This is a genomic window from Martinezella sp. CNPSo 3957 (assembly GCF_057784395.1).
In genome coordinates, this window is sequence record NZ_JBXSOU010000005.1 from 1 (window position 1) to 112,758 (window position 112,758).

Consider the following 112,758-nt stretch of genomic DNA (forward strand, 5'->3'; position numbering starts at 1 on the left):
CGTCACGCTCGTCTCCCGATCATGAATGCGCTGGCAATCTACAAGCCATCCATTCCATGGAATGGCCTGCAAACGCCCTATGGTGTCTGAAAGCGGTAATTGCAAGGGAAAACGATGAGACGATCAGGCGCGGTCCGGATGTCTGCGTACAGCGTAGGTTTCGACCTTGGCACGCAGTGATGCAAGCTCTTGCCGGATAAGGCCCCACTCGTCCGCAACATCGAGCCGATCCACATCATGGACGAGAGCAGCCGGTGGTTCAGGTGCGATCGCCGGCAATAACTGAGGTTCCAGATCATCCTCATGGCGAACGGCGTAAACTGCCGGCATGGTGCTTTCATCAGCTGCCTGATCTTCTGTCGGCGCGGCACCAGCCAGCCATTTGCGCAGTAATACGGCACAAAGTGCCAAACCAAAACCTGTAAGGAAACCGACAATTTGGTTGCTCACGAGCCGATTATCCAACGGGGCGGCGGCCGCGACGGCCTGGGACAATACCGTCAGCGGCGGCCTGACTTCGGAAATCGTCATGCCGGCATTCTGCTGATCGGCCTCGTAGCGGCTCTGCGCTGTCGTCACGGCATCCTGTAGCTGCCCGAGGCGAGCGAGGTCCACATCACTCCCCGTCTGACTAAAAGCAGTCATTTGCGCCGAGAGAGCGGTCTGCTTTTCCAGAGCCGCTTTCACGTCCGCCTCGCTGCTGACGGCTAGCCGCTGTAACTGACTGCGCATATTGGCCGCGAGATCATCGACCGTTGCCTGTTGCGCCAGCAGGCGGGGATGGCGCGGGCCAAGCTGCACAGAAAGCTGTGTCAGTTGTGACTTTGCGGCGTTGTAGCGGCTGCGCAGGTCATCAAGACCTGGCGACGAAAGATCGCCCGACAATGCGCCGCTCAGCACCGATGCCGGCGTGGCCGATTTGACAGCTACGAGACGGGCCTTGGCGGTTCGTACCGCCAGATCGGCTGCCTTTATCTGCACATCCAGCTGCTGACGCTGCCGCCGGAGTGTCTCGGCCGCGGCAATCCTGTCTTCGCCATAGCGCGCCTTGAATTCGGCAAGGGCGGCAGAGGCGCGATCGAGTTCCTTGCGGCTGCGATCAACCGCCGTTTCAACCCCGAGCGACGTGCCGGCCGCCTTCGCAACACCCGGATCATAGAGGGTTGCGATAACCAGCCGGTTGGCAATATCGGCCGATCTGGCGGGATCGCCCGACGTAACGATCAGGCGCAGCAGACCCGTCTGACTATCGATCTCGACGACAACGTCTTTGCGCAGCGTGGCCTGCGCGCGCGACGGCGCGTCGGACGCGTTGCCACTGCCGGAAAGCAACTCGACAGCAACGCCGAGGGCACCCGCCCGGCTGCCGGTAAATTCCGGATCGCGATCAAGCTTCATCCTGGCAACGACGTCGGACAATACGGACGGAGCAACGACCCGCTTTGCCGCGACATCCAACAGGGCCTGACGCGCGCGGCCATCGCCTTCCGCATGGAGCACTGCCTGCGAGACATAACGCGGCGGCGGCGCAAGCAGGATGGGAACGACCGCCCCCATCAGCGCGGTTGCGGCAACGAAACAGAGCGCACGGAGGCTGAGAGACCAGCGTCCAGTCGGCGATATGTGTTCAACGGCAACAGAAGCGGAGGCGGCTTGTGGCCGAAGTTCCAGCATGCCCTCAAGCAGATCGGGCACGAATTCCAGCAAATCGGGCGCCGGTTCCGATACCCGTTCCGGCGACCGGCGGCGTTCCGCATAGTAGACGTCCGAGATATTTTCGGCCTGCGCGGCTGCTGACGCGCGCTCCTGCGATCTTCTATGGCCGGACACCGGATAAGGGTCGCCATTCAAACGTCTGCGCAGGATAGCACGCAGTTCCGCATCCCGCGGATCGTCGGCGCTGGCAGCACGCAGACCGGCTGCACTACCCAAATCATCGTCTTCACCATAAGGAGAGGCACGTGTTGCAGCGCGCTGCGAAACCTCAGAGGTTTGCGCGTCGTGGGGATAAAATCCGGTCCTGGCTTTGCTTTCAAACATGGCGGGCTATCTCGCGCACATGGTCGGAGACCAATGCAAATGGTTAACCCACTCTAAACTTTCATACCAAAGAAAGAGTTAACGCCAAGCCCGCAAATACCAAAGCATTTCCGCTTTTCTTCGAATCGCGAAAACGCTTTAGGCTCTTGTTTCCTTGCGCATTCCGGACAGAAAACCGCTACGCATTTTTTCTGGAAATGCTCTAACTTGCCAATTTGTCCGGCGGAGCAATGCGCCGCTGCGGCAACGGATGCGGCTCCGCGCGAAGGACGCGTTCCTTGCGGCCAAACTGATGCCTGACAACCTGATAGAAGAATAGCGGTATGCCCAGCATATAGCGCCGCCAGAGCCTGCCCGGCTCCAGCACGAGACGGAACAGCCACTCGCTGCGCATCGCGCGCACGAGGCGTGGCGCCCGCGGCACAGTCTCGGAAATGAAATCGAACAGGGCGCCAACGGTCAGGACAAGACGGGCGTGCTGCGGGCCGACATGCTCGGCGACCCATTTTTCCTGCAAGGGCGTGCCCATGCCGACGATCAGCACATCGATCTTCTGGCGGCTTATTTCCGCCGTGACTGCGCTGCTCCGGGCCGGATCGAAGAAGCCGTCCGATACGACGACGAACTGGTGCCAGGGAGCATGCCGGCGAAATCTCTCGGCTGCCTTTTCGACGACGGAGCGCTTGCCGCCCAAGAGGCCGATCCGTTTCGGCCGTTCCATGAATGTCAGCAGCGCGGGGACGAAATCGGTGCCGTTCAAATTGGCGGGGAAGCGTTCGCCATGAGCAACGCGTGAGGCGATGTCGAGGCCGACGCCGTCGGGAAGCACCAGATTGCGTTCGAGAACACTACGGTAGGTTTCATCGCGCAGCATGATAAGCATGTTATGCGCATTGACGAAGGAGATCGACGTCTGTCCGACCGGCAGGGAAGCAAGTTCGTTGACGAAGGTCAGCGCGTCATCCCAGTCGAGATCGCATACCGGCAGATCGAAGATCATGCGGCGTGACGCGGCGACGGCAAAATCGGCTACCTGGTTCAATCCAACACCCTCCTGCCTGGCATCGCTGACGCGCATGATGCCAGTACGCATAAAGCGCATGCCCCTCACCGTTCATCGGTGCGGCGACTGGGAGGCATGGCTTGTAGGAGTTTATAGCAAGACAAATCCAACTTTCCGTTAGGAAGGAAGGTTGGATTTGCTGGAAGCTATCAGGAGTTTGTTAGGCATACCGATAGAATGTAAGAAATTACTTACGTTTATCGCCGTGCCGTCCAGAGATCTCACTCGACCGGCACTTTGTCCTTTGCCGCATCCTGCACGATCTTGACGGGCTTGACCGTCCTCTTGCCCACAGTTTCCCCACCGTGGGTTTCTTCTTTGGAAAGATAGTCGAGCTGCTCGATCAGCACATCGGCGACGTAGTCGCCACCAAGTCGCTCGTTCATCCGTTTTTTGAGATCGGCACGGAAGGCGGCAATATCGAAATTCTGCGCATGAGCGATGTCGATCGTCTTGTTGCCGATCAGCAGCGAAAAGAGTTCGTCCGTCGTCAGCTCCGGCAGGGGGATCTGCAGAGCATTCGCCTTGCCTTTCTCCATCATGAAGGAGATGCGCGTCAGGAAATAGCCGGTCACCTGGCCGTTGGCGATAACGGGAACGTTGATCGATTCGCCCTTGACGAGCTCCTGCTGCGCCTTCTTGGCATCGTCAGGGCTGATCGCGGGTGCCGTCGCAACCTGCACCGAAAAATAGACCGAGGCCAATGTTACGGCGCAGACCCACAGGCCGGTGATAACGAGCTTGATCATCCGGCCTCACGGACGCGGAATTGCTCCTGCGAATAGGTGCCGTCCCCATCGGCATTCTGTACGGCATTCTTCAAGATGTCGGCGACTGCACGCACAGCCTCGAGATGCGCCTCGACCCGGCGAGCGTTCAGAACCAGCTTCTTCTTCAGATCATGCAGCTGTTCGATGTGGGCGGCAGCGAGATCGGCCGGATCGGTATCGCGAAAGAGCATCGACAACTCGTAGAGGCAGCGGCTCTTATGTGCGTTCGATACCTTGAGATCGAATTCCGGGTCGGTGCCGATCCGGGTGTTCTCATTGTCAATAATCATCTCCAGGCGGCCAAGGACAGACTTGATCCGATAGTCCTGCGACATCATTTCCATGTTTGTTACCTCGCTCATGCTTTCTGGGACGTCAACGAATTCTGGTTGGTGATGCTGGTGTTGCCGTCGTTATCGGCATTGGCAGCGGCCAGCGTCTTGCGCTGAAAATCGGTAATCGCGCTGAGCGCCATTTTCTTGTCGTTCTCATCGGTCGCTGCATGGATCGCGCCGGTATTGCGCATCTTGTCGACCTGTTCCTTGTACATTTTTTCGGCGATGCCCACGCCTCCATTCTTGGAGATCGTATCGCCCAGCTGCTCGGCCATCATGCCCTTCCAGATCTCGCCGGCAGAGCCTTTGCCGTAGAGCGTTTCGCTGCTCGGCAACATGTTCTTCACGAAGTTCTGCAGCACCATGGACTCGAACTTGCGATAGGCCTGCGGAACCTTGGTTCCGGTCACATGCGTATTGGCATTGGCAAGGCCCGCCTGGGTGGCGGCGCTGTTCATCGCATCCACCGTCGCACCGAAGCCGTTGCCGTTTTCGGCAAGGCTGGTGGCGGCAAAAGCGGCACGGTTGGCGGCAAGCTTGGCCTGCGCGGCCTCGACATCGGCGGGATTGGCGGCCTTGACGACATCAAGGACCAAATCACTCGGAGGCGAAATAGCCATGTCACGTCTCCTTCTGCTCTCGCATGCCCTGACGCAAGCGGCTCGGCGCTCGCGTCAGGGCATGTCGAATCAAACTGTCAAAACGGATCGGCAACCCAACGCTGCGAATCCTGTTCCATGATCGCGATGATTATGGTTTTTGAACCTTGCTGGAGGCTGGCGTTGCGCCGGCGAAGCGCTGATCGATGATGTCGTAGACGGCATTGTCGTCCGCCTCCCGCGTTTCCTGCTCGCGGGCATCCTTCATGTGCTCTTCCAGCCTGTCGCCTTTGGTGCGCTCCTGCTGGACCTTCATCTGAATGAGCGTCTGGATGCTTTCCAGCTGCTGGTCCCGGATCATCAGGCGGCCATAGCGCTCGGCGTAATGGATCGAGAATGCCATGTGAACGGGATCAACGGAGCCGATGGCGACCATGACCCGTTCCATCGATTCGGTGACTTCCGACCGCTGTCGGGTGGTATCGGCCAGCTCGCTTTCCGCCATCCGTTCCAAATGGCGCTGCACCGCGACGAGGCGCTTCAGTTTTTCGGACCGGTTTTTCTCAGCCATCGCTATCTACCCCGGGTCGCCTTGTTCCAGCTGCACTCGAATCGGTGTTCGCCCTTGTGTCATTTACGGCTAATGCCCGTTGAAGACAGTCAGGAACGCATTGGAAAACTGACTGACCAACGCCGCAATACTGACATAGAGCATGAACAGCCCTCCCATCAGCAGATAGGGCGTCGAAATGAAATAGATCGGAATCTGCGGCGCCAGCTTGTTGATGAAACCGATCGAAATCTGAAACATCAGGCCGTAAAGCAGGAAAGGGCTTGCCAGCCGCAGCATGATGAAGAAGGTCGTCGCCAGCGTGTCGGTGATGGAGATCAGTGCCGCGCGCGGCTCGATATGCCCGCCGAAGGGAATGACCGAATAGGAATCGACCAGCGCCTGCAAAACATAATGGTGAAAGTCCAGAATGAAGAGGATCATCAGCCCGCAAAAACTAATGAGGCTGGTGAGCGATGTCTCGCTCGATTCCTCGATGAGGTCGGCACCGCCGGGCGCATTGAAGCCGATCAGCATCGATATGACCGTGCCGGTAAACTGCAGGCCCAGCGTATAGATGCGAGCCATCATCCCATACATCAATCCGATGACGGTTTCGGTGAAGATGAGGCCGATATAGTTCGCATCGCCCTTCGACACCTCGGGATAGATCGTGTTCCAGAGCAATGGCAGGATCGCCATCGTCAGGGCCGCGGAAAGCAACAGCCTGATCTGCGGGGGAACGCGGCCAGAGGAAAATCCCGGGAGGACCATCATGCAGCCGCCGATGCGGCAGAAGGCGACGAACAGCGCCAGAATGGTCCCCTGGGGATCGGATATCATGAAATCGAACCTAGAATCTTGATCTCGATCCCCTTGGCCAATTCCACATGCGACAGGACCGGAAGCGTCGCGAACAGGCGTTCGATGATCATGCGCACATAGGAGCGCGTTTCCGGCGACGTGACAAGAACGAAGGGCATGCCCCGGTCCATGTATTCACGGATAACTTTGCCCGCCTGCTCGCTGAACTCTTCCAGGCTGCGCGGATCGATATCGAATTCGACGACTTCGCCCTTCTGGTCGCGCTTCAGCGCCTGATGGAAGATGAGGTCCCATTTGCTGCCAAGGCGCAGGACGCGCAGCACGCCGTTATCGGCCAGATCGCCGCAGAGCTGCTGTGCCATGCGGACACGCACGTGCTCGACGATCTGCTCGGTCTTGCGCACATGTGGCGCCAGTTCCGCAACGGCTTCCAGGATGAGATGCAGATTGCGGATCGAGACACGCTCGGCAAGCAGCAGCTTCAACACCGCCTGCAGGCCGGAATAGGACATATGCGACGAGCAGATTTCGTCGGCGAGCTTCTTGTATTCTGGATCGAGACGGTCGATCAGGACCTTCACGTCCTTGTAGGACAGCAGCGCCGGCAGGTTGTTGCGGATGACTTCGCTCATATGGGTGAGCACGACGGAGACATTGTCGATCGGCTGGAAGCCTTCGCGCTTCAGATCCTCGGCAAAGGCTTCGAGGACAGAGAAGGCCGGCATGCCGAAAGCGGGTTCGCGGATCTCGTCGCCCGGAACAGTCGGCTTGCGGCCGGAGCCGGTGACGACGAGCACTTCGCCGACGCGCAGCATGTTGGAGGCGATCGTCGTGCCATGGATGCGGATCTGATAAGACTTGTCGGCAATCGCCATGTCGTCGATCACCTTGATCTCCGGCACGACGAAGCCATATTGCGTCGCGAACTTCTTGCGCATCTTGCCGACGCGGAAAGCCAGTTCCTGATGGGCGCCGAGCAGGCGGGTGGAGACGATCTTGCCGAGCGCCAGTTCGATCTCTGCGGTCTTCAGCACCGATTTGACCGAATCCTTTTCCATTTCCTTCGTCTGCATCACCTTCTGCTCCTCGGCGTCGCGGCGAAGCTTGTTCTCGGCCTCGATCTGACGCGGAATGAACCAGGCACCGGCGGCCATCAGACCGCCGAGAAAAACGAAGGGAAGGAAGGGCATGCCCGGCATGATGGCCAGGATGCCCATGAGGACCGCAGAGACGGCGAGCGCGCGCGGATAGCCGCTCAGCTGATTGACGACGGCCTGGTCGGTCGAGCCGGACGTACCGCCGCGCGAAACGAGAAGGCCGGCAGCAAGCGAGACGATGAGGGCCGGCATCTGCGACACCAGACCGTCGCCGACGGAAAGCTTCACGAAAACGTCCGCAGCCTGGCCGATCGGCATGCCATGACGGAAATAGCCGATGATAATGCCGCCGAAGACGTTGATGCAGGTAATCAGAAGACCGGCAACCGCGTCACCGCGTACGAACTTGGATGCACCGTCCATCGCACCGAAGAAGGAGCTTTCCTCTTCCAGTTCGCGGCGGCGGCGCTGCGCTTCCTTCTCATCGATGAGGCCGGCCGAAAGGTCGGCGTCGATCGCCATCTGCTTGCCGGGGATGGCATCCAGGGTAAAGCGGGCGCCGACTTCGGCGATACGCGTCGCACCCTTGGTGATGACGATAAAGTTGATGGTGATGAGGATGAGGAAGACGATCAGGCCGATGACGAAATCGCCCGACATGACAAGGCTGGAAAAACCGGCAATGACGCCGCCGGCCGCATCATGCCCTTCATAACCGTGCGAAAGGATGACGCGGGTCGTGGCGATGTTCAGCGCCAGGCGCGTCATCGTGGCGATCAGCAAGATCGTCGGAAAGGACGAGAATTCCAGGGGCTTCTTGATCCAGAGCGCCACCATGAGGATCAGCACGGAAAGGGCGATCGAGAAAGCCAATCCAAGGTCGATCAGAAACGGCGGAATCGGTAGGAACAGCACGCACAGGATGACCATGATACCGAGGGCAAACCCGATATCGCGGACGCTAGGATTGGCTTTGGGGAGTGCTATTGCGGGTGGTTGTGCCATCGACCGGTTCCGTCTCTTCATGAGAGGAGGCAAACGGCTGACCCGTGTGCCCTAGAGCATTTCCGCTTTTCTTCGAATCGCGAAAACGCTCTATCTTCTTGTTCCCTACGCATTCCGGACGGAAAACCGCTACGCACTTTTCCTGGAAATGCTCTAGTGGAACCGACCTCTAAAGGCCGAAGCTTGCGCGAGCATGGCCGATGCCGTCGACAAGCGCGATCCTGACGCCGGAGGCGTCTTCGGATCTATTTCAGAAACCCGATTGAATGCGGGAGAAGACGAGATTGGTGAAGATCGAAATCTGTGCACCGACGAATGGCGCCGAGATGCCGATCGTGACCATGACGGCGACGATCTTCGGCACGAAGGTCAAGGTCGCCTCCTGCACCTGGGTGAGCGCCTGAATCAGCGCGATGACCAGACCGACGACCATGGCGGCGATGACGGCCGGACCGGAAGCCACAAGCACTGTCCAGATCGCCGCCTGGAAAATATCCAATGCATCGGCTTCATTCATAACCTGTCCACTCCCGGTTCAGCGGCACGTCATGTGCCGCTGGTCTGATCCGTATTCGACGACGAATCACTGTTGCTACTATCGCTCGACGTGGGCGAGGTATCAATGGTCGTGCCCGCCGGAGCGATCGTCACGCCGGCCTGGATCAGAATCTTGTCGCCGGCATTGGTTTCGGCAATGATACCGTCCGTATAGACGCTTACCTGCTTGATCGTGCCGGTGGTCTTGCCGTCGGCGCTCATGATCTGCTTGCCGATGTAATCCGAGGCCTGCGAGATCCACTGGTTCTGCAGCACGGTTTCCAGATGCGAGTTCGTCTGGATCTGCTGCTCCACCTGGGAGAAGCTCGCCAGCTGGGAAATCTGCTGGCTGGCATCCATCGGACTGGTCGGATCCTGGTTCTTCATCTGCGCGATGAGGAGCTGCAGGAAATCGTTGTAGTTCAAAGTAGCCTTTGAGGATGCGGCGGCAGCATTGCTGGCAGTGTTCGAAGAGTTGGTGCTGGTGCTGCTGGCGACGCTGTCTACCGCTGCCATGGAGCGATCTCCCGGCGGATGTGCTCGATCGTTGCCGCCGGCATTTCCTGGCTGTTCAGAATCTGATCCTCTATCGCGTACAGGCTGCGGATCGCCTTCAGCGCGTCAAAGGCGCGGCCGGTGGAGACAAGCCCGTCGATGCGCTTGAGTTCGGCCAGCACTTCCTCATTGTGGAAGCACGACAGCAGCATGACTATCGATTTGCGGAACATCGCCGTCGACTGCTCCTTGCCCTCGGGATTGATAAGGATCATCTGCGCGATGAAATAGAGCTGGCGCAGAGGCGTTGTCGCCTCCTCGGGCTGAAGCACGTGGTTTTCGAGCAGGAATGTCACATCATTCAGGAACTCCAGAGCAACCTTGCGATCGACACGCAGGACGGCCCCGTTGATAAAGATCTTTTCCCCGGCTTTGAGCGATATGCGAAGCGTACTTTTCATTTAAGTCCATCCCTGATGATGGTGGTGACATCTATGATGCCTTGATAATTTTCCGACTGGCGCAGCCGAATTCGGTCGCATTCCTTCAAAATCCAGATGGCGATCGAGATAAGGTTGGCACGCAGTTCGACATTGAGCTGGTTCTCCGGGCTTTTAAGGTCGTCGACGAAGCTCACCCATACGCGACGCGTATAGAAGAGAGCCTCGATCGCTTCACGACCGTATTTTTCCGCATCGCGGGCCGCGGAGAGAAGAGCTATCGACCGGTCCAGAACTTGCCGTTCTCGTTCCTTGGCGTCGGCCACAGCGTCCTGCATGACTTCCGCATATGAGAACTGATACATTCATGCATCCTTCCTGGTCATTACATCCCTTTGATCATCAAAGGTAATTTACAAGGCTTAACTGCTGGATCTTGGAAACAATGGTATAAGCCGTTTGGAGTTGCGTCTGGAGACTGTTGACCTTCGTCGACGCCTCATAGGGGTCGACTCCGGTCAGGTCACCAATGCTGGTGGTGAGAATGGTCTTCTGAGCGTTGAGCGTCGTATTCGCATCGGATAGGCGCGACTGCGACAGGCCGAGCTGGCTTGCCTGGCTGTTCAGCCCGTCAACCGACTGACGCGTATAGCTGATGGCCTGCTGCGTGACGGCGTTCACGGCGCTCTGATTGAGGCCGGGAGGCGTGCCCATGAGCGCGTTGGTCACGCTGGTCGCGAGCGCCAGATACCGGATGCCGGACGAATTCGCATTCGTCGAGCTTTCGATGACTTCCGAATTGCTGATGCGACTGGTCATATTCTGATCGGACGCACTCGACCAGCTCGACCAGCTGGCGTCGGACGTGAACATCGGCTCGACCTTGGTCTTAATGAAATCGGTTATCTGGGCCGCAGATATGGTCGCCGCGGTTACCGCCGGCGACTGGCCGGACATGTAGGTCGTCAGGTCCGACAGAATCTGCGCGTTCGTTGCAGCGGATTTATCCGTCATCGGCTGGACGTCGGTATTGGTTCCGGCAAAGAGATACTCGCCGTTCACCATCGTATTGGCGGAAGCGATGACGTTCGACAGGGTCGATGTTGCCGCCTGCTGCGCCAGGGCGACGCTGCTGCCGTCGGTGTTGCCGCTCAGCGCCACCAGTTGATCCATCAGCTTCTGCGCCTGCGTGCCCATGCCGGTCAGGGCGGTCTGCGAGGTTGTCATCCGCTGGTTGGCAATGGAATTGCTGCTGAGGATCGAGTCGATACGGGACACTTCCCGCGTCAGGTTGACATTGAGCGACGTGCTGCCGCCGAGCGAAACACCGATATCGGCGTAAACGCCAGTGGTCGCCTCCGTAGAGGCGCTCGTCATCTCATTTTGCGCCTGGCGGACGGTCTGCCGCATGGCATTCTGAATGGCTGTGCTCGAAATGAAAGAGAGTTTCATGGCTTAGCTCGCAAGGTCCAGTACAGCTTGAAGCATCTGGTTGACGGTGTTCAGTATCTTTGTTCCAGCCTTGTAGGACTGCTCAATATCCATCATCAGTGTCAGCTCTTCATCGAGACTGACGCCGGTCGCATTCGAATAGGCGCCCGAAGAGCGCGAAAGAGCGGCGGACGTATTTTCCGCCGCGGTCGTCGCCGTACTGCGCTGGCCTTCCAACCAGCCAATGGAGCTGGCTGAATAATCCATCAGGCTGGCATTGGTGCTGGAGCCTGCGGTAGGATCGAACGCCATCTTCGCATTCATTGCCGTAATGAAGGCATCAAGCTGTGTGGAATAGCCGCTGCCGCCGCTGGTATTCTTCGTATAACCGGTCTCAGTCGCGCTATTATTGATACCACCATCTCGCAGCAACGACGGATCGCCACCTTGGGATGTGATTAATTTCGAATTAACGGTGATCGAGCCGGCCAAGCCGGTGACCGCGGTCCCACTGGCAGGAATAGTGCCGCCGCTCCAGGTAAAAAGACCCGGCAATGTAGGCTTGGAAGGATTGCTGTTCGTTTCCGCAAAGACCGTAACCAACCCTCTGGCGATCTCATCGAGCTGCTTCTGATAGGTCGGCGCAACGTCGTCGCGGATCTGAAGCGCCGCCTGCAGAGTGCCTTGCGCCGTCGTATTCGCACTCTGGCCCGGGGTCAGAGCAACGCCGTCGATATAGACGCTGTTGCCGGGAACCGGAGTGGCCGCCGTATACGTATCCGTCGACTTGAACGTCACCGTGCGCGGAATGGTCTCGAACAGGGTCGTTCCGCTGCTGGTATAGAGCGCCATGTCGTTGTTGCCGCGCGTCACCGTCGTCACGCCAACGATCTTCGAGATCTGGTTCAGGATCGAATCGCGCTGATCCATGGCGTCGGCAAGCGCGCTCGACGTGGGATTGGCAGCCGCCGTGGCCGATTTTACCGCCTCGTTGGCCGTCTGGAACTGCTTGAGAAGGCTGTTCAGCGTATCGACGTCGGACTTGATTTGCTTGTCGGCGTCGGCGCGAGCGCCCTGTACTGCCGTCGTGGCATTGTTGAGAGATGTGGCCAGGCTCTGGGCTGCATTGATCGCGGATTGGGCGGCCGTAGCATTGGACGGCGATCCGGCGTAATTCTGCATCGCATCCTGAAATGCAGACAAATAGGTCGCCGGCGCAACTTCATTATCGTTGCCGCCAATCGTTGCCGACTGAAGATTGCTGTAGGCGTTCAGGAGCAGTTGCTGCGCCGAATCCGAGGACGCCGAGCTGAGATAGGCCTTCTGCAGTGCAGGTTCGCTGCTGCGCGAGATCTGCACCACCTGTGCGCCGGCCATGTCGGTGGTCAACATTGCCTGGCGCCGCGAGTAATTCGTATTGTTGGCGTTGGCGATGTTGTTCGACACCACGCTGCTCTGCGTGCCGGTATTATTGAATATTGCCTGCGCGTTGTTGAGAGCTGTTGTAAGCGACATGACTGACTCGATACCCTATTCGTTTAGCGCGGCAGATCGGCCGAAGACGCTGGAAATGTCGGAATAGCCTGTCGGAGCGAGGCCGGCGAAATAGACCAGATTGTCGTTGGCAACGGACGGACGGCTCGCCCAGAGAAATCCGCGCACATTGATACGGCGATCAGAAGCGGCGCTGAGGCGGGCTGCCTCTGCACTCACTTCCGCAAACGCGGTCTCTCTGCTGCCGAAATTCCTCATCTGGAATCCTCGTTATCCTTCATACGACTGAGAGTAGGTGGCGGGCCTTGCGTGAAGCTGTCTGAGAAAACGAAAAAACGATCATCGCGAAAAGCGTCGTCGCAAGTCTCGTGCGAGAGGTATCACCGCTCGTTATTACGCCGCATATGGTAAGGGAAGGCGCACCTATTCGTGCTGTTATTGTCCACGCACCGCAAAAAGAATAAGCCCGGAAATCAAGGGATTTCCGGGCTTATCAGCAGGCTTTAACATTTGGAATGCACGACTGGCAGTATCAGCTCCAGTCGATGCAGTAACCGAGGAAGCGTTTGGAATCGACCGGATCGAAACCGAGCTTCTTGCGCAGCTTCTTGCGCAGCTTGGAAATATGGCTTTCGACGACGTTCTCTTCGACTTCCTCGTCGAAGATGCCGTAAATGGCGTTGAAGATCTGGGTCTTCGTCACGCGACGGCCGCGATTGGCGATCAGATATTCGAGGATGCGGCGCTCGCGGCGCGGCAGGGCGAATACGGAACCGTTGATTTCCGGATCGCGACCATCTGCGAAGACGCGGATGGGACCGATATCGGTATAGTTGTTGATCGCCTTCAACCGGCGGCGGATCGCCGCCGCCCTGGCCAGGATTTCGCGAGGATGGACCGGCTTGCGCACGACATCGTCCACGCCGCAATCAAAGAGTGCAAGCGTGGCTTCCAGCGAGGGCTGGTCGCTGACCGCGATGACAGGTGCCGCCGTCCGGTCGCGAATCGCCCTCGGAAGCTCGAGCACTTGCTGCCCCTGTCCGATCAGGAAGGCTTCGACCGCGGCAATGTCGCCCTCTGCCGCGGTCGAGACCCATTCGCTAAATTCACGCGGATCAAATCCCGTCGAAGGGATGCCCTCGCGCCCAAAGAGTGATGTGTATCCGTCTTTAACGAGCTCTCGCTCATCAACCACTACGATCATTCGTCCGCCTCCGAATCAGTGTGGTGTTTCGATGACCTATGGGTACGAATCGGGCGAATCACGAACAACTGTCGGAAATGAGTGACGGAAATTAATAATTGATTAACCATAAGGGTGCGATTTGCACTAGATGTAGTATGCGCTTGGCGTTTTACACCGATAAAAAACCTGTTAGCAAGCGTATGATTAACACTTCCATTTTAGGCAAAACCACGGCAGTCAACCGCTTCGATTGGGTTAGTGCTGGCTAACCGGATACCATACTCAACCTATGGGTGCTTAATCCCGACAAAACGTCGCCGCGTTTGGCGTCCATTTTCCATAACCGGTGGCGACCAGATTGGCGATCACGCGGCAGACATAGACCTTCTGGGCGGGGTTATTGTTCGGGCCAGCATGGTATCTTGCTACCGCCATAGTCCAGGTCTCATGCCTGTCATGCAGATTGCGGAGAAACTTTGCGGCATACTCCACATTGCTGCGCGGATCGAACATGGCGTCGACGGAAGCAAAATTTTCGCCGTGGAAATACTGATTGATCTGCATGCAGCCGACATCGATGAGCTTTGCCCCACTCTGCCGTGCCGCGGCAAATACCTGCAGGGCGGCCCCTTCCGACGGCGGGAAGATCGGCCGTCCCTCGACATTGAGCGCATAGGGATAAAGCGACCCCTTGCGACCCGTTTCCGTCAGACCGACGGAATAAAGGATCCCTTCCGGTATTCCGTATTTTGCGGCAGCGGACTGGATTTCGCGTTCGCAAAGACCTGCGGCACCGTTGTCTGGCGGCACCGGATTGCCTGATGCCTGGACCTCAGAGGTAAACCGCACCAGAGCGAGAACGCTGCAGGCCACCACCAGTGCCATCCTCAACGCTGCGCTCACCCGAACTGCGATTGCCATCGTTTCCATTTGCCTGCTGCCCTGAGTAATTCTGACCCCTGGAGCGCGCGTCGCCCCCCTGCCCCTGGTTCAACAGAGACTGCTGCTGCGGCTGGTTCGATCCGGAATTGCGGCCGCCATCCGACTGCTGGTCGGCATTGGACGCCAGGGTGACGGTGATGCTATCGACCTGATAGCCTTGCGCGCGCAGCGCATCGACCATGCGGCTCTGATCGGCATGAAGCTGCCTGTAGGCTTCGCCGGTCTGCACCTTCAGATCGACGCTCAGCTGGTCTCCGGAAAGCCGCATGGTTGCCGTAACGTCGCCGAGATTGTCCGGACGCAGCTGGATCTTCAGCGTGTTGACAACCTTGCCGGTGCTCGTCAGGTTTGCGGCATTGGAAAGCGCCGAGCCCGGCTGCATCGCAGCCGACCATTCGCGGTCGCCCGCGAGGCTCCCAGCGACCAACGCCGAGTTGGTGGCAAGCCCGAGATAACGACGCGAATCCAGCACGGTGACTGCCACCGCATCGCCGCCTGCAGCAGCGCCGACTTTGACATCGGCAACGTCATCGCCGCCTTTGCTGATCGATAGATCGAGCGCGCCGCCGCGGCCATCCGCCCGCGCCAGGCGGAACGTCTGTGCGACATCCGTTCCCTTGCCGTCATCCGGCAACGTCACGGCCGTGTCCGTGGCATCATTCGCAAATGCTGCCTTGCCTGATGATAATGCCTGGACCTTGGCATCGTCTGCCGTCTTGCCTGACTGGACCGCGCTACCCTGTGCCGTGCTAACCTGCGTCGCCACGACGGGCTGCGCAACGTTCAGCAGCGACAGGGCATCGGAAATCGTGTTGGCCGGCAGGCTGCCTTGCGTCGACGCAGACTTACCGTCATCTGCCGCCTGGACATCCTTTTCATCCTTCACGCCAGACGTCTTGCCGTCGCTCTTGACCGGCGCCGTCTGACCGTCCGTGGTCGCGACATCGGCCAACTGCTGCGCGATCTTGGCAAGCTGGTCGAGTGCGGCAGACTGCACCGGCCCCTTAGCCGTATCGGTCGTGGGCATGGCGGGGTCTGTGGCTGCCGTAGGCTGATCGGCTCCGGTGGATGTTGCGCCAACCTCACCCGCCGCTGCAGCTGCATTCTGCAGCGCGATCAGCGATTTCGAGAGCGACGCGGCGCCGGCAGGCTGCGAAGCTTTCGCGCCCTTGGCCAGGCCGGCGAGATTGGAAAGGTTGGCTCCGGAGGTATCGATCATCCCAACCCCGGCCTTGGTGCTGTCGTCGAAGGAGAGAGCTGCCGCAGAGGAGTTTCCCACGACCGTCTGTGCCGCACTTGCGTCCTTATCGGCAGTCGTGTCCGCATTGGCGGAGGTATCGGCACCGGCATCGGAGCTTGAAGATTTGCCGCCATTGCCGAGCGAGCTCGTCAGTGCATCAATAAAACCCTTGCCGTCATCCTGCTTCGCCGAGCGGCCGCCTTTGGCAACAGCACGAATATCCGCCCCCGATGGGGCGCCGGACACACCGATGTCGTTCATATCAATGACTTTCCTGCTTCAACAGGCCGTCGATGGCATCCAGCTTCGAGCGGCTCGTCGTGACGAATGCGTTGAACGAAGAGTCGGCCTCCTGCCGCCCTCCCTCCGGGGCGGGAGCCGCGTTTGCCGAGGCTCCCTGCTCAACACCCGCCGTGCCGGGAGATTGGCCTCCCGCTTGATTCGTCACAGCAGCATTGTGTTCAGTCTTCTGTTGGCTGGGCAGGTTAGGAAAACTGCCTTGCCCGAGGCTTGCAGCATCGGGTGTTCGTAATATCTCCGCCGCGACGGCCTTTGCGGCGTCGCGCAATGCGCGGTCGCGCGCATTCAGCTCGCCCGCAGGCATCTGGTTCACATCGTCGATCGCCGCCTTCAGTTCGGGCGTGGATATGCCCGCCACGCCGCCATAGAAGTTGGCTAGGGCACCAAAGGCATCGCCGCCGTCATTGGAGATCGCCTGGGCACGATTGGCCGCCAGCGCGGCAAGATCGGCCTTGCCGGCGATCGCGGCCCGGCGCGCCATGCGCAGATAGATCTCCCGCTGTCTCGGCGGGTCCATGAAGGACAGGATGTCGACGATGTCCTGCTGCTTCACGCCGGAATCGTGATCCACCACCAGCTGCACGAAAAGATCGGCAAACTGGCTGGCGTAAGGCGAATGCAGAAAGCGCCGCGTATAACGCCGCGCATAATCCAATCCTTGCGGCACCATGCCCGCGTCGGCGCACAAAGCCAGCGAGCGGCGCAATGCCGACTCCTCGACAATCGTACCGGGCGCGATCAATCGCGCCCAGTCGTAGAGCGGCAAGGCTGCCTTGGCGTTCTTGCCCGACATGACATTGCCGGCAACCAGCGAGAGGTATGGGCCGATCGGCTTGCCGCGATACTCCTTGGAGATGTCGACAAGCGTGTTGACGACAAGCAGACCCTTGCCGTTCAGATATTTCCTGAGCACATCCGCAACGCGATTGTCGAAATTGCCGTTGACGTCGCGTGACATCAGATATTCGAGCGTTTCGGGGTTGCCGCCACTCATGGTGTAGATGAGAGCCGCATCGACGTTGCGACTGTCCTCGAAGACGGATTTGTCGGCGCTGCGCAGGCGCTCGTCTATGGTTCCGAGCAGATAGCGTTGCATCTCTGCGGCGGAACTGTCCCCGGCGACAACCGAATCCTGCACGAATTCGAGCGAGCGCAGCATCTTGTAGAGCGGCAGGCCGTCCTGTCCCTCAGCGCTCGCAACCCCAGGCATCAGCATGCCGAGAGTGAGAGTGAGCGCAAGGCGATGACGATGCTGTTTGCGCGCCATGAACTATCCCTGCTTGCCTTGACCGGACTTGCCCTTGCCCGAAGCCGGCTTGACGGGAGCTTGCGTTCCCGAGGCTGCGGGGTCCGTCGCCGCCTGGGTAGAAGGACTAGCAATCAGGATCTCGATACGGCGGTTCGCATCGTTGAATGGATCGTCGGGCAGCTTCAAACGCCGGTCAGCGAAGCCGGACACCTGCACAACCCGCTTCTCATCCAGCCCGCCGCTGGTCAGCATGTAATAGGCGCTCTGGGCGCGATCAAGCGACAGACGCCAATTGTCGTTGCGTCCGCCGACCATATAGGGGCGCCCATCGGTGTGGCCGCGGATCAGGATCGATCCTTTCCGCTCCGCGAGAAGCTTGCCGATCTTCTCCATCGCCAGCACCATCTCGCGCCGGGGGACCGCCGAACCGATATTGAACATGGGATCATTGGTCTGGTCGGAAATCGTGACCAACACCCCGCCTTCAGCCGCCGTCACCTGCAGCCCTTCGGCCAGCTGGCCGGCAACGCCCTTGATCTCAGCCTGAATTGCCTGCTGCAGATCCTTGGCTTCCTGCTGCTGCGCTTTCGTCGGCTGAGCATCCCTGTTTGCAGGCACAGCGGCATTGTCTTCAGGGGCGGATGCGCCACTTTGCGTGCCGGCCTTGGCAACCTGCTGAGCCTGCGTCTGTTTTTCCTGCGCCTTGCCGGCCGCCTGCTGCTCGCTCACCGTCGGCTGTTGTTCGGGCGTTTGCGGCTGATCGGCTGGCTGGCCGATGTCCGCAGCCGTTGCCTTCGACAAGGCGATGACTTCACCCTTGGGCGATTGATCCGACTTGGCGGACTGTTCCTCGTTCGCCTTCTTCGAAGCGCTGGAAACCTGCACCTGTTTGGTCCAGAAATCCGGATCGAACGGATCGCGATAGGCCTGGCCGCCATCCGCGCCCGTCGCCGGACCCGATTGGGCGGCACCGCCCTCGCCCTTGGCGCTGACATTCGCCTGCTGACCGACTTCCTGTGCGATCTCGGCCAGGACCGAATAGGGATTCTCGAAGAAATCCGCCTCGGAATAATTCGTCTGGTCGCCCGATGTCGATGTCAGGTCCTCACCGGTTTTGGCTGATTTGCCGTCATTCGGCTTTTCCTGCGGCTTGTCGGACTTCTGCTGGTTCTTTTCGCCCTGGGCCTGATCGACGGGCTTCTTGAGGCCCTTTTCCGTCGGCTTCTCGTCAGCAAGCTTGATGGGATTGAAATAGGAGGCAACCGAGGCCTTCGTCTCCTCATTGGCGGCGTTCACCAGCCACATGACGAGGAAGAAGGCCATCATCGCGGTCATGAAGTCGGCATAGGCGATCTTCCACGCCCCACCATGGCCACCTTCGTGATCACCGCCGCGGCGCTTGACGATGATAATCTCGTGCTTGCCGTGATTTTGATCGCCGTCGCTCATTTCAGGATCTCTTTCAGACTGGCGGCCCAGGCGGACATACGGGTCACGAGAACGCTCTCGCCGATGGTGACGGTGAGATCGACATCATTGGCCTCGATATGCCGTAACAGTGCGCCATCGTCGCCGAGGCGGCTATGGAGAACCTCGAAGAGATGGCGCGGACCGGTAACCGAGATCGGCCCGACGCTGCCGTCGAGGATCGAAGCTTTGACCAGTTCGGCAAGATCGCCGACCGCCCTGGTCGTCAGCGTCTCTGTCATGATCGGCGCAAGGATGGCGGCGGCTTCCGTGCTGATCGCCTGCCCGAGCATTATGGCGACGCGGTTCATATCTGCCGCGATCTTTTCCGCCGCCTGCTCTTCGTAATGTATCCGCAGCGCATCCATTTCCGCGCGGAACGACTGTGCCATGGCATCGAGTTCGGCCTGATGCTTCTGCGTCAGTTCCTGCGTCGCCGCCTCATGCCCCTCTGCATAGGCAGCGCGACGCTCGGCCTCGACATCAACGGGCGGCTCGCCTGGAATTTCAGCAAACTCGATCGGCTCCGGAAAGGCCATATCCTCGACATGCGACGGAGGAACCTGTTCGGCGCTGAAATCCTTGAGATATCGAGATAGTGCCAAGCTCATGCGCGCATCTCCCCATTCGCGCCCCAGAGGCGCTGCAAGTCGATGCCGGCAGCCGGCCGATCCATTTCCATTCTCAAAACGTCGATCATCACGCTTCCGGTTTCCGTCCTCAGGCGGCAGCGTCCGGGATCAATGTCACCGGCATCTTACGCAACCAAGCCATTGCAAAGGACCGTAGGCAGTCAAACTTGTGCGAGGATGAATGCGATGCGGCATAGCCGATCCGAGTTCCGCCCGACGGTCATTTCGATTGAAGGATGATCAGAATCTTGCTCGCCATGCTGTTGGCGATCGACAATGTCTGAACACCCATCTGCTGCGCTGTCTGCAGGGCGCTCTGCCGCACCGAGGCCTCTTCCATGTTGGTGTCGACCAGGTCGCCGACGCTGCTCTTGATGGCGTCGCCGAGCTTGGAAATATAATCCGACTGGTCGGTGATGTTGGACGACATCAGGCCCAAGGTCGAATCGGCAGATGTTGCCGATTTCAGGAGCGAATTGGTGACGTTGATCATGTCGGTCAATTCGTCGTCCGTCGTGCTGCTGGAGATCGCGATCTCCGTTCCACCTGATGGCGTCGAACCGCCGCTAGCGGCAAGGAGATAGTAGTTACGAGCCGTCCCGCCGCTGGTTCCCGGAGCGCCGAGCGTGCTTGCGTCGACATTCTTCGTCAGCAAACCCCGCGCTGGTTGCGCGGTATCGATCATCAGGGTTTGGGAGCTGTCATAGTCGATCGTCGTAAAATTGATCTGTCCGCCGGTGCCCCGCGTGAAGTTGCTGATGACCGATTGCTGCGTATTGGCTTGCGGCTCTGAGTTGTACAGCCAGTTCTCACCCGAAAAGGATGCCGATTGGGTAACGGATTGCAGCTGGTTCTTGAGCTGCTGAATATCGGCGTTGATCGCATTCTTGTTTGTGCCCGACTCCTTGGCCGAAACCAGTTTGGACTGGATCTGGGTTAGCAGGCTAACGACCGTATCCATGGCGGTGGATGCGGTATCGACCTTCGAGGCGCCGAGACCAAGCGCGTCCGTGATCGTCGAGAGGCTGCTCCGGTCCGAGCGCATGGTGGTCGCCATCGACCAATAGGTGGGATCGTCGCTCGCCGTCTGAATGCGGTAACCGGACGAGACCTGCTGCTGCACGACATCGAGATCTTTGTTGATGCCGCGCAGCACGGTCAGCGCTGCCGACGTGGAAGGATTCGTCGTCACATTGCTCATCTGAAAATCCGTAATTCCATTGGAACTGGCAAGCCGGACCGATCCGGCAGCAACGATTGGCCTCATGCCCACCAGCGGGAAATATCCCAGCACGGCCCGTCGCTAAACTGCAGTCCGGCATCCGCTTGGGAGAAGAACCAAAGCCGGACCTGCGCGTAGACTGCAAATCAATTAGCGACAACGTTAACAAAAGCTTATACGCGGCGACAAGAGGGAAATGTCGCCGCGCAATCTCAACGCAAGCTCCAGTCAAGGCTCACTTGAAGAGAGCGAGAACATTTTGTGCGCTCGAATTGGCAATCTGCAGCGACTGGATGGCCAGTTGCTGCTGGGTCTGCAGCGCGGACAGCCTGCTCGACTCTTCTTCCATATTCGCATCGACGAGCTTGCCGACACCGGAATCGATCGTATCATGCAAGGTGGAAACGAAGCTCGTCTGCAGATCGATGCGGGTCGAAAGCGAACCGAGCTGCGAGGCCGTGCTCGTCATAGCATCAAGAGCGCCCTGAATGAGATTCATGGCCTTGCCGATGTCGCCGCCCGTCATGTTGGTGATATCGAGACTGAAGACGGAATAGGATGTGCCGCTGATATTCTGCTGAGTGCCCAGAATACCGGAGCTGGTATCGATCGTACCGCCGCTTGCGCCGAACAGCACATTGCCTTGCGAACCGGTGTCGAAGCTGTAGCTGGTGCTGTTGACGGAAACCGTGCCGTTATTGTTGCGCACGAAGGAGGAAACCACGGAGGCAGAAGCGCCATTCGCCGCATACATCCAGTTCTGTCCGGAGAAAGATGCGGACTGTGCTATGCTTTCCAGCTGCTGCTGAAGCTGGGAGACCTCCTCCTGGATATCAGCCTTCGAAACACTGCTTTCGGTTGCGGCAACGAGCTTGTCCTTGATCTGTTGAACGACCGTGATGGCGTTGTCCATTGCGGCATATGCCGTATCGACCTTGGCTGCACCCAGGCCCAATGCATCGGACACGGCGGAAAGCGCACCATTGTCGGAACGCATGGTTGTCGCGATCGACCAATAAGCGGCATTGTCGGCTGCCTTCGCAACCTTGTAGCCCGAGGAAACGCGGCTCTGCGTATCCTGCAGATTCGTGTTAATGCCGCGCAGGGTCTGGAGAGCGGACATCGCCGCGTCGTTGGTGAGGATGCTGGTCATCGAAAAGTGCCCCTTATGGCTGACTTTGGAAGGGACATTCCGGTCTGCGGCCGGGAACGGCAATCAGCCTCATGCTTGTTAACCGGCTCTTAGGAGAGGTTAACCAACCGTTGCGTTAGCCGCAACTGACAGCAATAGAGTTAATAAAAGGTTAATGCCGCCCGCAAAAGTTAACGGAAGCAGCTATTCCGCCGATGACCATCCGGCAGCGCTTGCTTTGCCGTTCCTTGAACAGGAAAGGAGCCGAGCCACACGGCATGCGCCGACATGCTATTTTCCATCCGCGCGGCCGTCTGAAGGAATGCAAGAAGCCACGTCAGCCTCGCGCCATCTTCGGCGTCGTAGATAGGCCCGCCCGGTGCCGGGCAAAGAGGCTGGCATTTTATCGGTAGCGTTCCGGCGACGGTGGCGATACCGGCGGCCACATGCGAGGTTCAGATGTTCAGTTTGCAAGAGGCCGGAGGGGCGGCGGTCGATCGCCACGAGCGAACAAGTCTCGACCCCGACGACTGGCAGGCCCTGCGCAAGCAAGGCCACCGGATGCTCGACGACATGTTCGATCATCTCCAGACACTCGCAACGAAGCCAGTCTGGCAGCACGCTCCCTCTCCCGCTCGCGCCAAATTCGATGTACCACTGCCCATAGAAGGCAGCGATCTGGCTGACGTCCACGCCACTTTTCGGGACTACATCCTCCCCTATGGCAGCGGCAACATTCACCCGGGCTTCATGGGCTGGGTCCAGGGCGGTGGCACCGTTGCCGGCATGCTCGCCGAAATGCTCGCCGGCGGGCTGAATGCCAATCTCGGCGGACGCGACCACATGCCGATCGAGGTCGAGCGGCAGATCATCCGCTGGACGCGCGAGATCTTCTCCTTTCCGGAAACGGCCGGCGGCATATTCCTGACCGGCGCATCGCAGGCCAATTTCGTGGCGGTGCAGATCGCCAGATGCCGCAAGCTCGGCCTCGATGTTCGTGCAACCGGTCTGTCCGACGAATCCCGGCTCGTCGCCTATGCCTCGAGCGAAGTGCATGGCTGCGTTCCGCGAGCCTTCGAAATGTCCGGCATCGGCAGCAATCAGCTCCGGCGCATTGCCGTCAATGAACTCGGCCAGATCGATATCGATTCGCTGGAACAAGCGATCCTTCGCGACAGGCAGGAAGGCTTCACGCCGTTCCTCCTCATCGGCAGCGCTGGAACGGTCAACATCGGCGCGGTCGATGACCTCGTGGCCCTGCGCGGCATCGCCGACGCCCATGATCTTCATTTTCATGTCGATGGCGCACTCGGCGCTCTTGGCGTTCTCAGCGAGGAGCTCGCGCCTTTGTTTGCGGGGATCGAAGCCTGCGATTCGCTCGCTTTCGACTTTCACAAGTGGGGTCAGGTACCATACGATGCCGGCTTCCTCCTGGTGCGGGACAGCGAGTGGCAACGGCAAGCCTTTGCTTCGGATGCCGCCTATCTGAGCCGCGCAGCGACCGGACTTGCCGGTGGGGACTGGTGGCCCTGCGACTACGGTCCGGATCTTTCCCGTGGCTTCAGGGCGCTGAAGACCTGGTTCACGCTGAAAACCTATGGTGTCAAAGCGTTGGGGGACGCAATGAGCGCCAATTGCAGGCTAGCCCGCCGACTGGCCGAGCGCATCGAACAGGAACCTGCCCTGAAACTACTCGCGCCCGTCGCCCTCAACATCGTCTGCTTCGCCTATGTTGGTGCCGACGGATCGATGCCGGCATCCGTCAATTCCCACATCGTCGAGCGTCTCCACGCCGAAGGCCGCGTCGCCCCGTCCCTGACCCATCTGAACGGTCAGCCCGTAATTCGCGCGGCGATCGTAAACCACCGTACCCGACAAACGGATATCGATGCGCTCGTTCGGAGCGTTTTGATAATCGGCTCCCAACAGGATCTTCCGCAATGCTGATGACCAAAGCCCCCATCGCCGATCCGGCTCTATTGAACATACCGGTTGGCGCCCGAATTCTCGGCATGCGGAGAATAGTCTCCCTCGTCTATGCCGGTCACGACGTGACCCCGCTCTGGAACGAGCTCATGCAACGCGTAACGGCGGATCCGACCGCCGCGGCCGCGCTGTTGGACATGGCGATCATCCTGCAGACGCTCGGCCGCAGTGATGAGGCTCGCCAGATTTTAAAGAGTGCCGTGCAGATGCGCCGCGACTATTGCGTCGTCCATGGCAACGGGACTGGTCCGCGGATACTCGCTTTCGTGACCGAAGGCGATTTCATGGCCAATACGCCGATCGATTTTCTGCTGGCCGGCAGCGACTGCGTGCTGTGGCTGCATTACGTTGACCTGCAAACCTTCGCGCTCGTCGATCTGCCGGAGCACGACATCGCTTTCATGGCGATCGGGGAATCGACCGAAAACGCCCCTCTTCTCGCCCATATGCAGACACTGCTTGCCAAATTCGACGGTCCGGTGATGAACCGTAATCCGGGACTGATCGCAAGGCTGACGCGCGACGGCGTCAGCGCCATGCTGGCGAATGAGCCCTCCATTCTTTCGCCCTTTACCTACCGCGTATCGCACGCCGATCTTATGGCCGTCGCCATGGGCGTGAAACGACTGGACGATTGCGCTCCGGGCCTTGACTACCCTTTGGTCGTGCGCCCGATCAGCACGCATGCCGGCAACGGCATGGAACGCATCACCGACTCCGTCGAGCTTGTCACCTTTCTGAAGGCTCAGCCCGCTCCAGAACTTTACGTGGCGCCCTTCATCGATTTTCGCGGTTCCAACGGCTTCTATAACAAGCAGCGCATCGTGTTCATCAATGGCAAGGCATTCGCGAGCCACATGGCGCTCTCAGACCATTGGATCGTGCATTATCTGAGCGCCGGCATGGAGCAAAGCGCGGCAAAACGCGCCGTCGAACAGGCATGGATGGAAAACTTCGATCAGGATTTCGCCCTGCGCCATAAAGAGAGCTTCGCTGCCCTTTGCCGCCATATCCAGCTCGATTATTTCGGCATCGATTGCGCCGAACTTCCCGACGGACGCCTGCTGGTGTTCGAGCTCGATGTCGCCATGGTGGTCCATGACATGGATGATCCGAGCGTCTATCCCTACAAGCAGGCGGCCATGCACAAACTGTTTGATGGCTTCGTCGATGCCGCTCGGCAAAAGGCTGCCGCGGCCCTCGGAAAGGCGTCCTGAGCCAGTCGGCGCCGATACGCCGAGCCAAAAACGAAAACCGCGCCTTCCGGAGAAGGCGCGGCGAAGGCTTGTCTGCTACCATCGACCAACGCGCTGCGTTGGTTCTTCCTATTAACGGAAGAGCGACAGGATCGACTGGCTCGAGGAGTTGGCGATCGAGAGCGACTGAACGGCCAGCTGCTGCTGCGTCTGCAGAGCGGACAGCTTGCTCGATTCCTGTTCCATGTTGGCGTCAACCAGCTTGCCCACACCCGATTCGATCGAGTCGGAAAGCGAGGAAGCAAAAGTCGTCTGCAGATCGATGCGAGCGGAGATCGAGCCGAGGCGGGAGTTCATGCTGGTCATGGAGTTCAGAGCGGTCTGAACCATGTTCAGGGCGCTGGAGATCTGGCCGCCGGTCATGCTGGAGATGTCGAGGCTGAAGACCGAAGCGCCAACCGAGCCATCCGACGTACCCAGGATGCCCGAAGTCGTGTCGATCGTGCCGCCGCTCGAGCCGAACAGAACGTTGCCGGTCGCGCTGGCGTCGAAGGCGTAGGAGGTCGTGCTGACGGAAACGGTGCCGTTGGTGCCGCGGATGAACGAGGAGACGACCGAAGCGGAGTCGCCGTTCTGAGCCATGACCCAGTTTTCGCCGTTGAACGAAGCCGACTGGGCGACGCTCTCCAGCTGCTGCTGCAGCTGGCCGATTTCTTCCTGAATGGACTTCTTGTCGACCGAACCTTCCATGGCGGTGACGAGCTTGCTCTTGATCTGGCTTACGATGTCGATGGCGCTGGTGACGGCGGTGGTTGCAGTGTCAACCTTGGCGGCGCCGAGGCCGAGAGCGTCGGAAACCGCGCCGATGGCGCTGTTGTCGGACTTCATGCTGGTGGCGATCGACCAGTAAGCGGCGTTGTCGGAAGCCTTGGAGATACGCAGGCCCGAAGAAACAGCGCCCTGCGTCTGCTGCAGGTTGGAGCCGATGCTGCGCAGCGTCTGGAGAGCAGCCATTGCGGCGTTATTGGTAAGAATGCTCGTCATGATATTTGCCCCTTTGGCAGTGGTTGAATAAGGGACATTCCGGACCTAAAACCGGTAACGGCATTCAGCATCATGCCTGTTAACCAAAATCGTTAAGGTTAACTCGCCGCTTCGATGGTCCTAAGAAACAGCAATATAGTTAAGAAAAGCTGAACTGGCTTGAGGCAAAAAATATAAAAAAAACCGCGCCTTAGACAGGCGCGGTTAACTTGTTGTTTAGGATTTTCGACCAACGCGCTGCGTTGGTTCTTCCTATTAACGGAAGAGCGACAGGATCGACTGGTTCGAGGAGTTGGCGATCGACAAGGACTGGATAGCGAGCTGCTGCTGCGTTTGCAGAGCGGACAGCTTGCTCGATTCCTGTTCCATGTTAGCGTCAACCAGCTTGCCCACACCCGACTGGATCGAGTCGGAAAGCGAGGAAGCGAAGCTCGTCTGCAGATCGATGCGGCTGGAGACAGAGCCCAGCTTCGAACCGAGGCTGGTCATGGAGTTCAGAGCGGTCTGAACCATGTTCAGGGCGCTGGAGATCTGGCCGGTCGTCATGCTGGAGATGTCGAGGCTGAAGACCGAAGCGCCAACCGAGCCATCTGACGTACCCAGGATGCCCGAAGTCGTGTCGATCGTGCCGGCGCTCGAGCCGAACAGAACGTTGCCGGTCGCGCCGGTGTCGAAGGCGTAGGAGGTCGTGCTGACGGAAACGGTGCCGTTGGTGCCGCGGATGAACGAGGAGACGACCGAAGCGGAGTCGCCGTTCTGAGCCATGACCCAGTTTTCGCCGTTGAACGAAGCCGACTGGGCGACGCTCTGCAGCTGCTGCTGCAGCTGGCCGATTTCTTCCTGAACAGCCTTCTTGTCAACCGAGCCTTCCATGGCGGTAGCAAGCTTGCTCTTGATCTGGCCGACGATGTCGATGGCGCTGCTGACGGCCGTCGAAGCGGTGTCGACCTTTGCGGCGCCGAGGCCGAGAGCGTCGGAAACCGCGCCGATGGCGCTGTTGTCGGACTTCATGCTGGTGGCGATCGACCAATAAGCAGCGTTGTCAGAAGCCTTGGAGATGCGCAGGCCCGAAGAAACAGCGGCCTGGGTGTCCTGCAGGTTGCTGCTGATACCGCGCAGCGTCTGGAGAGCGGCCATTGCGGAATTGTTGGTGATAATGCTGGTCATAGGAGTGTCCCCTGGAAACTGGATACAAAAGGAGGACATACCGGACTGAGATACCGGCGATGACGGAGCAGCTTCATGCCCCTCGATCCGTTTTCCTAGAGGACCAAACCCGTCATGTCGCAAGGAAAGTCGCATCCATTGCTTGCCAATTTCTTAAATTCGATCCGCCGGTAAGCGGCTCTCCTGAACGTAGCTAAAAATGCGTAAAGGCATTTTCCCCCGCCGCTTCGGTTTCAGGCAAGCTACGTGCGCGAAGATCGGGCGGAATCCATGATTCCGGCACTCGGCCCTTGGCGAGTGCCAGTTCAACATTCCGCTTGGAGTTCTCGCTCGTGAATACGAAAAATGCCTTTTCGACAGCGTCCGGTTTCTATCAGAAGGGACAGTATACGCGCGCGCTCGAGACCCTGAACGAGCTGCTTAACGTCGACAGGTCGCCAAAGACCTATGCATTGTTGGCGAAAACATTGCTCAAGCTCGGCTTCAGATCGGATGCGGCGAGCGCGTATGAACTGGCCGGCCGGCAAAAGCCGCAGCGCGACGACTATCTTCGCGAGGCGCTGCTGCTTCATAGCGAATGCGGCAATGACGATCAGGCTCTCGCAGTCGGCAACCTGATCCTTCCAATGGCGTTTAAGGATCCGGAGATTGCCTTCATCCTCGCTCGCATTTTCCTCGGCCGACAGCAGAAAGAACTCCTGACCAGCTTCAAGACGATACTGGTCGAGGGACCGGAGCTCAAGCATCGGCTCATGGCAGCGAAACTGCTTACCGACGATCTCTATGACGCAAGCAACCGACACCTCGTTGCGACGCTGTTCAAGAAACACCCCGACAGCATTGTCACGCGCATACTCCATCTGATCTTTGCTCGAGAGATATCCGATCTCGCGGCTGTCGACAGACACATAGCGCCGATCACAGCGGCACTGGCAAAGGGCAATCTCGACTATGTGATCCCGGACAATCCCTTCTTCCACCTGCATTGGTGTGGCGATGAAGCAATCAATAAGCATGCGGTCCACGACACAAAACCCCTGCCCGCCGGCCATGCCGAGGCTCGTCGCAAGTTGCCACACACGTGGAGCAACAAGATCCGCGTCGGTTATCTCTCGTCCGATTTCTGGCCCGGCCACGCGACAATGAAGCTGATGCAGCGGACCCTGGAGTTGCACGACAGGGATCGGTTCGAGATCACTCTCTTCGACCATTCGGATCTCGCTTCCCAGAAGGAGCAGCCGTTCGACCATCAGCAGTGGGGAACAATGGTCGACGTTCGCAGCCTGTCCGATCAAGGCACAGCAGAGGCGATCCGCGCTCGGAATATCGACATTCTTGTCGATCTCAAGGGGCACACCAAAGGAAGCCGCGCGGCTATCCTCAATCATATGGCCGCTCCGATCCAGGTTTCCTGGCTCGGTTTTCCGGGCTCCGTCGTCAATATCGATCTCGACTATATTATCGGTGATCCTTATGTGCTTCCGGATCATTCGAAGGCGCATTTCCACGAGAAATTCTGCCGGCTGCCCGAATGCTACCAGCCGAACGATCCGCTCAACCGCCCTAAGCCGCGGCCGACGACGCGCGCGCAACACGAACTGCCCGAAGGCGCCTTCGTCTTCGCCTCCTTCAACGGCAACCGCAAGATCACCTCACAAATGGTCGACGTGTGGTGCAACATTCTGAAGCGCAGCAAGAACAGTGTGCTTTGGCTGCTCTGCAACGGTCCCCGCGCAGAGGCCAATCTCTGGGCACGTCTGGAAGCGCGTGGCATCAGCCGCAAGCGGGTCATCTTCACCACACGCATTCGCTACGAGGATCACATCGACCGCCAGCAGCTGGCCGATCTCGGCCTCGACACCTTCCCCGTCAACGGCCATACGACCACATCGGAGCAGCTGTGGGGCGGTCTGCCGGTCCTCACGGTGAAGGGCACCAACTTCGCCTCACGCGTCAGCGAAAGCCTGCTGAATGCGATCGGCCTGCCCGAGCTGGTGGCCGCAGACATCCAGGCTTATGAGGACATGGCCGTGCAGCTCGCCGAGCAACCGGAGCGTATCGCTGAATTCAAGCAAATTCTGGCTGCCAATCGCTCCATCAAACCGCTCTTCGATGCGGAACGCTTCACGCAGCATCTGGAGACGGCTTTCGAAATTATGGTGGCGCGGGCCAAGCAGGGACTGGCACCCGATCACATCGACGTGCCGGCCGTACCGGAGCGCTCGAAACCGTTCATGGAAGATGACCGGAACTCGGCTGCGATCGCGGCCGAGTAAGCTTCAGCGATCATCGGGGCTGTGGCCCCGGTGATCGCCTTACGCTTTTCATATCAGTGGAAAGAGCGGACCAGGCTGCCGACCAAAAGGTTCCAGCCGTCGATCAGCACGAAGAAGAGAATCTTGAACGGTAGAGAGATCGAGGTCGGTGGCAGCATCATCATGCCCATCGCCATGACAATGGTCGATACGATCAGGTCGATGACGAGAAACGGCAGTACCACCAGGAAGCCGATTTCGAAGCCGCGGCGGATCTCCGATATCATGAAGGCCGGGATCAGAACGCGGTAATCGATCTTGTTGTCGACGACCGTCGACTGGCCGCGTTCCTTCGCCAGATCGACGAAAAGCTTCAGGTCCTTGTCACGCGTATTGTTCGACATGAAGGTGCGGAAAGGCTCGGCAATGCGCTGCACCGCGTCGGCTTCCGAAACCTGGTTGGCAAGCAGCGGCTGCACGCCATCCTTCCAGGCCTGATCGAAGGTCGGCGACATGACATAAAACGTCATGAACAGCGAAAGACTCAGCAGAATCATGTTCGACGGCGTCGTTGCGAGGCCCATGCCGGTGCGCAGGATCGAAAAGGCGATGATGAAGCGCGGAAAGCTCGTCACCATGATCAGGATACCCGGCGCGATCGACAGGATCGTCAGGAGCCCGAAGGTACGGATGATCCAGGCGGCAACCGAGCCGTTGACCGGCGCGTTCAGAAGATCGGTGGGAAGCTGCTGCGACAATTGCTGCGCCGCCGCCAGTTCAGGCGACAAGGCAGCAATCACGAATATAAATAGAGCAAGTGCTGGCCGACTCATTCGATCACGAAAGTTCTGAACATAACTTTCGATACTCGTCCTTCCGAGCGCAGGTCAACACGCTCCTGGATGTCATCCCGAAGATATTGCAGGCCACGGGCGCCTTCGATCTGCTGCAGGGAGACCGTGCGGATATAGGCGAGGATGTCCTGATGGATCGCCTGGGCAAGCTGAGCGTCGGGCGGCCCTTTGAAAACGAGCGCAAGCTCCAGCCTGATCCAGTTCTGCGAGGGATAAGCGAGGTTGACGGTGATCGGATCGAGCGCGATGGTGCCGGTTGCCTGGGCGGCGGCTGCAGCCTGCTTGCCGTCGCCGCCAGCCTTTGCCGTCGCCTGCACCGCAGCGGTGGCCTGCTTGATCCGCGGCGCCACCATGGTTCCCAGTACCCAGCCTCCGCCGCCGCCGAGTACGGTGAGTACCAGCAGCCCGGCGACCATCATGATCAGCGACGATCCCTTGCCCTTTGCCGATTCGTCTGCGACTGCTGCCATATCCCTATCCGTTCGCTATCAAATCAGAGCGGCGAGAGCAGGTCGACCGCCTGCTGCCCTCTCGGCGGCTGCTGTATTTCTGTCAGGCGGCCGCGGCCGCCATAGGAAATGCGGGCCTCGGCAATCTTGTCGTAGGAAATGGTATTATCGGACGTCACGTCCTGCGGCCGGACGATGCCGGCGACATTGAGAATGCGAATTTCCTGATTCATGCGCACTTCCTGCGAGCCGCTGATCATCAGGTTGCCGTTTTCGAGAATGCCCGTCACGACGGCAGCGACCAGAAGATTGATTTGCTCGGAGCGCTGCATCTTGCCCTTGCTGTCGGTGCTGGTGTCGGAGCCCGAGGTGGCGTCGGCGTTGGTGGCAGGCCTCCAGCCAAAAATCTTGGCCGAAATATCCCAATTCATATCGCTCTTGTTCGTGCGATTGCGATTGGTCTCGTTGTCCCAGTTCGCCTTGTCGTTGATCTGGATCGTGACGGTCAGGATGTCGCCGACATTGAGCGCGCGCGAATCCTTGAACAAAGCGGCCTGCGAATCGTTCCAGAGCGAATAGCCCTGCGCGACCTGGTGCGGCCGCTTCGGATATTGAGACATCTGCGGCGTCTGCGCATATTGCAGGCCGCTGCCGATCGGACTCATGGCAGGCGCCCTGCCGATTTCCCTGAGGGCCTGCGACTGGCAACCGGCGAGAAAGACGACGATTGCGCAGGCGGCCGTAAGACGCGTGTTCATGAGGGGTCCTTCGACTTCGATGTATTCGGGTCGGATGCGCTGGCGATAATGTTGGTGATGACCGCCGCCTTTTTCGCATCCATCTCTGCAAGAATGAGGCTCGACTGGCGCGCGGAGAGCTTCATGATGATTGCAGCCGCCACGACGGTTCTGACATCATTGAGGCTGGCTGCGGCCGCATCCGGCTTCATATTCTTGTAGATATCGACCAGGCCTAGATCCGCGGTCTTGAGGAAGTCATCGCGCTTTTTCAGCCAGTCTTCGTATTCGGCCTTGCGCTTGTCCATGGTGGCGATGCGCTGATCGACATCGGCCTGAAGTTTTTCCAGTTCCTGCTTTTGCAGCAGATAGCGTTGGTCCCGTGCCGGATCGGCGATATTGGTGCAGAACTGGCGGATCTCATCCTGGCTGGAAGCCGGATCGGCGGTGATCGGCTTCGGCGCTTCCTGCGCCAGAGCCGCACCGAGCGACAGGAGCAGGGCTGCCGTTGCGAGGCTGCAGCCGATCAGCATATTTCTGGCAATGGCGTTCGGGATCATTGCAGCACGAGCTCCGCTTGCAGGGCGCCGGCCGACTTGATGCCTTGCAGGATGGCGATGATGCCGTCCGGCTTGACGCCGATATTGTTGAGGCCTGCGACCAGCGTCTTCAGGTCAGGCCCTTCCAGCACCGCCACACGGCCGCCGCTCTTGGTGGCAGTGATATCGGTCTGGTCCTGGATCGCCGTCTGGCCATCGGAGAAGGGTTCTGGCTGGATCACCTGCGGGTTCTCGCTCACCTGCACGGTCAGCGTTCCGTAGCTGACGGCGACCGGCGAGACGCGGACGTCGGCGCCAATGACGATCGTACCCGTGCGCTCGTTGATGACGACCTTGGCTGGCGTGTCGGTCTGAACATTGAGATTTTCGATATCGGCCATCAGCCGCGCCAGGTCGGCCATCTTCGGCTTGGCGATCGTGACTTCCTGCGAATCCTTGGCTTCTGCGATCGGCGCGCCAAACCGCGAAGTCGCCCAGGTGTTGACCGTGTCGGAAATGCGGATCGATGTCGAGAAATCCGGATTGCGCAGCTGCAGGACCAGATTGACGGAATCCTTGAAACGCGACGGCAGTTCACGCTCGATGATGGCACCGCCGGGCACGCGGCCAGCCGTGGTAACACCCTCGGTCACCGTGGCGGCGGCACCCTGTGCCTGGAAGCCGGATACGATGACGGAGCCCTGCGCCACGGCATAGATCTGTCCATCGGCGCCGCTCAGCGAGGTCATGATCAGCGTGCCGCCGCGCAGCGACGTCGCATCGCCGAGCGAGCTGACCGTCACGTCGATGCGGCTGCCCGGGCTTGCAAAGGGCGGCAGGTTCGCCGTCACCATGACGGCTGCGGTGTTCTTGGCGGCGGACTGGCCGCCTTGCGTCGAGATGCCGAGGTTCTGCAGCATCGCGCGCATGGACTGCTCGGTGAAAGGCGAGGAACGCAGGCCGTCGCCGGTCCCCTGGAGACCGACGATCAGACCGTAGCCGATCAGCTGGTTGTCACGGCCGGATTGCAGCGATGCGATATCCTTGATGCGCGATTGCATCGCGAGCGCCGGATCGGCGACGATCAGGCTCGGCAATGCGAATAGGACTGCGAGTAATTGACGAAACCGTTTCATTTCGCGACCACGCGTATCGTGCCGTTTTGGAGGACCGTGCCGTTGACGATGATGCCGGAGTCCATGTTGCGGGCGCGGATATTGTCGCCGACGGCGCCGTCATCCAGCGGCGTACCCGCCGCGGTGATCGTCATGCTGCCCATGCTCATCACCAGACGAACATTGGAGCCGCGCGTTACCGCATATGGCTGGCGCAGCGCGGAAATGGAAATGGTGCGGCCGGGAAGCAGCGTGCGCTTCGAGACCAGGCCGGTCACCTCGCGGAGCCGCTTAGCATAGTCACCGCTCAGATTGGGGTTGGTGACATCAACCTCTTCGAGCTGACCGCTGGTGATGATATCGCCCGGATAGATCGTCTCGGTCGGCACCACGGCAGTTCCGAAACTTCCTCCATCGGCGCTCTGCGCACCGGCGGGTGTAGGCGACGCAAATACGACGGAGAGGCTCGCTGCGGCGAACCATGCCATTGCCAAGCTTTTCATCCGGCGAAACCTCATGTTTGGCCCGTCCCTCTCGTTACTTCAGGTTCTTGCTGACGACCTGCGCCATTTCGTCGGCCGTGGTAATGACCTTCGAATTCATCTCATAGGCGCGCTGCGCGGTGATCAGATCGGTGATTTCCTTGACCGGATCGACGTTCGACGATTCGAGATAGAATTGCTTCATGTAGCCGAAGCCGTTCTGGTTGGGATCTGAGACAACCGGATCGCCGGAGGCCGGCGTCTGCGTGAAGAGGTTGCTGCCCATCGGCTGCAGGCCCGCTTCGTTGACGAAATTGGCGATCTGCAACTGGCCGAGTACCGTCGGCGTCGTCGCCGTGCCGATGATTGCAGAAACCTGGCCGGACTGGCTGACGGTGAGGCTGGTGGCATTGTTCGGAACGGTAATGCCCGGCGCCAACGTGTTGCCATCGGGCGTGACGATCTGGCCGGTATCGCTTCTGTTGAAAGAGCCGGCGCGGGTATAGGCTATCGTGCGGTCGGGCATCTGGATCTGGAACCAGCCGCGACCGACCAGGGCGATATCGAGATCGTTCTGTGTCTGCGAGAGTTGGCCCTGGACCTGGATGTTGCGTACGGCCACGGTCTGCACGCCGAGGCCGATATTGGCGCCTTCCGGCACCACCGCCTGATTCGGCCTGTTGGCAATGCCCTTGGCGCGTTCCGTTTGATAAAGAAGGTCGGAAAACTCGGCGCGCGAGCGCTTGTAACCCGTCGTGTTGATGTTCGCGATGTTGTTCGCGATCACTTCGAGATTGGTCTGCTGGGCGTCCATGCCCGTCGCGGCAATTGCGAGCGCTCTCATGCTTTCGTCCTTCGAGCCAGGGCGGGATCTCCGAAACCGCAAAGCGGCCTGCGAACAATTCACGCCAAATCAAATAATTAGAGCGGAAAACCCCGCACTAGATCTGCATCTTCGTAATATCGAGAAACGCTGAGACCACCTTGTCGCGCAGTGCGATCGCGGTCTGCAGGGTCTGATCGGCCTGCATGACCTTGTCGACCACCTCGCGGGTGTTCATCGTGCCCTTGATACCGGCAAAGGAGGCGTTTTCAGCATCCTTCAGTGAATTGATGGAATCCTTCGCGACATTCGACATGACGGACGCAAAGCTCATTCCGGCATCTACGCCCGCGGCAACGGCCGGCGAGGCGTTCAGCGCGCCGGAAGCGGCGGAGGTCATATCCGTGGCGATGCTGCCGAGGCCGCGGGTCGCCGAGAGGGAGGCTACATTCTTAATCGCGTCGATCATTGGTTCTTCAGCAAATCAATAGTGGAGGAGATGAGATCACGGGCCTGTCTGACCGTCTGCAGATTGGCCTCGTATGAACGGTTGGCCTCCCTCATGTCGGCCATCTCGACCAGAACGTTGACGTTGGGCATCTTGACGTAGCCCTTCTGGTCGGCGGCAGGATTACTGGGATCGTATTCTTCGACGAACCTGCCCGTGTCCTCGCCGAGCTTCTTGACACCGACCGTGGTCAGGCCATTGGTGCGATCCATCTCGGCACCGAACGTCACGGTCTTGCGCCGATAAGGATCGGCACCCGGCGTGTCGCCCGTCGAGCGGGCATTGGCGATATTTTCGGAGACGATACGCAGGCGAGTCGATTGAGCCTCCAGGCCGGAGCCTGCAATTTTCAATGCGGCTGATAAGGGGTCCATGACATCTTCACTTCATCTATTGTTTTACGGCCATCAACATCATGCGATGAAAGGAGCCGACGAGGGCGGTGTTCAAGCTGTACTGGCGCTTGATGTCACCGGCCTTGGCGAGCTCGTCCTCCAGGCCGACGGTGTTACCCGACTCCTGGACACCAATTTCCTGGTTTAGCGGCGCCTCTTCGACGTTGACGTTGCCGCTCGTGCTGAATTCGTTGCCCGAAAGATGCGCAGGACTGGTCCGGACCATGTTGACGTTCTGGTTGTCCAGAACTGCCTGGAACGGCGTGACATCCTTGGCGTGAAACTTCGGGGTATTGGCATTGGCGATATTGCCGGCAACAACCTGCTGACGCACCTGGAGCCACTCCGCTTGCCGCGAGGCCAGGTCAAAGAGCTGAATGGGTTGCATGGGCTTCTCTCCGTTCTTACACTGTGAATCTAGCGGGATAATCTTGCGTGGGACTTGCGGGAAATGCGTTCCTGTAAAGTCTTCGAAGTGCCTGAAATCCAGGCGATTCCGTGCTTGCCTCAATTGCTGCCGTAGACATCGCCCGTCGAGGTGACGATGACCCATTTTCCTTCCCGCTGCTCGATCGAAGCCAGCCGGCTGCTGTCGGGTAGAAGCGATCCGACACGGACGACATACATGCCGGTGTCGTCCTCAATCAGAGCGCGGCCGTTGGCGACATGCAGCAGCTGGAAGGCAGACTTGCCGGGGAACGGCTGCTGATCGGCCGGAGGCCCCTTGTCATCCTCGCGGCCGGTATTGCTGACCGTTGCCGTCGTCAGCGGATCGGGGATGAGATCCTTCGGTTGCGAGGGATTCTTGTTGACCATGGCAAGCGGCGACACGCTGACAACGGCGCGGCCGGGCCAGTTCGGCAGATCGCGGGTGCGATCGCCTTCAGCCACCTGGATGCCGAACTTCTCCGGGTTCAGAAAGACATACCAGGGAAAGAAGGCCGAGGCACCGGCCAGCGCCAGGCCGGTAAAGGCCAGAGCCCTGTCCGCAACAGTTCGCCTTCTCGCCGATTTCGGCGGGGCGACCGGTTCGTCTGCTTCGGATTCTCTCACTTGCGGCCTCTTTCTCAGCATGACGTTCAGCAATCTTCGACAGGCTTGCGGACAGGAAAAAACGAGATCGTGCGACGGACGGCCATCACTTGGCCCTGGCGGGGACGCCGCCCGAAGCATTCCTGAGGGCCGTCGCGAGATCGGTGAAAGCATCCGCCGACGGCTCTTCGCCGGGCGTCTGCTTCAGTATGTCGTAGATGATCGGCACCTGGCGCACCGCGATATCGAGATCGGCGTCGGCGCCCTGGCGATAACCGCCGATCAGGCGCAGGTCGCGCGTTTCCTCGTAGCGATGCACCAATGCCTTCAGGCGCGAAACCAGCTTTTCCTGATCCGAAGTCCAGGCCTTGCGCGCTAAGCGCGACACGGATGCCAGCGGGTCGATCGGCGGATAGCGTCCCTCTTCGGCGAGGCTACGCTGCAGTACGATGTGACCATCGAGAATGCCACGGGTGGAATCGGCGATCGGGTCGTTATGATTGTCACCATCGACGAGGATGGAGATGATGGCGGTGATGGTGCCGGTCCCCTCCGGTCCCGGGCCTGCCCGCTCGAGAAGGCGTGGCAACTCGGTAAAGACGGACGCCGGATATCCGCGTGCGATCGGCGGCTCGCCGGAGGCAGTCGCCACTTCGCGGATGGCATGAGCAAAACGGGTGACGCTGTCGACGATCAGGAGAACGTTATCGCCCCTGTCGCGGAAATGCTCGGCAATAGTGATGGCCGAAAGCGGCGCCATCTTGCGCAGCATCGGGCTCTCGTCGCTGGTCGCAACGACGGCGACCGACTTCTGCATGTGGGAACCCAGCGTATCCTCGATGAATTCGCGCACTTCACGGCCGCGTTCGCCGACGAGCGCGATCACCACCTTGTCGAAAGCATCGGCCCTCGCCAGCATCGACAGCAGCGTCGACTTGCCGACGCCGGAGCCGGCGAAGATGCCGAGGCGCTGGCCAAGGCAGAGCGGCGAGAAGATATCGATGGCGCGAACGCCGGTTTTGAAGCCGGTTTCAACACGCTTGCGCATCATCGACGGCGGTGCCGTATTCGCGATCGAGCGCGCTTCCAGACCCGATGTCAGGGGACCAAGGCCATCGATCGGCTCGCCGAGTGAGTTGATCGTGCGGCCGCACCAGCTGTCATCGGGCGCAATACGGAAAGCACCCTTGCGGATGATGGTGTCCTGGATGCCGATCGGCTCGCCCGGCTCGATCGGACAGACATAGGTGAGTTCCGGTTCGACACGAACGACTTCGCCGAGATGGACACCGGTCGACGACCGATGCGCGACGAAATCGCCGAGACGCACCTGCCTGGAAAGACCGGCAACCGTATAATGTCCAGCGGCGATGGTGCGCACATGACCGCCATTGGCCACGGCATTCTCCGCCAGCGCATATTGGCCCGCCAGGACGGCCATATGCGAAAGCTTCGGCGACAGCGCGCCCTCCGGCAACCGATCCTCGACCATGACAAGCCCTCTTTATTGGCTGCCGCCGAGGGTTTTGATGGCGTCGGTGAGCGTGCCCTCGCTGCTGCTGGTGAGCGTGCTGATGTTGTCGAAGGCACGGCTGACCTCGATAAGATTGGTCATTTCCCGCATGCCGTTGACGTTGGAGTTTTCGAGGTAGCCCTGTGCAATCCCGATGCTCGAGCGATCGATAACCGGCTGCGGCGTATCGGTCGGCAGGATGCCGCTGTTTTCGTAGCGCAGGAAGCCCTTGCTGACATCGGCGCTATAGAGACCGATCTGGCCCATGCTCCGGCCATTCTGCGTGATCGTGCCGTTCGACGCGACGCTCGGCGGACCGCCGGCGGGGTCGAGCTGGATCGGCGCACCGCCCGGATCGAGGACCGGGAAGCCGCGCGTGGAAACCAGCGCGCCGCTTTCGGTCATGGTGAAGCGGCCGTCGCGCGTCAGCACCAGGCCGGCCGGCGTATTCATGCCGAAATAGGCATCCCCCTTGACGGCAAAATCGAAGAGATTGCCGGTGTTTTGAAGTTCGCCATTGTCGGTAGAGAGATAATCATTGCCCTGAGAGACGAAGGCGACCTTGGCATTGAGCTTGTTTTCCGTATTGCTGAGGACCTGATCGAACTTGACCTCGGTGCCACGGAAGCCCGTTGTGTTCACGTTCGCCAGATTGTCGGCGATCGTCGTCAGACGCCGCTCGAGCGCCATCTGGGATGACAGCGCGACATAAATACCAGACTGCATTTTCAACGCCCTCCGGACATTGGAGAATAACGGGAAAGGAAACGCCGCGGGCGCTCCTACATTTCGTTAGCGGGGCATGGATGCCCTTACCCGCCATCCTGCAGGGCTTGGCTTGTGCGAAGCTGACAAGGCAAAAAGGATGTTCGGAGACCTATCGAACAGCCTCACGCAAGGCAGGTCCCCTAGTTCATCATATGAAGCAACGTTCAGGTGTGGACCGACGATGAATATTATTATCGGATTTGTAGTGACCTGCGGCTGCATCATAGGCAGCTTCATGGCTATGGGCGGAGATGTAGGCGCGCTGTTCCAGCCTTTCGAATTCGTCATTATCGCAGGCGCCGGTCTCGGCGGCTTCATCATGGCCAATCCGATGAAGGTGGTGAAGGATTCCGGCAAAGCGCTCGGAGAGGCCTTCCGCCATGCGGTTCCCAAGGAGCGCGACTATCTCGACACGCTCGGCGTACTCTATGCCCTGATGCGCGACTTGCGTACCAAGTCGCGCAACGAGATCGAAGCCCATATCGACAATCCCGATGAATCGGCGATCTTCAAGGCTGCTCCGACGGTATTGAAGAACAAGGATCTGACGGCTTTCATCTGCGACTACGTCCGGCTCATCATCATCGGCAATGCCCGCTCGCACGAGATCGAGGCACTGATGGACGAAGAGCTCGAAACGATGCAGCACGACAAGATGAAGCCCTATCATTCGATCACGATCATGGGCGATTCCTTCCCGGCGATCGGTATCGTTGCTGCCGTTCTCGGTGTCATCAAGGCCATGAGCCACATCAACGAATCACCCGAGGTGCTCGGTCATCTCATCGGTTCGGCGCTGGTCGGCACCTTCCTCGGCATTATCCTGTCCTATTCCGTCTGCGCACCGCTGGTTTCCCAGATCAAGGTCGTGCGCAACAAGCAGCATCGCCTCTATGTCATCGTGAAGCAGACGCTGCTTGCCTACATGAACGGATCGGTGCCGCAGGTCGCCCTCGAATACGGCCGCAAGACCATCTCTTCCTACGAACGTCCATCGATCGATGCCGTCGAGCAGGAAATGATGAACCCCGGTGGTGAGAGCAAGGCAGCCTGACGAATATGAGCCAGCAATCATCGCACAGAGCACAGACGATGGACCGCACCCTTTTTGCCAAGCTTACAGGCAATCTCGGCGATCAGGCGACGCTTGCGAAACTCGGCACCGCCTTCGCCCAGGTCTATGCCGAATTCCTGCCCGACATCATCAAGACTGAGACGGGCCTGGACATCAACATCGCCTATGCCGGCCATCAGTCCGGCTCGATGAACGAGCTGATTGCCGGGCTCGGTGGCCATCATGCGCTGGTCAACGGTTCGCTGCGCAACTGGGCCCCGAACTTCATCCTCGGCTGCGGCGCCGGCTTTATCATGACGCTGATGGAGCATATGCTGGGCGCACGCGCTGAAGATATGGAAGCGCCGGTCGCGCGGCCACTTTCAGTGATCGAACTCGATCTTTCCGTCATGGTGTTCGAAAAGATCGCCAAAGTGCTTCGCTCGGCGGTGAGCGCAGCCGGCGGTTTCGAGCCCTACCTCGATCCGCCCTACAATATCGAGGATCGCCCGGCGGCCATCGGTGACAACGGTAACGAGTTTGCCGCTGCGATCACGATGACGATCTCGCTCGGCAAGTCGATTTCGCAGATCGTTATCATCGCACCGCAACGCGACCTGCTGCGCACCGTCGTCAGCACGCCTCGCGCCAAGAACCCGACAGCCGCTTCCCAGACATGGTCGGAGCAGCTCAGCGAACAGGTGCGCCGCTCGCAGGTAACGCTCGAGGCGCGAGTTCGGCTCGAATCTCTGACGCTCGATACCATTTCCAAGCTCGCGGTCGGCGATGTCATTCCCTTTATGGATCATAGCGGCGACGTCCGGGTCGAGGTCAGCGCCAACAGCAAAGACCTCTACATTTGCGAATTCGGCCGCTCCGGCGAAAATTATACCGTGCGCGTCAAGGACAACGTCAATTCCGATGACGAGCTTCTTCGACACTTGATGAATTGATCTGCTGGCGTGTGAGCCCACTCACGGCAGCTTGAGGCAAGTTTCAACTGGAATAGTGATTTCATGGCTACGAAGACGACACAGCAAAGCAGCGAGGAATCGCTCGACATTTCGAACAGCGATGCCGCCTTGGACGAGGCCATCGATGGTCTGCGGGGCGTCCTGAAGAAAGACAATGACGGCAGCCTGCCCGACTTCGAGACCGACGCATTCGGCACTGAAACGGGCACGGACCTTTCCACCTTCGGCGATTTCGGCGACGACAATTCCGCTCCGGCCTTCGATGACGGCGAGTTCGGCGTCGCTTCCGCGGCGGCCGCACCGGCTGCTCCCGGCAGCGCGCTGACCGCCAATATGGACCTGATCATGGACATCCCGATCGACGTCCAGATCGTGCTCGGCAGCAGCCGCATGCCGGTATCCGGCCTGATGAACCTGACTGAAGGCGCCATCATCGCGCTCGACAAGAAGATCGGCGAGCCGGTCGAGATTACTGTGAACGGCCGCAAAATCGGCCGGGGCGAGATTACCGTTCTGGAACATGACGACACCAGATTCGGCATCAAGCTCACTGAAATTTATAACGCGAAGAAAAGCTGAACCCTGCTCATGACGAGCCCACTCCCCCTTGCGGGACGGAGACGAAGACCATGATGGACTTTGACGATTTCAGCGGCGCGATCGCCGAGAAACCGTTATCTCAGACTGAAAAGGCAGCCGCCGTCCTTCTCGCCATGGGCAAGCAAGTGGCTGGACGGCTGCTGAAATACTTCACGCAGAACGAGCTGCAGATGATCATCGCCTCGGCGCAATCACTGCGAGTTATTCCGCCGGACGAGCTGGCGCAGCTCGTGGCGGAATTCGAGGACCTCTTCACCGAGGGCGCCGGCCTCATGGATAACGCCAAGGCCATCGAGAGCATTCTCGAAGAGGGCCTGACGCCCGACGAGGTCGACAGTCTGCTCGGCCGCCGTACCGCCTTCCAGGCTTACGAGACCTCCATCTGGGATCGCCTGGGCGAGGCCGATCCGGTCTTCGTTGCCAAGTTCTTCCTGCGCGAGCATCCTCAGACGATCGCCTATGTGCTCTCCATGATGCCTTCGGCCTTCGGCGCCAAGATCCTGCTGCAGCTTCCCGAGGCACAGCGCGCCGACATCATGAACCGCACGGTCAACATTAAGGATGTCAGCCCGAAGGCTGCCCAAATCATCGAAAACCGCGTGCTCGGGCTGATGGCGGAGATCGACACAGAGCGCAACGCCTCCGGTTCCACGAAGGTCGCCGACCTGATGAACGAACTCGACAAGCCGGTCGTCGATACCCTGCTGAGTTCGCTGGAATCGATCAACAAGGAATCGGTCGAGAAGGTTCGCCCGAAGATCTTCCTCTTCGACGATCTCACGCGCATGCCGCAGCCGAGCCGCGTCCTGCTGCTCAACGACATCGCCGCCGACATCCTGACGATGGCGCTGCGGGGATCCGGCAACGAGATCCGGGAGATCGTGCTGTCCTCGATCAGCCCGCGTCAGCGCCGCATGATCGAATCCGACCTGCAGATGGGCAATGCCGGCATCAATCCGCGCGAAATCGCAATTGCCCGGCGTGCCATCGCCCAGGAAGCCATCCGTCTGGCCAACTCCGGCCAGATCGAGCTCAAGGCCAAGGAAAATACGCCTGTGGAAGAAGCCGCATAAGCGCGGCGCGACTCAGCCAAAACATCGTAAACTGATGATCTGAGGGCCGCGTATCATGCGCGGCCTCTTTCCGTTTCGCAAAGGGCGGCTGCTTTGGCTGACGAAGACAAGGACAGTAAAACAGAAAAACCGACGGAGAAAAAACTCCGCGATACGATCGAGAAGGGCAATGTCCCTCACTCCAGGGAAGCGACGCTCTTTGCTTCCATGCTCGCGACTGTCATCTACGTCACCTTCTTTCTGCCAGAGCGCATGGGCCGCATGGGCGAGGTTCTACGCGACCTCTTCGAAAAGCCGGATCAATGGCAGCTGGAAACGGGCCCGGATGCCATATCGCTGTTTACGCGCATAGGCTGGGAAGTCGGTAACATGGTGCTGCCGGCCGTGGTGCTCTTCTTCATCTTCGGGATCGGCGCCTCGATCTTTCAGAACCTGCCGACCCCCGTTCTCGAACGAATCAGGCCGCAGTTTTCCCGCATATCGCCGGCCAAAGGGTTCACGCGCATCTTCAGCGCCACCGGCCTGGTGGAATTCGGCAAATCCCTTGCAAAAATCGTGCTTGTCAGCATCGTCATGTTTTTCGTGCTGCGCAGCCAGTATTTCCATGCGATCGATTCGATGGTGTCCGACCCGCAGACGATCTTCGTGCGGCTCTCGACGATCGTTCAGCGCATCCTGATCATCGTGCTGCTGACGACCATCGTCGTTGGCATCGCCGACCTGCTGTGGAGCCGCCACCACTGGTTCGACCAGTTGAAGATGACGAAGCAGGAGATCAAGGACGAACACAAGCAGTCGCAGGGCGATCCGATCGTCAAGTCGCGCCAGCGTTCGATCGCGCGCGATCGCGCTCGCCGCCGCATGATGAAACAGGTGCCGCGCGCCACGCTCGTCATCGCCAACCCGACCCACTTTGCCGTCGCGCTGCGCTATGTGCGCGAGGAAAACGACGCGCCCGTCGTCGTTGCCAAGGGCCAGGATCTTATTGCCTTGAAAATCAGGGAGATAGCTGAGGCTAACAATATTCCCGTTTTCGAAGATCCGCCGCTCGCACGCTCCATGTTTGCGCAAGTCTCGGTTGATAGCGTCATACCATCAGCATTTTACAAAGCTGTCGCAGAGCTCATCCATCGGGTCTATGCGGCGCAGACGAAAAAACGGGTACGATAAACCAAATGAAAAAATGCCCCTACTCTGCCCAACGCGAACAAATATTAGCCGAAGCCATTAGCCCGGTCGCAAGCGAACTGCGCCTTCTCGATGCCGCCGATCTGATCTCGCTGCTGCGCTTCGAACGATATGGCAATCTCGGTGATCTCGTGGCCTCGGCGGCTGAGCTTTATTTTCTTCCCGGCACGGTCAACTTCGGGCTCGGCGGCGACTACAAGCTCGAGTGGGGCGGGCCGGCGGAAGTGACGCTCGATCTGGAGATCAAGCCGCGGGGCATCACCATCTACGCCAAGCTCGCGCTGACGGAACATCATGCGGGCATCGAAATCAGCCACATCGCCTTCGACAAGGCCTCGTCCGACCCGGACGAAAATACGGCACTGCTTGCACGCAGCCTGAGAGACGCACGTTACCTCGTCCGCGGCGAAGCGGCACACGCAGTCTGAAAAATCCAACATTGCAAGACTTGCGAGGATGATCCGTTTCGGTGCAGCGTCAGCTTATGTAGCCGAAGCGGATCGCCTTTGCGATTGCCTGGATGCGGTTGACGCTATCGAGCTTGATCGTCGCCGATCCGAGATAGGCATTGACCGTATGTACCGACAATCCCAGTTTCTCGGCAATCTCCTCGCTGATGCGCCCGTCGCCGGCAAGCTGCAGACAGGCGATTTCGCGCTCGCTCAGCGCTTCGGCGGCCTGTGACCGGCGTTCATCCAGTGACAGGAGCTCCATCATGAGCTGGCAGCTGCGGCCGTGCAGCTCGACGATCATATCGCTCGAAAGGTCCATGAACTTGGCCGTGAAGACGGTATAGCCATTGCCGACGGCACCGAGCCGCACGGGAAAGGCAACGCCGGAAAAGGGCAGGAGATGCGGCTTCAGGCGCTGCGTGAAGGCGGCAAAATCTGGCGTCTCGGCCGTGCTGTCGCTATCGCGCCCGTTCCACATCAGCGGCAGCAACGATTTGTCGATATGCTCGATCAGCGCTTCGCCATAGGCCTCCACGAAGGATTTGCCGACGACCGAGTTGGCCGAGCCCCAATTATCGAGCTCGCATACCAGGCGCTGCTTATGCGGGAGGCCTGAGCCGTGCAGCCGATAAACGGCGAAATGCTGCGCATCGATCAGCTTCTGCATCGACACGAGCTTCGGGTACAGGTCGGAGCGGCCGGAGATCCGCCCGGAACGGGTAAGCCGTGATTCGGTCGGCATACCCATTGTCCTGTCTGGCTGATAGCGCATCCGGTCGGCCCTTAAACGAAATTGTTGCGCACGGCGAAGGCGATCGCTTCCGAGCGGGTCTTGGTCGCGGTCTTGCGCATGACACTGGTGATGTAGTTATTGATGGTATTGCGCGAGATCCCGAGAATCATGGCGATCTCGTCGCTCGTCTTGCCTTCGGCGATCCAGAACAGGCATTCCAGTTCGCGCTCGGTCAGCTCGAAATCGCGCTCAAGCTTACCCTCGAAGCAACGCGTCGAGCTGGCGAGATAGCCGGCCAGGAGGCCGACGTCCCTCAGCCGCTCGGGCGACAGTACTGCCGCTTCATTCGCCAGTAGCAGCAACGAGAAGCGTGTTCGGCCAACATTGAACGTCAAGGCGTGATACTGACGGCCTATACCGTCAGGCAGCGCGATATCATCCGGCAGGGCCGCCAGGCTCGGCTGAAACAGCGCCATGCATTTTTCCAGCTCGCCGATACGGCCATACCCGCTCGTCAGTTCCGTCGCCAAACGCCGGACGAGATCGAAGGGCCAATCGGAGGCAATCACGAAGTCGAGGCCGCTTTCCTGGATGAGATCGGATCGGACCAGAAGATAATGGGAGGCACCGGCATAGCTCGCCAAGGCATGAAGGCCGGCTTGCAGATAGGCAGGGCCGGAAACTGCACTCAGCTGCAGAACGAGCTGCTCGCGCGAGATGGCTCTGGCGGCCACGCTCGATCGCGCATCCCTATCGCCTTTGCTTACCTGCGATATCTGCATGTCCATACTTGCATTTCCTGCCGCTGTTGGACGATCAGCCGTCAACGAGAGCATTGTTTCGTCAGAACCCAATCCCTTCACCTCAGAGAACCGGCGACGTATCTCGACGAAACATCGAAGCCCGGTCTTTCTCGACCGCGGCACAGATACATCCCGGCGGGTTCGGGAAGGTGAGCATAGCTCGCCTCTGAATTCGACATCCGCAATCGTGTCGGCATACATCGCCGCAAACACAAACCGCGAACCATGGACTAAATCTTTCCGCTTTGAACTCTACGAACTTAGACATGAGAAACGCCGAAAAGCGGGCCGAATCGTTCCGTTTATTCATGTGTTACGCAATAAGCTCAGTATTTGTAAGTCGATTCTCCATACCCAACAACTGTATGTCCTTTGAATTCCATCTTACGAACACGTCAATTCGGCTTATAGCGACTAATTAATCACAGGTTCAAATCGACGGCGCGGCAGGCTCCAATGCCACCTGCCTAGACAAAAAAAGACCGGGAGATTTCCCGGTCCTTTCATCAGGCTGCCTGGTCGACGGCCCATTTTCTGAGGATCTTTGCTGCGCGCTCTTCGCTGATTTCCACCATGCGGGACAGGCGGCGCTCCGGCCCTTCCTTGACGCGGCGGTTGAAGGTGCCGGCATCGTCGCCCATGGTCAGCAGATCGTCGGTGCTGTCGAAACCGAAATCCGAGCCGAAGCCGTCCATGAGAGCCGCACCGGGGCCACCCACTGCCGGTGCGAAATCCGGCAGCTCGAGGCCAGCCGCTTCCGGCAGCGCTGCGCCGCCATTTGCACCACCAAGCGAGCGGATCAGCGGACGGAAGCCCATCCAGATGATCAGGACAGCGACGGCGACGAAGGCCAGCGAGTTGATGATGCCAGCCATGTTGCGGCTCAGCATGTCGGTGATGCTGAAGCTGGAGGACGTATCTTCAAGCAGCTGACTGTCGAGGAAATTCATGGCATTGACGGTGACGATGTCGCCGCGGGCCGGATCGACGCCCGCTGCCGTTGCGACGATCTTCTGCATCTCGGCGATATAGGCATCGACCTTCGCCTGGTCGGCACCTTCGCCGACCATTTGCGCGATGCGACCCTTGTTGACCACCACCGCGACGGAGAGCTTTTCGATCTTGTAGCTGTTGCGGGTCGTGGCCGTCGTCTTGCTGTTGATTTCGTAGTTGGTCTGCTCCTCGCGCTTGTCGGACTGGTCGTTCGACGTCGGCGAGTTGCCACCGGATTTCGGCGCCGCCTGCGGGATATTCTGCTCCACGGTGGCTGCGGTGTCCGGCTGGCTTTGCTGCGACTTCTGCGCTTCCTTAACCGTGCGGACGGAGCGCTCGACCTTCGAGTCGGGATCGAAGGTGGTTTCCTGCACTTGCTGGCTGTCGGTATTCAACTGCGCCGTCACACTGGAACGGAAATTGTCCATGCCGAGGAAGGGCGCCAAGGCTTTGTCGATGTTGGATTCCACTTCGTTCTGGACGTTCTGCACGATGCCGAGATTGCGGCTCAGCGCTCCGTTGCCAGGATCGTCTCCCGATGCGAGGAGCTGGCCGGTGGAATCGAGGATGGTGACGTCGTCGACCTCCAGGCCGGGAACGGCGGAGGCGACGAGATGGCGGATAGCCGAAGCCGATTTGCGGGCAGCCTCCGCACTCGCGCGGATCATGACCGATGCCGTCGGCTTCTGATCCGCCTTCCGGAAGTTGCCGACATCCTGCATGACGATGTGGACGCGGGCAGCGCTGATGCCGGCGATAGACGTGATGGTGCGGCTGATTTCACCCTCGAGAGCACGCACGCGGGTAACTTCCTGCATGAAGGAAGTCAGACCGAGCGAACCGACATTGTCGAAGAGCTCATAGCCGGCCTTGCCGCTCGTCGGCAGGCCGCGCTCGGCGAGAAGCGCGCGGGCCTTGCCGGTCATGCCTGCCGGAACGGTCAGGCTGGAACCGTCCGTACCGACCTGGAAATTGATCTTGGCTTCAGCGAGCGCGATGCTGATCTGATTGAGATCCGTCGCATCCAGGCCGACATACAGCGTCTCCTGAGCGGGCTTATTGACGTAGAGGGCCGCCAAAAGGATCAGCAGCACGGAGGCGGCGCCTACGCCTCCCATGATCATCAGCCGCGTTCTCCCGAGATTCTGCAGATTCCGAAACAGGGGAACTAATTGATTTAACAGATTCATTCTGTTCTCGCACGATTCGTCAAAGACCTGATGGCTTTGTAACCTGCTGCGAAAATAGAAATCGAAACTTGTGCGAGCGTTTCGTCCGGCCAGAAGAGCCCAGGAAAAAGCTGGAAAGAATCGGAAGATTATATAAGAAAAACAGTATCTATCGTCGACGGCAGCTAGAAGAAGTCGAAATCGCCGGCAGCCTTTGCCATGGGTTGGACCAGGGGTTGGGCCATGGACGGGGAACGCGCATGAAAACTGCTGCCGCCAAGCGCCCTTTGCATTTCTGTGAGCTTGACGAGGCTCAGCGCCGTTGCCAGATCCACCGTCCAGGCCTCGGGCATAGCTCCGGCAATGGTATCGATGAATTCGGCGATGCCGCGCGTCTTCTGCACCGCAAGATCGATGCCCTGGACGACCTTCATGGCCTCCGGCGAGGCCAGTATATTGGCATCGCTGATGTCAAGCAGCTGAGGTTCGACGCGTTCGATCAGATAGGCGATGTCATGCAATTCGGAAACGATGCGCAGAAGGATAGCCGGAAGCGTCTCCTCGATGGCAGCCGTCTCAACGTGCTGAAAGGGGGTCATGCACTTGCCTCGCTGATCAGAAAAATTCGATCGTGTTGTCGACTGGCTTGGGAGCCACGACCGGACGCTGCTCCAGCGCTACGGTCTTCTGTGTCTCGGCGCCGGTCAGCGGATATTGCCTGGCTCTTCCGGAAATCGGCCAATATTCGATCTTGCGCCCGTGCTCGCCGCCCGTGCTGGAACTGACGACCGGGATACCCTCGTCTTTCAGAAACTGCATGGCAAAGATCGCGTTCTGCTCGCCGACATTGGAGAAGGTCGCGATCGTCTTGGCGCCACCGAAGACTTTCGCCTCCAGGCGGTCGCGCCTTGCGCCCTTCTTCAGCAGGCCGTTGATCAGAAGTTCCATCAGGTGCACGCCGTAACGCGTCGCATCGCCACCGCTCATCGGCGAGTTCGCCATTCCCGGAAGGAGGAAATGGTTCATGCCGCCGACGCCGGCGATGGGATCGCGCAGGCAGGCCGCCACGCAGGAGCCGAGGATGGTCGTCAGCACCACTTCTGGATCGCTGATGACCTTGTACTCGCCCTGAATGATATGCACGCGACGGGCCGCACCCTCGACGATCATTTCAATGCTCCGAACACAGCCTCGATGGCAGCCTTCATCTTTTCGATGGTGAAGGGCTTGGCGAGTACGTTGTTGGCCCCGAGCTGCGCCGCCTTCTGAACCAGCGCGCGGTCGCCCTGCGCCGTCAGAATGATGAAGGCGGCCTTCTTGGTCGCCGGGTTGGTGCGCACGGCCTGCAGAAGGCCGAGGCCATCCATCTTCGGCATGTTGAAATCGGAGATGACGAGATGATGCGGTTGCTGCTGCATGATCTTCATCCCCTGCTCGCCGTCGCCGGCGGCCGTGATCTGCTTGAAGCCGAGCTGCGTCAGCGCATCGCTCAGCAACAGGCGGCTGGTGACCTGATCGTCAACGATCAGAACTTTGATTTTCTCCGCTAGAGACATTATTCGCTCCCTTCCTTTCGGGCGGCTGTGGCTTTCAATATTTCCTCGCCAATGGCGTTCAGCGGAAACTGCTGTTCGACTGCACCAAGCTCGTGGGCGACCCTCGGCATGCCGTAGACCACGCAGGTCTTCTCGTTCTGGCCGATGGTGCGCGCGCCGGCGTGGCGCATCTTGAGGAGACCGGCGGCGCCGTCGCGCCCCATCCCGGTCAGGATTACGCCGACGGCATTGCGGCCAGCCAGTTCGGCAACCGAGTCAAAGAGCACGTCGACGGAAGGGCGATGGCCGTTCACCGGCCCGCCATCTACCAGACGGCAATGAGGTGCGGACGCATTGGCGACCCTAAGGTGCCTCTCACCGCCAGGCGCCAGATAGATCTTGCCGATTTCCAGCCGCGCACCGTCGGTCGCCTCCTGGACGACGGGCGCACAGAGGCGATTCAGCCGCTCGGCGAAGCTGCGCGTAAAGGTCGGCGGCATATGCTGCGTGATGACGGTCGGCGGACAATTGGCCGGGAATTTCTGCAGTACATTGATCAGGGCCTCGACGCCGCCCGTGGAAGAACCGATGGCGACGATCTTACGCCCCACGCGGAAGTCCGCGACGGCCGGCGGCGGCACGCGCTGGGCGGTGGGCTTCACATACTGACGCTGCGAGCGGGCAGCCGCCTTCACCTTGTCCGCCAGATCGCCGAAAGGATGGGGCTCGCCCGGAGAGGGCTTTCCGACGCAGTCGAATGCGCCGATTTCGAGGGCGGCAAGCGTCGCGTCGGCACCGCGATGGGTCATAGTGGAGACCATGATGACCGGCATGGGCCTCAGCGTCATGATCTTTTCCAGGAATTCGAGGCCGTTCATGTTCGGCATCTCGATATCGAGGGTGACGACATCCGGATTGAGCGCCTTGATGGCTGCCCGCGCTTCCAAGGCGTCGCCAGCCTGGCCGATGACGTCGACCTCTGGATCGGCACGCAGGACGGCGGTGATGAGACCCCGCATGGTCGGGGAGTCATCGACGACAAGAACACGTGCGGGAGAACTCATGGCTTCCTCCCTGCGGACTTGCCGAGATAGCGATAGGTGGTGATGCCGATATTGTCGAAGACGTGCTTGGCCTCACCGGCCACGCGCTCGGAGTGGCCGATATAGAGGTGGCCGGCATCCTGCAGCTGGCCGGCAAAGCGCGTCCAGATCTTCGTCTGGGTCGGCTCGTCGAAATAGATGACGACGTTGCGGCAGAAGATGACGTCAAACAGGCCCTTGAAGGGCCATTGCCCGAGCAGGTTCAGCTCGTTGAAGGTGATGAGCCGCTTGACGCGATCGTCGATCTGGAATTTCCGGCGGCCCTGGACATTGACTTCCTGGAACCATTGCTTGCGCATGGCCGGAGAAACCGTTTCGAGCGAAGATTCATCATAGGCGCCGGCGCGGGCAAGCCCGAGGATCTTGGGATCGATATCCGTCGCCAGGATCCTGAAATCGAAATCGGCGACATTCGGCATCAAGGCAAGCACCGTCAGCGCGATCGAGTAAGGCTCCTGCCCGTCCGAGCACGCAGCAGACCAGATGCGCACCCGGCCGCCGGCCTTGGCGCGCGCCAGGAGACCAGGCAGAACCTCGTCGCGCAAATGATCGAAATGATGGTTTTCGCGGAAGAAGCGGGTGAAGTTCGTCGTCAGATGCGACAGCATCTCGCGACGCGCCGCACTTCCCGCCGGCGACGACACGAGCTGGCAGTAGTCGCGGAAGCCGGCGAGACCCAGCGCGCGGATATGCTTCGACAGCCGGGAATAGACCAGCGACGCCTTGCTCTCGTTGAGAGAAATGCCGGCATCCGCATAGATCATTGCGGCGATTTCCGAGAGGTCGCGGCGCGTCAGCGGGTATTCGCCGCTTGCCAGCACCTCGTCCGGAGACGCCTTGAAATCCATTGCTCCCATCATGCTCATGCAGCCTCGCTTTCGCTTTCAGGGAACAGGGCTTCCAGCTCGATCAGGCAGATCATGCGGCGATCGATCGCCACGATGCCGCGGGCAAACTGCCGTTCGTGATCGGAGGAAACCTCCGGCGTCGGCTGTATGCTGTCGTCGGTAATGGTCAGGATATCCGAAACCGCATCGACCAGAAGACCGACCGCCTTGCGCTTGACCTGGGCCACGATGATCACATGCCGAACTGTCGGTTCCGCCCGCTTCATCCCGAGCCGGGCGGAGAGATCGATGATTGGCAGCACCGCGCCGCGCAGGTTGACGATCCCGAGCACATAGCCCGGCGCGTGCGGCATGGCCGTTGCGGGCGTCCAGCCGCGGATTTCCCGAACCGACATGATGTTAACGCAGAATTCCTGGTCGCCGATGCGAAAGGCGATCAGCTCGCGATTGCCCTGGTTCAGGTTCTTGACGGCATAAGACATCAAGTCACCCCGCCGCCGCGTAAGACATTTCGGGCTTCAGCGCCTGGCCGCGCGAAGCGCCGACCACCGCATCGACATCCAGGATCAGCGCCACGCGGCCATCGCCGAGGATGGTCGCTGCAGCAATGCCCGGGACATGCGTGTAGTTGGCCTCGAGGCTCTTGATGACGACCTGGCGCTGGCCCTGGATGGCATCGACCATGAGAGCGCGCTGACCACCGCCTTCCGATTCCACCAGCAGTGCGACGCCGTCGACCGGATTAGCCTGTGTGGCACGGAAGTTCAGGATGCGACCGACGTCAACCAGCGGGCAGAAGCTGTTGCGGATCGAGATCAGGCGATGGTTGGCGCCGAAGGAGTGGATCGCGGAAGCCTCGGGCTGCAGCGTTTCGACGATCGCCGTCAGCGGCACGACGAGGGTCTGGCCGGCAACCGTGACCACCATGCCATCGAGAACGGCCAGCGTCAGCGGCAGGCTCATGGTGAAGACCGAGCCCTGCCCCGGCCTGGAGGTGATGTTGATGCGGCCGCCGAGCGCCTGGATCGAGCGCTTGACCACGTCCATGCCGACTCCGCGGCCGGAAATGTCCGAAATCTTGTCGGCGGTCGAGAAGCCCGGCAGGAAGATCAAGTTGTCGATTTCCTCATCCGACAGATTGGCGTCTGCCGCGATCAGGTCGTTGTCGATGGCCTTCTGGCGCACTCTCTCGCGATTGATGCCGGCGCCGTCGTCGGCAAGCTCGATCAGGATGCGGCCGGAACGATGCTTTGCCGTCAGCCGGACGGTGCCTTCCGGGTTCTTGCCGAGCGTCGAGCGCTTTTCCGGCGTTTCGATGCCGTGATCGACGGCATTGCGGATCATGTGCGTCAGCGGTTCTGCAAGCTTGTCGATGACCGTCTTGTCGACTTCGGTGTTCTCGCCCTCGGTGATCAGGCGGATCGACTTGCCGGTCATATCGGCGATTTCGCGGACGATGCGCGACATGCGCTGGAAGACGGGCTTCACCGGCTGTGCGCGGATCGCCATGACGCTGTCCTGGATCTCGCGGGTGAGCTGCTGCAGCTCCTCGAGACCCATATTGATCGAGGACGCGCCGTTATTGTCATTCTCGATGACACTCTGGGAGAGCATTGCCTGGTTGATAACAAGCTCGCCGACGAGGTTGATCAGCCGATCGACGCGGTCGAGATCGACACGGATGGTCTGGCCGGCGGCTGCGGCGGCATTGTTCTGCGCTGCGGCGGCATTAGAAGCGGCAGCTGCGGCAAGGGCGGCTTCCTTCTTCTCGACGCGTGCGGCGGCCGAGGCGAGCTGCGTAACATTGCTTGCGGTTTCCGCAGCCGCAACGGCGGCAGCGACATCGTTTCTGGGCGCCGGTATTTCTTTTCCGGCCTCTGCAGCCGGGGTGGCGCCGTCATTGTCAAGGATCGAAAGATCGAAGGGCACCGGTACCATCGGCAACTCTTCGCTGGTCGAAGACCCGCCGCTTGCGGCCGGCTGGACATCGAGATCGCAATCCCATTCGGCAAATTCGAAGACGGTACGAATGGCGTCTTCGCCCTTGTCCGTCTTGATCGAGATTGCCCATTTGAAATAGGCGCCTTCGGGATCGATGTCGGGAAGGCCTGGCAATGCATCCATATCGCAGAAGATGTTCATCTCGCCGAGCCGCGAGAGGTCGCGCAGCAGCAGCGTCGCGTCGTTGCCCTTGGCGTAGAGATCGGACCGCGGCTTGAAGCTGACTTCATATTCCGGCCTGGCATCGACGGCCAGCTCGTCGCTGCCGAAATCATCGTCGAAGCTGAACGGGATCGGCTGGAAACCACTTTCGTCGGTCGGCGAAGGCGCGGCCGCGACGGACTTCGGAGCAACTTCGGCAACCACCGCTGCCGACGGCGCGGGAACATCGCCATTTGCCAGCGCTTCCAGTTCCTTGACAAGGCCACGGCTGCGCGCCGGATCGACGCTGCCGCCATCGCGAGCAGCATTGGTGAGATCCGCCAGAACGTCGGCGGCCTTGAGCATGACCTTCAGGACATCCTGGGTCGGCTCCAGCTTGTTGGATCGAACGCAATCGAGCGTCGTCTCGAAGACATGAGCGAAGGCGACCAGATCGTCCAGACCGAAGGCACCCGCCCCACCCTTGATGGAATGAACGGCGCGGAATACGGCATTGACGGTTTCCGGGTCACGGTCGCCATCATTCATTTTCAGGAGACCGGATTCCAGTTCGGCGAGCTGCTCTTCGCACTCCTGGAAGAAAATCTCTTTGATTTCGTTCATGTCCATGAGGGATGGATCCTGTCTAGGCGGTTACGCGCTCGATGGCATCGATCAGCTTGGCGGGATCGAACGGCTTGACGATCCAGCCGGTCGCACCGGCCTGGCGGGCACGGTTCTTCTTTTCCGCGTCGCTTTCCGTCGTCAGCACGAGGATCGGAACCGCGCGGTATCTGTCGTTGCGGCGAACGCCCTCGATAAAGCCGAAGCCGTCAAGACGCGGCATATTGATATCGGTGACGATAACGTCGGGATTGGCTTCTTCCAGAATTTCCAGGCCCTCGACACCGTCTTCGGCCTGAATGGTCTCAAAGCCTGCATTGTTGAGGGTCACGAGAAGCATGTTTCGGATGGTTCGAGAATCATCCACCGTCAGCACTTTTTTCTTCATTGCCGGATCTCCTTGGCAAGCAGATGGGAGATATCCACCCCGATCACCTGCATCGTTTTTTGAAATGCATCCGACACCTTGGAGAAGGTGAAGGAGAGTTTGTCCTCATCCCAGGTCTTGGCGGCAGCCATGATGACCTGCACGCACAAAGTCCCGATCCTTTCGACACCGGACGCATCGATCGCGACATTGCTGCCGCGCAACCCCATCAGTGTACCGCGAAGGCTCGAGGCCTCGTTGAGGTCCAGCACTGCGGCCAGACTGATGGTCTTTTCGCCTTTCCTGCTCGGCATCGCGTTATTCCTCGTTGTCTGAAATCAGGCCCGTCGGCCCGCATGTGCATGAAACTGAAAGATCAATAGGCATTGCGATCGCCTCCCGCTGCAGCCCTGCGAAGCGGGAAGCCGAAATCGGCCATATCCTCTTCGTTCTGCGTGATGCCGAACTCCTCGCGGGCTGGGAGCTGTGGTTGCTGCGCGACCCTGACCGGGACCGCAGGGGCCGCATGCCGCCGCTCGCGCTCGATGCGGAATTCGCGGATGGTCCGGCCGAGTTCGACGACGACGGAATGAAGGTGATCGGCACCTTCCTCGGAGCGGCTGGCCTCGCTGCCGGCAGCGGCCGCACGCTCGCTGTGGCCGCCGATATCTGATGTCAGTGCCTTGAGGCCGGCGACTTGTTCGTCGCTGGCCGCGACAATTCCGGAAATGGCTTCATTGATATCCGTCACCTGGCGGACGATGCTGCCGATCGCTTCCTGGGTGCGGCCGACCATCTGCACGCCGGCATCCACCTGCGCCTTGGTGCCCGTCACGAGAACCTTGATCTCGCGTGCGGCATCGGCGGAACGCTGGGCGAGCGCGCGGACTTCCTGCGCAACGACGGCAAAGCCGCGACCGCTATCACCGGCGCGGGCGGCCTCGATGCCGGCATTCAGCGCAAGAAGGTTGGTCTGGAACGCGATCTCATCGATGACGCCGATGATCTGGCCGATCTTTTCAGCTGACGTTTCGATATCGGCCATGGCCGATATCGCCTGCCCGACGATCTTGCCGCTGTCTTCGGCCGCCACGCGGGTCGATGCGGTGACGCGCTCGGCCGAGCGGGTATTGGCTGCATTGCCGCGCACCTGTTCGGCCAGTTCCGCTAGCTGCTTTGCAGAGGCCGCAAGTCCTCGCGACTGCTCGGACGATTTTTCAGCCAGGGATTTCGTGGCGCGGGAAATGGTGTCGCTCGTCGCTTCGGCCGCCTGCACACCACCGGACAGCGCCGAAAACTGCTGCTGAATATCAGTAAGCGCCGCGTTCAAGGCTTCCGCCACTTCGGTATAGGCCTCAGGACAATCCATCGGCATACGGGTCGTCAGATCGCGAGCGGCAAGGCCGTTGGCGAGATCGGCAATCAAGGCCGCTGCCTCGGCGCGGTCGGCAGCCCGCTGTTCGGCCAGCGCCCGCTGGTGACCGACCCGCAATTCGTTGAACCGCAACGATACGGCAATCTCGGCATCGACCAGCACCAGGCGCACGACCGATGTCACGAGTTCGCTGAGCTCGCGGGCACGTCGCTTGGCTCCCGGCAGAATGGCGCGGCCGCCCATATCTTCGAGCAGGCCGGAAAGAAGATGCTCCAGCATCACGCCATGGCCCGCAACATGCCAGCGCGGATCGAGCCCCATCTTGCTTTCGCTGTCGGACAGAACCTTGACGCGCTCGGCATAGAGGCTGTCGAAGCGCGCATCCGTCAGCACATCCCAGTGCGAGGAGTGCAGATCCTGGAGCCGTACGAGCTGGCTTTCGCTAGCGAAATTGCGCGCAGCGTCGGGATAGGTCTGGAAACGGAGGAAAAGATCGCGCAGGCCGGCTTTCAGATGCGCCTCGAGCATCGGCCGGTGACGGCGCAGCGTTTCGCATTGTCCGGCATCGAGACCAGCAAAACGCAAGCGGTCGCGCAGGCTGCCAGCCTGCGCCCTGCCTGCCTGATCTGAAGGCGTATCCTGCGCCAAAGTCGCCCCTGCCGAACTGCCGCGCATTGAAGCGCCGGCGAAACCGCTGATAATCCGCGCCAGGCACAATGAGGAGGCGAGAAAAGGCAGCCGTAGCCGTCGATCGACTGATCGAGGCACCGAAGCTCGCTCGTTCATCAAAGTCTGTTGCGGACCTGTTTGATGACATGGATACCGGATCGGACCCGGTACGACGGGGCGGCTTCATGCCTGGTGAGAACGAGTCACAATTTTCCCATTCCGACGTTCAAGCTCAATATTTATGGTTAATTCCTTGCCCGAAGGTTAATGACGGACAAGACGCGGCTCGTAGTTATCCCTACTAAATTAGCGACTACTTTGTTGCCGGAAAAGAACATCGATCGTAAGTCACGAGCAAGCTTCATCCCTTACTACCCAAGGGATAGACAGTTTCGATGTCGTTACGGAGAGAGCAATGATTGTTCTTGGTTTGACAGCCTCGCTGATGGCCAGCCTGACGCTTACGGCCTTCATGCTTCTATATCGTCTCGAAGAGGCGCGCGGCAAAGCCACTAGCCGCATTCTCTAGATAAAGCTGTAACGGACGTCTCAGATCCAAGATCGGACATATGGCATCTCGTGGCCAAGACGACGAGCGCTGCTGTTCTTACGGACGGCAGGGAGCTAGCTTTGGCCTCAATAGTTCCGTATTAAGCCTCACGATTAGGCACCGAGACCCATCTTTTAATGCTCGACACAACCCATTCCCGAACAAACGCCCAGAAACTTTCGCTGGGGCTCGCCCTCGCGATCATCTTTGGAGTGACGCTCTGGCGTGTACTCATGTTGCTCCTCAATAAGACGGACCTCTTCGTCGATGAGGCGCAATATTGGTTCTGGGGCCAGAATCTCGATTTCGGTTATTATTCCAAGCCGCCGATGATTGCCTGGGTCATCCGCTTCTTCAATGCGATCTCCGGCTCGGATTCGACCTTCTGGATCCGCATATCGGCACCGCTCTTCCATCTTGCCACAGCCCTGATGCTGATGTGCACCACGCGGCGGCTGATCGACGACGAGACCGGACGCGAGATTGCGCCATGGGTCGGCGTCATCTTCATCACCCTACCGGCTGCCTCGCTTTCGGCCGTGCTGGTGTCGACCGATACGATCCAGATCCTGTTCGTGACGATCGCCATCTGGGCCTTTATCGGTCTGACCAGGCGCTCCTCGATACTGGAAGCCATCATCCTCGGCGCTAGCCTCGGTTGCGCTTTCCTGACGAAATATTCGGTGCTCTTCCTTCTGCCGGGCGTCGGCATTGCCATGCTGACGATGCGTTCGGCGCGGATCGCCTGGCGGGATATGGTGATTGCCGCCATCGTCGGCGCCATCGTCGTTTCCCCTAATCTCTGGTGGAACCTTACGCATGATGCGGCGACCATAAAGCACACCGAAAACATCGCCCAATGGAGCAAGAGCGGCGGCGGCAACACTCTGCTGAAGCACACGCTCAACGGGCTCAGCTTCTTCGGCGCGCAGTTCGGCGTGGTCGGCCCGGTCGTCTTCTTTGCGCTCTTGTGGGCAACGTGGCGCCTGATCCGTGGACAGAGCGACGACCGCGAAAAGCTGCTGTTCTGGCTATCGGTGCCTGTCGTGGCGCTGATCACGCTGCAGGCCCTTCTCGCCAAGGCCTATGCCAACTGGGCCGTATCGGCCTATGCCGCCGGTACCATTCTTGCCATCTGGCTGCTCTATCGGCTGACGAAAAAAGGGCTGAGCACCTCGCTGATCATAGGCGCCGTCGTCGCCGTCGTGATCCCGGTACTGACGGTCTTCGCCTATGACATCAAGCTGCCGAACGGCAATCTCGTCATGAAGCGCTATGTCGGCCGCAGCGTCATCAGTCAAGAAATCGCCGATATCGCCACGCAGGCGAAGATGACCGAAATCGTCGCGCAGGATCGCGATATCCTTGCCGATCTCTATTATACGCTCAAGGGCAAGCCATTCCGCATCTATGCCCGCCCTTTCGGCGGCTTCCCCCACAATTATTATGAGCAGGATTTTTCCCTGCCGGCCAGTGTGACCGGTCCGGTATTGTTCGTCGACAACGATCCGATCGAGTGCCCGGAAGGCCAGGCCGAGCTCCTGAAGAGCTGGTCGCCGCCCTATGGCGAAATGAAGGGCAAGACGCTCTACGCCTATCGCGTGCCGGCATCCTGCCTGGCGCCCAAACCGTCAGCGACGGCTGAAACGGAAAATTAAGAAATCGAGCCGGAACTGTTGACCGGCTCGTGCAACTGCATCATGACAGGCCGCTGTAGCACTTTTAATCTGCTGCATAATTCCTTAAATCGATCCCGATCTGAGGAATTATGCAGTGGGAAGACGCTAGGCGTCCTGATATCATGACCGAACCGCCGGAGTTCGCTCCGGCAAAGGAATGAAGGCATTTGGACCGTTGAGCCCGCTCGAATTCGGCGCCGCCGACAGCGAAGATAGAGACGATAGGACGCATCGCGCCGGAGCGCGCGTGATCGCCTCGCTGTTCGTCGCGTTTTTCGCCTATATCGGACTGGCGCTCGGCGGCGGCATCAATCTTGCCACGCGCGCCGATGCCGAAGCCCTCTCGTCGGGCAAGGACAGTCAGCCCCTCTACCTTTCCCTGCGCGATCCGGTCCGCGGGATTGTCATTGCCGACCGGCTGGTGACGCCGAAGGCCGCATGGCACGACATCGGGCCTGCAACGCTTGGCTCCCTCCCTACCCTCGGATATCCGGCAACCTCGTGGCAGGTGAACCGCCCGAACGATGCCGCAAGGCTCGAATCCTTGGCGTTTCGCGCCTATCTCGCTCGCGCACCTCCAGCCGCGCTCGCCTAAGCGTTTGGCGCGTATGCGCCGCATTTCCGACAAGACCTCAAGTCCGCCTGCGGCGAAGCCGTCGGCATAGGCCTATTTTCAAGGATAATACCCATGCGTACCTCACCATGGCTCGTGGCACTTTATACAGTGGTCATCGTCATTGGCTTTCTGATCGCCCTGCCGAACGCGCTGCCGCCGTCGGTTCTCAACAAGATTCCGTCCTGGCTGCCGCATAGCCAGGTTTCGCTCGGTCTCGACCTTCGTGGCGGTTCCTATCTCGTTCTCGAAGTCGATGAGAAGGACCTGACGAACGGCCGACTGCAGTCGCTGCAGCAGGACGCACGCCGCGTGCTGCGCGACAAGAACATCCAGACCCGCTCGATCGTCCGCAACGGCGATCAGATCGTCGTGACGCTCACTGATCCCTCGCAGAGCAGCGATGCAGTGACGCAACTGCGCACGCTTGCCAATACGATCACATCGGGCCTCTCAGCCGGTCAGTCCGATCTCAACATCACGCCGAATGGCGCGACGATTGCGATGTCCTTCTCGCAAGCCGGCATTTCCGCCAACGTCGATTCCGCCGTCCAGCAGAGCCTTGAGGTTATCCGCAAGCGCGTCGACCAGGTGGGCGTCGCCGAGCCGACCATTCAGCGCGTCGGCCCGAACCGCGTTCTCGTCCAGCTTCCGGGTGCACAGGATCCGTCGCATCTGCGCGAGCTTCTCGGCTCGACCGCGAAGATGTCCTTCCACCTGCTCGCCGGCAATGTCGATCCGAACAATCCCGGCCCCGGCGTCACCATCATGAAGGACGAGCAGGGCAACAGCTATCCGGTTCTCGACCGTATAGAACTGTCCGGCGACCGTCTGACGGACGCCCGCGTCAGCTTCGATCCGAACACGCATGAGCCGCTCGTCACCTTCCGCTTCGACAGCGCCGGCGCCAACCGCTTTGCCGAAATCACCCGCGAAAATGTCGGCAAGCCCTTTGCAATCGTTCTCGACAACAAGGTGCTGAGCGCACCGAATATCCGCGAGCCGATCACCGGCGGTTCGGGCCAGATCTCCGGCAATTTCACCGCCGACAGCGCCACCACGCTTGCAGCCCTGCTGCGCGCCGGCGCTCTGCCCGCCAAGCTCACCGTCATCGAAGAACGCACCGTCGGCGCCGATCTCGGTAGCGACGCGATCCAGAAGGGCATCTATAGCGGCCTCGTGGGCTTCGTCTTGGTTGCCGCCTTCATCTTCGTGCTCTATGGCGCCTGGGGCATTCTCGCCAATGTCGCGCTGCTCATCCACACGGTCCTGACCTTCTCGGCTCTGACGCTTGTCGGCGCCACGCTGACGCTGCCCGGCATCGCCGGTATCGTCCTTGGCATCGGCCTTGCGGTTGATGCCAACGTTCTCATCAACGAGCGCATCCGCGAAGAAACCCGCAAGGGCCGCGGCGCCTTCGCCGCCATCGATAACGGCTTCAAGAAGGCCTATTCGACGATCATCGACGGCAACATGACGGCGCTCATCGCCGCCGCCATCCTGTTCTACTTCGGCTCCGGCCCGGTTCGCGGCTTTGCCGTGACCATGGGTCTCGGCCTCATCATCTCGATGTTCACCTCCGTCGCCTTCGTGCGCGTCGTGATGATCGCCATCACCCGTCGCCGCAAGCTGAAGGTGATCAACATCAGGCCGCTGATCCCCTTCAGCCCTTATGACAAGCACATCCAGTTCATGAAGGCCCGCTTCTTCGGCGTCACCGTCTCGGCGATCCTGTCGATCGCCTCGGTGGTTCTGTTCATCCATCCGGGCCTCAACTACGGCGTCGATTTCCGCGGCGGCATCCAGATGTCGGTCAAGACCAAGGACGCAGCCGATCTGTCTACGTTCCGCGAGGGCTTGAACACGCTCGGCCTCGGCGAAATCGCACTGCAGTCCTTCGGCGACAACAATAGCCTTCTTGTCCGCGCCCAGCGCCAGGACGGCGGCGAAGAGGCGCAGACGGCGGCAGTGACCAAGCTCAAGGCTGAAATCGTCAAGATCGACCCCGGCGCGACCATCGAAGGCACCGATGTCATCGGCCCGAAGGTCTCGGGCGAGCTTGCCTGGGCCGGTATCCTGTCAGTCGTAATCGCCAGCCTAGCGATGCTCGTCTACATCTGGGTGCGGTTCGAATGGCCGTTCGCGGTCGGCGCCATCGTCACGCTGGTGCTCGATGTGACCAAGGCGATCGGCTTCTTCGCGATCACCGGCCTCGATTTCAACCTGACGGCCATCGCCGCGATCCTGACGCTTGTGGGATACTCGGTGAACGACAAGGTCGTGGTCTATGACCGCATGCGTGAAAACATGCGGCTTTATAAGTCGATGCCGCTGCGCGACATCATCGACAAGTCGATCAACGAGACCCTGGCGCGAAGCCTTTATACCAACGCCACCGCCTTCCTGGCGCTGGTGCCGATGGCGATCTGGGGCGGCAGCGCCGTCTCCAGCTTCGCGATCCCGATGGTGTTCGGCATCCTCGTCGCCGGCGCCTCATCGGTCTTCATCGCGGCGCCGATCCTGCTATTCCTCGGCGACTGGCGTCGCCGTCATGCCAAGCCGGCCGCCAATGACACGGCATCGACAGACGGCAAGTCCGGTAAGGACAACAAGCAGATTCCTGCTGCTTAACACATGAAAAGAGGACATGCCCGGCTTCCGGGCATGTCCACCAGCCGCTTACGAAATCGGCGGCATATGCAAAGGCAAGCCCGGACGCGGGGCCGTAATCTTTTCCACAACACCGTTTTCCTGCTCGCTGACGAGCAAATGCTTGCCGTCCACGGTGAAGGCGATATTGGCTGGCCTTGTGCCGTCGGTGCGGATATGGCCGGCCATTTTTCCCTCGGCGTCCACCATAGAAATTTCACCCAGGCCGTACATGGCACAATACAGCATGCCATTGCGATCAAAAGCGAGGCCTGCCGGTCCGCGCAGCGCATTGACGGCAGGCGATGTCATCGACTGGACAAACATTTCCTGCCTGCCGCCCACGACCTGCCGATAGATTTTTCCGGTCAGCGTTTCGCTATAATAGAGCAATCCGTCGGCATCGAAGGCAATGCCGCTCGCAAAGAGCAAGCCGGCTGCCAGGACCCGGATGACCCGGCCCTCGGCCGGATCGATCTGATAGACACAGCCATTATAAGCCGCCTTGAAGAAATCGGGATGGATGTGGCCGCCTTCGAGAAGATTGGCAAGAGGGATGCCGGAATCAGTCATGTAAAGCAGGCCGTCAGGTCCGAAAGCGAGTGCATTCGGATGGAGAAACGGACCATCGGCGCTGCCTTCAATGACCTGCAGGACGCGGCCTTGCGCCGATAATCTGACAAGGGAATTCTCCGGGCCATTGGCGACCCAGAAACATCCGTCACCATCCGCCGCAATCCCCATCGGCCAGCCACCGACCCGGCAAAGTTCCTGCGATACGCCGCTTGCGTCGAAAAGTTTCAGACAGCGGCGACTGGCATCCATTTCTACGACCGCGAGGCGGCCGTCCGGCAAGGCCACGAGGCCGCTAGGCAGACGCAGCCCGGTGGCAATCGTTTCGTTCATGTTTTGAAACCTTCATTCTACGCATTACGAAGCCCCAAAAACTCAAAATGCTGCGCCGAAATGATACATAAGCATGAAGAAGATCCTTTTCGAGCCGAACGAGTGCAAATCCCGATAAGATTCTTGCGCCAGAGGTCACATCCGCGTGCAGGCCCTGCTCATCTTGACAGGCTTTAGCGATTCGGAACATCCATAGAACGTTCCTATATTTTCGCGTTTGCGATTCGCCGCATATCGCGCTCCGTGCCGGCCGCCGGAGATAGTCAGGAGAGTTGATGACCGCCGCCTATCTGGAAAAGCTAAACCCGGAGCAACGGCTGGCGGTGGAGCATGGCACGACGGAGGGTAACAGCCATATTGCCGGGCCGCTGCTCGTCATAGCGGGAGCCGGCTCCGGCAAGACGAATACGCTTGCGCATCGTGTCGCGCATCTGATCGTTAAAGGCGCAGACCCGCGCCGCATCCTGCTGATGACCTTTTCGCGCCGCGCCGCAGCCGAAATGGGCCGCCGTGTCGAGCGCATCTGCCGCGAGGTGCTGGGTGCGAATTCCGGCATCACCGCCGATGCACTTGCCTGGACCGGCACGTTCCATGGTATCGGTGCGCGCCTGCTCCGGGATTATGCAGAACAGATCGGCATCGACCCGGCCTTCACGATCCACGATCGGGAAGACAGCGCCGACCTCATGAATCTGGCGCGCCACGACCTCGGCTTTTCGAAGACGGAGAACCGCTTCCCGACCAAGGCGACCTGCCTTGCCATCTATTCGCGCTCCGTCAATGCCGAAGCGCCGCTCGACGGTGTGCTGCGCGACTTCTTCCCATGGTGCGCCATGTGGGAGCAGCAGCTGCGTGATCTTTTCGCCTGTTATGTCGAGGCAAAGCAGGTGCAGAACGTACTCGATTACGACGACCTGCTGCTCTATTGGGCGCATATGCTGCAGGAGCCTCTGATCGCCGAGGATATCGGCAGCCGTTTCGATCATGTGCTCGTCGATGAGTATCAGGACACCAACCGGCTGCAGTCCTCCATCCTGCTCGCCCTGAAGCCGGATGGCCGCGGTTTGACCGTCGTCGGCGACGACGCGCAATCGATCTATTCCTTTCGCGCCGCCACCGTACGCAACATTCTCGATTTCCCCAAGGCCTTCACGCCCTCTGCCGACATTGTTACGCTCGACCGCAACTACCGTTCGACACAGCCGATCCTGGCCGCCGCCAATGCCGTGATCGATCTTGCCTCCGAGCGCTTTACCAAGAACCTGCGCACCGAGCGGCAAAGCGTAGAGCGGCCGCGGCTGGTGACCGTGCGTGATGAGGCCGATCAGGCGCGCTACATCGCCGATCAAATACTGGAAAATCGCGAGGGTGGCGCAAGGCTCAAGCAGCAGGCCGTGCTCTTCCGTACCTCGAGCCACAGCGGCCCGCTGGAAGTGGAACTCACCCGGCGCAACATTCCCTTCGTCAAGTTCGGTGGATTGAAATTCCTCGACAGTGCTCATGTCAAGGACATGCTTGCGGCGCTGCGTTTCGCCCAGAACCCGCGCGACCGTGTGGCGGGGTTCCGCCTGATGCAGCTCCTGCCCGGCGTCGGCCCTTCGACAGCACAGCGCGTACTCGACCAGATCGGCGAAGAGGCAAGCCCGATCACGGCGCTCACCGAACTCCCGCCGCCACCGCGCACGGGAGACGATTGGACCGCCTTTGTCGAGACGATGCGGGAGGTCAAAAGCGGGAAGGCCGGCTGGCCGGCGGAAATCGGCCTCGTTCGCCAATGGTACGAGCCACATCTGGAACGCGTACATGAGGATGCATCGACCCGCCAGGCGGATCTCGTCCAGCTCGAACAGATTGCCGCGGGCTACGGCTCGCGTGAGCGCTTCCTCACCGAGCTGACGCTCGATCCGCCTGACGCGACCAGCGATCAGGCCGGCGTGCCGCTGCTCGATGAGGACTATCTGATCCTCTCGACCATCCATTCCGCCAAGGGCCAGGAGTGGACGAAGGTCTTCATCCTCAACGCTGTCGATGGCTGCATTCCCGCCGACCTCGCCGTCGGATCATCCGCCGAAATCGAGGAGGAACGACGGTTGCTCTACGTCGCCATGACGCGGGCTAAGGACAATCTCGATCTCGTCATTCCGCAGCGGTTCTTCGTGCACGGCCAGCATGCGCAGGGCGACAAGCATGTCTTCGCCTCGCGCACCCGCTTCATTCCAGCAACCTTGCTGCAATTTTTCGAGGTCTGCGGCTGGCCGCAGGCACGGGCTGAAAGCGCTGCCGCCATTCGGGCGCGCGAGGTGCGCGTCGATGTGGGTGCGCGCATGCGGGGCATGTGGCGGTGAGTTGCAGCAATTGAGGCCGGCAGGTCAGGCATGGTCGCCGAAGCCGCGCCTTCGTGCCTGCCCCCCACCCTACCGCGCCTGACCATCCGGCAATCCTCACTTCGCGTCGCGAAACATCTCGATAATCGCGGAAAAATCGCGGCCGCCATTTCCGAGCTTTTCAAAGAGCGCATAAAGCTGTGCCGCCTCCGCGCCCAGAGGCGTCGATGCGCCGCTGGAGAGCGCCGCTTCCTGTGACAGGCGCAGATCCTTCAACATCAAGGCGGCGGCAAAACCGGGCTTGTAGTCGTTGTTGGCGGGCGATGTCGGCACCGGACCGGGCACGGGGCAGTAGGTATTGATCGACCAGCATTGGCCGGAGGAGGTCGAAGCGACATCGAAGAGGGCCTGGTGCGAAAGGCCAAGCTTCTCGCCGAGCACGAAAGCCTCGCAGACGCCGATCATGGAGATGCCGAGGATCATGTTGTTGCAGATCTTCGCGGCCTGGCCGGCGCCGGCATCGCCGCAATGGACGATCTTCTTGCCCATCACCTCAAGCAGCGGTTTGGCGGCGGCAAAGCTTTCCGTCGAGCCGCCAGCCATGAAGGTCAACGTTCCGGCCGCGGCACCTCCGGTGCCGCCGGACACCGGCGCATCGAGAGAAAGACAACCGACGTCAGCCGCCATCGCGTGAGCCTTGCGGGCACTGTCGACATCGATGGTGGAGCTGTCGATCAGCAAGGTTCCCTTGGGCACGGAGCGCAGCACGTCAACCCAGACGGTCAGGACATGCTGGCCTTTCGGCAGCATGGTCACGACCACTTCGGCATCGGCCAAGGCCTCTGTCAGCACGCTGGCAGCCTTTACGCCAGACGCTTCGGCTGCCTTCAGCACGTCATGCGAAAGATCGAACCCAGTGACAGCGTGGCCGGCCTTGACGAGATTGGCGGCCATCGGGCCTCCCATATTCCCGAGGCCGATGAATGCGATCCGCGTCATGATGTTTTCCTCCCATGATCGGTTATCTTGCGAAAAGCGGTGGCTGCGCCGGTATGAAGAAACGGTCGATGGCATCCGCCGTCACTTCGGAAAGGCTCGCCGGAGACCATTTCGGATTGCGGTCCTTGTCGATGACGACGGCGCGCACGCCCTCGTAGAAATCGTGATTATACAATATGCCCTTGCAGGCGCCGAGTTCACGATTGAGGCATTCGGCCAAATCGACGCTCGTTCGCCCTGCCCTGAGCAGCCGCAAGGTCAGCTTCAGGCTGGTCGGCGAGCGGCTGGCAATCACGCTTGCGGCTTCTGCGGCAAATTCTCCCGGTTCATCCGCCAAAGCCTTCAGAATTTCCTCCACCGTGTCTGCCGAAAACGCCCGGTCGATCACCTCTCGGTTTGCCGCGAGCCGGCTTTCGCCGGCATCTACAGCCATCGTTTTGATGAGGGCGTGCACGTCTGCGGCAGAGGCCGCAGCGGGCAGCACGGCTATCGCATCAATGAGGGCTGGCAATGCGGAGGATGCCACACAATGATCGGCAAAACCGGCGTGGATAACATCGGCTGCGCCGACGGTCTGCCCGGTCAGGCCCATCCAGGTGCCGGCCTCCCCCGGCGCGCGCGGCAGCAGCCAGGTGGCGCCGACGTCAGGGAAGTAGCCGATGCCGGTTTCGGGCATGGCGAGGCGCGTGCGTTCGGTGACGACGCGATGGCTGCCGTGGGCCGACAGACCGACGCCGCCGCCCATGGTGATGCCGTCCATCAACACGACATAGGGTTTGGGATAGCGCGAGATGGCATGGTTGAGCAGAAATTCCTCGCGCCAGAAGATTTCCGCTTCATCGGTGCTTTCCTTGCCGCTCCGATGCAGCAGGCGGATATCGCCGCCGGCGCAGAAGCCACGTTCCCCCTCACCCAGGACGATGACGCTGGCGATCGCGGGATCTGCGGCGAAATCTTCCAGGGCCGGCGCAATGACCCGCACCATCGGCAATGTCAGGCTGTTCAGCGCCTTCGGGCGGTTAAGCTTGATAATGCCAGCCGATCCGCGCCGCTCGATGATGACTTCATCCGTGCTATCCATGCAAATCTCCTGTCCTTGCTGCCAGCCATGAATAGGGCTTCATCTGTTGTCGGCAAGGATCATTTCGGCTGCCTTCTCGGCGATCATGATGGTTGGTGAATTGGTGTTGCCCGATGTGATCGACGGCATGACGGAGGCGTCGGCGATACGCAGCCTTGCCAATGCTCTGAGCCGCAAGCGGGGGTCGACGACGCTTTGCCCGTCGCCGCCCATGCGGCACGTACCGACCGGATGGAAAATCGTCGTGCCGATATCACCAGCGGCGCGCTCCAGATCGGCATCGGTCTCATAGGCCAGCCCCGGCTTGAACTCCTCCGGGCGGAACCGGGCGAAGGATGGCTGCGCCACGATCCGCCGCGTCAGGCGAATAGAGCGCACGGCGATCTCCCGGTCGCGAGCTGCGGAAAGATAGTTGGGGCTGATGGCCGGTTGGAGGGCGAAATCGGGGCTGCGCACATGCACCGAGCCGCGGCTTTCAGGGCGGAGATTGCACACACTTGCGGTGATCGCCGGAAAGGGATGAACGGGATCACCGAACCTGTCGAGCGAGACAGGCTGCACGTGATATTGCAAGTCCGGCGTTTCCTTGTCCGGCCCGGAGCGTGTGAAGATACCGAGCTGGCTCGGCGCCATCGCCATAGGGCCTGAACGGCGAACCAGATATTCGAGGCCGATCGCCGCTTTGCCGATCAGCTTCGTCGCCTTCTCGTTCAACGTGGGCACGCCGGTCACCTTGTAGGCAAGGCGAAGCTGCAGATGATCCTGCAGGTTTTCGCCGACGGACCGAACCTCGCGCACGACCTCAATACCGGCTTTACTTAACACCTCGCCATGGCCGATTCCCGAAAGCTCGAGAATGTGCGGCGAGCCGATGGAGCCGGCCGATAGCACCGTCTCCTTGTTCGCATAGACGCGCTTCGCCACGCCGTCGTGCTGGAATTCGACGCCGGTCACGGCATCCCCCTCGACGATCAGCCAGCGGACCTGCGCCTTGGTATAGACGGTGAGATTGCCGCGCTTCATGGCCGGGCGCAGGAAAGCTTTCGTGGTGTTCCAGCGAATGCCGGAGCGCTGGTTGACGTCGAAATAGCCGGAACCTTCGTTGTTGCCGCGATTGAAATCAGCCGTTTCTGGGATGCCAGCCTCCTTGGCGGCTGCCTGGAAGGCATCGAGCACGGCCCAGCGCACGCGCGCCTTCTCGACCCGCCATTCGCCGCCGGCGCCATGCATCTCGTCCTTACCGCGATAATGATCCTCGGACTTGACGAAATAGGGCAGCACGTCATCCCAGCCCCAACCGGCGCAGCCGAGCTGGCGCCAGAGATCGTAATCGCGGGCCTGGCCGCGCATATAGATCATGCCGTTGATGGAGGAGCAGCCGCCGAGCACTTTTCCGCGGGGATAGTTGAGCGACCGGCCATTCAGCCCCGCTTCCGGCGATGTGGTGAAGCACCAATCGGTGCGGGGGTTGTTGATGCAATAGAGATAGCCGACCGGGATGTGGATCCAATGGTAATTGTCGTTGCCGCCGGCTTCCAGCAGCAGCACCCTATTGTTGCGGTCGGCCGAAAGCCGGTTGGCCAGCACGCATCCGGCACTGCCGGCACCGATGATGATGTAGTCGAAGCGATCCATTCAAGAGACTCTGTCGTCCCCTCTCCCAGCATGCGGGGAGAGGGTTAGGTGAGGGGCGGGAAGGCTCGGCAAATTCCGTATTCGCCGGAATAAATGCAGGCCCCTCATCCGCCCTTCGGGCACCCTCTCCCCGCATGCGGGGAGAAGGAAACTCAAATCGCTAGCGCCGATATTCGAACCCCAGCTTCCGTCCCAGCCGCGAGGCATAGAATTCGCCGACGACACCGCGGCGGAAGAGCAGGACGCAGACCATGAAGACGATGCCGGTGATGATGGTGACGGGGAATTCCGAAGTCGCCAGATAGTTTTCCAGCGTCGCCACGAAACCCGCGCCGAAAAGCGGGCCAATCAGTGTGCCGATGCCTCCGAGCAGGGTCATGAGGATGACCTCGCCGGACATCTGCCAGGCGACATCGGTGAGCGTCGCGAACTGGAAGACCAGCGCCTTGACCGCTCCTGCAAGCCCGGCGAGCGCCGCCGACATGACGAAGGCGCCGAGCTTGTAATGCGCGACGGAATAGCCGAGCGAGATCGCCCGCTGTTCGTTCTCGCGGATCGACTTCAGGATCATGCCGAAGGGCGAATTGATGAAACGCCAGATGATCAGCACGCCGATCAGAAACACGGCGAGGACGAAATAATACATGTTCAAAGAGTTGCTGAGGTCGAGGACGCCGAAGAGGTAGCCGCGCGGCACCGACTGAATGCCGTCCTCGCCATGGGTGAAAGCCGCCTGCAGGCAGAAGAAATAGAACATGTAGGAGAGTGCCAGCGTGATCATGGCGAAATAGATGCCCTGCCGACGGATGGCGACGAAGCCCATGACCAAGCCAAGCAGGGACGCGCCGGCGACGCCGATCAGGATGCCGAGCTCGGGCGGAAGCCCCCATTCCTTCACTGCATGAGCGGTGAAATAGGCCGCACCGCCGAAGAAGGTGGCATGGCCGAAGGAGAGCAGGCCGGCATAGCCGAGCAGCAGATTGAAGGCACAGGCAAACAGCGCGAAGCAGAGCACCTTCATGACGAAGATCGGGTAGATGAAGAACGGCGCCCAGATCAGGCCGACGAGGCCGACAACCAAAAGCAGCTTCTGCACGGAAAGCTTCGGACGCTCCTTGGAACTCAAGCTGATTAATCCAGCCATATCACGCCTCCCGACCGAAGAGACCTGCAGGCCTCAGAAGCAGCACAATTGCCATGATCACGAAGATGACGATATTCGAGGCTTCAGGATAGAAAACCTTGGTGAGGCCCTCGGCAATCCCAAGCATATACCCTGTGACGATCGCGCCCATGATCGAGCCCATGCCGCCGACGACCACAACGGCAAAGACGATGATGATCATGTTCGATCCCATCAGCGGCGAGACCTGGTAGATCGGCGCGGCCAGCACACCGGCAAAGGCGGCAAGCGCAACGCCGAAGCCGTAGGTGAGCGTCAGAAGCACCGGCACGTTGACGCCGAAGACCTGCACAAGGGTGGAATTTTCCGTCGCCGCGCGCAGATAGGCGCCGAGCTTGGTCTTCTCGATCAGCAGCCAGGTGCCGATGCAGACGACCAGCGAGGCGATGACCACCCAGCCGCGATAGACCGGCAGAAACATGAAACCGATATTCTTCGCGCCCGCCAGCTCCGTCGGGACGGCATAGGGCTGGCCGGAGGAACCGTAGAGATAGCGGAAGGTTCCTTCGATGGTCAGCGCCATGCCGAAGGTGAAAAGCAATCCGTAGAGCGGATCGATCCTGTAGAGCCGGCGCAGGCAGAGCCGCTCGACCAGAGCGCCGAACAGGCCAACGATCAGCGGCGCGAGAACGAGGGCCGGCCAATAACCGATGCCGGCATAGGCAAACAAGAGATAGGCGGTGAAGGCACCGAGCATATAGAGCGCGCCATGGGCGAAGTTGATGACCCGCAGCATACCGAAGATGATCGCAAGACCGAGGCTCAGCAGCGCATAGAAGGAGCCGTTGATGAGGCCGATCAGCAATTGACCGAGAAGCGCCTGCGCGGGGATGCCGAATATCGTCGTCATGGCTCAGACCCCCAGAACCTTGTGCAGCATATCCATGCGCTCGGAGAGTTCGCCGACCGGAAATTCCGAGACCATCTGGCCGTGATCCATCACATAGAAGCGATCGGCGATGCGGCTCGCAAAGCGGAAATTCTGCTCGACGAGCAAGATGGTCATGCCGCGGCCTTTCAGCTTCTGCAGGACTTCGCCGATGCGCTGGACGATGACGGGCGCGAGACCCTCGGTGGGTTCGTCGAGCAGCAGCATGCGGACGCCGGTGCGCAGGATGCGGGCCATGGCGAGCATCTGCTGCTCACCGCCGGAAAGCCTGGTGCCGACGCTGTTGCGCCGCTCATGCAGGTTGGGAAACAGCTCGAAGATCTCATCGAGCGTCATACCGCCTGCTGCGACGACCGGCGGCAGCATCAGGTTTTCATAGACGCTGAGCGTCGAGAAGATGCCGCGTTCTTCCGGCACGAAGCCGATGCCCTGATGCGCAGTCTTGTGCAGCGGCACCTGCATCATGTCCTTGCCGGCAAACGCGATCCTGCCCTTGCGGGCACGAACGATGCCGACGATCGTGCGCAGCGTCGTCGTCTTGCCGACGCCGTTGCGGCCGAGGATGGTGATGGTCTCCCCCTCACCCACACGCATATCGACACCGTGCAGAATATGGCTTTCGCCATACCAGGCATTGAGGCCCTGAACGTCGAGAAGCGGCGCCATCGTCAAGCCTCCTCCGTGCCCATATAAGCTTCGCGGACGCGCGGATCGCGGCTGACCGTCGCGTAATCGCCCTGAGCCAGGATCTCGCCGCGCTGCAGCACCGTGACATGATGGCAGATATCGGCAACGACGGAGAGATTGTGCTCCACCATGAGCACGGCCCTGTCGCGCGCGACGTCGCGGATGATGGCGGAGACCGTGTTTACATCCTCCAGCCCCATGCCGGCCATCGGCTCATCGAGCAGCAGCACCTTCGGATCGAGCGCGAGCGTGGTGGCAATCTCCAGCACGCGCTTACGGCCATAGGAAAGATCGGCAGCGACGGCATTGCGCTCCTTCGAAAGGCCGACGGAGGCAATGAGCTGTTCGGCGCGGGCATTGAGGCTGTCGAGGGCCGATAGCGGGCGCCAGAACTGATGGGCGAGATTGCTCGGCCGCTGCAAGGCGACGCGGACATTGTCCAGCACCGTCAGATGCGGGAAGACGGCGGAAATCTGGAAGGAGCGCACGAGGCCCATGCGCGCGACCTTGTCAGGTCTCGTCTTGGTAATATCGGTGCCGAGCAGTGTGATGGTCCCATGCGTCGGCTGCAGGAACTTGGTGAGCAGGTTGAACACCGTCGTCTTGCCGGCGCCGTTCGGGCCGATCAGTGCGTGGACCTGGGCATGATGTACGTCAAGATCGACATTCTTGACGGCGGTGAAGCCGCCGAAATCGCGGCGCAGTCCCCGGGCGGACAAAACCACCCGGGGCTCTTCATACGGATGTGTCGCGGACATCGCCATGGGCCGGTCCGTATCCTATTGCTTGACGAGGTCGCAGCCGCTCTTGGCCGGATCGATATAGGCTTCCTTGCCGGGGATCGTTGCCAGCACGTTGAAATAATCCCACGGCTCCTTGCTCTCCTCAGGCTTCTTCACCTGAAGCAGATACATGTCGTGGATCATGCGGCCGTTGGCGCCGACCGTGCCGCCGCGGCCGAAGAAATCATCGACCGGCATTTCGTGCAGTTGCTTGGCAACGGCGTCGGTATCGTCAGTACCGGCCTTCTGCACGGCCTTTAGATACTGCATCACAGCGGAATAAGTGCCGGCATGGATCATGTTCGGCATTTTGCCGGTGCGGGCAAAGAAGCGCTTGCCGAACTCGCGGCTCTTGTCGTCGAGGTTCCAGTAGTAGCCTTCCGTCAACGTCAGCCCCTGCGCCGCCTGCAGGCCGAGGCCGTGAACTTCTGCGAGCGTGAAGAGCAGTGCCGCCAGATGCTGGCCACCCTGAGTGATGCCGAATTCGGAGGCCTGCTTGATGGCGTTGGAGGTATCGAGGCCAGCATTGGCCAGACCGATGACCTTGGCGCCAGACGACTGGGCCTGCAGCAGGAAGGATGAGAAATCATTCGTCGACAGCGGATGGCGGACGGAGCCCAGGATCTTGCCGCCGCTTGCCTTGACGAAATCGCCGGTCTGCTGCTCGAGCGAATAGCCAAAAGCATAGTCCGCCGTCAGGAAGAACCAGGTGTCGCCGCCCTGCTTGACGAGCGCGCCGCCGGTGCCGACGGCGAGAGCATGTGTGTCATAAGCCCAATGGAAGCCATAGGGCGAGCATTGCTTGCCGGTAAGATCGGTGGTCGCAGCACCCGTGACGATGTCGATCTTCTTCTTTTCCTTGCCAACTGCCTGAACGGCGAGCGCGACCGAAGAGGTCGTCAGCTCCATGATGGCATCGACCTTGTCCTGGTCGTACCATTGGCGGGCGATGTTGGAGGCGATATCAGGCTTGTTCTGGTGGTCGGCATCGACGATTTCGATCGGCACGCCGAGAACCTTGCCGCCAAAATCCTCCGCGGCCATCTTGGCGGCCGCTACCGATGATTTCCCACCGAAATCCGCATAGACGCCGGACTGGTCGTTGAGGATGCCGATCTTGACGACACCATCGGACGGGCCAGCGGCGAAAGCCGCAGTGCTGGCTGCAAGCAGAAATGCAAGTGACGCAATAAGACTCTTTCGCATATCCTCTCCTCCCAGAGATTTGGCAAAAACGAATCTGTTCAAAATTGGCCAGCCGCTTTCCTCAAAACGGCTTTTCCCACCGCCAAGATCACGGAATTCGCGCGTTGACGCAAGTCGCGATTGCAATTAATTCCAAACAAGGTCTGTTCATTTTTGAACAGAGGAGGATGCATGAAGCGTACGCCGCACTTTACCTGGGACGATTTGCAATTTTTCCTCGCCGTTGCGCGAACGGGGCAGCTTTCCACCGCGGCGCGACAATTGCGCAGCAGCCACGCCACGGTCTCGCGGCGCATCGACCGACTGGAATTCGCCTTGAAAGTCAAGCTCTTCGAGCGCAATCCACGCGGTTACATGCTGACCAGCATGGGCCAGCGCTTCGTCGATACGGCCGAGCATATGGAGCAGGAGACGGAACGTCTTCGCGCCGATCTGTCTGCGGGATCGGCAGCACAACGGGGTGTCGTGCGCATCAGCGCGCCGGAGGGGTTTTCCAACTTCTTCTTCACCGGCGTCCTGCCGGAATTCACTGCGAAGCACCCAAACATTTCACTCGAGCTGATCACCATCCAGCAGATCATGTCGCTCTCGCGCAAGGAGGCCGATATCGTCGTGGTGCTCGACCCGCCGAAGGCCGGGCCTTACTTCACCGAGAAGCTCACCGACTACCACCTGCAGGTCTACGGATCGCGCGACTACCTCGCCCGCCATCCGCCGATCGAAAGCCGTGACGACCTGCCGGACTTCGCCTTTATCGGCTATATTGAGGACATGATTTTTGCGCCCGGCCTGGATTATCTCGATGACGTCCATCCGCGCATCAGGCCGCAATTCCAAAGCTCAAGCATCTTTGCGCAGCTGACGGCGACGAAGAATGGCCAGGGGCTCTGCGTGCTGCCGTTCTTCATTGCCGGCAAGCACCCCGATCTGCAGGTGGTCCTGCCGCATGAGGTGGATCTCAGGCGCCACTACTGGATTACATGCCATCGCGACCTGCGCCAATCGCCACGCGTGCGCACTGTCATCGATTTTCTCGCGGAAGCCGTGCGCAAGAATGCGCCGGCTTTTCTTGGTCCCTGGAGACGCCCGGAAAGCTAAGAGCGCCGCTCGCGTTATAGCATGCTTGGAGCGGCGTAGACCCTGCTGACGCCGGCGGCATCAAAGCCCGCGCGCTCGGCAAGGCGAAGCTCCCAATCCAGCGACGAGCGCACGATCATTTCCAGGTCATTGTATTTCGGCGTCCATCCCAATTCGCGACGAGCAAGCGTCGCATCGGCGACGATACTGGCCATATCGCCGGCGCGCCGGGGAGCGATGTGAATGCGGAAGGCGCGGCCATAGACGCGCATGACCATGTTGAGCACGTCCAGAACCGAATAGCCCTGGCCGTAGCCGCAATTGGCAACCAGTGAGCGGCCGTCTTCGCGCAGATGCCGCAATGCCATCAGATGTGCCTCGACGAGATCGCTGACGTGGATATAGTCGCGAACGCCGGTGCCGTCATGCGTCGCATAATCGGTGCCGTAGATATCGACCTGACCGCGGCGGCCGAGGGCGGCCTCGCAGGCGACCTTGATGAGGTGGGTAGCGCCGTTGGTCGACTGACCCGCCCTTCCCTCGGGATCGGCGCCGGCCACGTTGAAATAACGCAACGCCACATAGCGGAAATCATAGGCAGCAGAGGCATCGCGCAGCATCAGCTCGGACATCAACTTGGATTGACCATAGGGGGATTCAGGCCGCAGCGGCGCATCCTCGCCGACCGGCCTGTCCGCCGGCTGCTGGCCATAGACCGCAGCAGTGGACGAAAAGACGAAATGGCGGATGCCGGCCCTGATGGCGGCGCTCATGAGGATGCGGGTCTTGCCGGTGTTGTTTTCGTAATAGGCAAGAGGATCCTCGATCGATACGGGGACGACGGCCGAGCCAGCGAAGTGGATGATGGCCTCTATATGATTTTCAGCGAAAATCTGATTCAGGAGCGCTTCATCGGCGATATCGCCGAGATAGAAGCGGGCAGCCGGCGGAATGGCCCAGCGAAAGCCCGTGGAGAGACGATCGAGGACAACCACATCCTCTCCCGCGTCCAGCAATCTCCAGACCATGTGGCTGCCGATATAACCGGCCCCGCCTGTCACCAAGACAGTCATTCTTCGCGTCCCCGCCAAGTCTTACCGCCTCCATATGAGGCCGCTTCCCCTGCGAAATTGGTTAAAAGCAGGAGGTCTGCCGGGAAAGATTGCGGGAATGGTTAGAGGGGGCTTTCGCGGATCGATTGCATTTTATGGATTGGGAGAATTGCGCTCTGCGGAGGTGCTAGAGGCACGGCAATCGAAAGGGTGCCTTCGACCGCCGGGCCAGTCGAAGCAAAGCCCCCCGCATTACAAACTCAAAATATACCGGCTCAACCGCTCCGCAGCATCCGCCACCTGCACCGGATCGCGCAGGAAGCAGGCGCGCATGAAGAGCTCGCCGCCTAGCCCGAAAGCCGTCCCAGGCGCGAGGCCGACACCGGTCTTGTCGACGATGTCAATGGCGGCCTTGCGGCTGTCGGTGACGCCGTCGATCCTGAGGAAGGAATAGAGCGCGCCATCCGGCTTCAGCGTCTGCACGCGATTGGTGGCGATCAGCGCGTCGCAGAGGATATCCCGCGAGCGAGTGGCCTTCTCGATATTGGAGCGGACGAAATCATCGCCCTCGTTCAAGGCCGCAACCGCGCCTCTCTGCATGAACTGCGCAACGCCCGAGGTCGAATATTGCACGAGGTTTTCGATCACCTGCCCGAGCTCCGCAGGTGCGACGATCCAGCCGACGCGCCAACCGGTCATCGACCAGTTCTTCGAGAAGGAATTGACGAACAGGATCTTGTCGTCGGCTTCCTTGACGTCGAGGAAGCTCGGCGCGCGGCCGCCGGCATAGTAGTAGAGCGCATAGATTTCGTCGGCCATGATCCAGAGATCGTGCTTGCGCGCTAAGGCGAGAATATCGCTGAGATCCTGATGGGTCGCCGTCCAGCCTGTTGGGTTGGATGGGGTATTGATGAACAGGCCCTTTGTCTTGGGCGTAATCGCCGCTTCCAACCGATCGAGATCGAGCGACCATTTACCATGGTCGAATTGTAAGGGTACGGCGATGGAGCGGGCGCCTGCGATCTCGAGCGCAGCTGCGATGTTCGGCCAGGCTGGGGAGAGATAAACCATCTCGTCGCCGGGAGCGGTGATGGCCTGCACGGACAGCTGAATCGCCTGCATGCCCGAGCCGACGACATAGAAGTTCTCCATCGGCAGTGAAGTGCCGAAATGCCGGCCATAATAATCGGCGAGCGCCTGGCGCAGTTCCGGAATGCCGCGCTGCCAGGTGTAGAAGGTCTCGCCGGCGTTGAGCGAGGCCATGGCGGCGCGATTGATGAAATCCGGCGTCGGCAGATCGCCCTCGCCGACCCAGAGCGGCAGCAGGCCCTCACGGCCACGGGCATAATTGACCACTTCGACGATCCCGCTTTCGGGTGCTGCAAGCGCGCGCGGGCTGAGGCTATCTAGTATCGACATGCAAAGTCTCCGGTTTCCGCCTTCATAAAGCAGAGCGGCGGACAAATCCCATGACTTTGCCTTAGTGACCAATCGATTTTGGTGATGAATAAAGCCCCAGTCCTCGCATGGACCGGGGCTTGCAAAAAGAGTCGAGCAAAGCGAGTCAGCGCTTGGCGAGAAGGTCGCGAATTTCCGTCAGCAACTGGACATCAGCCGGCGGCGGTGCCGCTTCGGCGACCTTGTCATCCTTACGCTCGACTTGCGCGCGCAGCGCGTTGACGCCCTTGACCATCAGGAAGATGATCCAGGCGAGAATGAGGAAATTGATAAGGACGGTGATGAAGCTGCCGTAGGCAAGAACCGCGCCCTGGGCACGGGCCGCAGCGAGCGTCGGTGCGTTGACACCGGAGGCGAGGCCGATGAAGTAGTTCGAAAAATCGAAGCCGCCGAAAATCGCGCCGACGATCGGCATGATGATATCGTCAACCAGCGATTTCACGATGCCGCCGAAAGCGCCGCCGATGATCACGCCGACCGCAAGGTCCATGACGTTGCCTTTAGCGATAAAGGCCTTGAATTCATTAAGCATTGAGCAGTCCCCTTCGCGTTGCCGTTGAATTCACTCTTGGTAATTAGCACCATCTTTTTCCTTATTTTTCAATAGGAAATTGATCTGGGAGTTTGTCCAGGCATGCATATCCCATGATAATTTCACCGCGTAAGCAACTTAAGGATGCATATATTCTGCAACTTGTTCGTCAGTTGCGAGCAACCAAGCCGAAGCCGCTGGATGTACCCCAGGGGATCTCGGGTGAGTCATTCGGCATTGTCGGCCGCGCTTCAAGCGCTGACCACACTCTCCCGCATCACCTTCGCGACGAGCTTGCGAACGTAGTGGGGATCGGGCGCCTGGTCGAAGAGAATGCGATAGATGATCGGTGAGATGACGTGATCCATCAGCTCCACCAGGGCCGGAAAGGGCTCGCCAGCTGCCTCCGCCCGCGCAATGAACACGCTCAATTGACAGCGTGTATAGGTGCAGCATTTTTCGGCGTTTGCGTTATCGGACACCGCGAGAACATCGCGCAGCAGCTGCCGTCCGACTCCCGAAGCCATTTCATCGGCATATTGCTCGACCCAGGCTTCCAGATCCTCGCGGGCGCTGCCGATCCTGGCGGGCTCGCCTTCGGGCTGCAGGCGCGAGGCGGCAACATCCGCCAGAAGCTTTTGAAGGTCGCCCCAGCGGCGGTAGATCGTCGACGGCGTGACATTGGCGCGCTGCGCGATCAGGGGGATCGTTACATCGGCGCGATCCATGGTTGCCAGCATGTCGCGGACGGATTGATGCACGGCCGCCTGCACTCTGGCGCTGCGCCCGCCGGGGCGGGGATTTTCTCTATAGCCCATAAGCCCTTGCCAATTTTCCCTTTTTGCGGATCGCGAATGACCAAAGGCATCCACTAACGCAAATTATTTGCTTTTATACGCCAGGCACCCTATATCCGCCTAACGCAATCTTTTAGCTTTAGGTAGGATATAGTCGATGACCGAACTCGATTCCACCGCCAGCGCTCCGATTTCACCCGCCAGACGCCTGGCGCCGTACTATTATGCCGCAACCAGCGCCTTGTTTTTGGCCGCCTCATCCGCACCGACGCCTCTCTACCGCCTTTATCAGCAGGCCTTCGCCTTCTCGCCGGTGCTGCTCACGGTGATCTTCGCCGTCTACGCCTTCTCCCTTCTCGCCGCACTGCTCATCGTTGGCTCGATTTCGGACCATCTCGGGCGTCGACCGGTGATCTTCGCATCGATCCTCCTCAATATGGTGGCCACAGCGCTGTTTTTAATGGCTCGAGGTCCGGATTGGCTGATTGCCGCCCGCATCGTGCAGGGCTTTGCGACGGGCACAGCCATCAGTTCGATCGGCGCCGCCCTTGTCGATCTCGATCCGATCAGGGGATCGATCACCAACAGTCTTGCCCCGCTTGCCGGCATGGCGATCGGCGCGATCGGCACGAGCCTGCTGATCCAGTTCGCGCCGGCTCCGACCGTGCTTGTCTATGTCGTGACACTTGCCCTGCTGACGCTGCAAGCCGCGCTGCTATGGATGGTGCCGGAAACAACGAGCCGACGGCCCGGCGTATTCGCATCGTTGAAGCCGGAAGTCGCCGTTCCCAAGCAGGCTCGCCGGACACTGCTGGCGCTGACGCCGATCAATATTGCCGTCTGGGCGCTTGCCGGCTTCTATCTGTCGCTGGTGCCTTCGCTGGTCAGCGCGACGACCGGCAGCACGGCGCCACTGGTCGGCGGCTCCGTGGTCGCAGCCTTGACGATCAGCGGCGCTGCCGCCGTCTTCCTGCTGCGCCGGAGATCCGCTACCGTGATCATGAAGTTCGGCATACCGACCATGAGCCTCGGCATACTGACCATCATCGCCGGCATGCATGCGGCCGAAGTGTCGATCCTCGCGCTCGGAACTCTGATCGCCGGCTCGGGCTTCGGGGCAGCTTTCCTCGGCACGGTGAGAAGCATCATGCCGCTGGCCAAGCCCGACGAGCGCGCCGGGCTGCTTTCGGCCTTCTACATCCAGAGCTACCTTGCCTTCAGCGTCCCCGCCATCCTGGCAGGCTTCCTGTCGAAAGCGCTTGGATTTGCCGAAGCCGCCGACATCTACGCGGCGGCAATCCTTCTGCTTATCGGCTGGGGTGTCGTTGCGTTGAGGGCGGGGCAAGAGAAAGCGGTTGAGCGAGGTCAAGCCGGGCAACGCAGCCAATAGCGCTTGAAGACTTCGATACCAGTGCCGTACGGCTCACGCGTCTTGCCCCACGCGCTGGTTGCGCTTTCCACCAAAGTATCCTCGTCAACGGGAACAAGATTAACCGGCAACGCTGACGATAAAGCCGCCCGACGATACCACGCGATAGCCTCCTTTCGCTGCCGCTCAGCGATGACGCTTGTCCCACCGACAGGCGGAACATGGAAACGTTCCGCATGCTGCTTCACGTCTAGCATCGGATCGTGAAGTGGTACGCGCAAAAGCTCGCGATCGCCCGCAAGCCGCAGTTCAAATTCATCCTGCGCCGCCGGCACCGGACGGTCTTCCGAAGAGGAGGTATCTGCAACATGCGCCGTCAGGATCGGCAGGGGCTGATGCTCCGCCTTCATTTCGATACGGCGGATGTGGCAGAGATCCGAGACCGTTCTGTTCCTGATATCGGACCGGGAGAGTTCGTCGACTATTGTCCAAGCACCTTGCATTTTCTGCACGAAAGGTACCGATCCATCCGCGCCATAGGATAGAAACGCGGCCTGTGCTGTCATTCTTTTCTTCATCGTATTCACGAGCTGAATATTTCGCGCGTTTCTCGCGCTATCTTCCGGGTCGCTGAGGCATCTCACCCAGAAACTCATCCTGGAAGGTTCTGCCGTGTTTGTAATGACGACGACATCATTACTGAGCGGCAAGATGCCTCCCTCTTGAACGCTCCTTTGCATCAGCAGTCCGCGCTGGAGTGCCATCGCTGCGTCCGTGGATTTATCGAGACCGAGCCGTTGCATCTCATCTTGAACGTTGGATATCCAATAGAAATTGCCACCACCTGTCAGACGCAGCTCAAACCGACTTGAGCCCTCCCGGCCGATCCAGCCGTCAAAGATCGAATTGCCCGAGCGAGGTTGGTTGAAATGCGTTCTTATACCCGCGCACAGCATTTTCGGAGCGTCTGCGGGAACATCGTCGGGATAGAAATCCGGCGGTATATTGGCCCAATCGCCGGGCAGTATCTTGAAGATGGTTTGCGGATTCAAATCCGGGCCGACGTCGAACGCCCGCATCAGCCCATCGGTGATCGCTTGCAGGCGCGCGCCGGCACTCAGCTCAGCTGGCTTGGAGGGCGCGACCGCTGCATCCTGAGCCAGGAGCGGCGATGACAAGAACGCCCCGTAGGCCAGCCATGCCAGTACGGCAAGGGCGACATGGCCCCACCGCCCAGTCAAAAACATCCAGACTGCTTTCAGCGACATCTATCGACCTATCATTGTTGCGATGATGAAGACTACCAGCCGCCGAGCTTGACAATACAGCCTCTCTGCGTAGCGGCAGTGCCGATATCCACAACCATGAGCGGTTCAGCGCTCTCAAGCATCACTCTGGAAGAGGTGACCTTCCGGTTCGATTTCCAACGGTTCGCGACATCGTCTGATTGCAGCCGATCAGCCGCACGCAATGGCAAACAAAAAGGCCGCTCCCGACAGGGGCGCGGCCCGTTATTGGTCGTCAGTAACAACCTATTGTCTTACGCGGCTTTCGCGGCGCGGTAGGGATCGAAGCGCCCGTAGAAGGTCTCGCCCTTCGCCGCCATGTCCTTCAGCAGTGCCGTCGGCTGGAAATGCGGGCCGTGGGCGGCTGCCAGCTTGTCGCAGAGTTCCACGAAAGCCTTCACACCCATGCCGTCGATGTAGGACAGCGCGCCGCCGGTATAGGGGGCGAAGCCGAAGCCGAGGATGGAGCCGACATCGGCCTCGCGCGGATCGGTGACGATGCCTTCTTCAATGGTGCGGGCGGCCTCCAGCGCGATGGTCACGAGGAAGCGCTGCTTCAGCACGTTAACATCGACCTCATCGGCTTTCTGCTGCGGATAGAGATCCTTAAGGCCTGGCCAGAGCGACTTCTTCGCCGGCTTCGGCGGATAGTCGTAGAAGCCCTTGGCGTTCTTTCTGCCCAGGCGTCCCTCGCCTTCGACGAGACCGCTAACTAGCTGCATGTGACGCGGATCGACAGCCTTCTCGCCGAGATCGGCGACCGTCGCCTTCAGGATCTTGTAGGAGAGGTCGATGGCAACTTCGTCGTTGAGCGCCAGCGGCCCAACGGGCATGCCGGCCATCTTGGCGGCATTCTCGATCATGGCAGCGGGTACGCCTTCGATCAGCATGTCATAGGCTTCGTGGATGTAGCGGAAGACGCAGCGATTGACGAAGAAGCCGCGCGTGTCGTTGACGACGATCGGGGTCTTTTTGATAGCGGCGACGTAATCGAGTGCGACAGCGAGCGCATGATCGCCCGTTTCCTTGCCGAGAATAACTTCCGTCAGCATCATCTTCTCGACCGGCGAGAAGAAGTGGACGCCGATAAAATCGGCCGGGCGCTTGGAATTCTTGGCAAGGCCTGTGATCGGCAGCGTCGAGGTGTTGGAAGCGAAGACGGCGCCGGCGGGCAGCACGGCTTCGACCGCCTCGATGACGGCCTTCTTGACTTCACGATCCTCGAACACCGCCTCGATGACGAGGTTGGCATCCTTGAGATCGGCATAATCGGCCGAAGGCGTAATGCGCGAGAGCAGTGCCGCACCCTCGTCTTGCGTCAGTCTTCCCTTACCGATCGAATCCTTGACTAGTCCCTCGCCGACGCCCTTGCCCTTAGCCGCAGCCTCGATATCGCGGTCGATGAGGGTGACGGGAATGCCCGCGGCGGCGGTGACATAGGCGATGGACGCACCCATGAAGCCGGCGCCGACGACACCGACCTTCTTCAGCTCCGTCTTCGGCTGGCCGGCCGGACGGCGCGCGCCCTTGCCGAGTTCCTGCATGGAGATGAACAGCGAGCGGATCATTGAATAGGCTTCGGTGGTCTGCAGCACATGCGTGAAATAGCGCTGCTCGATCTTCAGGCCGGTATCGAAGGGAACCTGCAAGCCTTCATAGACGCATTTGAGAATGGCGAGTGCCGCCGGATAATTGCCCGATGTCTCGCGGCGCAGGACGGCTGGCGCCGCCGGCCAGAGCTGAGCTGCGGCCGGCGTCCAGATGCCGCCGCCCGGCGCCTTGAAGCCCTTTTCATCCCAGGGTGCCACAGGCTTCAAACCGTCCTTGATCATCTGCTTGGCGGCCGGGATCAGCTGATCCGGTTCCACCACCTGATGCACGAGGTTCATCGCCTTGGCGCGCGCGGCCGTCAACGACTGGCCTGTCGTCATCATCTGCAGGGCGGATTGCGCGTCAGTTAGGCGCGCAATGCGCTGCGTGCCGCCGGCGCCGGGGAAGATGCCGACCTTGACCTCGGGCAGCGCGATCTTGACGCTCTTGGCGCTCGACGCGACGCGGCCATGGCAGGCGAGCGACAGCTCGAAAGCGCCGCCCATGCAGGTGCCGTTGATGGCCGAAACCCACGGCTTGCCGCAGGTTTCGAGCTTGCGGAAGAGGCCGGTCATGCGGCCGACGAGATCGAAGAGCTTCTTCGCGGCTGCGGCCGGGTCCTTCGCCTTCTCCTCCTGATAGAAGGAGAACATCGACTTGATCATCGAGAGATCGGCGCCGCCGGAAAAGGACGATTTGCCCGAGGTGAAGACCACACCCTTGACGGCTGCATCGGCGACGGTTGCGTCGATGATGGCATTCAGTTCCTCGAGGATCTCGGCGGTGAAGACGTTCATGGACTTGCCGGGCATGTCCCAGGTGACGAGCGCGATGCCGTCTGCGTCCGTTTCGACGGTGAAATTCGTGTAAGCCATTGGTTTCCCCTCCTCAGACGCGTTCGACGATCGTAGCGGTGCCCATGCCAGCGCCAATGCAGAGTGTTACGAGCGCTGTGTTGAGATCGCGGCGTTCCAGCTCGTCGAGTACGGTGCCGAGGATCATCGCGCCGGTTGCGCCGAGCGGATGGCCCATGGCAATCGCGCCGCCATTGACGTTGATCTTGTCATGCGAGATGTCAAACGCCTGCATGTAGCGCAACACGACGGCGGCGAAGGCTTCGTTGAGTTCGAAGAGATCGATATCGGCCAGCGTCAGGCCGCTGCGCTTCAAAAGCTTTTCGGTGACGTCAACCGGGCCGGTCAGCATCAGCGCCGGATCGGAGCCGATATTGGCGAAGGCCTTGATGCGGCCGCGCGGCTTCACGCCCATGCTCTCACCGCCCGCCTTGGAGCCGAGCAGCACGGCAGCCGCGCCATCGACGATGCCGGAGGAATTGCCGGCGTGATGGACGTAGTTGATGCGCTCGACCTCGGGATGCGCCTGGATACCGACGGCCTCGAAGCCGCCCATCTCGCCCGGCAGCTGGAAGGATGGGTTGAGCGAGGCCAGCGCCTGCATGTCGGTGCCGGGACGCATGTGCTCGTCGCGGTCGAGAATGGTCAGGCCGTTGATATCCTTCACCGGAATGACCGAATTCTTGAAGTAGCCCTTTTCCCAGGCATTGGCGGCGCGCTTCTGGCTCTCGACGGCATAGGCATCGACGTCATCGCGCGAGAAGCCGTATTTGGTGGCGATGAGATCGGCCGATACGCCCTGCGGCATGAAATAGGCCGGGAAATTGACGGAGGGATCCATGAACCAGGCACCGCCGGACATGCCCAGGCCGACGCGCGACATGCTTTCGACACCGCCGGCAATGACGATATCGTCAGCCCCTTGAGCGATCTTCGCCGCACCAAAATTTACGGCATCGAGGCCGGAGGCGCAGAAACGCGAAATCTGCATGCCAGGCGCCTTGGTGGAATAGCCGGCCTCGAAGGCGGCACCCCTCGGGATGACGGCGCCGGCTTCCATGACCGGATCGACGCAGCCCATGATGATGTCGTCAACCGTTGCGGTATCGAGGCCGTTGCGATCGCGGATCGCCTCGAGCGTCTTGGCGGCAAGGCGCACGGACGGCACTTCATGCAGCGACCCATCCTTCTTGCCGCGCCCGCGCGGCGTGCGCACGTGGTCGTAAATGAAAACCTCGGTCATGTCTCATCTCCCTGCAGCAGCTAACGCCGCCTTGCTCAAAAGGCTTCCGCCGCCAGTTCCATCATCGTATCGGCGCCGGTCTCGATGCGGGCCTTGCGCAATGCCGTTTCCGGCATGATGCGCTCCATGTAGAACCGCGCCGTGACAAGCTTGTTCTTCAGATAATCCTCGCGCGCGCTGTCGCCAGCCGCAAGGCCTGCTTGAGCCGCTTTCGCCATCTTCGCCCACATATAGCCGAGGACGACGAGGCCGAAGAGGTGCATGTAGTCGGTCGAGCCGGCGCCGGCATTGTCGGGCTTGGCCATGGCATTCTGCATGAACCACATGGTCGCGGCCTGCACGTCGTTCAAGCCCTTTTTCAGATGCTTGGTGTAGAATGCCATCTGCTCGTCGTTACGGTTTTCCTCGCAGAAATCGCCGATTTCCTTAAACAGCGCCATGACGGCGCGGCCTCCGTTCAGCGCCAGCTTGCGGCCGACGAGATCAAGCGCCTGAATGCCGTTGGCGCCCTCATAGATCATGGTGATGCGGGCATCGCGAACATACTGGCTCATGCCGTGCTCTTCGATATAGCCATGACCGCCGAAGATCTGCTGCGCCATGACGGCATGCTCGAAACCCTTGTCGGTCAGGACGCCCTTGAGGATCGGCGTTGCGAGGCCAAGGATATCGTCGGCTGCCTGGCGGCCCTTCTCGTCGGGAGAGCGATGGGCGATATCGGACTTCAGCGCCGTCCAGAGCAGGAAGGCGCGGCCGGCTTCGTTGAAGGCGCGGATGGTCATCAGCGAGCGGCGAATATCGGGATGGACGATGATCGGATCGGCCTTCTTGTCCGGCGCCTTCGGGCCGGAGAGCGAGCGGCCCTGGATGCGTTCACGCGCATAGTTGGCGGCATTCTGATAGGCGATCTCGGCGATGGAGAGACCCTGCAGGCCGACGCCGAGGCGCGCCTCGTTCATCATAACGAACATGGCATTAAGGCCCTTGTTCTCGGTGCCAATCAGGAAGCCGGTAGCCTCGTCGTAATTCATGACGCAGGTGGCGTTGCCGTGGATGCCCATCTTGTGCTCGATCGCGCCGCAGGACACCGGGTTGCGCGCGCCAAGCGAACCGTCTTCCTTGACGAGGAATTTCGGCACGATGAACAGCGAAATGCCCTTGGTTCCCTCAGGCGCACCTTCGATGCGAGCAAGGACGAGATGGACGATATTATCCGTCATATCGTGCTCGCCGGCCGAGATGAATATCTTCTGGCCTGAGATCTTGTAGCTGCCATCAGCCTGAGGCACCGCCTTGGTGCGCAAGAGGCCGAGATCGGTGCCGCAATGCGGTTCGGTGAGGTTCATGGTGCCGGACCAGCTGCCCTCGATCAATTTCGGCAAGTAAGTCTGCTTCTGCGCATCGGTGCCATGGACGAGGATCGCTGCGATCGCGCCCTGGGTCAGGCCCGGATACATCATCAGCGACATGTTGGCGGCCGAGGTATATTCGCCGACGGCGCAGTGCAGCACGTAGGGAAGCCCCTGCCCGCCGAACTCCTCCGGCACGGCGAGACCCAGCCAGCCACCCTCGCGATAGGCGCGATAGGCCTCCTTGAAGCCCTTCGGCGTCGAGACCGTGCCATCGTCATGGCGCACGCAGCCTTCCTGATCGCCGGAATAGTTGAGCGGGAAAAGCACTTCCTCTGACAGCTTGGCCGCCTCGCCGACGATCGCCTCGATCATGTCGGGCGTGGCATCGGCATAACCGGGAAGATTGTTGTAGCGCTCCAGCCCGAGCACATCGTTCAGGACGAAGAGCGTATCGTTCACCGGGGCCTTATAGACTGGCATTTCTCGAATTCCTCCAATTCGCCGCCGGACCTTGAGATTCCGGCCACCGTCATACTCTTACAAAATATTGACGTTTGCGTAAACGTCAAATTCGTGTCTCGCGTTGAAATTTTGGTGAAGCCGGTGAGGGAGACCATCCCGCTTATCGCCGATACGCCCCTCCCCTCAGCAACCGGTCACTGCCTGCGTGCAAGAATATCAGGCCGCGGGACAGCAGAACCGAAATAAAAGGTTAAGATTTCCGACAAACTTAACGAGTTGTTTACCACGTTTCGTAAATTGTACGAGTTGAGCAGCAGTGCTTCGGGTTTCTTCAACTTATGCTTGGAAATCCCGCTGTCTTTGCCGCTCTGTTTGAGGAAAGCCAATACATTTATCCCTTTCCGAACGACGGATGCAGACAGCGCGGCGATAGAGCAACGTCTTCTTCCATCAGCATGACGGCCCGGGGTGGTCCATAGTTCAAGGCGAGCAAAGATATGAGCGGATCGCGATCAAATCCTACCGGTACGGGCGACTGGACGTCGCTGGATGCTCTGAGCCGCACGATCGAGGGGCTGGAAGCACGCATCGAAGGGCTGATGGGAACCGCCGCCGCGCGCGATACGCGCCAGCGCGTCGCTGCCGGCTATGCACCTGTCCCCGAACGAGCCGCCCCGGAGCGGATGCCGCCCCGCCCCGAACGTGAACAATATGCCAGCCGCACTTACGAGCGCCCGCTGCGCAACGAACGCCATGAGAGCGATCTTCGATCAGATCCGCTTGCCGAGATCCGTCAACGCCAACGCACGCTGGAAGCAAACCGCGAACGTCTGCAGCCAAGACGCGAGGAAATCTCGCACGCAGAACCGCAGGCGGCTCGTCGGCCGATCGACAGCCATGCGCAGCGCCAGCCGATGCGGGCCGCAGCCGCCGACGCACCGGTCGATATCGCCCAGGCGCTCGTCAACCTCCGCCAGGATCTGAAGCGCGACATCGCCGACAGCGTGACCCGCGAGGTCTCCGCTCTGCGCGCCGAAATCCGCGATATCCGCGAAAACGCCGAGGACAAGCATTTTGTCGCCGATGTCCGCCAGGACATGGCCAGGCTTGCCGACAGCATCAACCAGCTCACCGGTCAGCCGGAAACCGCCGGGCTGAAAGCCGAATTCGACGAGCTGCGCTCGCTGATGGACGGCCTCGCCCGCGAGGAATCCCTGCATCACGTCGAGCGCCAGGTGAAGGCGATCGACACGTCGGGCCTGCAGGACGAGCTCGTCTCGCTTGCCTACCGCCTCGATGACATCAAGCAGCATCTCGGCGGCATGAACGACAGCCCGGCCGTGCATGCGCTGGAAAACAAACTGCTGACGATCGCGACCGCGATGGAGAGCCTCGGCTCCATGATGCAGCCGCAGGACCAGGCCATGCAACGGCTGGAAGGCCGCCTCAGCGGCCTTGCCGACCAGATCGACCTGATGAGCCGCGATGCTGCCGGCCGGCATCAGCCTGCCGACGATCTTTCCAGCCGTCTCGAAGCGCTCGCCATGCGCATCGACGAGCTCGGCGGCGCCAAGGCCGTCGCCCGCCTCGAGGAGCGGCTGGACCAGCTTTCGCATCTGATGGAGCGTTCGCAGAAGGCCGCACCGCAGCCCGAACTCGTCACCTATCTCGCCGATATCTCCCACAAGATCGATGCGCTGGAACATGGTTCCGTCGGTAACGTACTGGCCGACCGGCTGGATTATCTCGCTCGCCGCATCGACGAGATCGATTTCCATCCGCCCGCTCCGGCAGCAAGCCTCGACGACAGCATGGCGCGCCGGCTCGAAGGCCGGCTTTCCGACATCGCAGCCCGCCTGGAAGCAAGCACCGCCGCACCGCCGACGGATACGCAGGCACTGCGCAGTCTCGAAGAGCAGATCGCCCATCTCTCGACATTGCTGACGAACGAGCCCCGGGCCGTCGCCAATCATCTGCCCCCGGACTTCGACCGCCGGATGAGCGCGATCGAAGACTATATGGCGACCAACGACGAATACATTATCGAAGCGGCCCGCCATGCGGCGGAAACCGTCGTCGAGGCCTATTCCCGCGAAGGCGGAATGGTGAACGGTTCGCAAGCAGCCGACATGTCGGCTTTGGCGGCTCTTGCGGACGATCTTCGTCATCTTGAGGACCTCAGCCGCGCCACCGACGAGCGGACGCATCGCACCTTTGAGGCCCTGCATGACACGCTGCTGCAAATCGCCGACCGTCTGGATCATATGGAGCAGCGCAAGCCTGCGCCCGCCATGCCGGCCGCGACCTTCGAAAGCGACGTTTTCGCCGAAGAGGATGCTCCGGGTCTGAAGCCGCCCATGGCGGCGCAGAAGGCAGGTCCGATCATCCGCACGGTTGCGCCAGCAGAATCCTCAGTCTCCGGCGAAGTCGCCGTCGCACAGGCGATCGACGCCAATACGAAGGCCGAAATCAAGGCAGCCGTGAAGAAGAGTGGCAAGTCCAGCCTGTTCGCGAGCCTCGGCAAGCGTTTCTTTACGCCGGAAAAGGCCGAGCCGATCTTTCCGCCGGACCGTCCGGTCATCGAACAGGCACCGTCGATCGATCCCGCCGACGTGATGCCCGGCGAAGAAGCCAACGAACTGCTGGAGCCGGGTTCCGGCGCACCCGATATCAAGAAGATCCTCGAGCGCGTGCGCGCCAGCCAGAACACCTCGCGCAGCGGAAACGTGCGTCAACCGACCGAAAACGAACGGGCCGACTATATCGCAGCCGCCCGCCGCGCCGCGCAGGCCGCTGCCATGGAAGTCGACCAGACGCAACGCTCGGCTCCTGCTTCCAAGAAAGACGCCAAGAAGGGCGGCGCGTTCTCGCGCTTTCGCCGGCCGATCCTGCTTGCATTGGGCGCCGTCATGCTTGCCATCATGGCCTATCCGCTGGCGAACACGCTGACCCGCGGCCAGAAGGCGCCGGCACCAGCCCAACTATCGACGATGGTCGCGCCTGCCGATAGCGCCGCGACCAATACCGTCGCTGCCAATACGAACCCGGCCGCCAGCAATCAGCAGCCTGCCACAAATCAGGCCGCCGCACCCTCGGTATCCACGACGCAGACGGCGGAAGTCCAGCCCGCACCCACGACCGCGGACCCCGCCGCCGCGCCAGCGAATGATCACCTGACGGCAGCGACCCCGCTCGACGGCAACCAGACGGCAAGCGAAGAGTTGGCGCCTGCCGGCAGCGCAGCTCCACAGCAGGCCACCGCCTTCGTTCAGACTGAGAATACGGCCGCCGCAACTCCCGCCGCCACGCCGGCAGCGCCTGATATCGCCGTGCCTGATGGCATCCAGCCACCATCGCTCGTCGCTGCCGCAAAATCGGCCGATCCGGTCGCGCTCTTCGAAATCGGTGCACGCTACACGGATGGCCGCGGCGTTGCTGCCGATATGAAGCAGGCTGCGAACTGGTATCAGCTTTCGGCCGACAAGGGTTATGCCCCGGCACAGTACCGCCTCGCCAGCATGTATGAGAAGGGCAATGGCGTCGATCGAGATCTCGTCAAGGCCAAGCAATATTATGAGCAGGCCGCCAATCAGGGCAACGCCAGCGCCATGCACAATCTCGCGGTTCTCTATGCTTCCGGTACTGCCGGCCCGCAGGATTATGATAGCGCGGCGAACTGGTTTATCCGCGCCGCCGATCTCGGCGTCTCCGACAGCCAGTTCAACCTCGCGATCCTCTATGCACGCGGCAACGGCGTGAAACAGGACCTGCAGGAATCCTACAAGTGGTTTGCTATCGCCGCAAAGAGCGGCGATAAGGACGCCGCCCAGAAGCGCGACGAAGTCGCCAACGCCATGAAGCCGGCCGATCTGGAAAGTGCCCGCGCCAAGGTCGACCTCTGGAAAGTGCAGCCGGCCGATCCGAAGGCCAATGGCACAAACATTCCTGACGAATGGACCACCGGCAAGGGTGTGAACACGGCCTCCATCGATATGAAGAAGGCAATCCGCAACATTCAGGCCATTCTCAACAAGAATGGCTTCGATGCCGGTTCGCCCGACGGCGCCATGGGCGACAAGACGGTAGCCGCCCTGAAGAGCTTCCAGAAATCCGTCGGCCTGCCGGCGGATGGACGGGTCACCGATCAGGTGGTCAAGGAACTGCTCGCCCGCAATAAGTAGTCAGGGATTTCGTGCGAAAGCGATCAAACGACATGCCGGCGTCAGCACGCCGGCATTTTGTTTAGGACGCTCAAGGCTGCCGCCATTCCGCTATACAGCGTCACAGAAAAGTGGAAAAAGCCGGGTTAGGGTGCAATCCGGCCATTCGAAAACCGTGACAGCGCCGCCTTTCCTAAGGCTCTGGCAATGATTTCGGATTAGAATCCGCCGTTTAAGGGGAAATAGGCTTCGGTCACAGCGCCGAAAGCCTGCAAATGGGAACAAGGCGTGACGATCTATCTGCCGATTGCAGAATTGTCGGTGAATATTTTGATTATTCTCGGCATGGGGGCAGCCGTAGGGTTTCTTTCCGGCATGTTCGGCGTCGGCGGCGGTTTTCTCATCACGCCTCTTCTGATTTTCTACAATATCCCGCCTGTTGTTGCCGTCGCAACCGGTTCCAATCAGGTCGTCGCCTCCTCGGTTTCGGGAGCGCTCAGTCATTTCCGCCGCGGCTCGCTCGATCTGAAACTGGGCTCGATCCTGCTGGCCGGCGGCTTGGCGGGGGCGACCTTCGGCCTCTGGCTATTCGTGCTGTTGCGAAGGCTCGGCCAGATCGACCTGATCATCTCGCTGATCTACGTGATTCTTCTCGGCACGGTGGGCTCGTTGATGCTGTGGGAAAGCGTGCAGGCCATGCGCCGAGCCGCCGGCAAACTGCCGCCAGCAACCGGCAAGCCGCGCCATCACAACTGGGTGCAGCGGCTGCCGTTGAAACTGCGATTCAAGAAATCCAAGCTCTATCTCAGCGCCATTCCGGTCATCGGCCTCGGCTTCTTCGTCGGTATGCTGACGCCGATGGGTATCGGCGGCGGCTTCATCCTCGTGCCCGCCATGATCTATCTGCTGCGCGTGCCCACCAACGTCGTTGTCGGCACCTCGCTGTTCCAGGTCATTTTCGTGACGGCCTTCACGACAATCGTTCAGGCCGCGACGAACTATTCCGTCGATATCATTCTGGCCTTCCTCTTGATGGTGGCAGGCGTCATCGGCGCGCAATACGGCGTTCGCGTCGGCCAGAAACTGCGCGGCGAGCAACTGCGCGCGCTCCTTGGCCTGCTCGTCCTGGCCGTCGGCCTTCGCCTCGTCGTTACTCTCGTGGTGACGCCGGCTGACGTTTACTCCGTCATCATGGAAGGAGTGAGCCGATGAGAGGATTCGGACTGCTTCTTGCTACCGCATTGCTGCTCGCTCCGTTCACCACACAGGCGCAGGTGCTGCTCGATCAGCCGACGACCTCGACCACGGCGCGGGAGACGATGGAGATCGGCACCTCGACGAGCGAGATCGCCATTACCTCGGACTTCACCGGCGCCGATCTGACGATTTTCGGCGCGCTCTCCAATACCGATCAACTGCTTCTGGCGATCGGCCAATACGATATCGTCGTCGTGCTGGAGGGGCCGCGCGAGAATGCAACGGTTCGCCGGAAAGAGCGCGTCTTCGGCATATGGGTCAACACCCGCTCGATGACGTTCGAGCATGTGCCGGAAGCCTATTCGCTCTCCAGCACGCGCGCGGTCGACAACATCACCACACCGCTCGAACTCAGCGACCGCGGTATCGGCGTCGATCATATTCCGCTGACCCCGCTCGGCTTTGTCGGCAATGTCGGCGATGTTCCGGAATTCCGTAATGCCTTCCGGCGCCTGCAAAAGACGGGTGGGCTCTATGAAAGCGATCCCGCCGGCGTGCGCTTCGTCAGCTCCTCGCTCTTCAAGGCAACGCTCAGGGTTCCCGCCGACGTGCCGAACGGTGTGCATATGGTGCGTGCCTATCTCTTCAAGAGCGGTAAGTTCCTCAGTGAGAAATCGCTGCCGTTGCGGGTCATCAAGACGGGAATAGAGCAGACGATCACGGATGCGGCGCATCAGCGGCCGATCACCTATGGCATTTTTTCCGTGCTGCTGGCCCTCGTCACCGGCTGGAGCGCAAGTTTCATCTTCCGGAAGAACTGATCAGCCGGTTTTCCGGCGATTGGCGACTTCGAGATAGGCTTCGGTCAACCGACCAAGCACCGAGGGCGTGCCCGGAGGCAGCTCCTTGCCGAGATGCTTGGCACGCAGCTCGTCCATGAAATCATCCCAGAGCTCCTGGCCACCATCCTCCAGGAGCTCTGCCCGGATCGACAGCTCTTCCGACACCGGAAGATGCTTGCGGCCCCAGGCACCCATATGGGCAAAGAGCGGCACGAGGTCTATCGCCATTTCCGTCAGGCTGTAGATAGCTTTCTGCTTATGGCTCGGATCATCTTCGCGGGTCAACAAGCCGCGCTCCACCAGCCGCTTCAGCCGGTCCGCGAGGATATTGGAAGCAATCCCCTCCTGCGACTTCTGCAGCAGTTCACGAAAATGCCGGCGATTGCCGAACATGATGTCGCGGATGACGATCAGGCTCCAGCGGTCGCCGAGAATTTCCAGCGTCAGATTGATCGGGCAGCCAGAACGATGCAGCGCGTCCATGATGATCTCCAAAAACTACTTGCATTTTGCCATCAGTCTAGCTAGCTTGCAACTACTTGCTTTTAGCAACCAGTTTTGATTATGATGCAGTTATCACAATGGAGGAAGTGATGAGAAAGCTCGTTATCTGGAATCTTATGACGCTCGACGGCTATTTCGAGGGAACCAAGCCGTGGGACCTTGATTTTCATATGCTCGCCTGGGGCGATGAGCTGGAAAAGTATGCCGCCGAGCTCGGCAAGGAAGGCGATCTGTTGATCTTCGGCCGCAAGACCTATGAAGGCATGGCCGCCTATTGGCCGAGCGCGACGGAAGCGCCCGACATCGCCGCCTACATGAACGGCATCGCAAAGATTGCCGCCTCGCGGACGCTCGACAAAGCAGACTGGAACAACACCCGCGTCGTCGGCGACATCGTCGCTGAAGTGAAGAAGCTGAAGGAAGAACCAGGCAAGACCATGTTCGTCTTCGGCAGTGCTGAAGTGGCCGATCTATTGCTCAAGGCGGGGCTCGTGGATGAGCTCAGGATCTGCCTCGTTCCCGTCGTGCTTGGCGCCGGCAATCCGCACTTCAAACCGGCGGCCGAACAACGGCCGATGAAGCTCATCGATTCACGCCCGTTGAAGACCGGCGCGGTGATCCTGCGCTATGAGCCGGCGAGGGCGGCCTAGAGCTTTTTTTCGCTTTTCTTCGAATCGCGAAAACGCTCTATCTTCTTGTTTTTACGCAATTCCTGGCGGAAAACCGCTTCGCACTTTTCCTGGAATTGCTCTAAGCCGAGAGATTGCCGAAACGGACGGAATAGATGCGGTCGCGGCCGAGCAGGTGCGCAATCAGGCTCTCCCGCTCGAAAAGGCCGGCCATAGCCTTGTGGCGAAGATCGAGGCCGCCGGTCATCACGCCGAAGGCCGGCATCAGCAGGCGGGCACCATCCGTTGCAAAGCACGGGCGGCGCACCGATTTCTCCCGACGCCGAACGGTGGCGGAGGGGTGGAGATGGCCGGCGATTTCGCCAGCCTGCAGCCCGGCCTTTGGCTCATGACGGAACGTCAAGCCGCCATAATGCATCTCGTCGACCGAGTGCCCCGGCAGGTCGACCGTGCCGTCCGGATCATGATTGCCGTTGATCCAGATCCATTCGCGGCCGCGGGCCATGTTGACGATCAAGCGGCGAAATTCGTCCGGCAAGTGCTGCGAACCGACCCGATCGTGGAAATTGTCGCCCAGTGAAACGACGAGTTTCGGATCATAGCGCGAGATGACGGCGGAAAGAACAGTCAGCGTCGCCAGCGTATCGTATGGCGGCAGCATCATGCCTCGGCGGGCAAAGGCCGCGCCCTTTTCCAGATGCAGGTCGGAGACGACGAGAATGCCGGCATCCGGCAGATAGAGCGCGCCGAGCGGATCACAGACGGCGGCGACACCATGAATGACGGCCTCGACGCCCTTCGCACTGGTTGCGCCGTTGCCTTGAGCATTCATATCTCGCGCTAGCGCCAGGCGGTTCATCACTTTAACAATCTACCTTCGTCGTCTGCTTTGCAGCATCCCTATTCCATCGCCTCGCGGATCAGGTCATCGGCCGCTTCCGCAAGCAGGGAATCGTGCGCCTCGCCCGGCACCGGCACCTTGCCGATTTCCAGCATCACCGGCACGGCGAGCGGGGAAATATGGTCCAGCGCGCGATGGGTAATGTGGCCCTTGATTCGCTTCAGCATATCCGCAAGACGGCCAATATCCAAAAGTCCGGTCGCAGCATCCTGCCTCGTCGCTTGTAGCAGGATATGATCGGGCTCGTGGCTGCGAAGCACATCATAGATCAGATCAGCCGAAACCGTTACCTGCCGGCCGGTCTTTTCCTTGCCCGGATGCCGGCGCTCGATCAAGCCGGCAATCACGGCGCAATTGCGGAAGGTGCGCTTCAAAAGAAAGGATTCGTCGAGCCAGGCCTCGAGATCGTCGCCGAGCATATCCTCGTCGAAAAGATCGGAGAGGCTGAGGCGCCCGTTAGCGATCATCAGCCCCATATCCTCCAGACCCCAGATGCCGAGAGAATAATCGGTCGCGACGAAGCCCATAGGCTTAGCGCCGGCGCGCTCCAGCCTTCGGGTCAGCAGCATGCCGAGCGTCTGGTGCGCCAGCCTTCCCTCGAAAGGATAGGCAACCATGTAGGCGCGGCTGCCGCGCGGGAAAGTCTCGATCAGAAACTCATCGCGCTTCGGCAGCAGCGATTTCTCGTTTTGAATTTCCAGCCAGTCGCGCACCTGATCCGGCAGGCGGTGCCGCCGGTCGGGATCCGCAATCATCGCCCGCACCTGATCGGCGAGATAGGTCGAAAGCGGAAACTTGCCGCCGGCATAAGAGGGGATTTTTGGGTCCAGCGAGAAAGCCTGCGAGGCCAGGCATTCGCTTTCGCGGATGCCCTCGAAGCGCAGTACCTTGCCGGAAAACAGGAAAGTATCGCCGGGCGAGAGCTGCTCAACGAAATATTCCTCGACCTTGCCGAGCGGAGCGCCGCCTCTTCCAAGCGAGCCCAGCGCGTTGCGTTTCACCAGACGGATATTCAGCATCGCCTCTTCGACGATCGTGCCGAGGTTCAGACGATACTGCTGGGCGACCTGCGGATTGGAGACGCGCCAGCGGCCATCCGCCATCTTGCGGATGCGGGCATAGCGCTCGTAGGTTCTGAGCGCATAGCCGCCGGTGGCGACGAAATCGACGATGCGCTCGAAGGTCTCCCAGGAAAGCTCAGCATAGGGAGCGGCGCTCTGCACCTCGTCGTAAAGCTCCAGCATGTCGAAGGGTTCGGCGCAGGCCATGCCGAGCACATGCTGGGCGAGAACGTCGAGCGCTCCTGCGCCGATGGGCGGCGTGTCTTGGGCGCCCATATAGTTGGCATCAAGTGCTCCCTGGCACTCCATGACCTCGAAGCGGTTGGCCGGCACCAGGATCGCCTTGGAAGGTTCGTCCATGCGGTGGTTGGCGCGGCCGATGCGCTGGGCAAGGCGGCTTGCACCTTTCGGCGCACCGACATGGATGACAAGATCGACGTCGCCCCAGTCTATGCCGAGATCGAGCGTCGATGTGGCGACGACAGCGCGCAGCCGGTTTTCCGCCATGGCCGCCTCCACCTTGCGGCGCTGGCCGACATCGAGCGACCCGTGATGCAGGGCGATCGGCAGATTGTCGTCATTGGCCGACCACAGCTCCTGAAACAGCATTTCGGCCTGCGAGCGCGTGTTGACGAAGAGCAGCGTCGTGCGATGCGCCTTCAGCTCGCGATAGATATCGGGGATGGCATATTTGGCTGAGTGGCCGGACCAGGGGATGCGCTCTTCCGTCGCAAGGATCGAGATATCGGGCTTGGCGCCACCCTCGACAATGACGAGGCCGGCGTGGTGCTCTTCTTCCGGCCGCTGCGCCACCAGCCATTTCTGCAGGTCCATGGGGTCGGCGACCGTCGCTGAAAGGCCGATGGTCTGCACGCGCGGCGCCAGCTTGCGGATGCGGGCAAGGCCGAGCGACAGCATATGGCCGCGCTTGGAGGTGACAAGCGAATGCAGTTCGTCGAAGACGATGTACCTGAGGTCCTTGAAGAAGCGCTCGGCTTCGCGATTGGCGAGTAACAGCGCCACCTGCTCGGGCGTCGTCAGCAGAATATCGGGCGGATTGAGCTTTTGCCGCTGGCGCTTGCCGCTCGGCGTATCGCCCGTGCGGTTTTCGACCGTAACAGGCAGGCCCATTTCCGAAACGGGCTTCATCAGGTTGCGCTCGATATCGACCGCGAGCGCCTTCAGCGGCGAGATGTAGAGCGTGTGGATACCGGTAAAGGCCGAGCCGGGCGGAATCTTGCCGCGCCGGGTGAGGTCCGTCAGCGACGGCAGGAAACCGGCAAGGGTCTTGCCGGCGCCGGTGGGCGCAATCAGCAGCGTGCTTTCGCCCGCTTCGGCGCGGGCCAGCAGTTCCAGCTGATGGGCGCGCGGCTGCCAGCCCTTTTCCGCAAACCAGCGGGTGAAGGGGGCGGGCAAGGCAAGGAGGCGGTCGGCGTCGATCTGGTCCACGGGCTGAATGTAGTTGAAATGTGGAGGATAGGAAGCGGGGAGGCTCGTTGGCCTTGGCATTTTCGGAAAGTACGCACCCCCCTCTGTCCCTGTCGGGACATCTCCCCCACAAGGGGGGAGATCGATAATCCGTGGCACTTGCTTGCCACAAACAAACCTCGCCTCCGCCGGCACCAAAGCCTGATGCTGACCAAGATGCAGCGGCACACTCCAAACGATCTCCCCACTTGTGGGGGAGATGTCCCGACAGGGACAGAGGGGGGTATCGGGCGCGCGGCGGACTCCGAGCGCAGCTTGTACGTAGTCCCATTTCCCTGGCTCTTGACTCGCTTCATAATCATAGATAAAAAATACCCACGATTAGAAAGGCACGAAAATGAAGCTCGGAGACGGTGTCGAACAATCCATTCATTGCGTTGGCATGCTGGCTGGCCTTTCCGATGGCGGCGTGCTGTCAGCAGCAGCGCTTGCCGAATTTCACGGTGTCTCTGTCAGCTATCTTCTGAAGCATCTGCAGGCGCTTTCGGGTGCCGGCATCCTCGATACCGTGCCGGGACCGAAGGGCGGATACCGGCTGGCGCGCAAGCCGCAGGAGATCACCCTGCTCGATATCGTGCTGGCCGCCGAAGGCCCCGCCCCGGCGTTTCGCTGCGCTGAAATCCGCCAGCGCGGCCCGAACCCGCTCGAAGGGCGCTACTTCGCCAAGCCCTGCGGCATCAATGCCGCTATGCTGGCGGCCGAGCGCGTCTATAGGACCGAACTGGCAAAGACAACGATCGCCGACGTGCTGGCCGATCTCAGGCAGACGGACACGGACGGTGGCATAGCCGCGAGAGGCTGCGCCTTTCTCGAGCTGCATGAACGCAAGACCAGAAACTGAATCTCAATTTAAACCCAAGGAGAAGACCCATGCATCCGCGTTTCAACTTCGCCAAAGCCTCCCCCGACTCCTACAAGGCTGTCGTCGCGCTGGAAAACTTCGTCCAGAGCAGCGGCCTCGAGCGCCGCTTCATCCACCTGATCAAGCTCCGCGCCTCGCAGATCAATGGCTGCGCCTATTGCGTCGACATGCATGTGAAGGAAGCCCGCCATGATGGCTTGAGCGAACAGTGGATCAACCTGATGTGCGTCTGGTGGGAATCGCCCGTCTATGACGATCGCGAGCGTGCCCTGCTCCGCTGGGTCGATTCCGTCACCAAGATCGCTCAGACCGGCATTCCGGATGCCGATTTCGAGCCGCTGAAACAGCATTTCAGCGAAGAAGAGATCGTCAAGATCACCGTCGCGATCGGCACGATCAACATTTGGAACCGCCTCGCCGTCGGCTTCCGCTCGCAGCACCCGGTGGATGCGGCAAGCAAGGCTGCTTGACGAGATAGATGCGATTGCCGGAGAGTCTCCCCCCTCTGTCACGAAGTGACAGAGGGGGTGCCGCACAGGCAACGAGATCAAAAGCTGCGGCCAATCCTCAAATCATACCCTCAGATACAATTATGGCGCCGATCCAAAAGACCGGCGCCATATTCAATGCTTAGGCAGCAACCGAGCCGAAATCAGCTGTCGGAACTTCCGAGATGGTCTTCAGAACCTGCGAAGCGATCTGGTAGGGGTCGCCTTGCGAGTTCGGACGACGATCTTCGAGGTAGCCCTTGTAATCGTTCTTGATGAACGAGTGCGGAACGCGGATCGAGGCACCACGGTCGGCGACGCCATAGCTGAACTTGTTCCACGGAGCCGTTTCATGCTTGCCGGTCAGGCGCATGTGGTTGTCCGGGCCGTAGACAGCGATGTGGGCTTCGAGGTTCTTGTCGAACTGAGCCATGAGCGCTTCGAAATAGGCCTTGCCGCCGACTTCGCGCATGAACTTGGTCGAGAAGTTGCAGTGCATGCCCGAGCCGTTCCAATCGGTGTCGCCGAGCGGCTTGCAGTGGAACTCGATGTCGATGCCGTACTTTTCGCAAAGACGCAGCAGCAGGTAGCGAGCCATCCAGATCTGGTCGGCAGCCTTCTTGGAGCCCTTGCCGAAAATCTGGAATTCCCACTGGCCCTTGGCCACTTCGGCGTTGATGCCTTCGTGGTTGATGCCTGCTTCGAGGCAAAGGTCGAGGTGCTCTTCAACGATTTCGCGAGCGACATCGCCGACGTTCTTGTAGCCGACGCCGGTGTAGTACGGACCCTGCGGAGCCGGATAGCCCGCTTCCGGGAAGCCGAGCGGACGGCCGTCCTTATAGAAGAAATATTCCTGCTCGAAGCCGAACCATGCGTCTTCATCGTCGAGGATGGTCGCGCGGCTGTTGGACTCGTGCGGGGTGACGCCGTCGGGCATCATGACTTCGCACATGACGAGAGCGCCGTTGGTACGGGCCGGGTCCGGATAGATGGCGACGGGCTTCAGCACGCAATCAGAGCTGCGGCCTTCGGCCTGCATCGTCGACGAACCATCGAAGCCCCAAAGCGGAAGCTGCTCGAGCGTCGGAAATGCGTCGAATTCCTTGATCTGCGTTTTACCGCGCAGGTTCGGTACCGGGGTGTACCCGTCGAGCCAGATGTACTCGAGCTTATATTTCGTCATTACGCACCTCATAACAGTTAATCAGGCGAAGTAGGAAAACTTGCCCGGCGCGCCCGCCGGAAAATTCCTCACTACGAACGGCTGCCAAGAGAGATGCATGTGCCGTGCCAGATTGGTTCGACATCTGACTTGTGAGGCGAGATTTTTATGATTCAGCCGCGTTCGGGCAAGATTTCCCGGTGCCAAGCATCAGATTCTTTTCAAATCGCCGCCATGGTTCCAATCGAGCTGCCAAAGTGTCGCAGGCTCGACTGGCCCTAAAATGGATTGGAAAATCGGCAGATCAAAGAAGCGGCATCCGCTGCACTATCATCGAATTGCCTATAATTTCATCATTTAGCATTTTTTTTAAGCGGAATGGTGATATTTGCCTTCGGCTTTGCTATATATGAGTTGTCTCTTGAAGCGCGCCCGCTTGAACACCAAAAAGGGAGAGACAACGAATGGCAATCGGTACTCGGCACGAAACCGCAAAGATCTATCAGTTTCCCGTCACGGCCCGCCCCACGGCGCTCAGCCAGCGTCCGAAGGTGAACCTCACCCCGGATATCGGCCCGTCTATTGCGACGGCCGCATTCGACAGCTGGTATCACGAAGCCGCGATCGTCGAATCCGACGAGACCCGCAAGCAATAGATATAAGCTTTACAGCGCTATATAGCGGTCTGAGCGATGATTGATCGCCACGAAAAGGTTGAGGACAATTGCGCCGATGACGGAGCAGATGACCACTGGCGGCGTGGTCACGACAAAAGCGACCGCGAGCACGCATAGGTCGATTGCAAGCTGTACCAACCCTGCCCTGATGCCGAAACGCTCCTGCAGATAAATCCCCAGAATGCCGACGCCGCCGAGGCTTGCCCGATGGCGATAGAGTGCGAGCAGCCCGAAGCCGAGCAGAATGCCGCCGAGGAGCGCCGACCAAAGTGCATTGATATGTGCGACATTGAACAGCACCGGCTGCAGATTGGTCAGCAGCGAGGTCAGCGCGATGGCGATGAAGGTCTTGATGGTGAAGGCCGGGCCGAGCTGTTTCAGCGATAGATAGAAGAACGGCAGATTGACCACAAAGAAAGCTAGGCCGAAATTCACGCCGATTGCGTAATGCAGCAGGAAAGCGATGCCGGCAGTGCTGCCGGTCAAAAGGCCGGCGCTCGAAAGGCAGAACAGCCCCAGCGACGAAATCAGGCTGCCGGAGACGATACCCTGAACATCCTCAATCCACGAATGCCGGGTCGCGGACGTCTTCCAGACGCCAAATGCGCTCTTTGCGTTTGCCATGTGCTTTCCCCTGGGTTTCCAGGCTTTTTGCTGGAAGCTTAGGCGACAATCAAGCAAAAATACGTAAGCAATACTGACCTATTTTAAATTCGCAAGATTCGAAATCATCAAGCCGATTTCCGGGTAATGAACAGAATGCCGTGGACCGGTTTTCCGCCATCCATGCGAATGATGCTGCGGGTGAGATCCAGCACCGTAAAGCCGTGACCGGCCAATATTTCCCGAACATAGGCTTCGGAGTGCGCAAATCGGAGAGAATCGCGTAGCACATAGCCATCTGCCTGCTGCGCATCCTCGACGGAAAAGGCGAAGATCGCTCCACCGACCGAAAGCTTGCAGACGATCGCCATCACACCTTGCAGATCGCCGAGATACATCAGCACGTCGGCCGCAGTGACCAGATCGGCCCGGCTGACGGCAAGCTCGCCATCGAAAACGCCCGAGAGATCCGGTGCCAGCGACAGATCGGCCTGGCCGAGATGATCGTAGACGTGCTTTTCCGCCGCCTTGGCGAGCATGCCCTTCGACAGGTCGTAGCCCTCCAGCCGATCGACGCGAGCACGGATTTCCGGCCCGAGCAGGCCCGTGCCACAGCCGAGATCGACCGCGAGGCGGAAATGTTTCGCGATGTCGACGGTTTCGGCAATCAGGGCAGCAAGCTTGCCGGGCACGCTATATCCGAGCTTCTCGACCAGCGAGGTTTCGAAGCGGTCGGCATAGTCGTCGAACAGCCGCTCTACATAGAGGCTCGGCGGCCGGTCCGGCACATCGGCACCGCCAAGCACCGCAAGCTTCAGGCGGGCGCCGAAGACATCCCCCTCATCGAGCGTCAGCACCTCGTTCAACGCCGCGATCGCGCCTGATGCATCGCCGGCCTTCTCGCGATAGGTTGCGAGCGAGAACCAGCCAGCCGCCCAGCGCGGCGCCAGCTCCAGCGCCTGCTCCATTAGCTCGGCAGCGCTGGCGGGTTCGCCGCTCTCGGCAAGCATCTTCGCATAGTCTGCGCGGCGGTCGGCAATGACATCGCCGGAGGAAAGCTGGCTGGGCAGCATGGGTTTCATCCTGTTTGACGCTTGCCTTTGAATGCGGCCATAAAAAAACTCAAGTCCTATTTCAGGCAGACGCTGGTTTACGGTGTAAGCTGGGGCAAAAGTGCTTGCGAGTCGCAAGCGCCGGCCCTATCTCAACACCGACCGACTGCCATTATGGAGACGTCAGTATGTCCGATCAGGTGAACAGATTCCTTGGCGACTCGCCAGGTAGAACGCTGGTGAAGCTCGTCATCGTGTCGCTCGTCGTCGGCTTCGTAATGAAGTTCTTCGGCTGGCGGCCACTCGACTTCCTCTATGGCGTCCGCCGCTTCCTGCTCGATCTCTGGCACAGCGGCTTCGCTGCGCTTGGCGAGTTCGGCGACTATGTGCTGCTCGGCGCATCCATCGTCATTCCGATCTTCATCATACTTCGTTTGTTCAATTACCGCAGCTGACATGACCTCCCAGACCCTGACCTTAACGCGCCGCGATACGCTGCGCCTCGCGGCTCTTGCGCTTACCGCATCCGTTGCGAGCTGCGCCACGCCGCCCGCCCGCGTTTCCAATATCCCCGCGAGCGACCAGACCGCCTCCGCCCTGCCGCTCGTCAATGCACTGCGCGCCAAGAATGGCCTGCCACCGCTGAAGGTCGACGCGGCCGCCAGTGCCGCTGCAGTCTATCAGGCTAGGCGGATGGCGGATGCCGGCAAGATGGAGCATCTGATCGGTCTCGGCGACGATTTCGGCAAGCGGGTCAAGACAAGCGGCGTCAAGCTGCCCGCGGCAGAAAACATTGCCGAGGGCCAGCGCGACGTGAGCGCTGCAGTGACGGCCTGGATCAACTCGCCGAAGCATTTGCACAACATGCTCGGCAAATATGACGGGCTTGGTGTCGCTCTGGCCTACAACCCCTCTTCCGGCGACAGGCCCTATTGGTCCATGGTGCTGTCCTCGAACTGAGGAGGCGTAACGCAGCATGGATATTCAGCAGAGGAGCGTAAGGGTCCTCCCCTTTGACGTGACGCATCGGCTGGTGCTGTCGATCGCGATTCCCATGACGCTCGGCTTCATGACCACGCCACTCCTCGGCCTTGTCGATACCGCCGTCGTCGGCCATATGGGGCAGCCCGACGCGCTGGCGGGGCTTGCGATCGGCGCCGTGCTGTTCGATCTCCTTTTCTCAAGCTTCAACTTCCTGCGCGCTTCGACGACAGGGCTGACCGCGCAAGCCTATGGCCGTCACGACCGGCACGAACAGCAGGCCGTCTTCTGGCGAGCGCTGATATCGGCGCTTACATCAGGCATCCTGATTGTGCTTTTGTCGCCTATTCTCCTTTGGCTCGGCCTCAAGCTGATGGGGCCGGAAGGTGGCATCGCGGATGCGACGCGCACCTATTTCTCCATCCGCATGCTCTCCGGCCCGGCAGCGCTTGCCAATTACGCCCTACTCGGCTTCGTGCTTGGCCGCGGCCAAGGCCGCATCGGGCTCTTGCTGCAGACCGTCATCAACGGCGTCAACATCGTGCTCGCCATTCTGCTCGGGCTCTATCTTGGCTGGGGTGTGGCCGGTGTTGCCTGGGGTACCCTGATCGGCGAGGCGAGCGGCATGCTGCTCGGGCTTTTCATCGTGCTGCGCAGCTTTGCCGGCGAGGAGCGGCCGCCTCGCGCGGAACTGCTTTCCCGCGCCAAACTTACCCAACTCTTCGCGCTCAACCGCGATATCCTGATCCGCACCTTCGTTCTGATCGGCGCCTTCACGCTGATGACGCGCATCGGCAACAGTTTTGGTGCGGTCATGCTCGCCGCCAATGCCGTACTGATGAACTTTTTCCTGCTGTCAGGCTATTATCTCGACGGGCTGGCAAACGCGGCGGAACAGATCACCGGCCGCTCGATCGGCGCCAATTACCGGCCGGCCTTCGAGCGCGGCTTGAAGCTGACCGCGCTCTGGTCCTTCGGGTTGGCGCTTGCCGCCGCAATTTTCTTCTTTACCGTCGGGCCGGCGCTGATCCGGCTGCTGACGACCTCGGAGGAGGTTCGCGCAGCAGCCGGAACCTATCTGCCCTGGGCGGCGATCACGGGCCTGACCGGGGCGCTCGCCTTCCTGATGGACGGGGTCTTCATCGGCGCTACATGGTCACGCGAGATGCGCAACAAGATGCTGCTCTCCTTCGGCGGCTATCTCATAGCGCTCGCCATCCTCGTGCCAACGCTCGGCAATCACGGCCTATGGATGGCCATGAATGCCTTCCTGCTGTTTCGTGGCATCTTCCTGGCCATGGGCCTGAAGAAGCGGGCGGATCAGACGTTCCGGTTCGCCCAGTAATCCAGCTTGGCGTCGCGCAGGTCGCGGATCGAACCGGCATGCTCGCGGTCGAGCAGCTTCGACAGGCCGGTGACGACCTGTGCCGGCAGGCCGGGGCCTTCGTAGACCATGCAGGAATAGAGCTGCACGAGATCGGCTCCGGCCTTGATCTTCTCCAGTGCAGTCTCCGCTGAGGATACGCCGCCAACGCCGATAATCGGCAGCGCGGCACCCACGTGGCGGCGCATCTTGGCCAATACGATGGTTGATTTTTCGAAGACCGGCTTGCCGGAAAGACCGCCGGACTCCTTGGCCTGGCGCTGATCCTTCAACCCATCGCGCGATAGCGTGGTGTTGGAGACGATCAGACCATCAAGCGCGTGAGATAAAGCTTCGGCGGCGATATCGTCCATGCCTTCCTCGGTCAGATCCGGAGCGATCTTGAGAAAGACGGGAATGCGCTTGCCGGCCTTTGCCGCTTCCTCGTCGCGGGCGGCAAGCACGGCCGACAGCAGGGCCGACAGGCTTTCGCGCGCCTGCAGATCGCGCAGGCCCGGCGTATTCGGCGAGGAGATATTAGCGGTGAAATAGCGCGCCACGGAGTAGAAGCGGCGGATGCCGGCGACATAATCGGCGATGCGGTCGGCGCTATCCTTGTTGGCGCCGATGTTGATACCGATGATGCCATTGCCGCGGATGGTTTTGAGGCGCTGAAACGCTGCCTCATGGCCCTCATTGTTGAAGCCGAGGCGGTTGATGACGCCTTCGTCTTCGACCAGGCGGAAGATGCGCGGACGTGGGTTGCCCGACTGCGCCTTCGGCGTCACCGTGCCGATCTCGGTAAAGCCGAAACCGAGCTTCAGCAATGCCTCCGGCACCTCGGCATTCTTGTCATAACCGGCAGCCATGCCGATGGGGTTGGCAAAGTCGAGCCCGGCCACGGTCTGGCGCAGGCGAGGATCGGCGTTGATACGGCAGGCCGGAACCAGCCCCGATTTCAACGCCGCTATCGACATGCTGTGGGCGGTTTCCGGATCGAGCAGGAACAAGCCGCGCCGGCCGAGATCGCGAAAGGCGCCAATCATTCCGCCATCTCCGGAAATACGTGGGCACCGTCATCGCCGATCGGCAGCGGCTTTTCCCAGAGCACGGCCGAAAGCGGCAGTGGCGCATAGAGATGCGGGAAGAGATCGCCGCCGCGCGAGGGTTCGAAAACCAGCTTCTCGCCAAGCGCATCGCCATCGATCGCGACGAGCAGCAGCCCGGTCTGATCTGCGAAATAGAGTTCGGCGGTTTTCTTTGCCTGCTTCGCGGTGGAGAGATGAATGTAGCCGTCGGTCAGATCGATCGCCGCGCCATGAAAAACGCCGGTTTGTCTGGCTTGCTGCCAGAGCGTATCCGGCACGATCTTGTAAACCACTGGCATGGCGATCATCATCCCTCTGTAAAGCTGTGCTGATAGGGCTTTGCACGAAAACATCAGCCGATGTCCACGGTTTCCGTGATGGATTTGGGGTTTAACGCAGAAAATCCGGAGGATGACATGACGAAGGAACTGAAAATCGGCCTTGCGGCCATGCTTCTGCCCGCTGCTTTTCTTCTCTCCACACCGGCTTTGTCGGCCGAACCGGATGCGGAACGCTTCCAGCTGGAGCGCAGCGGCGATCACTTCATCCGGCTCGACAAGCAGACCGGCGCGATGTCGATCTGCCAGGATCAGGCCGGCAATCTCGTCTGCCGCATGGCCGCCGACGAGCGCACGGCCTACGACGATGAGCTGGATCGCTTGGCGGACCGCGTGACGAAGCTGGAAAAAACCGTTGCCGCAAACAAGGGCTCAAGCCTGCCCGACGATGCCGAGATCGACCGCACGCTCGGCATCATGCAGAAATTCATGCGCGGCTTCATGGGCATGGCGAAGGAATTCCAGAACGAGCAGCCGGATGTCAAGCCGCAGCCACAGAAGACCTGACGCCGAAAAAGGCGCCGCCGCGAAAGCACGGGGATAAAGGACCCTATTCCTATGCCGGTCTTTACTCGCCAAAATGCCTCGGTTAACCTTTTCTAAAGAGCAGAGCGCCGGGCGAGCCGGCGCGGATACCGAGCGGCGATGCTGTCACACGAGCAGATATGGGGTGCGATCGACCGGCTTGCGGAGCGGCATGCCTTGACCCCTTCCGGCCTTGCCCGCCGTGCCGGACTTGACGCTACCTCCTTCAACAAATCGAAGCGGCTTAGCCAGGACGGACGTCTCCGCTGGCCCTCGACGGAATCGATCGCCAAGATCCTGGATGCGACCGGAGCAAGCCTGGAACAATTCCTGAGCTTTATCCGCCCGGCCGAGCCACCGACCGCAGCACTTGCGAACGGATTCCTGCCCTCCGGCACCTCCATCCCGCTGATCGGCTTCGCCCAGGCGGGGGCTGGCGGCTTCTTCGATGATGGTGGCTTTCCCGCCGGACAGGGCTGGGACATGGTGGACTTTCCGGTTGCGGCCGCACAAAGGGCCGGCGTCTATGCGCTGGAGGTGCAGGGCGAAAGCATGTTGCCGCTTTACCGCGACGGGGATATTCTGATCGTCGAGCCGGGAGCCCAGATCAGAAAGAACGACCGCGTCGTCGTGAAGACCCGAGAGGGCGAAGTCATGGCCAAGGTCCTGCTGCGGCAGAGCGCCAAGTCGATCGAGCTTTTGTCGCTCAATCCGGAACACCCCAACCGCAGCTTCGATCTTGCGGATGTGGAATGGATTGCCCGGATCATATGGGCCAGCCAATAGGAAAGTATTCTCGTTATGCGTCGTGATATTTGGCTCGTAGGTGTGGCAGGCGCGGTCGTGGGTTCTTCGTTGACCCTGGTCGCGGTACAGTTCGCGGGGCATGGCTTCGATCTGCACGGCCGTGGCAACACGACTGCAGACAACAAGCCAGCCGCGACGACGCAGAGCGACACCGCCAAGGCCGAAACCACGCTGCCAAAGGCTATCGAGGCGCCCAAGCCTGCCGAAGCCACGAAGGATAAGGCAACGATCCTGGCGACCGCCTCCCCTTCGACAAGCAGCTCCGACAGCAGCCCCGAGCTATCCGCCACCGTCATGGCGGCGGCTGCCGCGGCGGGTGCCGGCGACGATGCGAAGGTCGAGGAAACCAAGATAGCGGCGGAGCCGGTGAAGCAACAGGACATTAAGGTTCCTACCGATCCCGCGCGCTCCAACGACGTGTCGACGAAGCCAGAGGAAGCACAAGCATCGCCGCCCGCAGCAGATACCGTGAACGGCAAGGGCGCTGCCGCCCCTGCATCGCAGCCAAATGAGGCCAAGCCGGACAAGACGGCTGTTACTTCATCGGACACGGCATCTTCCGGTGAAGCCAAGGCCGATCCTGCTCCGGACAACCGGATACCAGCCGATCAGATCGATAGGCAAACGGCGGCGGCCGAACATCGAACCCTATCGCCGGTATCGCCGCAGCAGCAGGCTCAGCCCATGCCTCAGTCTGAACCTCAGCCTCAATCCGAACAGGCAGCGACTGATCCCGCATCCAAGCCGCCGGAGCAGACGACGACGATCGAACTCGTCCGTCCCTTCTCTGATCAGGCTGGTATATTGACTATCGGCGGTAGAAGCGTGCAGCTCACCGGTATCATTCCGACCGATGTCGACCGGATGTGTACCGGCCCGAGCGGAAAGGACTGGCCCTGCGGCCAGGCAGCACGCACGGCATTCCGCATGTATTTGCGCGGACGCTCCATCGATTGCGACGTGCCCGATGCCAATTGGAAAGGCACGGCCAAGGGCGCCTGCCGCTATGTCCGGGTCGATCTCAGCGCCTGGCTGGTCCGCTTCGGCTGGGCCGATCCGGAGCCGGGTTCGCCGCTCGCGGCTCTCGTCGATGAAGCCAGGGAAAAGAAGCGCGGCATCTACGGCGACGACCCACGCAAGGGCGGAAAATCGACGCTTGCACCGCCTCCGGTCAAAGAAGACCCGCTCAATCCCATCTGACGCCTTGCTTCCGCCACTACAGCGCTGTGCGTCATATATGACGCGCGGGCGCTGTAGCACTTTTAATCGGCTGTATAATTTTGTCCTTAAATCGGTACCGATTTAAGGAATTATGCAGTAGCTTTTGCCATGAGATACGCGACTTTTCAGTCTGCCAAATTCAAAGGACTTCGCCTGTCATGAACAAGCCGCTTTCTGCTCACGAGGCCCTGATCTACGTTATGGTACTGGCCTCGGCCGTCGACCGCACGATGAACGATCGGGAACTCAGCCGCATCGGAGAGCTCATTCACGCCCTGCCGGTCTTCAAGGGGTTCGACGACGAGAAGCTGATTTCCGTGTCCCGCGATTGCGCCAAGCTGCTTTCGAACAATGAGGGATTGGACATCGTGCTCGAAACCGTGCGCGATACGCTTCCCGCACGTCTGTACGACACGGCCTATGCGCTCGCCGTCGAAGTCGCTTCGGCCGACCTGTCGGTCAAGGCCGAAGAGCTACGCCTGCTCAGCCTGCTCCGCGACCGTCTCGGCCTCGACAAGCTGACCTGTGCGGCCATCGAGCGCAGCGCCATCGCCCGCTATCGCAAGGCCTGAGGCATTACGCCTTCCGGGCGGAAAACCGCTGCGCGGTTTCCTGAAATTGCTGAATCAGTAAAGCCCGTAAGGGAAATAGCGCAGATAGATTTCCTGCAGCCTGCCATCCCGTGAGAGGGTGGCAAGCGCATGGTTGATGGCGGCCGTCAGATCGGCATCCTGCTGGCGCAGCATGATGGTCATGCCTTCGCCGAGAAATTGCTGCGACAGGTAGGGGCCGTCAAAAAGGGCGCAGCATTTTTCCGCCGCCGGCGACGAGACCCAGAAGGAAAGCTGCAGGCCATCGGCAAATGCCGCATCGACCTTGCCGTCCTTGACGGCGGCCAGAAGCCCGTCCTTGTCATCGAAGGGCACCGGCTTGATCGCCGGGAAGTAGGCCGCCAGCATCGCGGCGTGTACCGTTCCCTTGACGACGCCGACCGGATGTCCCGACAGCGAGGCGGCGGTCGTGCCGCTGATCGATGCCTTGAGATTGCGCACGAAGCGGGCCGGCAACATCAGGAAAGGCCGTGAAAAGGCGAAAGTCTTGCGCAGCTCGGGCGTAACCGCCACGCCGGCGATGATGGCATCGCCTTGCGAAGCGGCAAGTGCACCCTGCAATTCGCCGAACGGCAAGGCCTGGATCTGGCATTTGTCCGATATTGCCAGCTCATCGCAGATCTTGCGCGCCAGCTCGACATGGAAGCCGGTGAGCTTGCCGTTCTGATCGAGGAAGTTGAAGGGCGGAAAGTCGATCGACGTCAGGAAGCGCAGCCTGACCAGTGAGGACAGATCCGGCTTCGGCAGGCGCTCACGCGCATCGAACAGGATCGGCAGGCTCTGCGGCTTCGTCTCCTGAGCGGCAACCGGCACGGTGCAGGATAGAGCGATCAAGGCCGCGAGCGTCAGGTGCCGGGCGACTGACATGGTCGACGAAAGGCAAACACGCATGGTCTGGATACGGCCTCCGGTCGTGGATGCACATTCTGATTCACGAATCCGATGTAGCAGAGACAGGTCGCAGGGGGAATATCGCGCGATTAATGAAGACCGAAACGGCGCCGGGATGGGTGGCGTTGGAGCCTTTTACTTTTTCGGCAGAATGAGCCGTTCAATCTTTCCCGACCGGCTGCCTTCAGCTTCTCCGCGCCGCTTCAACAGTCTCGCCGGAGCGCCGACATAGATGCCGTAAGGCTTGGTCCGGCCCTTGACGACGGCGTTGGCGCCGATAACGCATCCCTTGGCGATATGGGAGCCACCGAGGATCTTGGCGCCCGCCCCTATCCAGACATCGTCCTCAATGACGATCGGCTTCTTCGTCACGCCCTGAAGGCGGATCGGCTGCGAGATGTCATCGAAATTGTGATCGAAGGAGACGATCATTGCATGGGCAGCGATGCGCACATCATTGCCAATCACAATCCCGCCGCGGCCGAGCAGAATGCTGTAGTCGTTGAAGGAGACATGATTGCCGATTTCGATGCTGCCTTCTTGCGCATCGATGATGACGCCCTTGCGGAAATGCACTCTTTCCCCGATGCGGACATCGCCCCGCTTCCAGATGATTTTGGTGCCGAGAGGTACTTTGGTGCTGCGGGCAATCTTCAGCGCACCGCTTCGAAAGAGTGCTCTCAACCTGTAAAACCATGCAATGCCACGCATTTCGACGCTCCTGACAAGGAGCGCCCGTTCTTACATGCTTGTCTGACGCCCGCCTGAATGCGCTACAGATGGCGATGCGGCAGTGCATTCACAAGTGCTGTCCCGTTGCCTGCACTGTTCAGATGCGCGCGGCAAGGCCTGTGATCAACGCAATCACGCCGAAGCCCGCGGCCCCTGCACAGACGGCAACCCAACCGCCGAAATCCCAGGCGGTTCCGGCAAGAGCCGATCCCAGCGCGCCGCCGAGAAAGAATATGCCGACAAAGAGACCGTTGATGCGGCCGCGGGCTTCCGGCTTCAGGAGATTGACGGCGCGACGACCCAGGGTCTGATCGCCGGTGACGCCGACATCGAGCAAGACCGCGCTGACGCCCAGAAGGATCAATAGCGCCACAGAGTCACCAGACCGTATTCCACCCACCCAGGCAGCCAGCGCCATAGCGGCAAGCACGATCAGATGCGACGCCAATGTCGCCGTCCGTGTCCAGCCCCTGTCGCCCATGCGGCCGAAGACAGAGGTCGCCGCAGCTCCGCCGGCACCCACAAGGGCAAACAGCGCGATGCCGGACTGGCCGAGTGAAAATGGCGGCTGCGCCAGACGCAGGGCAACGGATGTCCAGAACAGGCTGAAGCTCGCCATCATCAAGGCTGCAGTGAAGGCACGCAGCCGCAGCACCGGCTCCTCCCGCAGGAGCCCGAAGAGCGAACCGATCAAGGCCCCGTAACTCGCGTTGATCAGAGGGCGCCGCTCCGGCAGGCGCAGGGCAAGCACGGCGGCGAGCAGTGCAAGCGTTGCGGCGCTCAGGGCATAGAAACTTCTCCAGCCCCAAAAGTCGGCAATCAGGCTCGCCAGAGGGCGTGAGACAAGAATGCCGACCATGACGCCGCTCATGACATTGCCGATAACCTGGCCACGATGTTCAGGCGGCGCCATGGCAGCGGCGATCGGCACGAGGATCTGGATGGCAGAGCAGGCCGCTCCCAGCAGGAAGAGGAAGATCAGAAGGCTCCAGCCCGTCGGTGCGAAGGCGGCGGCAATAGCCATGACCAGAGCGGAGAGAAGCATGCGTAGCACGAGCTGCCGATTTTCCATGAGATCCGCCAGCGGCACCAGGAAAAACAGGCCGGCGGCATAGCCGAGCAGCGAGGCCATAGCCACCAGGCCGGCACCGCTTTCGGAAAAGCCGAGCGACGGGCCGATGATGCCGACCAGCGTCTGCGGCGCGAAGAGATTGAGGATGATGACGCCGGTGGCGATGGCGAACAACAAGGTCGAAGGAGCGGCCGCCGTTGTGGAAACCTCTCCCTCCGGCTCGCTCGTCATGCGTTCGGGGACTTGCGACATGAGCTCTCCAATAATCTTTGATAATAAAGATAGCCATGTTTATCGCTTTGTCGCATAATGCAGCAATTGAAATGAACTAATAATGATTATGCGAGTTCGGCATGAACATTCATGATCTGGAAGCCTTCGTCGCCGTGGTGGAGACGGGTTCGATCGTTGCCGCCTCGGCGCGCATCAACCTGACCCAGCCCGGCATCACCCGACGCATACAGAACCTGGAAGACAGCCTCGGCATCGCCTTGCTCGACCGGCAGTCAAAGCCCCTACGGCCGACCGCGGCAGGCCGCGAGGCCTATGAGCATGGACGCCGCGTGCTGCGCTCGCTGGACGATCTCAAGGCCGGCGTTTCGCCCGGCGGCGCGATCGGCGGCGAATTCCGT

Annotated in this window: 109 protein-coding genes (1 of these 109 only partly in view); 30 read left to right on the forward strand and 79 right to left on the reverse strand. The window is 60.3% G+C overall.

Going from position 1 to position 112,758, the window contains the following annotated elements; all coding sequences use genetic code 11:
- Positions 1-123: 123 nt before the first annotated feature.
- The 23 genes from AC13QE_RS13735 to AC13QE_RS13845 form a co-directional block, all read right to left on the reverse strand.
- A complete protein-coding gene (locus AC13QE_RS13735) occupies positions 124-1,932 on the reverse strand; it encodes a GumC domain-containing protein (RefSeq protein WP_488484105.1) in 1,809 nt (602 codons plus the stop codon).
- A gap of 310 nt (positions 1,933-2,242) precedes the next feature.
- Positions 2,243-3,082: a WecB/TagA/CpsF family glycosyltransferase gene (locus AC13QE_RS13740; protein WP_488484350.1), complete on the reverse strand. Its 840-nt coding sequence runs from the start codon at positions 3,080-3,082 to the stop codon at positions 2,243-2,245.
- Positions 3,083-3,324: 242 nt separating this feature from the next.
- Positions 3,325-3,852 carry a hypothetical protein gene (locus AC13QE_RS13745; protein ID WP_132715837.1) on the reverse strand — a complete coding sequence of 176 codons (528 nt, stop codon included), beginning with the start codon at positions 3,850-3,852 and terminating at the stop codon, positions 3,325-3,327.
- Positions 3,849-4,217, reverse strand: coding sequence for a hypothetical protein (locus AC13QE_RS13750; protein ID WP_488484351.1), 369 nt, complete (start codon positions 4,215-4,217; stop codon positions 3,849-3,851). The genes AC13QE_RS13745 and AC13QE_RS13750 overlap by 4 nt, the downstream gene beginning before the upstream one ends.
- 14 nt (positions 4,218-4,231) lie before the next feature.
- Entirely contained in the window at positions 4,232-4,828 is a 597-nt protein-coding gene (locus AC13QE_RS13755) for a rod-binding protein (protein ID WP_488484106.1), read from the reverse strand.
- Between the two features lie 130 nt (positions 4,829-4,958).
- A complete protein-coding gene (locus AC13QE_RS13760) occupies positions 4,959-5,378 on the reverse strand; it encodes a hypothetical protein (RefSeq protein WP_488484107.1) in 420 nt (139 codons plus the stop codon).
- Positions 5,379-5,447: 69 nt separating this feature from the next.
- Positions 5,448-6,200, reverse strand: a complete 753-nt coding sequence (gene fliR, locus AC13QE_RS13765; protein ID WP_488484108.1) for a flagellar biosynthetic protein FliR — start codon at positions 6,198-6,200, stop codon at positions 5,448-5,450.
- The gene (gene flhA, locus AC13QE_RS13770) at positions 6,197-8,284 is read right to left on the reverse strand and encodes a flagellar biosynthesis protein FlhA (protein ID WP_488484109.1); all 2,088 of its coding nucleotides are present in this window, start codon (positions 8,282-8,284) and stop codon (positions 6,197-6,199) included. The genes fliR and flhA overlap by 4 nt, the downstream gene beginning before the upstream one ends.
- Before the next feature lie 250 nt (positions 8,285-8,534).
- The gene (fliQ, locus tag AC13QE_RS13775; protein ID WP_015338826.1) at positions 8,535-8,801 is read right to left on the reverse strand and encodes a flagellar biosynthesis protein FliQ; all 267 of its coding nucleotides are present in this window, start codon (positions 8,799-8,801) and stop codon (positions 8,535-8,537) included.
- Between the two features lie 29 nt (positions 8,802-8,830).
- The gene (gene flgD, locus AC13QE_RS13780; RefSeq protein ID WP_132715832.1) at positions 8,831-9,337 is read right to left on the reverse strand and encodes a flagellar hook assembly protein FlgD; all 507 of its coding nucleotides are present in this window, start codon (positions 9,335-9,337) and stop codon (positions 8,831-8,833) included.
- Complete coding sequence (gene flbT, locus AC13QE_RS13785) at positions 9,325-9,777, reverse strand: flagellar biosynthesis repressor FlbT (protein WP_112336515.1); 453 nt, start codon at positions 9,775-9,777, stop codon at positions 9,325-9,327. The genes flgD and flbT overlap by 13 nt, the downstream gene beginning before the upstream one ends.
- Positions 9,774-10,121, reverse strand: a complete 348-nt coding sequence (gene flaF / locus AC13QE_RS13790) for a flagellar biosynthesis regulator FlaF (RefSeq protein ID WP_106996633.1) — start codon at positions 10,119-10,121, stop codon at positions 9,774-9,776. The genes flbT and flaF overlap by 4 nt, the downstream gene beginning before the upstream one ends.
- Positions 10,122-10,158: 37 nt before the next feature.
- Entirely contained in the window at positions 10,159-11,208 is a 1,050-nt protein-coding gene (locus AC13QE_RS13795) for a flagellar hook-associated family protein (protein WP_488484110.1), read from the reverse strand.
- Positions 11,209-11,211: 3 nt separating this feature from the next.
- Positions 11,212-12,702 (reverse strand): flagellar hook-associated protein FlgK, encoded by a 1,491-nt coding sequence (gene flgK / locus AC13QE_RS13800; protein ID WP_488484111.1) that lies wholly within the window; start codon positions 12,700-12,702, stop codon positions 11,212-11,214.
- Positions 12,703-12,717: 15 nt separating this feature from the next.
- Entirely contained in the window at positions 12,718-12,939 is a 222-nt protein-coding gene (locus tag AC13QE_RS13805; RefSeq protein WP_488484112.1) for a hypothetical protein, read from the reverse strand.
- A 274-nt stretch (positions 12,940-13,213) separates the two neighbouring features.
- A complete protein-coding gene (rem, locus tag AC13QE_RS13810; RefSeq protein WP_015338820.1) occupies positions 13,214-13,885 on the reverse strand; it encodes a transcriptional activator Rem in 672 nt (223 codons plus the stop codon).
- Positions 13,886-14,164: 279 nt separating this feature from the next.
- Positions 14,165-14,752: a transglycosylase SLT domain-containing protein gene (locus AC13QE_RS13815; protein WP_488484113.1), complete on the reverse strand. Its 588-nt coding sequence runs from the start codon at positions 14,750-14,752 to the stop codon at positions 14,165-14,167.
- A complete protein-coding gene (gene fliK / locus AC13QE_RS13820; protein WP_488484114.1) occupies positions 14,700-16,310 on the reverse strand; it encodes a flagellar hook-length control protein FliK in 1,611 nt (536 codons plus the stop codon). Before fliK ends, AC13QE_RS13815 begins: the two co-directional genes overlap by 53 nt.
- A 1-nt stretch (position 16,311) precedes the next feature.
- Positions 16,312-17,616, reverse strand: a complete 1,305-nt coding sequence (gene motC / locus AC13QE_RS13825; RefSeq protein WP_488484115.1) for a chemotaxis protein MotC — start codon at positions 17,614-17,616, stop codon at positions 16,312-16,314.
- 3 nt (positions 17,617-17,619) lie between these two features.
- Positions 17,620-19,047, reverse strand: a complete 1,428-nt coding sequence (locus tag AC13QE_RS13830; RefSeq protein ID WP_488484116.1) for a MotB family protein — start codon at positions 19,045-19,047, stop codon at positions 17,620-17,622.
- Positions 19,044-19,676, reverse strand: a complete 633-nt coding sequence (locus AC13QE_RS13835; protein ID WP_132715825.1) for a hypothetical protein — start codon at positions 19,674-19,676, stop codon at positions 19,044-19,046. Before AC13QE_RS13835 ends, AC13QE_RS13830 begins: the two co-directional genes overlap by 4 nt.
- Positions 19,677-19,917: 241 nt before the next feature.
- Positions 19,918-20,898: a flagellin N-terminal helical domain-containing protein gene (locus AC13QE_RS13840; RefSeq protein ID WP_132715824.1), complete on the reverse strand. Its 981-nt coding sequence runs from the start codon at positions 20,896-20,898 to the stop codon at positions 19,918-19,920.
- 256 nt (positions 20,899-21,154) lie between these two features.
- The gene (locus tag AC13QE_RS13845; RefSeq protein WP_132715823.1) at positions 21,155-22,072 is read right to left on the reverse strand and encodes a flagellin N-terminal helical domain-containing protein; all 918 of its coding nucleotides are present in this window, start codon (positions 22,070-22,072) and stop codon (positions 21,155-21,157) included.
- Positions 22,073-22,510: 438 nt separating this feature from the next.
- On the opposite strand from AC13QE_RS13845, the gene AC13QE_RS13850 reads away from it, so the two are divergent.
- Positions 22,511-23,998: a pyridoxal phosphate-dependent decarboxylase family protein gene (locus tag AC13QE_RS13850; RefSeq protein WP_488484117.1), complete on the forward strand. Its 1,488-nt coding sequence runs from the start codon at positions 22,511-22,513 to the stop codon at positions 23,996-23,998.
- Entirely contained in the window at positions 23,992-25,254 is a 1,263-nt protein-coding gene (locus AC13QE_RS13855) for an ATP-grasp domain-containing protein (protein WP_488484118.1), read from the forward strand. Before AC13QE_RS13850 ends, AC13QE_RS13855 begins: the two co-directional genes overlap by 7 nt.
- 111 nt (positions 25,255-25,365) lie before the next feature.
- On the opposite strand, the gene AC13QE_RS13860 is transcribed toward AC13QE_RS13855, so the two are convergent.
- Both AC13QE_RS13860 and AC13QE_RS13865 read right to left on the reverse strand, forming a co-directional pair.
- Complete coding sequence (locus tag AC13QE_RS13860) at positions 25,366-26,277, reverse strand: flagellin N-terminal helical domain-containing protein (RefSeq protein WP_488484119.1); 912 nt, start codon at positions 26,275-26,277, stop codon at positions 25,366-25,368.
- A gap of 255 nt (positions 26,278-26,532) precedes the next feature.
- On the reverse strand, positions 26,533-27,444 hold the full coding sequence (locus tag AC13QE_RS13865; protein ID WP_132715819.1) for a flagellin N-terminal helical domain-containing protein: 912 nt from the start codon (positions 27,442-27,444) through the stop codon (positions 26,533-26,535).
- A gap of 332 nt (positions 27,445-27,776) precedes the next feature.
- Between AC13QE_RS13865 and AC13QE_RS13870 the strand changes: the two genes are divergently transcribed.
- Positions 27,777-29,720, forward strand: a complete 1,944-nt coding sequence (locus AC13QE_RS13870) for an O-linked N-acetylglucosamine transferase, SPINDLY family protein (protein WP_488484120.1) — start codon at positions 27,777-27,779, stop codon at positions 29,718-29,720.
- A gap of 53 nt (positions 29,721-29,773) precedes the next feature.
- On the opposite strand, the gene fliP is transcribed toward AC13QE_RS13870, so the two are convergent.
- The 13 genes from fliP to flgF form a co-directional block, all read right to left on the reverse strand.
- On the reverse strand, positions 29,774-30,532 hold the full coding sequence (gene fliP, locus AC13QE_RS13875; protein ID WP_041677216.1) for a flagellar type III secretion system pore protein FliP: 759 nt from the start codon (positions 30,530-30,532) through the stop codon (positions 29,774-29,776).
- Positions 30,529-31,023, reverse strand: coding sequence for a flagellar basal body-associated FliL family protein (locus AC13QE_RS13880; protein ID WP_488484121.1), 495 nt, complete (start codon positions 31,021-31,023; stop codon positions 30,529-30,531). Before AC13QE_RS13880 ends, fliP begins: the two co-directional genes overlap by 4 nt.
- 23 nt (positions 31,024-31,046) lie before the next feature.
- The gene (gene flgH / locus AC13QE_RS13885; RefSeq protein WP_112336527.1) at positions 31,047-31,760 is read right to left on the reverse strand and encodes a flagellar basal body L-ring protein FlgH; all 714 of its coding nucleotides are present in this window, start codon (positions 31,758-31,760) and stop codon (positions 31,047-31,049) included.
- Positions 31,757-32,299 carry a MotE family protein gene (locus AC13QE_RS13890; protein WP_488484122.1) on the reverse strand — a complete coding sequence of 181 codons (543 nt, stop codon included), beginning with the start codon at positions 32,297-32,299 and terminating at the stop codon, positions 31,757-31,759. The genes flgH and AC13QE_RS13890 overlap by 4 nt, the downstream gene beginning before the upstream one ends.
- On the reverse strand, positions 32,296-33,414 hold the full coding sequence (locus AC13QE_RS13895; protein WP_488484123.1) for a flagellar basal body P-ring protein FlgI: 1,119 nt from the start codon (positions 33,412-33,414) through the stop codon (positions 32,296-32,298). Before AC13QE_RS13895 ends, AC13QE_RS13890 begins: the two co-directional genes overlap by 4 nt.
- The gene (gene flgA / locus AC13QE_RS13900) at positions 33,411-33,896 is read right to left on the reverse strand and encodes a flagellar basal body P-ring formation chaperone FlgA (protein WP_405047955.1); all 486 of its coding nucleotides are present in this window, start codon (positions 33,894-33,896) and stop codon (positions 33,411-33,413) included. The genes AC13QE_RS13895 and flgA overlap by 4 nt, the downstream gene beginning before the upstream one ends.
- 34 nt (positions 33,897-33,930) lie before the next feature.
- Positions 33,931-34,719 carry a flagellar basal-body rod protein FlgG gene (gene flgG, locus AC13QE_RS13905; RefSeq protein WP_015338801.1) on the reverse strand — a complete coding sequence of 263 codons (789 nt, stop codon included), beginning with the start codon at positions 34,717-34,719 and terminating at the stop codon, positions 33,931-33,933.
- Between the two features lie 97 nt (positions 34,720-34,816).
- Positions 34,817-35,167 carry a flagellar hook-basal body complex protein FliE gene (gene fliE / locus AC13QE_RS13910; RefSeq protein WP_488484124.1) on the reverse strand — a complete coding sequence of 117 codons (351 nt, stop codon included), beginning with the start codon at positions 35,165-35,167 and terminating at the stop codon, positions 34,817-34,819.
- Positions 35,164-35,580 carry a flagellar basal body rod protein FlgC gene (flgC, locus tag AC13QE_RS13915; RefSeq protein ID WP_015338799.1) on the reverse strand — a complete coding sequence of 139 codons (417 nt, stop codon included), beginning with the start codon at positions 35,578-35,580 and terminating at the stop codon, positions 35,164-35,166. Before flgC ends, fliE begins: the two co-directional genes overlap by 4 nt.
- A 16-nt stretch (positions 35,581-35,596) precedes the next feature.
- Entirely contained in the window at positions 35,597-35,989 is a 393-nt protein-coding gene (gene flgB / locus AC13QE_RS13920; protein WP_112336532.1) for a flagellar basal body rod protein FlgB, read from the reverse strand.
- 119 nt (positions 35,990-36,108) lie between these two features.
- Positions 36,109-36,654: a flagellar protein gene (locus tag AC13QE_RS13925; protein WP_132715814.1), complete on the reverse strand. Its 546-nt coding sequence runs from the start codon at positions 36,652-36,654 to the stop codon at positions 36,109-36,111.
- Positions 36,655-36,739: 85 nt separating this feature from the next.
- Positions 36,740-38,125, reverse strand: coding sequence for a flagellar protein export ATPase FliI (fliI, locus tag AC13QE_RS13930; protein WP_488484125.1), 1,386 nt, complete (start codon positions 38,123-38,125; stop codon positions 36,740-36,742).
- 12 nt (positions 38,126-38,137) lie between these two features.
- Positions 38,138-38,872 carry a flagellar basal-body rod protein FlgF gene (gene flgF, locus AC13QE_RS13935; RefSeq protein ID WP_015338795.1) on the reverse strand — a complete coding sequence of 245 codons (735 nt, stop codon included), beginning with the start codon at positions 38,870-38,872 and terminating at the stop codon, positions 38,138-38,140.
- Between the two features lie 223 nt (positions 38,873-39,095).
- On the opposite strand from flgF, the gene motA reads away from it, so the two are divergent.
- The 6 genes from motA to AC13QE_RS13965 all read left to right on the forward strand — a co-directional run bounded on the left by motA (position 39,096) and on the right by AC13QE_RS13965 (position 44,231).
- Positions 39,096-39,968 (forward strand): flagellar motor stator protein MotA, encoded by an 873-nt coding sequence (gene motA / locus AC13QE_RS13940; RefSeq protein ID WP_015338794.1) that lies wholly within the window; start codon positions 39,096-39,098, stop codon positions 39,966-39,968.
- A 5-nt stretch (positions 39,969-39,973) separates the two neighbouring features.
- Complete coding sequence (locus AC13QE_RS13945) at positions 39,974-40,921, forward strand: FliM/FliN family flagellar motor switch protein (RefSeq protein WP_488484126.1); 948 nt, start codon at positions 39,974-39,976, stop codon at positions 40,919-40,921.
- Between the two features lie 63 nt (positions 40,922-40,984).
- Positions 40,985-41,521, forward strand: a complete 537-nt coding sequence (fliN, locus tag AC13QE_RS13950) for a flagellar motor switch protein FliN (RefSeq protein ID WP_488484127.1) — start codon at positions 40,985-40,987, stop codon at positions 41,519-41,521.
- 50 nt (positions 41,522-41,571) lie between these two features.
- Positions 41,572-42,615: a flagellar motor switch protein FliG gene (gene fliG / locus AC13QE_RS13955; RefSeq protein WP_132715811.1), complete on the forward strand. Its 1,044-nt coding sequence runs from the start codon at positions 41,572-41,574 to the stop codon at positions 42,613-42,615.
- Positions 42,616-42,708: 93 nt separating this feature from the next.
- Entirely contained in the window at positions 42,709-43,785 is a 1,077-nt protein-coding gene (flhB, locus tag AC13QE_RS13960; protein ID WP_488484128.1) for a flagellar biosynthesis protein FlhB, read from the forward strand.
- A gap of 5 nt (positions 43,786-43,790) precedes the next feature.
- Positions 43,791-44,231 (forward strand): hypothetical protein, encoded by a 441-nt coding sequence (locus tag AC13QE_RS13965; protein ID WP_112608109.1) that lies wholly within the window; start codon positions 43,791-43,793, stop codon positions 44,229-44,231.
- 49 nt (positions 44,232-44,280) lie between these two features.
- Here AC13QE_RS13965 and visR read toward each other — a convergent pair whose 3' ends face one another.
- From visR to AC13QE_RS14030, 13 genes are all read right to left on the reverse strand, one after another.
- Entirely contained in the window at positions 44,281-45,027 is a 747-nt protein-coding gene (gene visR, locus AC13QE_RS13970; RefSeq protein ID WP_488484129.1) for a transcriptional regulator VisR, read from the reverse strand.
- Between the two features lie 11 nt (positions 45,028-45,038).
- Positions 45,039-45,776 (reverse strand): transcriptional regulator VisN, encoded by a 738-nt coding sequence (gene visN / locus AC13QE_RS13975; protein ID WP_488484130.1) that lies wholly within the window; start codon positions 45,774-45,776, stop codon positions 45,039-45,041.
- A 521-nt stretch (positions 45,777-46,297) separates the two neighbouring features.
- Complete coding sequence (gene fliF, locus AC13QE_RS13980) at positions 46,298-47,974, reverse strand: flagellar basal-body MS-ring/collar protein FliF (protein ID WP_488484131.1); 1,677 nt, start codon at positions 47,972-47,974, stop codon at positions 46,298-46,300.
- A 164-nt stretch (positions 47,975-48,138) separates the two neighbouring features.
- Positions 48,139-48,552, reverse strand: coding sequence for a hypothetical protein (locus AC13QE_RS13985; protein ID WP_132715806.1), 414 nt, complete (start codon positions 48,550-48,552; stop codon positions 48,139-48,141).
- Positions 48,553-48,568: 16 nt separating this feature from the next.
- Entirely contained in the window at positions 48,569-49,123 is a 555-nt protein-coding gene (cheD, locus tag AC13QE_RS13990) for a chemoreceptor glutamine deamidase CheD (protein ID WP_015338784.1), read from the reverse strand.
- On the reverse strand, positions 49,120-49,509 hold the full coding sequence (locus AC13QE_RS13995) for a response regulator (RefSeq protein WP_007695708.1): 390 nt from the start codon (positions 49,507-49,509) through the stop codon (positions 49,120-49,122). The genes cheD and AC13QE_RS13995 overlap by 4 nt, the downstream gene beginning before the upstream one ends.
- Complete coding sequence (cheB, locus tag AC13QE_RS14000) at positions 49,509-50,552, reverse strand: protein-glutamate O-methylesterase CheB (RefSeq protein WP_132715805.1); 1,044 nt, start codon at positions 50,550-50,552, stop codon at positions 49,509-49,511. Before cheB ends, AC13QE_RS13995 begins: the two co-directional genes overlap by 1 nt.
- Positions 50,549-51,457, reverse strand: a complete 909-nt coding sequence (locus AC13QE_RS14005; RefSeq protein ID WP_132715804.1) for a protein-glutamate O-methyltransferase — start codon at positions 51,455-51,457, stop codon at positions 50,549-50,551. The genes cheB and AC13QE_RS14005 overlap by 4 nt, the downstream gene beginning before the upstream one ends.
- Entirely contained in the window at positions 51,454-51,921 is a 468-nt protein-coding gene (locus AC13QE_RS14010) for a chemotaxis protein CheW (RefSeq protein ID WP_112336546.1), read from the reverse strand. The genes AC13QE_RS14005 and AC13QE_RS14010 overlap by 4 nt, the downstream gene beginning before the upstream one ends.
- 4 nt (positions 51,922-51,925) lie before the next feature.
- Positions 51,926-54,211 carry a chemotaxis protein CheA gene (locus tag AC13QE_RS14015; RefSeq protein ID WP_488484132.1) on the reverse strand — a complete coding sequence of 762 codons (2,286 nt, stop codon included), beginning with the start codon at positions 54,209-54,211 and terminating at the stop codon, positions 51,926-51,928.
- A 16-nt stretch (positions 54,212-54,227) separates the two neighbouring features.
- Positions 54,228-54,593, reverse strand: coding sequence for a chemotaxis response regulator CheY1 (gene cheY1 / locus AC13QE_RS14020; protein WP_004128526.1), 366 nt, complete (start codon positions 54,591-54,593; stop codon positions 54,228-54,230).
- A complete protein-coding gene (locus tag AC13QE_RS14025; protein ID WP_015338779.1) occupies positions 54,590-54,886 on the reverse strand; it encodes an STAS domain-containing protein in 297 nt (98 codons plus the stop codon). The genes cheY1 and AC13QE_RS14025 overlap by 4 nt, the downstream gene beginning before the upstream one ends.
- Positions 54,887-54,948: 62 nt before the next feature.
- Positions 54,949-56,622, reverse strand: a complete 1,674-nt coding sequence (locus AC13QE_RS14030; protein ID WP_488484133.1) for a globin-coupled sensor protein — start codon at positions 56,620-56,622, stop codon at positions 54,949-54,951.
- Positions 56,623-57,303: 681 nt separating this feature from the next.
- On the opposite strand from AC13QE_RS14030, the gene AC13QE_RS14035 reads away from it, so the two are divergent.
- The 3 genes from AC13QE_RS14035 (at position 57,304) to secD (ending at position 62,089) form a co-directional block, all read left to right on the forward strand.
- A complete protein-coding gene (locus tag AC13QE_RS14035) occupies positions 57,304-58,824 on the forward strand; it encodes an ArnT family glycosyltransferase (RefSeq protein WP_488484134.1) in 1,521 nt (506 codons plus the stop codon).
- A gap of 178 nt (positions 58,825-59,002) precedes the next feature.
- On the forward strand, positions 59,003-59,440 hold the full coding sequence (locus AC13QE_RS14040) for a hypothetical protein (protein ID WP_488484135.1): 438 nt from the start codon (positions 59,003-59,005) through the stop codon (positions 59,438-59,440).
- Positions 59,441-59,533: 93 nt separating this feature from the next.
- On the forward strand, positions 59,534-62,089 hold the full coding sequence (secD, locus tag AC13QE_RS14045; protein WP_488484136.1) for a protein translocase subunit SecD: 2,556 nt from the start codon (positions 59,534-59,536) through the stop codon (positions 62,087-62,089).
- A 48-nt stretch (positions 62,090-62,137) separates the two neighbouring features.
- Here secD and AC13QE_RS14050 read toward each other — a convergent pair whose 3' ends face one another.
- Complete coding sequence (locus AC13QE_RS14050) at positions 62,138-63,013, reverse strand: SMP-30/gluconolactonase/LRE family protein (protein WP_488484137.1); 876 nt, start codon at positions 63,011-63,013, stop codon at positions 62,138-62,140.
- Between the two features lie 275 nt (positions 63,014-63,288).
- Here AC13QE_RS14050 and AC13QE_RS14055 point away from each other — a divergent pair, with 275 nt between their 5' ends.
- The gene (locus tag AC13QE_RS14055; protein WP_488484138.1) at positions 63,289-65,358 is read left to right on the forward strand and encodes an ATP-dependent helicase; all 2,070 of its coding nucleotides are present in this window, start codon (positions 63,289-63,291) and stop codon (positions 65,356-65,358) included.
- A gap of 96 nt (positions 65,359-65,454) precedes the next feature.
- Here AC13QE_RS14055 and mmsB read toward each other — a convergent pair whose 3' ends face one another.
- The 8 genes from mmsB to AC13QE_RS14095 all read right to left on the reverse strand — a co-directional run bounded on the left by mmsB (position 65,455) and on the right by AC13QE_RS14095 (position 73,799).
- Entirely contained in the window at positions 65,455-66,336 is an 882-nt protein-coding gene (mmsB, locus tag AC13QE_RS14060) for a 3-hydroxyisobutyrate dehydrogenase (RefSeq protein WP_488484139.1), read from the reverse strand.
- 22 nt (positions 66,337-66,358) lie between these two features.
- Positions 66,359-67,417 (reverse strand): enoyl-CoA hydratase/isomerase family protein, encoded by a 1,059-nt coding sequence (locus AC13QE_RS14065; RefSeq protein ID WP_488484140.1) that lies wholly within the window; start codon positions 67,415-67,417, stop codon positions 66,359-66,361.
- A gap of 39 nt (positions 67,418-67,456) precedes the next feature.
- Positions 67,457-69,052 carry a GMC family oxidoreductase gene (locus AC13QE_RS14070; RefSeq protein ID WP_488484141.1) on the reverse strand — a complete coding sequence of 532 codons (1,596 nt, stop codon included), beginning with the start codon at positions 69,050-69,052 and terminating at the stop codon, positions 67,457-67,459.
- Between the two features lie 160 nt (positions 69,053-69,212).
- The gene (locus AC13QE_RS14075; RefSeq protein WP_015338768.1) at positions 69,213-70,196 is read right to left on the reverse strand and encodes a branched-chain amino acid ABC transporter permease; all 984 of its coding nucleotides are present in this window, start codon (positions 70,194-70,196) and stop codon (positions 69,213-69,215) included.
- Between the two features lies 1 nt (position 70,197).
- The gene (locus tag AC13QE_RS14080) at positions 70,198-71,085 is read right to left on the reverse strand and encodes a branched-chain amino acid ABC transporter permease (RefSeq protein ID WP_015338767.1); all 888 of its coding nucleotides are present in this window, start codon (positions 71,083-71,085) and stop codon (positions 70,198-70,200) included.
- Between the two features lie 3 nt (positions 71,086-71,088).
- Positions 71,089-71,790 (reverse strand): ABC transporter ATP-binding protein, encoded by a 702-nt coding sequence (locus AC13QE_RS14085; protein WP_481410915.1) that lies wholly within the window; start codon positions 71,788-71,790, stop codon positions 71,089-71,091.
- A gap of 2 nt (positions 71,791-71,792) precedes the next feature.
- A complete protein-coding gene (locus AC13QE_RS14090) occupies positions 71,793-72,575 on the reverse strand; it encodes an ABC transporter ATP-binding protein (RefSeq protein ID WP_488484142.1) in 783 nt (260 codons plus the stop codon).
- A gap of 15 nt (positions 72,576-72,590) precedes the next feature.
- Positions 72,591-73,799, reverse strand: a complete 1,209-nt coding sequence (locus AC13QE_RS14095; protein WP_132715791.1) for an ABC transporter substrate-binding protein — start codon at positions 73,797-73,799, stop codon at positions 72,591-72,593.
- 171 nt (positions 73,800-73,970) lie between these two features.
- Here AC13QE_RS14095 and AC13QE_RS14100 point away from each other — a divergent pair, with 171 nt between their 5' ends.
- Positions 73,971-74,897, forward strand: coding sequence for a LysR family transcriptional regulator (locus tag AC13QE_RS14100; protein ID WP_285175357.1), 927 nt, complete (start codon positions 73,971-73,973; stop codon positions 74,895-74,897).
- A 14-nt stretch (positions 74,898-74,911) separates the two neighbouring features.
- Here AC13QE_RS14100 and galE read toward each other — a convergent pair whose 3' ends face one another.
- The 4 genes from galE to AC13QE_RS14120 form a co-directional block, all read right to left on the reverse strand.
- A complete protein-coding gene (galE, locus tag AC13QE_RS14105) occupies positions 74,912-75,949 on the reverse strand; it encodes a UDP-glucose 4-epimerase GalE (protein WP_488484143.1) in 1,038 nt (345 codons plus the stop codon).
- Between the two features lie 231 nt (positions 75,950-76,180).
- Positions 76,181-77,347, reverse strand: coding sequence for a pyridoxal phosphate-dependent aminotransferase (locus AC13QE_RS14110; protein ID WP_488484144.1), 1,167 nt, complete (start codon positions 77,345-77,347; stop codon positions 76,181-76,183).
- Between the two features lie 145 nt (positions 77,348-77,492).
- Positions 77,493-77,918 carry a large conductance mechanosensitive channel protein MscL gene (gene mscL / locus AC13QE_RS14115; protein WP_112608065.1) on the reverse strand — a complete coding sequence of 142 codons (426 nt, stop codon included), beginning with the start codon at positions 77,916-77,918 and terminating at the stop codon, positions 77,493-77,495.
- Positions 77,919-78,169: 251 nt separating this feature from the next.
- Positions 78,170-78,736: a TetR-like C-terminal domain-containing protein gene (locus AC13QE_RS14120; protein WP_488484145.1), complete on the reverse strand. Its 567-nt coding sequence runs from the start codon at positions 78,734-78,736 to the stop codon at positions 78,170-78,172.
- 136 nt (positions 78,737-78,872) lie between these two features.
- Here AC13QE_RS14120 and AC13QE_RS14125 point away from each other — a divergent pair, with 136 nt between their 5' ends.
- Positions 78,873-80,105 (forward strand): MFS transporter, encoded by a 1,233-nt coding sequence (locus AC13QE_RS14125; protein ID WP_488484146.1) that lies wholly within the window; start codon positions 78,873-78,875, stop codon positions 80,103-80,105.
- Here the strand turns inward: AC13QE_RS14125 and AC13QE_RS14130 are convergent.
- The 4 genes from AC13QE_RS14130 to AC13QE_RS14145 all read right to left on the reverse strand — a co-directional run bounded on the left by AC13QE_RS14130 (position 80,081) and on the right by AC13QE_RS14145 (position 86,889).
- Positions 80,081-81,163, reverse strand: a complete 1,083-nt coding sequence (locus AC13QE_RS14130; protein WP_488484147.1) for a hypothetical protein — start codon at positions 81,161-81,163, stop codon at positions 80,081-80,083. The genes AC13QE_RS14125 and AC13QE_RS14130 overlap by 25 nt on opposite strands.
- A 461-nt stretch (positions 81,164-81,624) precedes the next feature.
- Positions 81,625-83,835, reverse strand: coding sequence for a 3-hydroxyacyl-CoA dehydrogenase NAD-binding domain-containing protein (locus AC13QE_RS14135; RefSeq protein ID WP_488484148.1), 2,211 nt, complete (start codon positions 83,833-83,835; stop codon positions 81,625-81,627).
- Positions 83,836-83,848: 13 nt separating this feature from the next.
- Positions 83,849-85,057 (reverse strand): acetyl-CoA C-acetyltransferase, encoded by a 1,209-nt coding sequence (locus AC13QE_RS14140; RefSeq protein WP_488484149.1) that lies wholly within the window; start codon positions 85,055-85,057, stop codon positions 83,849-83,851.
- A gap of 35 nt (positions 85,058-85,092) precedes the next feature.
- Positions 85,093-86,889: an acyl-CoA dehydrogenase C-terminal domain-containing protein gene (locus tag AC13QE_RS14145; RefSeq protein WP_488484150.1), complete on the reverse strand. Its 1,797-nt coding sequence runs from the start codon at positions 86,887-86,889 to the stop codon at positions 85,093-85,095.
- A gap of 479 nt (positions 86,890-87,368) precedes the next feature.
- On the opposite strand from AC13QE_RS14145, the gene AC13QE_RS14150 reads away from it, so the two are divergent.
- The 3 genes from AC13QE_RS14150 (at position 87,369) to AC13QE_RS14160 (ending at position 93,049) form a co-directional block, all read left to right on the forward strand.
- Positions 87,369-91,052, forward strand: a complete 3,684-nt coding sequence (locus tag AC13QE_RS14150) for a peptidoglycan-binding protein (protein ID WP_488484151.1) — start codon at positions 87,369-87,371, stop codon at positions 91,050-91,052.
- Positions 91,053-91,319: 267 nt separating this feature from the next.
- On the forward strand, positions 91,320-92,243 hold the full coding sequence (locus tag AC13QE_RS14155) for a sulfite exporter TauE/SafE family protein (RefSeq protein WP_488484152.1): 924 nt from the start codon (positions 91,320-91,322) through the stop codon (positions 92,241-92,243).
- On the forward strand, positions 92,240-93,049 hold the full coding sequence (locus AC13QE_RS14160) for a TIGR02186 family protein (RefSeq protein WP_488484153.1): 810 nt from the start codon (positions 92,240-92,242) through the stop codon (positions 93,047-93,049). Before AC13QE_RS14155 ends, AC13QE_RS14160 begins: the two co-directional genes overlap by 4 nt.
- Here AC13QE_RS14160 and AC13QE_RS14165 read toward each other — a convergent pair whose 3' ends face one another.
- A complete protein-coding gene (locus AC13QE_RS14165) occupies positions 93,050-93,553 on the reverse strand; it encodes a winged helix-turn-helix transcriptional regulator (RefSeq protein WP_488484154.1) in 504 nt (167 codons plus the stop codon).
- A 110-nt stretch (positions 93,554-93,663) separates the two neighbouring features.
- Between AC13QE_RS14165 and AC13QE_RS14170 the strand changes: the two genes are divergently transcribed.
- Positions 93,664-94,224 (forward strand): dihydrofolate reductase family protein, encoded by a 561-nt coding sequence (locus tag AC13QE_RS14170; RefSeq protein WP_488484155.1) that lies wholly within the window; start codon positions 93,664-93,666, stop codon positions 94,222-94,224.
- A 100-nt stretch (positions 94,225-94,324) separates the two neighbouring features.
- Here the strand turns inward: AC13QE_RS14170 and pdeM are convergent, their stop codons facing one another.
- Together pdeM and AC13QE_RS14180 are read right to left on the reverse strand one after the other, a co-directional pair.
- The gene (pdeM, locus tag AC13QE_RS14175) at positions 94,325-95,062 is read right to left on the reverse strand and encodes a ligase-associated DNA damage response endonuclease PdeM (RefSeq protein ID WP_488484352.1); all 738 of its coding nucleotides are present in this window, start codon (positions 95,060-95,062) and stop codon (positions 94,325-94,327) included.
- Positions 95,063-95,103: 41 nt separating this feature from the next.
- The gene (locus AC13QE_RS14180) at positions 95,104-97,614 is read right to left on the reverse strand and encodes a ligase-associated DNA damage response DEXH box helicase (protein ID WP_488484156.1); all 2,511 of its coding nucleotides are present in this window, start codon (positions 97,612-97,614) and stop codon (positions 95,104-95,106) included.
- 376 nt (positions 97,615-97,990) lie between these two features.
- Between AC13QE_RS14180 and AC13QE_RS14185 the strand changes: the two genes are divergently transcribed.
- The gene (locus AC13QE_RS14185) at positions 97,991-98,494 is read left to right on the forward strand and encodes an RrF2 family transcriptional regulator (protein WP_488484157.1); all 504 of its coding nucleotides are present in this window, start codon (positions 97,991-97,993) and stop codon (positions 98,492-98,494) included.
- Between the two features lie 29 nt (positions 98,495-98,523).
- Complete coding sequence (locus AC13QE_RS14190) at positions 98,524-98,985, forward strand: carboxymuconolactone decarboxylase family protein (protein WP_015338745.1); 462 nt, start codon at positions 98,524-98,526, stop codon at positions 98,983-98,985.
- Between the two features lie 160 nt (positions 98,986-99,145).
- Here AC13QE_RS14190 and AC13QE_RS14195 read toward each other — a convergent pair whose 3' ends face one another.
- A complete protein-coding gene (locus AC13QE_RS14195) occupies positions 99,146-100,186 on the reverse strand; it encodes a glutamine synthetase beta-grasp domain-containing protein (protein WP_488484158.1) in 1,041 nt (346 codons plus the stop codon).
- Between the two features lie 443 nt (positions 100,187-100,629).
- On the opposite strand from AC13QE_RS14195, the gene AC13QE_RS14200 reads away from it, so the two are divergent.
- Positions 100,630-100,821, forward strand: a complete 192-nt coding sequence (locus tag AC13QE_RS14200; protein ID WP_015338743.1) for a DUF2735 domain-containing protein — start codon at positions 100,630-100,632, stop codon at positions 100,819-100,821.
- A 9-nt stretch (positions 100,822-100,830) separates the two neighbouring features.
- Here the strand turns inward: AC13QE_RS14200 and AC13QE_RS14205 are convergent, their stop codons facing one another.
- Positions 100,831-101,466: a YitT family protein gene (locus tag AC13QE_RS14205; RefSeq protein WP_488484159.1), complete on the reverse strand. Its 636-nt coding sequence runs from the start codon at positions 101,464-101,466 to the stop codon at positions 100,831-100,833.
- A 107-nt stretch (positions 101,467-101,573) separates the two neighbouring features.
- On the reverse strand, positions 101,574-102,518 hold the full coding sequence (locus tag AC13QE_RS14210; RefSeq protein WP_488484160.1) for a class I SAM-dependent DNA methyltransferase: 945 nt from the start codon (positions 102,516-102,518) through the stop codon (positions 101,574-101,576).
- A gap of 167 nt (positions 102,519-102,685) precedes the next feature.
- Here AC13QE_RS14210 and AC13QE_RS14215 point away from each other — a divergent pair, with 167 nt between their 5' ends.
- The 3 genes from AC13QE_RS14215 to AC13QE_RS14225 are packed head-to-tail and all read left to right on the forward strand — an operon-like array spanning position 102,686 to position 104,823.
- Positions 102,686-102,952: a DUF6460 domain-containing protein gene (locus AC13QE_RS14215; protein WP_047628163.1), complete on the forward strand. Its 267-nt coding sequence runs from the start codon at positions 102,686-102,688 to the stop codon at positions 102,950-102,952.
- A 1-nt stretch (position 102,953) separates the two neighbouring features.
- Positions 102,954-103,457: a CAP domain-containing protein gene (locus tag AC13QE_RS14220; RefSeq protein WP_488484161.1), complete on the forward strand. Its 504-nt coding sequence runs from the start codon at positions 102,954-102,956 to the stop codon at positions 103,455-103,457.
- Positions 103,458-103,473: 16 nt separating this feature from the next.
- The gene (locus tag AC13QE_RS14225; RefSeq protein WP_488484162.1) at positions 103,474-104,823 is read left to right on the forward strand and encodes an MATE family efflux transporter; all 1,350 of its coding nucleotides are present in this window, start codon (positions 103,474-103,476) and stop codon (positions 104,821-104,823) included.
- Here the strand turns inward: AC13QE_RS14225 and AC13QE_RS14230 are convergent.
- Positions 104,799-105,887, reverse strand: a complete 1,089-nt coding sequence (locus AC13QE_RS14230) for a quinone-dependent dihydroorotate dehydrogenase (RefSeq protein ID WP_488484163.1) — start codon at positions 105,885-105,887, stop codon at positions 104,799-104,801. The genes AC13QE_RS14225 and AC13QE_RS14230 overlap by 25 nt on opposite strands.
- Positions 105,884-106,240, reverse strand: a complete 357-nt coding sequence (locus AC13QE_RS14235; protein WP_488484353.1) for a DUF952 domain-containing protein — start codon at positions 106,238-106,240, stop codon at positions 105,884-105,886. Before AC13QE_RS14235 ends, AC13QE_RS14230 begins: the two co-directional genes overlap by 4 nt.
- A 105-nt stretch (positions 106,241-106,345) precedes the next feature.
- Between AC13QE_RS14235 and AC13QE_RS14240 the strand changes: the two genes are divergently transcribed.
- The 4 genes from AC13QE_RS14240 (at position 106,346) to AC13QE_RS14255 (ending at position 109,392) form a co-directional block, all read left to right on the forward strand.
- Positions 106,346-106,774, forward strand: coding sequence for a hypothetical protein (locus tag AC13QE_RS14240; protein WP_488484164.1), 429 nt, complete (start codon positions 106,346-106,348; stop codon positions 106,772-106,774).
- 138 nt (positions 106,775-106,912) lie between these two features.
- Positions 106,913-107,578 carry a LexA family transcriptional regulator gene (locus tag AC13QE_RS14245; RefSeq protein ID WP_488484165.1) on the forward strand — a complete coding sequence of 222 codons (666 nt, stop codon included), beginning with the start codon at positions 106,913-106,915 and terminating at the stop codon, positions 107,576-107,578.
- Between the two features lie 15 nt (positions 107,579-107,593).
- Entirely contained in the window at positions 107,594-108,799 is a 1,206-nt protein-coding gene (locus AC13QE_RS14250) for a thermonuclease family protein (protein ID WP_488484166.1), read from the forward strand.
- 179 nt (positions 108,800-108,978) lie between these two features.
- Positions 108,979-109,392, forward strand: a complete 414-nt coding sequence (locus AC13QE_RS14255; protein WP_015338732.1) for a tellurite resistance TerB family protein — start codon at positions 108,979-108,981, stop codon at positions 109,390-109,392.
- A 54-nt stretch (positions 109,393-109,446) separates the two neighbouring features.
- Here AC13QE_RS14255 and AC13QE_RS14260 read toward each other — a convergent pair whose 3' ends face one another.
- The 3 genes from AC13QE_RS14260 to AC13QE_RS14270 form a co-directional block, all read right to left on the reverse strand.
- On the reverse strand, positions 109,447-110,322 hold the full coding sequence (locus AC13QE_RS14260; protein ID WP_488484167.1) for a transporter substrate-binding domain-containing protein: 876 nt from the start codon (positions 110,320-110,322) through the stop codon (positions 109,447-109,449).
- A gap of 135 nt (positions 110,323-110,457) precedes the next feature.
- Positions 110,458-111,033 (reverse strand): acyltransferase, encoded by a 576-nt coding sequence (locus AC13QE_RS14265; protein ID WP_488484168.1) that lies wholly within the window; start codon positions 111,031-111,033, stop codon positions 110,458-110,460.
- Positions 111,034-111,151: 118 nt separating this feature from the next.
- The gene (locus AC13QE_RS14270) at positions 111,152-112,378 is read right to left on the reverse strand and encodes an MFS transporter (protein WP_488484169.1); all 1,227 of its coding nucleotides are present in this window, start codon (positions 112,376-112,378) and stop codon (positions 111,152-111,154) included.
- Positions 112,379-112,479: 101 nt separating this feature from the next.
- On the opposite strand from AC13QE_RS14270, the gene AC13QE_RS14275 reads away from it, so the two are divergent.
- Positions 112,480-112,758, forward strand: the 5' portion of a protein-coding gene (locus AC13QE_RS14275) for a LysR family transcriptional regulator (RefSeq protein ID WP_488484170.1). Its footprint extends 630 nt past the window's final position; 279 of the gene's 909 nt are visible here — the first part of the coding sequence; its start codon is at positions 112,480-112,482; its stop codon lies beyond the right edge, outside the window.

Bases quoted from the DNA above. Each gene is read 5' to 3' on its own strand.
- AC13QE_RS13745 (WP_132715837.1), bottom strand. From the start codon at position 3,852: ATGATCAAGCTCGTTATCACCGGCCTGTGGGTCTGCGCCGTAACATTG.
- AC13QE_RS13750 (WP_488484351.1), bottom strand. From the start codon at position 4,217: ATGGAAATGATGTCGCAGGACTATCGGATCAAGTCTGTCCTTGGCCGC.
- AC13QE_RS13755 (WP_488484106.1), bottom strand. From the start codon at position 4,828: ATGGCTATTTCGCCTCCGAGTGATTTGGTCCTTGATGTCGTCAAGGCC.
- AC13QE_RS13760 (WP_488484107.1), bottom strand. From the start codon at position 5,378: ATGGCTGAGAAAAACCGGTCCGAAAAACTGAAGCGCCTCGTCGCGGTG.
- fliR (WP_488484108.1), bottom strand. From the start codon at position 6,200: ATGATATCCGATCCCCAGGGGACCATTCTGGCGCTGTTCGTCGCCTTC.
- flhA (WP_488484109.1), bottom strand. From the start codon at position 8,284: ATGGCACAACCACCCGCAATAGCACTCCCCAAAGCCAATCCTAGCGTC.
- fliQ (WP_015338826.1), bottom strand. From the start codon at position 8,801: ATGAATGAAGCCGATGCATTGGATATTTTCCAGGCGGCGATCTGGACA.
- flgD (WP_132715832.1), bottom strand. From the start codon at position 9,337: ATGGCAGCGGTAGACAGCGTCGCCAGCAGCACCAGCACCAACTCTTCG.
- flbT (WP_112336515.1), bottom strand. From the start codon at position 9,777: ATGAAAAGTACGCTTCGCATATCGCTCAAAGCCGGGGAAAAGATCTTT.
- flaF (WP_106996633.1), bottom strand. From the start codon at position 10,121: ATGTATCAGTTCTCATATGCGGAAGTCATGCAGGACGCTGTGGCCGAC.
- AC13QE_RS13795 (WP_488484110.1), bottom strand. From the start codon at position 11,208: ATGAAACTCTCTTTCATTTCGAGCACAGCCATTCAGAATGCCATGCGG.
- flgK (WP_488484111.1), bottom strand. From the start codon at position 12,702: ATGTCGCTTACAACAGCTCTCAACAACGCGCAGGCAATATTCAATAAT.
- AC13QE_RS13805 (WP_488484112.1), bottom strand. From the start codon at position 12,939: ATGAGGAATTTCGGCAGCAGAGAGACCGCGTTTGCGGAAGTGAGTGCA.
- rem (WP_015338820.1), bottom strand. From the start codon at position 13,885: ATGATCGTAGTGGTTGATGAGCGAGAGCTCGTTAAAGACGGATACACA.
- AC13QE_RS13815 (WP_488484113.1), bottom strand. From the start codon at position 14,752: ATGGCACTGGTGGTGGCCTGCAGCGTTCTCGCTCTGGTGCGGTTTACC.
- fliK (WP_488484114.1), bottom strand. From the start codon at position 16,310: ATGAACGACATCGGTGTGTCCGGCGCCCCATCGGGGGCGGATATTCGT.
- motC (WP_488484115.1), bottom strand. From the start codon at position 17,616: ATGGCGCGCAAACAGCATCGTCATCGCCTTGCGCTCACTCTCACTCTC.
- AC13QE_RS13830 (WP_488484116.1), bottom strand. From the start codon at position 19,047: ATGAGCGACGGCGATCAAAATCACGGCAAGCACGAGATTATCATCGTC.
- AC13QE_RS13835 (WP_132715825.1), bottom strand. From the start codon at position 19,676: ATGAGCTTGGCACTATCTCGATATCTCAAGGATTTCAGCGCCGAACAG.
- AC13QE_RS13840 (WP_132715824.1), bottom strand. From the start codon at position 20,898: ATGAGCAATGTGACGACGAATCCTTCCACGTCGGCAGCGCTGACCGTG.
- AC13QE_RS13845 (WP_132715823.1), bottom strand. From the start codon at position 22,072: ATGACCAGCATCCTCACCAACGACGCGGCGATGTCCGCTCTCCAGACC.
- AC13QE_RS13850 (WP_488484117.1), top strand. From the start codon at position 22,511: ATGTTCAGTTTGCAAGAGGCCGGAGGGGCGGCGGTCGATCGCCACGAG.
- AC13QE_RS13855 (WP_488484118.1), top strand. From the start codon at position 23,992: ATGCTGATGACCAAAGCCCCCATCGCCGATCCGGCTCTATTGAACATA.
- AC13QE_RS13860 (WP_488484119.1), bottom strand. From the start codon at position 26,277: ATGACGAGCATTCTTACCAATAACGCCGCAATGGCTGCTCTCCAGACG.
- AC13QE_RS13865 (WP_132715819.1), bottom strand. From the start codon at position 27,444: ATGACCAGCATTATCACCAACAATTCCGCAATGGCCGCTCTCCAGACG.
- fliP (WP_041677216.1), bottom strand. From the start codon at position 30,532: ATGAGTCGGCCAGCACTTGCTCTATTTATATTCGTGATTGCTGCCTTG.
- AC13QE_RS13880 (WP_488484121.1), bottom strand. From the start codon at position 31,023: ATGGCAGCAGTCGCAGACGAATCGGCAAAGGGCAAGGGATCGTCGCTG.
- flgH (WP_112336527.1), bottom strand. From the start codon at position 31,760: ATGAACACGCGTCTTACGGCCGCCTGCGCAATCGTCGTCTTTCTCGCC.
- AC13QE_RS13890 (WP_488484122.1), bottom strand. From the start codon at position 32,299: ATGATCCCGAACGCCATTGCCAGAAATATGCTGATCGGCTGCAGCCTC.
- AC13QE_RS13895 (WP_488484123.1), bottom strand. From the start codon at position 33,414: ATGAAACGGTTTCGTCAATTACTCGCAGTCCTATTCGCATTGCCGAGC.
- flgA (WP_405047955.1), bottom strand. From the start codon at position 33,896: ATGAAAAGCTTGGCAATGGCATGGTTCGCCGCAGCGAGCCTCTCCGTC.
- flgG (WP_015338801.1), bottom strand. From the start codon at position 34,719: ATGAGAGCGCTCGCAATTGCCGCGACGGGCATGGACGCCCAGCAGACC.
- fliE (WP_488484124.1), bottom strand. From the start codon at position 35,167: ATGATCGACGCGATTAAGAATGTAGCCTCCCTCTCGGCGACCCGCGGC.
- flgC (WP_015338799.1), bottom strand. From the start codon at position 35,580: ATGGACCCCTTATCAGCCGCATTGAAAATTGCAGGCTCCGGCCTGGAG.
- flgB (WP_112336532.1), bottom strand. From the start codon at position 35,989: ATGCAACCCATTCAGCTCTTTGACCTGGCCTCGCGGCAAGCGGAGTGG.
- fliI (WP_488484125.1), bottom strand. From the start codon at position 38,125: ATGGTCGAGGATCGGTTGCCGGAGGGCGCGCTGTCGCCGAAGCTTTCG.
- flgF (WP_015338795.1), bottom strand. From the start codon at position 38,872: ATGCAGTCTGGTATTTATGTCGCGCTGTCATCCCAGATGGCGCTCGAG.
- motA (WP_015338794.1), top strand. From the start codon at position 39,096: ATGAATATTATTATCGGATTTGTAGTGACCTGCGGCTGCATCATAGGC.
- AC13QE_RS13945 (WP_488484126.1), top strand. From the start codon at position 39,974: ATGAGCCAGCAATCATCGCACAGAGCACAGACGATGGACCGCACCCTT.
- fliN (WP_488484127.1), top strand. From the start codon at position 40,985: ATGGCTACGAAGACGACACAGCAAAGCAGCGAGGAATCGCTCGACATT.
- fliG (WP_132715811.1), top strand. From the start codon at position 41,572: ATGATGGACTTTGACGATTTCAGCGGCGCGATCGCCGAGAAACCGTTA.
- AC13QE_RS13965 (WP_112608109.1), top strand. From the start codon at position 43,791: ATGAAAAAATGCCCCTACTCTGCCCAACGCGAACAAATATTAGCCGAA.
- visR (WP_488484129.1), bottom strand. From the start codon at position 45,027: ATGCGCTATCAGCCAGACAGGACAATGGGTATGCCGACCGAATCACGG.
- visN (WP_488484130.1), bottom strand. From the start codon at position 45,776: ATGGACATGCAGATATCGCAGGTAAGCAAAGGCGATAGGGATGCGCGA.
- fliF (WP_488484131.1), bottom strand. From the start codon at position 47,974: ATGAATCTGTTAAATCAATTAGTTCCCCTGTTTCGGAATCTGCAGAAT.
- AC13QE_RS13985 (WP_132715806.1), bottom strand. From the start codon at position 48,552: ATGACCCCCTTTCAGCACGTTGAGACGGCTGCCATCGAGGAGACGCTT.
- cheD (WP_015338784.1), bottom strand. From the start codon at position 49,123: ATGATCGTCGAGGGTGCGGCCCGTCGCGTGCATATCATTCAGGGCGAG.
- AC13QE_RS13995 (WP_007695708.1), bottom strand. From the start codon at position 49,509: ATGTCTCTAGCGGAGAAAATCAAAGTTCTGATCGTTGACGATCAGGTC.
- cheB (WP_132715805.1), bottom strand. From the start codon at position 50,552: ATGAGTTCTCCCGCACGTGTTCTTGTCGTCGATGACTCCCCGACCATG.
- AC13QE_RS14005 (WP_132715804.1), bottom strand. From the start codon at position 51,457: ATGAGCATGATGGGAGCAATGGATTTCAAGGCGTCTCCGGACGAGGTG.
- AC13QE_RS14010 (WP_112336546.1), bottom strand. From the start codon at position 51,921: ATGTCTTATGCCGTCAAGAACCTGAACCAGGGCAATCGCGAGCTGATC.
- AC13QE_RS14015 (WP_488484132.1), bottom strand. From the start codon at position 54,211: ATGGACATGAACGAAATCAAAGAGATTTTCTTCCAGGAGTGCGAAGAG.
- cheY1 (WP_004128526.1), bottom strand. From the start codon at position 54,593: ATGAAGAAAAAAGTGCTGACGGTGGATGATTCTCGAACCATCCGAAAC.
- AC13QE_RS14025 (WP_015338779.1), bottom strand. From the start codon at position 54,886: ATGCCGAGCAGGAAAGGCGAAAAGACCATCAGTCTGGCCGCAGTGCTG.
- AC13QE_RS14030 (WP_488484133.1), bottom strand. From the start codon at position 56,622: ATGCGCGGCAGTTCGGCAGGGGCGACTTTGGCGCAGGATACGCCTTCA.
- AC13QE_RS14035 (WP_488484134.1), top strand. From the start codon at position 57,304: ATGCTCGACACAACCCATTCCCGAACAAACGCCCAGAAACTTTCGCTG.
- AC13QE_RS14040 (WP_488484135.1), top strand. From the start codon at position 59,003: ATGAAGGCATTTGGACCGTTGAGCCCGCTCGAATTCGGCGCCGCCGAC.
- secD (WP_488484136.1), top strand. From the start codon at position 59,534: ATGCGTACCTCACCATGGCTCGTGGCACTTTATACAGTGGTCATCGTC.
- AC13QE_RS14050 (WP_488484137.1), bottom strand. From the start codon at position 63,013: ATGAACGAAACGATTGCCACCGGGCTGCGTCTGCCTAGCGGCCTCGTG.
- AC13QE_RS14055 (WP_488484138.1), top strand. From the start codon at position 63,289: ATGACCGCCGCCTATCTGGAAAAGCTAAACCCGGAGCAACGGCTGGCG.
- mmsB (WP_488484139.1), bottom strand. From the start codon at position 66,336: ATGACGCGGATCGCATTCATCGGCCTCGGGAATATGGGAGGCCCGATG.
- AC13QE_RS14065 (WP_488484140.1), bottom strand. From the start codon at position 67,417: ATGGATAGCACGGATGAAGTCATCATCGAGCGGCGCGGATCGGCTGGC.
- AC13QE_RS14070 (WP_488484141.1), bottom strand. From the start codon at position 69,052: ATGGATCGCTTCGACTACATCATCATCGGTGCCGGCAGTGCCGGATGC.
- AC13QE_RS14075 (WP_015338768.1), bottom strand. From the start codon at position 70,196: ATGGCTGGATTAATCAGCTTGAGTTCCAAGGAGCGTCCGAAGCTTTCC.
- AC13QE_RS14080 (WP_015338767.1), bottom strand. From the start codon at position 71,085: ATGACGACGATATTCGGCATCCCCGCGCAGGCGCTTCTCGGTCAATTG.
- AC13QE_RS14085 (WP_481410915.1), bottom strand. From the start codon at position 71,790: ATGGCGCCGCTTCTCGACGTTCAGGGCCTCAATGCCTGGTATGGCGAA.
- AC13QE_RS14090 (WP_488484142.1), bottom strand. From the start codon at position 72,575: ATGGCGATGTCCGCGACACATCCGTATGAAGAGCCCCGGGTGGTTTTG.
- AC13QE_RS14095 (WP_132715791.1), bottom strand. From the start codon at position 73,799: ATGCGAAAGAGTCTTATTGCGTCACTTGCATTTCTGCTTGCAGCCAGC.
- AC13QE_RS14100 (WP_285175357.1), top strand. From the start codon at position 73,971: ATGAAGCGTACGCCGCACTTTACCTGGGACGATTTGCAATTTTTCCTC.
- galE (WP_488484143.1), bottom strand. From the start codon at position 75,949: ATGACTGTCTTGGTGACAGGCGGGGCCGGTTATATCGGCAGCCACATG.
- AC13QE_RS14110 (WP_488484144.1), bottom strand. From the start codon at position 77,347: ATGTCGATACTAGATAGCCTCAGCCCGCGCGCGCTTGCAGCACCCGAA.
- mscL (WP_112608065.1), bottom strand. From the start codon at position 77,918: ATGCTTAATGAATTCAAGGCCTTTATCGCTAAAGGCAACGTCATGGAC.
- AC13QE_RS14120 (WP_488484145.1), bottom strand. From the start codon at position 78,736: ATGGGCTATAGAGAAAATCCCCGCCCCGGCGGGCGCAGCGCCAGAGTG.
- AC13QE_RS14125 (WP_488484146.1), top strand. From the start codon at position 78,873: ATGACCGAACTCGATTCCACCGCCAGCGCTCCGATTTCACCCGCCAGA.
- AC13QE_RS14130 (WP_488484147.1), bottom strand. From the start codon at position 81,163: ATGCGGGCGTTCGACGTCGGCCCGGATTTGAATCCGCAAACCATCTTC.
- AC13QE_RS14135 (WP_488484148.1), bottom strand. From the start codon at position 83,835: ATGGCTTACACGAATTTCACCGTCGAAACGGACGCAGACGGCATCGCG.
- AC13QE_RS14140 (WP_488484149.1), bottom strand. From the start codon at position 85,057: ATGACCGAGGTTTTCATTTACGACCACGTGCGCACGCCGCGCGGGCGC.
- AC13QE_RS14145 (WP_488484150.1), bottom strand. From the start codon at position 86,889: ATGCCAGTCTATAAGGCCCCGGTGAACGATACGCTCTTCGTCCTGAAC.
- AC13QE_RS14150 (WP_488484151.1), top strand. From the start codon at position 87,369: ATGAGCGGATCGCGATCAAATCCTACCGGTACGGGCGACTGGACGTCG.
- AC13QE_RS14160 (WP_488484153.1), top strand. From the start codon at position 92,240: ATGAGAGGATTCGGACTGCTTCTTGCTACCGCATTGCTGCTCGCTCCG.
- AC13QE_RS14165 (WP_488484154.1), bottom strand. From the start codon at position 93,553: ATGGACGCGCTGCATCGTTCTGGCTGCCCGATCAATCTGACGCTGGAA.
- AC13QE_RS14170 (WP_488484155.1), top strand. From the start codon at position 93,664: ATGAGAAAGCTCGTTATCTGGAATCTTATGACGCTCGACGGCTATTTC.
- pdeM (WP_488484352.1), bottom strand. From the start codon at position 95,062: ATGAACCGCCTGGCGCTAGCGCGAGATATGAATGCTCAAGGCAACGGC.
- AC13QE_RS14185 (WP_488484157.1), top strand. From the start codon at position 97,991: ATGAAGCTCGGAGACGGTGTCGAACAATCCATTCATTGCGTTGGCATG.
- AC13QE_RS14190 (WP_015338745.1), top strand. From the start codon at position 98,524: ATGCATCCGCGTTTCAACTTCGCCAAAGCCTCCCCCGACTCCTACAAG.
- AC13QE_RS14195 (WP_488484158.1), bottom strand. From the start codon at position 100,186: ATGACGAAATATAAGCTCGAGTACATCTGGCTCGACGGGTACACCCCG.
- AC13QE_RS14200 (WP_015338743.1), top strand. From the start codon at position 100,630: ATGGCAATCGGTACTCGGCACGAAACCGCAAAGATCTATCAGTTTCCC.
- AC13QE_RS14205 (WP_488484159.1), bottom strand. From the start codon at position 101,466: ATGGCAAACGCAAAGAGCGCATTTGGCGTCTGGAAGACGTCCGCGACC.
- AC13QE_RS14210 (WP_488484160.1), bottom strand. From the start codon at position 102,518: ATGCTGCCCAGCCAGCTTTCCTCCGGCGATGTCATTGCCGACCGCCGC.
- AC13QE_RS14215 (WP_047628163.1), top strand. From the start codon at position 102,686: ATGTCCGATCAGGTGAACAGATTCCTTGGCGACTCGCCAGGTAGAACG.
- AC13QE_RS14220 (WP_488484161.1), top strand. From the start codon at position 102,954: ATGACCTCCCAGACCCTGACCTTAACGCGCCGCGATACGCTGCGCCTC.
- AC13QE_RS14225 (WP_488484162.1), top strand. From the start codon at position 103,474: ATGGATATTCAGCAGAGGAGCGTAAGGGTCCTCCCCTTTGACGTGACG.
- AC13QE_RS14230 (WP_488484163.1), bottom strand. From the start codon at position 105,887: ATGATTGGCGCCTTTCGCGATCTCGGCCGGCGCGGCTTGTTCCTGCTC.
- AC13QE_RS14235 (WP_488484353.1), bottom strand. From the start codon at position 106,240: ATGATGATCGCCATGCCAGTGGTTTACAAGATCGTGCCGGATACGCTC.
- AC13QE_RS14240 (WP_488484164.1), top strand. From the start codon at position 106,346: ATGACGAAGGAACTGAAAATCGGCCTTGCGGCCATGCTTCTGCCCGCT.
- AC13QE_RS14245 (WP_488484165.1), top strand. From the start codon at position 106,913: ATGCTGTCACACGAGCAGATATGGGGTGCGATCGACCGGCTTGCGGAG.
- AC13QE_RS14250 (WP_488484166.1), top strand. From the start codon at position 107,594: ATGCGTCGTGATATTTGGCTCGTAGGTGTGGCAGGCGCGGTCGTGGGT.
- AC13QE_RS14255 (WP_015338732.1), top strand. From the start codon at position 108,979: ATGAACAAGCCGCTTTCTGCTCACGAGGCCCTGATCTACGTTATGGTA.
- AC13QE_RS14260 (WP_488484167.1), bottom strand. From the start codon at position 110,322: ATGCGTGTTTGCCTTTCGTCGACCATGTCAGTCGCCCGGCACCTGACG.
- AC13QE_RS14265 (WP_488484168.1), bottom strand. From the start codon at position 111,033: ATGCGTGGCATTGCATGGTTTTACAGGTTGAGAGCACTCTTTCGAAGC.
- AC13QE_RS14270 (WP_488484169.1), bottom strand. From the start codon at position 112,378: ATGTCGCAAGTCCCCGAACGCATGACGAGCGAGCCGGAGGGAGAGGTT.